Here is a 97,058-nt window from a genome sequence, read left to right as displayed (position 1 = left end):
GAATTTCTTTTGTGCTAAATCCTCTTTGATACAAATCTACTGCTTCTAATTTTGTTTTTAGTAAATATTTAGACATAAGAAAACCCCCGAATTGGAATCTTTGTCCAATTCTAGGGGTTAACTTCATCAAAGACGGGTTTTTATAATATAAAATTCTCATTAATTATATTAGTATTTGTGTGATTTCCAAAACTAGTGGAACAACAATTACGAATAAGACCGTTGAGGTGGTCACAACGTTGGTAGCGTATTGCACATCCCCGTGCGATTCACCCACTAAGATTGGCAAAACTGCCAATGCTGGAGTAGCAGATTGCACAACTAAGGTTTGTTTAGCTAGACCTGTCAAAGCTGGCAACCAATTTGCACCAACAACAATTAAAATCATCATTAAAGCTGGTACTAGAATAAAGCGACCTAGTAATGCCCAAATAGTATCACGGTCAAGGTGGATTGACTTCAAACCAGCATCTGCCAATATAATACCAATATAGATCAGTGACATTGGGGTGACGATGCCGCCGACCATGCTCAATACAGCAGTAATCCAGCCAGGAATTGGCACTTCAACTAATAAGCAAATTAAGGCAATTAGAAATCCCACTAATGGTGCTGGCAGCAACTTTTTCCAGTTGAATTTTTGCTGCTTGTTCTTTTGCGCGGTCGGATCATCACTAGAAATGAAGAAGACACCAATTGCCCAGGTAGAAACCGTATTTAACACATAATAAATTAAAAAGTATGGCATACTTTTTTGCCCAAATAAGGCAATATTTAATGGTAGGCCAATAAAAATAGTATTGGCGTTCGTAATGGCATTAATAAAAGTTCCACGACGACCCTTGCGAATTCGCAAAACCTTGCATAATAACCAGGCAAACAAATAACTTAGGGCAAAGCAGATAATGGCATAGATTAAGCCACCTGTTAAACCGAACAATTTTTGTCGATTCAAATATTTTAAAACAGAAACAAAAATTGAAGCAGGCAGAGCAATATTCATAATCAAATAAGAAATATTGCCCTTAAACTGATCGCCCAGTTTGCCACTGGTGCGCAGCCAATATCCTAAAGCAATTACAAGTAACAGCTCAACAACGCTAGTTAATGAAGTAATAAAGGCTTGCATTTATTCTCACTCCTGCTCATCTTTATATTCAGGCGCCCAGCGAAGTGCAGCCACTGCCTTGTCACCATCTTGATAATCGTTCTGGTTAAGATGGTCGGCAATGGCCTTGTTAGCCACAGCTTTTGCTACAGTTTGGGAAAAGACATTTAGTTTTTCCACAGGTGGTAACACGGCTGCACCGGGTTTACTGGAATCAACAATGCCGCCAAGTGAGTGAGCCGCTACACTGATCATCTCATCGCTTAAAATCTTGGCATTAACTGCCAAGGCACCCAGACCAAGTCCAGGATAGACCAAGGCATTATTGGCCTGGCCTATTTCATACTTGACGCCATTATATTCAACTGGATCAGCAGGAATACCAGTTGCTACCAAGGCTTTGCCCTTAGTCCAGTGAATTAAATCTTCTGCTTTTGCTTCTGCTAATTGAGTTGGGTTTGATAATGGGAAAATAATTGGCCGGTCAGTATGGGCAGCCATTTCCGTCACAATATCCTGGGTGAAAGCACCTGAACGGGTTGAAGTTCCTACTAAAATGTCAGGGTGAACTGCCTGCACGACACTCTTTAAATCTTTAAGCTGGTCAGCATTACTGAACTCAGAACGTTTTCTCACGAAAGGCTTTTGCGCTGGCGTTAAATCGGGTGTATCTTCAAAAAGCAATCCTTGTTTATCCACTAAGTAAAAGTGCTTGCGTGCTTCTTCAGGTTGTAATCCTGCTTGCAGCATCTCGGCATAGACTTGCTCAACGATTCCTGTACCAGCAGTTCCGGCACCAAAGCAGACATACTTTTGCTCGATTAACTTTTGTCCGCTAATCTTTAAGGCTCCCAAGATACCAGCCAAAACAATGACTCCAGTACCCTGAATATCATCATTAAAGGTTAGAATATGATCACGATAATGTTTTAAAATATTATCAGCATTATCTCTGCCAAAATCCTCAAAATGTAAATATAGTCCCGGAAACAGCTTTTCTACAGTTTGCACAAAGCGATCAACAAATTGGTAATAAGGATCTCCATTCACCCGACGCTGATGGTTGCCTAAGTAAAGGGAATCATTAAGTAATTTGTCGTTATTAGTACCAACATCAAGAACTACTGGCAATACGCACGCCGGGTCAACACCAGCTGCAGCAGTATAAACCATCAACTTGCCAACAGAAATGTCGACGCCTTGAGTGCCCCAGTCACCGATTCCTAATATTTCTTCACCATCGGTAACTACAATTAACTTAATATCACGGCCATCTGCTGCATTTCTTAAAGTTTCTGCCATTTTATCCGGTTCATTAATTGACAAAAATGCGGCATATTGCGGATTCACAAACAAATGACTGTAATTTTCAATAGTTTCAGCTATTGTCGGGTCATACACAATAGGCATAACTTCAGTGACATGTTCACTAAAAATTTTAAAGAACAGCACGCGGTTAGTATTAAAAATCGTCATTAGAAAAATTCGTTTTTCTAGATTCGTTGACTTTTCCTGGTATTGTAAATAAACTTCGCGAGCTTGTTCTTCAAGAGTCTGCACCTTTGGCGGCAACATCCCTACTAAATGATATTGTTCTCGCTGCTCTTCTGTAAAAGCAGTCCCTTTATTCAAAAATGGGTCATTCAACCTATCTTGTCCTGTTTTAGCCATTTTCTCACTCTCCGTCTATTTAATTATTAATAGCACGCACTATATGATTAGACTATATCCGGGGTGAAAAAAGTGCAATTAATTTAACTTATAGTAAAAGCGTATAGTGTATAATAAAGAGCTAAATATAGTTAATAATAGCAAGCAAAAAGCCAATTCAACTTGATGAATTGGCTTTTTATAATTTAATCGATTAGTCATATTATGCTTTGTAACGTGATTCACCATTTAAGTAAGTTTCGCTTAAAGTCATATCTGGGTTTAATACTAAGAAATCAGCGTCCTTATCAGGAGCAATTGAACCACATTTATCTAAAACATGAGCGCTCTTAGCCGGTACGTAAGAGGCCATCATGATTGCTTCTTCCGGCGTAGCAACGTTCCAGTCAACAACATTTTTAACTGCAGTCTTTAATTGTAAAATACTGCCGGCTAAATTATTGCCACCCTTTAAGCGCGCCATACCTTCCTTAACGTAAACCGGCAACTCACCTAACATGTAGTCACCATCAGGCATCATGCCAGCTTCCATACAGTCTGTGATCAAGCAAATATGTTCGGCACCTTTAAGCTGAACTAATGCCCGTACCATTTCTTTTTGAACATGGTGACCGTCACAGATCAACTCATCTGTCACATTATGCAGCGCCATTGCCGCGTTAGAAATTGATGTATCGTGGTGTGACGGATCAGGCATCCCGTTAAAGGTATGAGTAAACATAGTGGCACCAGCTTCAACACCAGCTTTAGCTTCTGCAAAAGTAGCGCTTGAGTGTCCTAAAGCTACAACTACACCCTCTTTAACAGCTGCACGAATGAATTCTTTAGCACCTTTTCTTTCAGGAGCAAGAGAAATTTTATTTAAAAGTCCTTTTGATTCTTCGCGCCATTGATTAAACTGGTTAATATCAGGGTCAAGCAAGTATTTAGGGTTTTCCGCACCAGCATGTTCTGCAGTAAAGTATGGTCCTTCAAAGTGAAGTCCCTGAATTTTAGCACCAGTTTCTTCACCCTTATGGGCGCCAAACATCTGACAAATTTTGCTTAATGTATCAGCACCGGCAGTGTAAGTCGTTGGCAACCAGCTGGTAACACCTGAACGCAAAAAGCCTTCTGACAAGTGGTTAATTCCTGCCCAGTCACTTTTCATTACGTCTTCTTTTAGTGAACCGTGAACGTGAGTGTCAACAAGTCCCGGTGCTATCCACTTACCTTTATAATCGATAATTTTACCTTCCGGCTTTTGGTCTTCAGTATAATAAAAGCCGAATTTGCCATCATCTTGTACTTCTAAGTAACCACCTTGTTCAGTTACATTTTCAAGAAAGAATTTATCTGCATGAATATAATAAGTCATAATATTTTGGCCTTTCTTTTATAAAATAAACCTCTTACTTATAGTTTCATTTTAGCTTAATCAACTGGTCTTTACCAGTTCAATTTCAAATAGTACGGAAAGTTTTAGTTTTTTAGTTATAATAGTGGTGTAGGTAACTAATTAGGAAGCAAAAATCATGATTCAAAATACGCAAACAAATAAACACTCATTGGGAGCACTTACTGGTGCCAGCAAGTGTGACCACTATTATGAATTACACTTTGCCACTGGCGAAATTGCGCACTTTTACGTCTTAGCTGACGGTATTTTTCGTCTTTTAATTGATCCAGAGCAAAATTTTAGTGAAAATCGGACCGCAAACGTTCAGCTGTCCCAATTTGATAATACTGCTTTTACCAATTCTCAGGTCAGAGCTACCAACGATTCCTTAATCATTCATACAGGCAACTATCAAATTATCTTCGGTCAAAATCCGGCTGTGCTCAGTATTTTTGATGAATCGCTGCATCATAATAGGATGCGTCAGTCGCAGCCGCTCGAATTTAGTGAAAACGAAACGCGGGAATTTTTAGCAGAAAACCAAAACGAATTTTTCTACGGTGGCGGACTGCAAAACGGTTATTTTAGTCATAAAGGTCATAAAATCGCAATTAAGCATGATCAAATAACGGGAAAAGGCGGCGTGATCATGCCTGTCCCCTTTTTCTGGTCGAATGCCGGTTATGGCGAATTAAGAAATACCACTGCAGCGGGAAGCTATGATTTTGGTAAAACCCAGCGGGGAGTTACCGTCCTCGCTCATCAAGATGCTGTTTTTGACACTTTTTACCTCCTTGGCACTACCCCCAATGAAATTTTACAGCGCTATTTCACTTTAACGGGCAAGCCGATGTTACTGCCTAAATATGCTTTAGGTCTCGGCCATATCGGCAATTTTTGCACGACCTTATGGCAGCCAAGCCATGCCCAAGAGCGAAATGCCAGCAAAATTGGCAACAATTATTATACCCGTACTAAAGATGAAAATGCCGCTTCGGGTAAGGCCTCACTTAATGGGGAAGAAAACTACCAGTTTTCAGCAAGGGCGCTAATTGATCGCTATCACGCCATGCATTTTCCAATAAGCTGGTTTGTCCCTAATTATGGCGAGCAACCCGAAAATGAGCAGGCTCTTAGTTTCTTTAATGAATACGCGCAAACTCAGGGTGTTCATCCCGGATTTTGGCATCAGGGTGAAGTTGATCTACCTGAAAAAACTGACTTTACTTATACTGCATCTGACGAAGCAGCTCAAGATACGGCAAAACTCCAAAGTGAATCACAAAAAGAGCGGCCATTAGTGCTAGCTGATAGTGGCAGTACCGGCATGCAAAAAAACGCCGCACTAATTTTTGGTGGTGTTGGTGGTAACTGGGACAATATTACTAATCAAGTTGCGGGATTACTGGGAGCAAATCTTTCCGGTCAGCCTTTAGTTGGGGCAGCGGTTGATGGTCTGCAAGGCGGCGGCAACGCTCAAATCAATGTCCGTGACTTTGAATGGAAAAGTTTTACCGCTTTACTATTTAACTTTGATGATCAGGGTAATTTCAGTAAAAACCCGTTTGCTTATAATAAGAAAATAACTGAAATTAATCTGGCTTATCTTAAATTGCGTCAGCACTTAGCCAGTTACATTTATACGTTAAATGAACGGGCAAAAAGCGGCGAGCTAATTATGCGGCCACTATTTAGCGAGTTTCCTGATGAACGCGCTAATTATACAGCCCAGTTTGGCAACGAGTTTATGTTGGGGCCCGACCTTTTAGTTGCTCCTATTACAAATGGTCGCGAAAACAAAAATGGTGATTCTCGTAAAGATAATTTATATTTGCCAGGCAAAAAAACGCTGTGGATCGACCTTTTTACCGGTAAAAAATATGCTGGTGGCAAGGTCTACAATAACTTAACTTTTCCACTATGGCATCTGCCGGTTTTTGTTCGGGGTGGCAGTATTTTCGACTGGAATAAACGTGATTTTCTACTTTATCCCCAAGAGCAGAGTGAAGCCATTAGCTATGACGATGATGGGACAATTGCTGCAAGTAACAGTTACATTACTAAAATCTGCAGTAAAGTTGAACAGGAAAAGCTGATGGTCACTATTGCACCGACTGAGGGTAACTTGACAAAGAAATTCATTGAACAACCTACCAGTCTGACAATTATGTGCGATTCTTACCCTGATGCTGTAACTATTAAAATTAATGATCAAGTTGTCCCCATAGAAGAATACGGCTCGTTGGATGCTTTCAATCATGCTCATGAAGGTATTTTTTATAATACTAATTACGGCCTCGATGAGTTTAAAAAATACCATAAGAACACGCAGACTGCGCTGCAAATAAAATTAGCCGCTAGAGATATTACCGCCACTGAAATAGAAATCACAGTCCGCAACTTCAACTATGGCAAAAACGTGTTAGTACACGAAATTACCAGTGGCGTCTTGCCGTCACCAAAACTACCGGCAGTAGATTCAAGTAAGATCTCGGCTCATTCATTTGAACTTGCCTGGCCTCATGAGAGTGCCGTGCAGATTGAAATTAATAATCTTCTTTATGTTGGCATTACCGGCAAAAGTTTTACTTTTCATGAGTTAGCGCCTAATACCCGCTATATTATTAGAATGCGTTATGCCATTAAAAATAAAGTTTCTGAATGGTCTGACCTTTTCGGCGTTATTACGAAACACGCCGCTAAAGACTATGCAATTGAAAACATTGAGGTAACCAGCAACTGTGATAGTAAAGAAAACCATCCCCTGTCCTATTTGACTGACCTGAAATTGGCGAGCGAATGGCAAACTAGCCAAACTGTTTCACCTGAACAACCGCTGGAATTAACTTTTAGCTTTGAAAAGGTTGAAAAGCTAAGCAGAATGGTTTTTGTGCCCCGGAATATTGATCATAATGGTGATCCTCTTGTTGTTTCAATTGCTGTTTCAACAGATGGTGCAAACTACACTACTTACGCAGACCACTTACAGTGGAAGGCTGATACTAAAAACAAGGTAGTAGGCTTGCGGGATGTGCGCGCTAAAAAAGTGCATCTGACGATTTATCAATCATCCGGTCCAATTGTTGCAGCAAGAGAAATTATCTTTTTCAGGGCAAAAAGATAACTAAATATAAGAAAAACACGAAATTAATATGTACTGAGCTCCTAAAAGTTGTCCTAAATTTGGAGCTCACATCATCATTTAGGAATAGAGCAATATTTGCTATAATTAAGTTTGAATTGATAGCAAATTGTTTTGAGGGCGGCTGGCTGTTTCACTTGAAGGGAGAGGGTGCCTATGGCACGAAATCTTTTAGAAAGGTGTCCAGCTATTGAGTGTGTACCATGCGCTAGAATTAGCGCTGACATTTGCCTCGTTTATTATTGTCTTGTTGACCTATATCGACAAACACAAATAAAAAAAGACCGTCCCAACAATAACTTTAGCACGTTATGGGATTGGTCTTTAACCAAACTATAATCTAGCTAACCGCCTTTAAAGCGGCTGCTTGAAATTCAGAGAGGAAGTCTTGTTTTTGCAAGGCTTCTTTTTCTCTATAGTTATATTCTAGCATGATTAAACTGATCTTGCACAAGAACCTGATTAACTTATCTGGGTAATCCCTAATTTTTCTCTATATCGTTTGAATGTTATCCGATTGATTCCAGTTACCTTGCTGACAGCAATATCAGTCATACCACTTTGGTAAAGTTTAAAGGCGTGTTGCAATTGGAGACTGTTCTTATTGAATTTGGGCTTGCAGCCATGATAGCGGCTCTCAGATTTAGCAATTGGGATGTGTCCTGCCGTTTCCGCTCCTTAATTCTCTTACGTTCGCTCTCACCTTGGTACTTATAAAGCTCTAGAATGATGTTATTCATCAACTCTACAGGTTAGAATCTTCAAAAAGCCTCGCAAAGACGAAAAAATGCAGTGTGACTCCCTTATGCTTAATTGCGCTCATAATCTTAGTTAAATCCTGTTTATTTTGAAGACCAAAAGGGGTGTAATCTAATGAACAACTGGTGCTAACTTAAAATTAAAAAGTATACGAAAAATCGTTTAGTAATTAATGTTAACCACCAAAATTAAGATAATTTAACCATAAAAATATGACCTCAAAAATTATTTTAATTTCAGAGGTCGTATCAATATCAAAATCGTGCATTGGCTTTTGCATAATAATTAGATGTCTAAGTTCTAGTTATACGTCACATTTATTGACTACAAAATATTTGATTTAAATTATTTTTTGTTGCGGTCATACCAATGAAGCACACAATTAACTATAAAAATATCCAAAAGTATAATGCAAAATTGTACAAAAATATTTGTCCACCTATTAGTTATGTAAGGTGATAAATATATTTGATATATGAAAACTATAATTCCAGTCGATATTCCGTACGCTAATGCGTTACGATATTTCACCAATTCATAATAATCAGATTCAGTCTTTTTCTTTCTATTCATTTTGTCTTTTATAAATTGAATTATTGCCAGCCCCACTGAGTAATTACTGGATAGTGATTGATGCCAGTAAGTATCCAATTAACATCAAACCAAACGCCACCTTTAATATTGTCACCAATTGTCGAACTTAGAAAAGCACCAATTGCAGCTACTATAGGGCCTCCATCAGAGCCAACAGTAGCGGTGATAATAGCTGTGAGACCTGTAAGACCGCCTGAAACAACAGCTTTAGCAGTGCGTTTATCTATAAAAACTCTAATGTAATTCCATCCAAATTCAACCTTATTTACACCAAAATGATGCTTTGCGCGGGGTTGAATTTTGGAATCTTCTGTTGATGGTAAAACTCTAACTGATTTTCCAGAATTATTAATTTCAAATTCTAAAGTTGCAGTTTTTGTGCTTTTATTTATTACAAAAGATGATCCATTAATAAGTTGATTGGTATGGGCTATTACTTCTTGAGCAGAGACATATTCAGCATAAGTAATAACCTTTTTAACATCGTCATTAAGAACATATTTATTATTTTTCACTTCTACATATGGGTCAATTTTGTTTACGACGTCTTGACTTAAGACATTAGATGGTTGAGCGTAAGCGGAATTATCAATAGAAGCTGCTGATACAGTATTTGTGACAGCAAAAGCATTATTATATACTTTTCTTAATCATATATGATTAATTACAATATAATATGTAATTAATAAAAAGTCAACAATATTTTTAATTTATTTTTATTAATTCAAAATTGATTTGGAATTAATGCAGGCTTTGATCATTTCCTCATTTTTTCTCGGATAGTCGATCACTTGGCCACGACTAGCAGCATGTTAGTAAAATTATTTTTGGCAGCACAAATATCATTAAGGATAATATGCTTTTTGCTACTTTTTCCCACAAATATACCAGTGATTTTCAAAGTAAATCCTTCTGAATATCTTTTTTATGACCTTGATACGAAATTAAGCATGTGTGAATTCAATTTTCCTTTTCTATATAGCAGTTTATAGCAGTTTGAGCAATTTTGCTTGGCAATATAGTAGAAGCAAACGAGCCACTTTTAATTCCTGCAATTGTTTATTAGCTGCTTTATTGTATTTATTTATTCTTTATCAACTAGATTTGACAAAGAGTTAAAAAAGACCCAACCATTGCTTGATCCTATAATGAAGTTTTAGATCTAATTAAAGCTCAAGTCCATCGTCACGATCAAGCCCCTGCTGCCTTCTATTCTGTTGCTCAGCGCATTTTTTAGTAAGTTCCGCTTGACTATCGGTTGGTTTTGACTGCTGCTCAAGCTTTTTTCTAGCTTTTTGATCAAGAGATATATGAGCTGGTAACTCAATCATACCATTGGATATTTTTATTATTAAACTGTTAGTGTTTTTACTACTCAAAGTGAATTCACCACTATTCTTTACCTACTATTATTTTTAAAATAACAGTGATACATTTTCCCATTCAGAAAGTCGCCAATTAAAAATATTGCCGTCCACAAAATAATTCCAATAATGCGCACAAACAAAGATGTTATATAGTTATTCCAGCTATTATCCAAATCAAAATAATTCTATGATTAATCTTTAGTTAACCTCATAATAAATCCAAACCTATACTTTTACAATATCAAATAAAAAACGCTCCGAGGTAGTTAAAATTGCAATTAAAGCTGAAGGCTTTAATTTATTTAACCGGTCGAAGCATCTTATTTAAAAATAATTAAGCATTAAACTGAAGAGTCTGAACTGCGTCACCGTGGGTCGTATCACCTGCCGACACATCAGAAACAGATTTTATGACATCCATATTAGTATAAACAACTATTACCGTATCATCGTAATTTTCAGCCGTAATCAGTTCTGTATTCATACTTGCCAAATAATCATCCTGCTTAACAGTATCGCCCTGTTTGACAGCCACTTCAAAGGGCTCACCTTTTAATTCCACAGTATCAATTCCTAAATGGACCAATATTTCTAAATTATTATCAGTAGTAATGCCGATTGCATGCTTAGTGGGAAAGACTGTGGTGACAGTTCCTGCAACAGGAGAATAAATTTTGCCATCTGTAGGCTTAATGGCATAGCCATCGCCTAGCATTTTCTGAGAAAAAACTTCATCTTTTACATCTGTAATTGGCATTAGTCTTCCATCACAAGCTGCAGTCACTGTAAAACTGCGTTTTTTAAATATATTAAACATTAATTCTACCTATTTCCTAATAAATATACTAATTGTTAAAACTAAACAAAAACCAAAGATAGTCAAAAAGATAACAGCAGGCACTTTGATAAAACTGCTTTGACATTTTAATTTGCCGGATTGTTCATTAATACGTATGATGCCAAAAAGCGCCAAAATCAAGCAAAAAATGTTACCGACCATTAACTGGCTAATCGCCTGACTGAACATCAAAAAATGATAATTACCCTCATACTTAAGAATCAAATCTTTCTTGAGCCAAATATAATAACCCATAATAAAATCCGTAAGAGCTACTATCATATCTATTGCGATCAAAGGTGTATTGTCCAAAACAATATTGATGTTTTGTTTAGCAACAGATGATGTCAACATTATAAAGCAACCGAAAAACAAGGGAATTAAAATTAAAGCATAGATATAGGTTGTCAAAATCTTTTTGGTGTCTAAATGGGCCCTATTTAAAAAACTAATCACAAAGTTGTTTATCTTACTTACCATTTTTATCACTTTTTTCTTTTTGCCAAATACCAAACTTATTTATGATGAAATCAACTAAGGTATAAGCCAGTATAAATGAAACATCATTGCTAGATGAAAATTTTACAGTCGGATAGTAAAAATTATAGTCGGAAAGCGAAGCAAGCTTATTTTGCTTTAGGTCTGTAAAGGAGACATAACGCAATTTGTTGTTAACCATCTCAAACTTACCCAGTTCATCGTTAATTTCTTTATTATTGCCTGTGTAAGAAATAATAAAGAGCATGTCGCCTTTTTCCGCAATTTTCCCTATCATTTCCAGTTCACTGACAGCAGCTGGCAAAACTATTGATGAAATGCCAAAAAGTAATAACTCGTGAGAAAGATAATCAGACAACATCTGTTGGATCCAGCCGGTAGAGTAAATATAAATATGCTTAGCATTACTTAGCTCATTGTAAAATTCATCTAATTTAAGAACCTTAAAATTTTTATGTAAATTTTCGATTTCTTTTATTATGCTTGCATCAAAATTGTTAGGTACTACTTTACTTATATTATTTTGCTCTTTTTCCTGAACGACTTCATTTAAGTAAAATTTCAATTCATTATATCCGCTCAAGCCCAAGTGTTTACATAACCGGAAAATCGCCGAACGCGAAACGTATAATTTGCGAGCAAGTTCAGTAAGATTTAATCCTTTACACGCTTTTGCATTATTTATAATAAATTGAATGACCCTTATTTCAGAATCATTCAATTTACCACTATTTTGATAGACTAAATATTCTAATTTTGACATAGATCAACGCTCCATATAAAGTAATTTTACATATGACAAATTGCTTTTACCTATACAAGCGTTCTAGCCATAATTAATCCTGCTTGTTATCCTGCTTTCTTAGTTCCTGCATTGCTTCAAGTACTTGAGCAACATCTAAGCCAACAATAACTTGAATTGCTTTGCCGTGATGGACAACATTAACGGCCTTAGCTGCCTTAAACTGAGCATCAGAGCCCATCTTATCAGGATCTGCCACTGTGACACGTAGTCTGGTCGCACAAGAACTTAACTCTTTAATGTTGGAACTTCCACCTAGTAAATCTAAGAAGGCTGTTGCTCTTTCAACGTATGGATCAGTTTCTTTCTCTTTTTTAGATAGCTGTGCGGTAGTTGTTGCGCCAGCAGCTGATTCTTTTTTAGCTTGATATTCCTTTTTATTTAGTAGATGTACATCTTCGTCATCTTTTTCCCTTCCTGGAGTTGCATAATCAAACTTAACAATCATAAATTTAAAAATGAAGAAGGTAAGAATTGCAAAAATAATACCAATTGTAAATTGTACTAGAAATGTTTGCCAGTGATTGGCCCAGAGTGGTATCCAGTTTTCTGCCGCCATATCAATGCTGCCAAATATAAAGTTACCAACAACACCAAAACTGAACATAATAGTGTTCATAGTAGCTGAAAGTAATGAATAAATGATCCATAAAACTGGAGCAGCAAACAAGTAGGTAAAGTCAATTGGTTCAGTAATTCCAGCAAAGAATGAAGTCAAAGCTGCTGGTATTAACAAAGCTGAAGTTTGCTTCTTTTTATTTTTTTTAGCTGTCGCATAAAACGCTAAACAAATTACCGGAGCAAGGAATACTTTTTCATTACCCCACAGTTGGAAGCCCATTTCAGGAGCCAGTTGCTTTAACGGACGTGTACTTAACGCAAATTTAGTTAAATGTTTTAGCCAATAAGGTTGTAATCCACCTGCAACAACTGCAGGACCGTACTGAAACGGAATATACACCAAATGATGGAGTCCAGTTGGAATTAAAATACGATTAAGAAAATTATAAATCCACACTCCAATAACGCCACTGTTAGTAATAAAGTGTTGCATACCGGTTATACCCAGCTGAACTTTTGGCCAGCCCCAGCAGGTTATAAGAGCTAGAGGAATCATAAGGAAAAAGCCTAAAATATAAACATATGTAGATCCTTGAAAGGTTCCTAACCATTCTGGCAATTTTTTATCAAAATAATGATTATGTAACCAAATTACTATACCAGCAACCATCAGAGCGCCAATAATACTAGTGTCCAGAGTTTTGATACCTGCTATTTCTGTTAGTCCGTGGTTAGTGGAATTTTCCACAATCTGGATTTTATCAAAGTTAGGAATACCAAAACTGGCACCCCAGTGAGATAAAATCGCACCAACAAAATAGTTGTAAGTCATGTAGGTAATTACTGCTTCCATGGCAGCCCTACCTCTGGATTTATTTGCTAAACCAATTGGCAGACCTACAACGAAAAGCAAAGCTTCTTGCTTAAAAACTGTCCAGCCACCAGCTGTAATTGTATCCCAAATTGAATACCAAGTTGTCCCTGGATTTGCCAGAGAGCCGAAAACTGCTTGGTTGTTAAATAAGCTGCCTAAAGCAACTACAATACCAGCAAACGAGAACAAAAGTACTGGTACAAACATTGCTGCACCAAACTTTTGAAACTTCTGCATCATAAGACATCATCCCCAATCACTAATTAAGTTCTGGCCAATATGGCTTGTTTTCTGGGATCATGTCATCAAGAATCTTTTTCGCTACAGAAGCATCAGGAACCGTCTTATTAAGGGCAAAAGCTTGCCACATCTTAGTGTATGAATGTTGTTCATAAGCATCAACTACCAGCTTTTCACATGCTTGTTGTTCTTCTATCAATCCCTTTTGGAATCTGCCAGCCATTCCAGTTGCCATAGGTTGAACTCCATCCGCTCCAAACCAGCAAGGTACTTCAACAATAGAATCAGAGTCAATATTGGCAATAGCGCCGTTATTAGGTATGTTAGCAAAGAATTTTTCATGCGTGTTATAAGCAATAGCATGACAAATATCAACAATATAATTAGAATGTTCGGCATTGGCCTCCCAGATATTGCCTTTAGCTGTACCAGCTTTGACAATTCTGGCACATTCACCAAATACTATTTTTTGTCTGTATTCACGAATCTCATCAGTTCTGGTATGGTTAGGGTCTGCATTTTTTACTTCATATTGTGGGAAGTAATAATATTGCATATAAGTATTAGGTAAAGTTTCTGGATCAAGAGCATAGCAATCCTTAGCTTTTTTAAAAGTTTCGGCCCAACTGGTCTCTGTTTCCTTATCAAATTCACCACCGACCCAATAACCATTTTTAGATATGTGCTTCTTAAGAAGTGGCATTAAATCTTTGCCTGTCTTTTTATCACGGACTTCCTTCCACCAGCCAAAGTGGTTTAAGCCATAGTAGTTGACATCAAGATCATGGTAGTCATTTAAGCCGCAAATTTTGGCCATTCTAGTCATAATTTCTACCGGCATATCACAAATATTAATTACTTTAGCATTTGGTCTTAATCTGCGGCAAGCTTCCGCAACAATGGCTATCGTGTTGGTATAGTTAATCATCCAGGCATTTGGCGAGTACTTTTCCATCCAGTCGATTATCTCAATAATAGCTGGAATAGAACGCATACCATATGCCATTCCTCCGGGTCCGGTTGTTTCTTGGCCGTTAACGCCATATCTTAACGGAATCTTTTCGTCAAGCTCCCGCATGTGGTATTTACCAACCCGAATTGATCCCATAACGAAGTCAACATCTGTGAATGCTTCTTTAGGATCAGTCGTATACGAAAATTCAATTTGCGGTGCGCGCTCTTTCATAATGATTGCACATGCATCACCAATTTTCTTTTGCCTTTTGGCATCGTTATCATAAAATTTCAGCTTTCTTAGCGGAAATCTGTCCTGGTTTGCAATTAAGCTTAAAACAAATCCTGGTGTATAAGTGCTGCCTCCACCTGCAATGACTACGGAATAGCGTTTATCTTTTTGGGACATATTTTTCTCCTTTTAATTCACTCTGCTCATTTTGAGCTGTTATTTTCTAAGCTAGCTTACTTTTATATTTATAACATCTTTCTTATTTTTTGTATCCGCTTTCCAGGAAAGTGAATACGTATTTCACAACTTGAGATATTTGTTTCATTTTTAGAAATTATTTTCACAAAAAAACTGGCACCACTAGGGTGCCAGCATTAATGCTATTTAAGTTAAATGTTATGAGAAGACTATTTTAGACGAACCTGTCTTTTTTAATTACCCGATAAATAGAAATAACTAAAACTAACATCGCACAGAAAATTGCAACGTAAGCCATTGGTCCAAAGCTAATAGCGGCTTGTGCCTGAGCACTTGCCATCCGATTTTCCACCGCATATTCTACAATCCACTTACTCAATAAGCGCGGAGTTAATACGAAACTGATGGTTGCCACAATTGAAGCTGCTAAAGCCGTATTGCGTGAATAGGGTTCACGGAAAAATTGTGCTAAAACGCAAAATGCAGGTGCAATCATTAAAAGCAATATCCACATGATAATTAAGCGTCCAGCACTGCTGTTCATCATTTGGGCACTATTAGTAGCATAGCGATATTTTCCCCAAAGTTGTCCACCAGTTAAGGTATTCAGTAAGCTTAAGAAATATGATCCTTGTTGACCATAGATACCGCCACGATTAGATAAAATTCCCTGCACAATCTGTAACCCATCGGTTGAACCAGCAGTGGAAAAGTTTACTGTCACTACTTTTTTCATGTAAGTAGCCAGAAACATGATGATCGAGCCCCCAAATTGCAATGCCCGCAACATGCTTAATTTTCTGGAGGACTTCATTTTAAATTCCAGGCTAAGAACGCGATCGGGATGGTGGCTGCGACCAATGACAAAGATACCGATTGCGACAATAACGACCAGCCCAGCAAGCAGCCACCACAGTTTAGCCATAACTAAGAAAATAGCCAAAACAACAATGGCCACCGCAACGTATGGTCGATCTGCAAAAATATCCCAGAAATTTAATTTTAACTGACGATAATCGGCACGAGTCTGGGAGGCGTCATGCCCTCTGAGTGCTGTTTTCGTCATTTCTTTATTTTGAAGCTGGGACCTTTGGTTGTATTTTTCGCGATATTCCTGCCTAGTTAAATGCGAATTTTTTTCCATAACAGCACCCCTTCCTTTCAGAAATAATATCCTAACATGATTAATATGAAAATATCAGCTATTTAGCAAATTCTTAGCAAATTTATTGTGCTAAAATATAAAAGATATCATATTTTTTAGAAAAATATTAAAAAAGAAAGCGAGGAAGTTTTGACAGATTCTAACAAATTCCCAGCTGGCTGGCATAAAGCGTTTGTGACTCTATGGCTTGGCTGCTTTATCACGGGCATGGGCTATTCCATGACGATGCCCTTTATCTCTCTATTTATCGCCGATCTGGGGCACTATAGTAAGCTGCAGATTAGCATGTATTCTGGCCTTGCTTTTGCTATGACCTTTATTGCCCAGGCAATCGTTTCGCCATATTGGGGCAACCTGGCCGACAGAAAAGGCCGTAAGTTAATGTGCATGCGTGCTTCCGGAGTCATGGCTTTAACCATTACTGCTACTGGTTTTGCTCCTAATGCTATCTACATTATTGTAATGCGTTTTATTCAGGGTGCTTTTTCCGGATATATTAACAACGCTACTGCTTTAATCGCAGGGGAAACTCCCCATAGAAAAAGCGGCTGGGTGATGAGTCAAATGATGACCGCCGGAACGGCAGGAAACTTGGTAGGACCACTTTTAGGTGGTGTTTTGTCAAACTTCTTCGGTAACTGGCTTGGTGGCGTTTGGGGCTACCGGATTCCATTTTTCATCACCGGTTTCTTGATGGTGCTCGTCTTCTTAGGGTCGACATTCTTAGTTCATGAAAACTTTACTCCGATTTCTCGTGCAGAAATGAAGCCAATGAAAGAAATTATGCAGTCTTTGCCTAACGTTAAGCTGATTGTGGTCATGTTCGTGACTACCCTCTTAGTGCAAGCTGCTAATATGTCAATTGACCCAATTGTTTCCTTATATGTTAAGTCAATGATGCCCAACAGTAAAAACATTGCATTTGTAGCCGGCATTGTGGCCGCAACCCCAGGTCTCGGAACACTACTTGCGGCTTCCAAAATCGGGCATAAAATGGATGAAATTGGTCCGCTAAAAATATTGCGTCTTGGTTTATTTGTAGGTGCGATCCTCTTTATACCTATGGCTTTGACACATTCACCTTGGTTGCTGGCAGGACTGCGCTTTCTGCTGGGAATTGCCAGTGCCGCCATGTTACCGGCAGCACAGACAGTTTTGACGCTGAATACTCCAGCCGAAAGTTTTGGTCGGATATTCAGCTATAATCAGTCTTTTCAAGCGGTCGGTTCAGTGTTTGGGTCACTTATGGGCTCTACTATCTCCGGTCTGTTCAACTACGCAACTGTTTTTTGGACTACAGGCTTCACTCTACTGATTAACTTTATTCTGATTATCTTTTTCAGTTTGAGAAAAAATTCCAATAAATAAGAGCTAACTTACAACCAGTAAAGCCATCAAGTCAATTTATCTTGATGGCTTTTTATATCTGTCTTAGAAAAATGCTGGTAAAAAGCAACTGCGAATTTACCAGCTGAAAAACCATTAATCCTCTTTTTTGGCTGATTTTTTCATTACTACACCAGTAATAACAAAAAGCAGAACACTGACTATCAATAATCCTAAAAGAGAATATTGCACATTTGTCGCAGCCGATAAGGTAGTAAAAGCAGTTGTCATTAAGGGACTGGCAATTAATAAAATCGTATTGATCAGACCAACAGAAGACGCCAAAATTTTATGATCAACTGCACTTACCATCCACTGGGTTAATTTTGGTGTAGCAGTTCCCGCAAAAAAGCCTAAGATACAGTAAGTTATTAAACAGAACCAAATTTGTTTACTTAAAATAGCAATTATGACACTTGCTCCAGCAATATAAGCAAACATAATGATGATATAAAGGCTAACATTTTTAAATAGATTAGTACCAAAAATGCTGCCTAAGGCAGCGCCTATTCCTGCCATAGCGCCGATTAATGCAATTGTAAAACTATAGGTGCCAATAACCATCACCTGACGATTGCCCGCAATTACAATAGAAATCAGAGGCTCTATCGTGCTGAGAACTCCGTTTAAAATGGCGATTACCAGTAAGGTAGTAATTAAGCCACTAGCCTTTTTAACTTGCTTTAATGCTAAGGCCAAGGTGGACCAAAAGCCACGATCATCGACTTCTTGTGTGACAGTTGAAATGCCCTTTTTTCGTTTACTCCTGGCAATATTGCAATAGATCAACCCTGCCACAACGAAAGTCAGACCGTTAATTACAGCCAGCGCAGAATATGACATGAATAACAAAAGTCCTGATCCGACAAACTGACTAATCAAAGTGATTACTTGCGAAACACCGCTAGTAAAACCTTCGGCTTCAGCAATCTCATCCTTTTTAACCAGGCTAATAATTAGTGGTGTAGTCAGTCCGCCAGAATAAGTTCCGGCCGTATCAGAAATAAAGTTGATGATAATCACCATAATTACCAGATTCCAGCCAGCAATATTCTGGCTAAAAAGAAAACCAACCAGTAAATAAAGCGCACCTCTGATCATGGCCATCCAGACTATTTTTTGAAATTTGTTCTGCGTCCTGTCAGCTAGATAGCCACCAACACTGGAGAACAGCCGGGGAACTGACTCCGAAATAGCAATTAATGACAAGGCCAGCGAATAGTTTTTGAGCCGACTGGCATAAGTCATCAGCGCTAAATAGAATAAAATATCCCCCGCACTGGATAAAATACTGGCAATTGAAAACTTGCGATATTCTTTATTTTTAAAAAAGATAGTCATAATTTTTTTCTCCTTTTTAGCTTTCTTTATTTTTAATTGTACTTAAGCTAAAATTGTGAATATAAAAGTGTCATATATGAAACAAAAAAATTAATGAGGTTAAACTATGACTATCGGTGCATTACTTAGACAATACCGTTTAGAAGCTGGCAAAACTCAACGCGCATGGATTGGCGATGTTATCAGCCCCTCTTTTTACTCTAAAGTAGAAAAAGATCAGACGCGCATTTCAGCGGCAGACCTAATTGAATTATTACGGCAAAATCACGTTAAAATTGCGGGTTTTTTTAAACAACTTGATTACCAGGCTGAAAGTGAAGATAATCTCAAAAAGAAGATTGTTGCCCAAATGACAGAGGCTTATTATAATTTTGATATTAAGCGCCTAAAAGAAATTAAGCAGGCCATCGCGGGTAGCGGGCTTACCAGTAAAAATGATTTAATGCTAAGTGTGAACTCAATCTTAGCTATTATAGATGGTAATAGAGAAAAATTGAATGCTGCAGAAATTCAGCAACTTAAAAATAAATTCTTTAATGAAGAGAATTTCGACTGGAAAACTATCAAAATTTTCCTGAACTGCATGGTTTTTTATGATTTTGACAGCGACATGATCATTACTAACAAAATTTTTCAACAATTTAAAGATAGTGATAATGACGATATACAATTTATAGTGTTGGGAATATTAATCAATATGATTAGTATGTGTCTGGAAAAAAGCAAATACCAGGAAGCAAAGCAGTTGGTGGAAAAATCCCATGAGATTCACACTCAGCCGCTAACCTGCTTTAATAAGATGACTCTATTATTTTTAGAGAACATTATTAACTATCATTTTGATCCCAAACAGGTTTATCTAGATAATTGCGCAATGCAAATAGAAGAGTTTTCCTTAATCGGCATGACTGAATATAGTAAGCAATTGCAAAAAGTGGTGCAGGAAACGACCGGTGGCAATTTAGTATAAATAGAAGCTAGTTCCAGCATTTACTTGAAACTAGCTTTTTATTACAATTTGAATAATGAACTTTTATATTCTAAGTCCAACTAAACAGCAAAAATCGTTCGTTACTGCAAAGAAAAACGCTTTCTAAAAAACCAAGACGTAGTATAATTAAATACAAATAAAATAGTTACTGCTAAATTGTGAAAGTGTGAATATCATGAAGTCAAACGAAGAAATGATTGTAGGACAACAACTTTATCCTTCGAATAATTCAGGATTTACTAACTCAGATAAAAGTGTAACTGTTGGACATAAAGTAAACATTCTGCATGTAATCCTAGGACTAGTTTTAGTCATTTTAGTGTCATTATTTATGACTGGATTTGGCTATCAACCTTGGTGGGTACTGGGACTCATAATTTTGGTGGGAATTTTTATTACTTTACCAACATGTTTTAGTGGATATTGGCAGATTAATAAAAACGGAATTACTGTAGTAAGTTATAGTTCAAATGATGCAATGAAACTTTTGCAGTTATTACATATCAAAAAAATTTATACAAAATCATACTTATTTGAGAATATCACTAAGGCCGAAATTACATATCGGAAAAAAATTAGAATTAGTCCAATTGATTTTAATCCAGACTTTTTTAAGCTAAATTTGACTGTGAATAATGAAGCAATTCAATTAGAATTAGGAAATATTCAAGCAAAAGATTTAGTAGAAATTGTTGCTATCCTTAATAATCATGGAGTAGCTGTATATGATAAACAACAGATAATTGGACTGCTTCAAGAAAACAAAAGCTTATTTAATCATTTTCATAATGGTAAATGGGCATCATTATAGTAGCGTTAGGGGTAAAAAGATACAAGCTGCTGAATTTTCTGTTGCAATATGAAAAAGTAGTGTTAATGGATGATCCTGCTTAAGTAGATAATGAACAATTGCATTGTCCACAAAAGCAGGATTTTTTATTGTGTTTATGCTTAACGCAATATGTTAAAAGTTACAATTACCCAAGTAGATTAAGTACCGAGAAGTTAACACAAAAATATGCCTGCTATCAGTTTAATGAAATGGAATATCCAACTAAATTTTAAATAATCAAAAAGGCGACTTTTGTCACCTTTTTATTATACCTAGATATTATTCGTGTTAAAGGAAAGTATATAAAAACCCCGAAATTAAGATGATTTAATTTCGAGGTTAGTAGGCAATTTATTACAACTAGGCTAGATCAGCACCATTGGTAGAAATAACCTTCTTGTACCAGTCAAATGACTTCTTCTTGTAACGTTTAAAGGTTCCGTGACCTTCATCATCTTCATCAACATAGATGAAGCCATAGCGCTTGGACATTTCACCAGTTGAAGCACTAACTAGGTCGATGCAACCCCAAGGAGTATATCCCATGACGTCAACGCCATCGTCTATTGCCTGAGAAATAGCTTCAATATGTTCACGCAAATAATCAATCCGGTAATCATCTGCGACATAATGATTTTCATCCGGCTTGTCTACCGCACCTAAACCATTTTCAACAATGAATACAGGTTTTTGATAGCGATCTGACAGTTGATTTAAGGCAATTCTGAGACCAGTTGGGTCAATCTGCCAGCCCCAGTCACTGCTCTTTAAGAATGGATTCTTAACACCGCCCATCAAGTTACCATTTGTTGTTTCTTGATTTTCATGAGTAACGTCAACTACAGAAGACATGTAGTAACTAAAGCCAATATAATCAACTGGATATTGGGCTAACAATGCCAGTTCTTCATCAGTGTAATCAAGGTCTGCTAATTTAACACCTTGGCGAGCCAATAAGCTCTTAGTATAAGCAGGATAGTGACCTCTTACTTGAACATCAGCGCAGAAAAAGTTATTAGCCTGGTTATCTTGCAAGGTAGCCAATTGGTTCTTAGGGTTAGAGTCATAACTATAAGTAGTAGCGTACAAAATCATGCAGCCGATTTTAAGATCAGGATTAAGTTCATGACCAATTTTAACAGCCTTAGCACTAGCGACAAATTGATTGTGCCATGCTTGATAAACATTCTTCTTGTCACGAGCGCCATTACTTGTGGTTAAGCCTTGACCCATAATTGGGAAGTGAGCGGCACTGTTGATTTCGTTGAAAGTCATCCAATACTTAACTTTGTCTTTATAACGAGTTAAGACGGTACGAGCAAAGCGCTCGTAAAAGTCAATCAACTTTTTGTTTTTCCAGCTACCATATTCAGTAATCAAATGCAGTGGCATTTCGTAATGTGAAATGGTAATGACAGGCTCAATGTGATTCTTTAAGCACTCGTCAATTACAGCATCATAGAACTTAAGGCCGTCTTCATTAGGAGTTTCTTCATCCCCGTTAGGGAAAATTCTGGACCAGGCAATCGAAAAGCGATAGCACTTAAAGCCCATTTCACCAAAAAGTGCAATATCTTCCTTATAGTGATGGTAGTGATCAATACCAATATGATTAGGATAAACGTAGTCTGGGTTTATCTTAAAATCAAAGTCTGGTGAAGCAATAATCTTCATTCTGTCTTTACCACCAGGTAAAACGTCAGGCAAGGATAAGCCTTTGCCTCCTTCTTGGTAGGCACCTTCTAATTGGTTAGCAGCAGTAGCACCGCCCCATAAAAATCCTTTAGGAAAATTATTTGTAGTCATCATTGTCTCCTTTCGTTATTTTAAATCTAGTAATGCATCCCCAATGGTTATTGTACCATTTGCAACTGCATTAACTTCATGATAATTATTAGAATTAGTAACAACCACTGGTGTTGTAGTTTCAAAACCGGCTTTTTTGACGGCTTCCAGATCAAAGTTAATTAAAGGTTCACCCTTTTTAACTTTCTGGTCCTTTTTAACTAAAGTAGTAAAGCCTTTACCATCAAGTTCAACTGTATCCATACCGATGTGAATCATTACTTCTGCACCATTATTGGATTTAAGACCGATTGCGTGTCCCGTAGGGAAAACCATCACTACTTTACCATCAAGGGGTGAACATACTCCGCCTTCTTGTGGTTCAATTGCAATTCCTTTACCCATTGAGCCGCTGGAGAAAACCTCATCTTTGACTTGGCTTAATGCTACAACCTGGCCAGTTAACGGAGCTGTTAATTTTTCTTCTTTATTAGATGAAGCTTCCGGCTTAACAGCTGCTGAATCGGCAGAGCTATTTGTTGCTGCAGAACCTGCAGTTTGTTCAGCTAAATTCTCATCTACACTTTTCTTACCCAAAAGCATTTGCAATATAAAGCCTAAAATGATTGCCACAGCCATACCAATCATCAAGCCATATACACCCATGTCAATGCCATTTTTACCCATAGCACATGGAATTGCGAAGATACCCATTCCGGCCATTATGTAAGTTTTTGTACCAAAGAGTCCAATCAAGCCACCACCAACAGCAGAAGCAATACAGCTAAGAATGAATGGCTTCTTGCGTGGTAATGTCAAGCCATAAATAGCTGGTTCAGTAACACCGAAGATTCCTGATACAAATGCGGGAATAGCCAGACTGCGAGTCTTTTCGTCTTTTGTTTGAAAAATCATAGCTAAAACTACCCCAGTTTGAGCAAATGAGGCAGCAAATGATAAACCAATAATCGGGTCAAAGCCCATGGCAGCAATGTTAGTCATCATAACCGCCACGAAACCCCAATGAACGCCAAAGATGACAAATACCTGCCAAAATGCACCCATTAAAATACCAGCAATCACCGGGCTAAAGTTGTAAATCGCACTCACAATTTCCGCAACCCCATTACCCAGCCAAGTTGCAACAGGGCCAATCACAAGAAAAGTGACCGGGACCGTAATTAATAAAACGATAAATGGTACTAAGAAAGTTTTAACAACATCTGGAACTATTTTACGAGCGACTTTTTGCACCTTAGAAGCAAACCAGACCGCAATAATAATCGGAATAACCGATGAAGTATAATTCATTGAAATTACCGGAATGCCCAAAAAGGTCATGTGAACCGGTGCTTCCAAGAATGTGCCCTTAAATACTGTATACAATGCAGTTTTGCTGCCAGTCATTGCCACAATAGAAGGATAACAAAGAGCAGCACCAATTGTGGCACCTAAATACGTGTTGATACCAAATTTTTTCGCTGAAGAAATTCCTAAAATAATAGGTAGGAAGTAGAACAAGCTGTCACCGATAGCGTTCAAGATGACATAAGTTCCAGAAGTTGCTGATAGCCAACCAAACGCCAAAAACATTGCATTAAAGCCTTTAATCATACCACCAGCACACATTGCACCTAAAAGTGGATTGAAAATACTGGAAATCAGGTCAATAAATCTATCAGCCAAACTCATATTGCTATTGTCAGTGGCAGTAGCAGAAACGCTGCCGCCACCAGAAAATCCACCTACTTTAACCAGTGTGTCATAGACATCGGCAACGTTATTACCAATGACTACTTGGTATTGACCGCCAGACTTGACAACAGAAATTACGCCATCAGTGGCTTTTAATTTGTCATCGTTAGCCTTTTTCATATCTTTTAATTTAAAACGCAAGCGCGTAGTGCAGTGAACCACACTAACCACGTTGTCTTTACCGCCAACGTCAGCGATAATTTCGTTACTTAAATCTTCGTATGCCATTTTTCCTCCTAAATATCAAAACCCGGGAACTTCAAGAAAACATCTCACTAGTTTTTTTGTGAGACTTTCACCTAAAGTTCTCGGGTTAATGCCTGTAAACAGTAACACACCGTTTAAACTAATTAATTATTAAAATATAGTAGAATTAACTCTCCCGTAATTGTGCATCATTTTGTCTGTGCGTTACCCGCCAGACATGAAGAGTTAGATATACCTGGTCATCAGGCTGCATTTGCCAACCTGCTTGTTTATATAAGTACGTGCCGATTTTTTGGACAGTGTCATACGCCTTTTGATACTTGACTTTCATCAGTTCAATTAAAGAATTATCAAGCTCTTCACCCGAATCCTTCTCACATTCGCCACACATATGCCTTACCATAAAGGCACGTAAATGGGTCATGAACCTGTTAAAATTAAATGATTCAGTGTCGAGCTGCATCCCATACTGGTACTGAATAATATCAACTACTCCGCGAATAAGCTTAGTAATTTTGATAGTATCCTGCAGTTTAGTCTGACCAGAGCCAGCGTTAATAAAATGGTATGTCAGATAAGCTGCTTCACTTTTAGGAAAATCAAGCTTGGTTTTTTCCTGCATTAACTTTAATGCTTCCTGAGCCGTGCCGTATTCTTTAGGAAACAATTTTTGCATTTCCCAGCCAAGCGTATCTTGGCCTAATTCAATATTTTCAGTAGCACGGGTTAGCATAAAGTCGATATGATCTGCCAATACCATAAACTGATAATCCGAAAAAGTTATCTGCAATTGTTTGCTAGCCAAATTAATCACAGCAGTAGTTAATGCTAAAGTCCTCTGATCAATATTCCGCACGCTGTCAACCATTTTCAGATTTTCTCCAACAGCTATAAAACGGCGCGAAATCTTGTCCTCATCAATGGGATCACCAACTTTTTTGCCGAAACCAATCCCGTTACCAATCACCACCCAGTCTACTTCAGATTCATCAGACACCAAGGCAGCATTGTTGTTAAAATTTTTTACAAATTTCATTCAACTTACTTCCTTTCCAATAAAAAAACCTACAAACAGTACCAAAATAAGTATTGTTCATAGGTTAATGCCTGATCAAATCAGTAACACGTCTACTTACAGCTGATATTATAAAGTAGTGCATAAGCGATTTCAATACTTATTTGATTATTATTTTTAAGTGTTTCCTACAAAACAAATAATTGTGCTTTACGCAAATTTATACTTAAATAATAGCTGAAACCTAATACAGAAGTTTAAAGAGAAATAGTTCAATGGCAAATAAAAAGCAAAAACATTCTTTAAAATATCAAATATGGTCTACTATTCGTGTATTACTACTAGGAGCCCTTTTTTACCTGGGAGTGACCCTGATTTTTTTCGGTTCCGGGTTCGGTAACTCCTATGTCGTTCAACAAAATGCGCAAAAAGCAAATACAACTTTAACACAAAAGAAAGCAGATAGAAATAAAAAACGCAAAACAAATTACGATGCCAGCAAAACTAAGTCAGTTAGTGCAGCCGAAGTTCTCAGAGCTAAGCAAGCCAGGGCCTATGCCATTGGCAGAATTGCTATTCCCAGTGTCAATATTCATAATCCCCTTTTTGCCGGTTATGGAGACCAGAATCAAAATTTAGAATACGGTGTGGTAACTTGCCTGCCCGACCGTGTCATGGGTGGTGCTAATAATTACGTACTTGCAGGACACTACATGGGATCTTATGGTCCTGCCGTTTTAGATAATTTGCACTTATCGCGTCCAGGCGACCTTATTTATGTAACAGATTTGCATCATATATATACGTATAAAATCAAAACAATTTCTTTTGCCATTAAGCCCACTCAGGTTGAAGTTGAAAACAACATGCAGGATAAAAGCATGATCACACTGATTACCTGTTCTGACTTTAATACCTCTAAGTATGGCTACGGCCAGCACCGGACGGTTGTGCAAGGCGACTTAATTGCTAAAAATAAAGCGACGAAACATAACTTAATTGCTACAGAATTAACCGCTAAGCCAAAGCAAAGTAAAAAAAGACGCCAGGCGTCTTTAACAGCCAAAAAAGACCATAAAAAAATCAAAAAGTCGGAGCAGGTTCGGCCTGCAGCCCGGCCCAAGTTTTACCAAAATATGACTTTTATCAAGACGGTAATCATTACCTTTAATGTTATTTTTGTTTTAGCAATTGGCTGGCAACTTGTGCGCATTTGGATTTTGCGCTAATTTCTTTAAAATCACTATATAACGATATCAGAAATAACTATTTTGAAATAGTCATCTGCAATAATACATGCTATACTGAGGCTTAGATAGTATTATGAGGGTAACATTTGTTTGCGGCTATTCTCGCGTATAATATTAATATATAGTTTTTAGAAAGCGATTTTTTAAAACATTAATATACCTATTGCTATTTTTAAAGCAAACGCGCTTAACGTTAAAAATGAATTTACCGCTATTTTTATTAGTAAAGAAGATGATGACTAAATGTCGACTAGAACTAGTGAACTCAAATCAACGATCGCTACCTCTGATTTTGATATTGATGTGATAAATTCTGTCGAAAATTCCAATTCAATTGCCAGTTGGATGCCTGATAAGGTCTTGCAAAAAATTGTGGCTGCGAATTTGAACCAAAATATTAGCCAGATTACCAAGGAAAGCTTAGCTAACTTAACTGAAATTAAATTAATAGCACCTAGTGAAAGACATGTTGTTCATGGTCAACGGCAATGTGATGTTTCTGCAGGTGAATATAGGTTACGCTTAAAGCTTACATCACTAGAGGGCTTAGAATACGCAACTAATTTAGCTAAAATAGACCTTGCCCCTAGTCGCGAATTTAATCACAAATGGCTGCACCATACTATTGTTAATTCAACTTTAACGGATATTTCGGCTTTGCATGATTTGAATAAATTGACTTCTGTTAACCTAGAGATGTGCAGCGTGCATGATATTTCTGCTTTAGCAAATAAACCGCAACTAATTCAACTTAACCTTTCATACAATGCAATTGCAGATTTTTCACCATTAAAGACAAATAAACGGTTGCTTGAAAATGGCAATGTAAACTTAAAAAAGCAAATAATTCGCGTTAAATCTATTCACATCCCTGCAGAAAGTACTTTTTACACACCTGACCCTTACAAACTATTTGATTTTAATGGCTCAAATATGCCACTTAAAATTGAAACAGGTAAGCATCTTAATTCCAGCTGCTTCATTAAACAATTTTGCAGCAATTGGAGTAACCATGTCGGTCAAATTACTGATGAAAAGACTGTAACTTGGAACCTTCTGGGATTGAAACCCGGTGACGGGGCAGCAATGACCGTGAAGTTTCACAGTATGAATCGTGTGCAAGAGCCGCTAATTACTGGTTGGTATATTATTCCTTTTAGAATAGTTACAGGACAACCTATTACTTTTCATTTTAAAGACGATGACGGCAACACAATTGCCTGTGAACAGAAACTGTATGGCGATATTAATACCAGCAGCAATATCTCTATTCCGAGCTTTACCGGCTATTCAATTGCTGCAAAATTAGTTGACGGTATTAAGACTCCAATCAGTCAGGACTTTGTCACGACCACTATTAGTGCCAAAGTACAAGATATTACCTTGCTTTATAACCGCGATAAGCCAAAAAACATTACCATTCATTATCAAGATGAAAATGGCAAAGCAATTGCACCTGAAAGTATAACTAGTGGTGATTTTAATAAGCAAAAAGTAATTGAGCCTAAAGATGTTCCTGGCTATACTCCTATTTATTATGAAATTGACCACAACGGCAACTCTTATCATTTGGGAAGCATAGCTATTTTGCTTAATAGTCAGCCGCAAGATATTACTTTCTATTATGATAAAAAAAGCAAAGAAAAAGTATCAAATGTGATTGTTTGCTTTGAAGACACAGACGGCAATAAGATCTCTCCGAATAAAATTATAAGTGGCTTTATTAATGATCAACAATCTGTTCCTGCATTAAAACTACCAGGTTACACTATTAAATTTAAAGATTTTAACGGTTCACATATTACAAATAATTTAGATACAACCGTAATTACTCTTAAGCAACAGTCACAAAAGCTAATCTATGTTTATACTAAAAGCCAATCAAAAAGCAAAAGCTTAATTAGTGCTGATAATACCGCTAACTATAAGCACAGTAAAGATCAGCGATTTAGCGGCAAGATACACACATCAAATGACAAACAGACAAGGGAACAGCAACTCAGCTCCAAAATTAATAAGCTTTCGCATTTAGTACTAACAACACTAATTTTGATAGTATTATTCAATGTGTTAGGCCTAGTACTGATGCACTATAAAAGAAAAGGGATAAAATAAAAAAAGCACCTAATAAGTATATTTACTGGGTGCTTTTTATATACATTTTAGATAGGATATAGTCGTTATATATTGCAAACATTATATTATAGATATACAATAATAGTGCAAATTGTTATTAGTTAAAATTTGAGAGGTAAAAATTATGAATAAACATATAAAACTAAGTAAACAAAGTAAAAAATTGTTATTTAGTGGAATTACTGCTGCTGCACTAGCACTAGTTGTTGGTGGTCCCCATGCAGTTAAAGCTGACAGCGTATCTGGAAGCACACTGGCTGCACAAAGCTTGAACAATAAAACCAATTTGGCAGCAAGCAAAGCTCCTGATAAAAACGCAATAGCTACTGATAAGACCGTTGTGCATATTAACAAGAGCTTCTTAGACAAGAGTAATACTACTTCCAACAGTATTGCTACTAAGTCAGTCAAAGCTCAAGATGACGATGATGAACCTATTGATAGCTGGATGCCTGATAAGAATTTGCAAAAAATAGTTGCCTACAATCTCTATGCTGATGACAGCGAAGCAGGTGTAAAGAGAATTACTAAAGCCGATTTGCGTAAGTTGCAATACCTTTATCTTTTTGGTGAGCATGAACAAAATGATATGAATTACTATATAGCTGGGTTAAGCATTCAATCTTTAAAGGGATTGGAATATGCTTACAATCTTAAAAGTTTGGAATTGGAACCTGATATAGATACTAATATTAATGACTTTGGTATCGCTTTGATTCACAGTAAATTGTCAGATATTAGCGCTTTGAAAGATTTAAACCAATTGAAAAGTGTTAACTTACAGCAATGTAGCATTTATGATATTTCAGCATTGGCAAATAAGCCTAATTTAACTAATCTTTCTATTTCATATAATGCAATTACCGACTTTTCACCTCTAAAGTCAGACAATGCCATAGACTCATATACTCCTGCATATTATCAAGCAGTACAGTATCAAACACTTTCTATTCCACAGTCATATGGTAAAATTTCACTTTCATACAACTGCTATGATAAAGATGGCAGCAATATGAAGCTTCGCGTAGCTAATAGAGATGACGTTCAATATGATCATTACGTTAAGTACTACCTCAGCAATTGGAAGGACAATGCTGGTGTAGTTTCATCTGATGGTAAAACCGTTACTTGGGACCTTAGTGGTTTACCAGTTGGCTACAGAGGATATATGACAGTTAACTACAAAGGCGCCTTCTTTGGACAAGCTGGTTATGAATCAGGTGGCTGGATCATTGTTCCTTTTGAAATTACTAACAACTAATTTAATTACTCAGTAAGACTAAAAAGAATAATTCAAGAGCATTTTTTAATATTTTTCAGTTAGAGAATGCTTTCTGGTTGAAACTTAAAATATAAGCTTATTTATAAGACTAGCTTGTACAAATTAATTAAAGGAGAAATTATGGCTTTTCATCGTAATAAGATATTGCTAATTAGTAGTTTAGCAACTGCCGCTTTAGCATTACTTGTCGTCTCACCTAATGCTGTTAAAGCTGATGAAATAAATAGTAATCAAGCTACAACTAATAAAGTTGACGCCAATGCAACTACAAATAGCAAAAACAACTCAGATGTTGTTAACCAATCAAATGTAAGTAAAGATGATAATGAGAACAAAGCAAATAGTAATTCGAAAAATAGTGCCAATCCTGTCTCAGACAATGATAAGACTGCAAAGCAGTTTACTTCAGCAAAAGCAACTAGAAGTGACACCATTGAAAATGGAACATGGAGATCTATTCGAATTAGCTATGATACAGTAACTCATACACTGAATCTTGGTGGAGGTCATATAAAAAATAAGCCAATTCCTTTTCCTGGATTTTCTAATGCCCTATCCTTCGATTATATTGATTGGGACGACTCTTCATATGTTTTTAACAACAGAACCGTTGAAACTGTGAACTTTACTGGAAAGCTTTCTGTCGAAGGTTCAGCTTCTTTCTTATTTAATAACTTTGTGAAATTAAGATCAGTTAATGGGATCGAAAACTTCGACCTCAAAGACGTAACTGATATGAGTGGCATGTTTTATAATTGTCCATCCTTAGAAAAATTAGACTTATCAAAACTGTTCGTGCCTGGTGAAACATATAAAGTTACGGATATGTCTAACATGTTTAATTACTGTATAAATCTGAAGGAATTAAACTTATCTAATTTCAAGACCGATACTGTTACAAACATGGCAAGTATGTTTAATGCTTGTGAAAGTTTGACAGATATTGATTTAAGCAGTTTTAATACAGCAAATGTAACTGACATGTCTAATATGTTTTATAATTGCTTTGCCGCAAAAGAACTTAATTTAGCAAACTTTAATACAGCAAATGTAACTAACATGCTAGGAATGTTTAGTAATTGTTACAACTTAACTTCTATTAAAGGTCTAGAAAAATTTAATACAGCTAAAGTTAACAGAATGGAAGGTATGTTCTTCCATTGTGAAGCACTACCAACACTAAACCTCTCTAACTTTGACACGTCAAACGTTAACAGCATTTATCAAATGTTTGATGGATGCAAGAGTTTGCAAAATCTTGATATTAGTAGTTTTGATATGACTAAAGCCACTAATAAAACATATATGTTGAGAGGTTTAAGCAATCTACAAACTCTTGTCCTAGGAAAGAAATGTGTGATGGCTAATACTGGTCTTGACACACCAGGAACATGGGTAAATGACAATAGCGATATGTGGACATCAGATGAACTAATGGATAATTATAATGGTAGTACCGATTATGGTATGTATCGTAATGATGGTACAAATTAAGTTTAGTTTAAATATAATATTTATATAAGTCTCTAGAGAATGCTCATTAGTATTTTACTAATGAGCATTCTTTGTCATTTAATGATTATTTGACATTGATTTACCACAGCCATATACTAAGCTTATATTAATATGCGGTTTAGAAGAGGAATTATATGAATACACATAAGACTATCAGTAAACAAAGAGAAAAAATATTGCTCGGCGGCGTAGCCGCAACTGCTTTAGGCTTAATTAATGCCAAACCCCAAATGGTAAAAGCGGCTAATCAAAATGGTACTCGCGCTACTAAAAAAGCTACCAAAAGGACAGTTAAGACCATATTGAACTATCAAACAGAGACTAGTTCAGAAACGGAAGGTGCAACAGCTACTGACGATGACCCCACTGACCAAAACAGCGACAATCAAACTAATGTGAACATATCGAACAGCAATCCAGCAAGTCTACAAACTCAAGGTTATACTGTTCCAACTACTAATACTGAAAACAATTCTAGTTTGGACTATGATAGCAAAACAAATACAAATCAATTTGACCCCACAAAAGCCACTCGTGATAGCAATTCATCTGTTTCAAGTACTTGGAATGATATACCAGTAACTTTTAGCAACGGTGTATTATCAATTGGTGAAAAGAACGGGAATTATAAAATTGACAATACAGAAAATAAAGATATTAGTATTTTTAATAATATCAGTAATGTTTCTGGAACCGATATTACAGAAATTGATATTAATGCTCCCATTGCCATCATTGGATCAGCTGAAATACTTTTCTACCGTCTGTTGAATCTCACCACAATAAATGGTTTAAATAAATTAGATACTTCTAAAGTAACGAATATGAAACAAATGTTTATGAGTTGTACAAAAATGACTTCTTTAGATCTATCTAGTTTTGATACTACTAATGTAACCAGCTTTAATACAATGTTTGCTAGCGATCCTAACCTAACTAGCGTAGATCTATCTAGTTTTACCGTTTCAGATAATGCTACAACGATGGGAATGTTTGCATTGAGCAAACAGCTTACCTCAAGTTTGTCCAAATTAATTTTAGGTAAAGGGTTTAAATTCACTACAAGCAATGATAGACCCAACAATTCACTTCAACAACCAGGTACCTGGATAAATATGGGTGAAGACAATGGTTCTCTGACCAAAGGTACTAATCAGTGGTCTTCGGCTGATTTAATGACCAATTATCAAGGTGATAGAGACCATGATACTTACGTTAGATATACTGGTGGCACCGTTACTGTCCATCGCCAAGATGAAGATGGCAAGCAGCTAGTTGATCAAGATGGTAAGCAAATTCCTGATGAGAAACTCTTTGGCAATATTTCCGATCCAGTAACTGTTGATACCAGCAAGGAAATTGCCGGTTACACCTTCAAAGAAAACAAAAATTCTGATGTAAAAGCATTTACCTCCGACCCGCAAGATATTACTTTGGTCTACTCTAAGAGTAAAACTGATAACACTAATGACAACACTTGGGAGGGTGTTCCTTACACCTTTAATAACGGCGTCTTATCACTTGGCGAAAAAGGTAAAACCTATACAATAAATAATTCAGACAATAAAGATATTAGCATTAAAAACAATATCAGTAATGTTGCTGGAACTGATATTACAGAAATTGATATTAATGCTCCCATTGCCATTATTGGGTCAGCTCAATCGCTCTTCTCTTATCTTAACTTTACTAAAATTAATGGCTTAGATAAACTAGATACATCAAAAGTAACAAACATGTCAAACATGTTTTTCGATTCTCCAAAAATAGTTTCTTTAGATCTATCCAGTTTCGATACTGCCAATGTTACCAATTTTAATATGATGTTTGTTGCCGACAGAAGTCTTGAAAGTGTAGATTTATCTAGTTTTTCCATTAAAGATAATGCTACAACACAGGTTATGTTCAAACTTTGTGAAAACCTGAAAAAATTAATTTTAGGCAAAGGCTTTAAATTCACTATTAGCAATGATAAACCCAACAATTCACTTCAACAACCAGGTACCTGGGTAAACATGGGAGTTGATCAGGACTCTCCCGCTAAAGGGACAAATAAATGGACTTCAGATGAATTAATGACTAATTATCAAGGTGACAGAGACCATGATACTTACGTTAGATATACTGGTGGCACCGTAACCATTCATCGCCAAGATGAAGATGGCAAGCAGCTAGTTGATCAAGATGGTAAACAAATTCCTGACGAAAAACTTTTCGGCAATATTTCCGATCCAGTAACTGTTGACACTAGCAAAGAATTTGCTGGTTACACCTTCAAAGAAAACAAGAATTCTGATGTAAAAGCATTTACCTCTGATCCGCAAGATATTACTTTGGTCTACTCTAAGAGTAAAACTGATAATACTAGTGACAATACTTGGGAAGGTGTTCCTTACACCTTTAATAATGGCGTCTTATCGCTAGGTGAAAAAGGTAAAAATTATGCAGTTGACAACTCAGGAAACAAAGAAAAGAGCTACGCACTTGACACTCGAGATATTAGCATTAGCCAAAATATTAAGGGCGTAAATGTTGATGAGATTAAAGAAATTGATCTTAATGCCCCTATTGCAATTAAGGGCAGTGCCAACGGAGTATTTAAGAACCTGAAGAATTTAGCTACTATAAAAGGCTTAGACAATTTAGATACATCACAAGTAACTGACTTTAGTCTAATGTTTAGTGGCGATACCGCTTTAACTAGCGCAGACTTGTCTAATTTCCAAGTTGCAGCGAATGCTGAAATGACGGACATGTTCAGTTCTTGTTCCAGCTTAACCAAGCTAACTTTAGGCACAGGCTTTAAGTTTATTGGCTCCACTGGATTAAATGATTTATCAGGCACTTGGGTAAACATGGGTGCAGGCGAAGGTTCCCCAGCTAAAGGGACAAATAAATGGACTTCAGCCGAGTTGGTAACTAACTACCAGGGAGACACAAACCATGATGTTTATGTTCGTTTTACTAACCTTGGTGGTAAAATCACTATCAACTATCGTGACCAAGATGATAAAGAAATTCCTGGTGTTCCCGCTGAGGTCAACTTTGGCAACGAGAATGATAAACTTATTAACGATGATCCTGTTACGACTTTCAAACTTAAAGACCCCCTTAAAGACAGTTCAGGTACTGAATATCAGTTTGACCATGCTAAACAAAACAATTCACGCATTACCTTGAGTGATGTAACATATAGTGCTAGCGCCAATCCGCAAGATATTACTTTGGTCTACACTAAGAAAACTGGTACAGGTAGTAACGGGTCTGGTAGCAATGGTTCCGGCAGTAATAATGGTTCCGGCAACAGCACTCCTAACAGTTCAGTACCGAATAACAATAACAGTTCTTCTGGAAATAACGGGTCAGTCAATAATCCTTCATCTTCTAATAGCCAAGGTTCCAATAGTCAAGGCAGCAACACTGGCAATTCTAATAACAATTCCAGTTCCGCAAGTAATGGTCAAAATAACGGCAACAATTTGCCTAACAATGAACCAAATAACATTCCAACACCTGTAAACCGCAAGCCCAAGACTGTTAAACCTCACAAGACTATTAATAAAGGGTTTAATATCAAAGACCAAAATGCAATTCATAACCAGCAACTGGCAAACAGTTTAAAGAACAATGGCTCGAGCTCAAATGCACAAAATAATGCAAGCAATACCTTGCCGCAAACCGGTAACGACAAACATAGCAGTTTAGCAATGCTGGCTCTAGGCAGTTTAGCTTTAGCAACTGCCTTAGGTGCAGCCTGGTTTGGTCGCAAAAAAGACTAGCTAATTTCTAAATAATCAAAGCGTTCTATATTAAAAAATGTAGAGCGCTTTTTTTGGTTAAATAGACCAGGTTTGACTTTTACTAAAGCCAGCCATATACTAAGCTTATATTAACATGCAGTTTAGAAGAGGAATTATATGAATATGCATAAGAACACTAATAAACAAGGAGAAAAAATATTGCTCAGCGGTGTAGCCGCAGCTGCTTTAGGCTTAATTAATGCCAAGCCCCAGGCGGTAAAGGCAGCCACTTTGAATGGCAATCGTGCCACTAAGAAGACGACTAGAAGAACGGTCAAGACGAAATTAAACTATCAAATCGAGACGGATTCAGAGACAGCAGGCGAAACGGCAACCGCCGACCCTGCTGACCAAGATAGTGGCAGCCAAACTAAAGTAAATACAGCAGACAGCACAACAAGTGACCAAGACCAAAATTCTACAACTAATATTAATGACAACACAGCAAGTGAAACCACTCCGGGATCAAGTACTTCCAGCAACAGCCAAGCTGACAAAAAAGAACAAAAGACCGACCAATTCGATCCTGCAGCAGCTACTAGAACTATCCATACCGGTACATGGGCTTCAATAAAATTTACCTGGGATACTGACGGCACCCTTACTCTTGTGCCAGGAGATTCAAATACTTTTAACGGTAATTACTCCGATCCCTCACCAATAAGCATTCAACATGCAACACTTGATAATAATGATCCCTATCATTTTGATCCACTAGGTTTTAATGTTATCCAGCGTATTGTGATCAATGGACAATTTAAAGTCGATGGTAATGCTCACGGCATGTTTGCTAACCTTAAATATTTAACTAGTATTACAGGGCTAAACAACATCAACTTTTCAGGAGCTGATGATATGTCTAGCCTATTCCAAGATGATGAACAACTAACATCCATTGATGGCCTCGATAAGTTGAAAACTCAACGGGTAACTAATGTAGCTGGTATGTTCGAGGACTGCAAGGCCTTAGAAAATATATCTTTACCATCAACTTTTGATTTTAGTCAGGTTCAGCTTATGAACGCAATGTTTGATAACTGTAAGAGCCTTAAAAGCATTACTTTTCCTTCAAACATTGATACTTCAAAAGTTATAAATATGAATGGCATGTTTAATGGCTGTGAAAAGTTAACTAACATTGACGTGTCCCATTTCAACACCGAAAAGGTACTCGCTTTTGTAAGTATGTTTCAAGGCTGCTCAAACTTAACGACTCTAGACATTAGTTCATTTGATATGTCTAAAGCGGCAGTTTCATCAAAGGATGATAAAATTTACGGCTTATCTAATATGCTTGAAGGCTTAACTGGACTAACCAAATTAATTTTAGGGCCAAAGTGTATACTTACAAAAGACGGCAATAATGTTGGATTTGACACCCCTACTACTTGGGTTAACCAGGGTCTAGGCAACCCAGATTTAGCCAAAAATACCAATATTTGGTCTCCTACTGAGTTAATGGAAAACTATAAAGGCTCAAGGGATTATGATACTTATACCAAATATACAGGTGGAATTGTCAGAATTCATCGTCATGATGAAAATGGTCAGCCTTTAGTTGACGAAAATAACAAACAAATTCCTGACCAATTCTTATTTGGCAATGAGGGTGACCTTATAGATGAAAAACAAATAGATCGATCTAATTTCCCTAATAGTGGTTATTCATTTAAAGAAATTGAAAATTTCCCTGAAGGAGGAAAATTTACCAGCAAGGAACAAATCATTAATGCCCTATACACTACTACAAATGGTAACGTAATAGTGCAATACCGAGATAAAAATAATAAGCCGCTTGTTGATCAAAACGGTCAGCAAATTCCAGAAAAGCAACTACAGGGAAGAATTAGTACTCCTTGGACAATTGGTGCACCTTATTTCAAGGGGTATGCTTTTGTCAATGCAACTGATAGCAATGGTAACACTGGCATCACTTCAGGAAAATATAAAAAAGATCCTCAAATTATTACACTTAACTATACTAGCAAGGCTGAGCCCGCTACTATCAAGTACCGAGATGAAAGTGGTAAGTTAATAGCTGAAGATGAAGAAATTAATGGTAAAATTGATGAGCAAAAAGTTGTAAAGCCTAAGAAAATTACAGGGTATACCATTAAGTCAATTTTTATTAATAATGTTAAACAAGACTCAACTGAGCAAGCAGCATTTACTCTTAATGAAAATCCTCAAACTATTTTGTTTGTTTATACTAAAAATTCAGACAATCCTGGAAATAAGGTTCCAGCTGCTAATGTCACGGTTCATTATCGCGATGAGAATGGCAATAACATTGCACCTGACGTTATATTAACTGGCTATGTTGGAGATAGTTATGTTTCTGAAGCTAAAGTTATTCCCGGCTATACTTTGAAAATCAGACCAAATAATGCTACGGGCGTCTTTAGTTCTTATCCTCAAGATGTAACTTATGTTTACAGTAAAAATAATACTAATACTGTTCCTAACGTTCCAAATGTTCCTAATGTACCAAATGTTCCTAATGTTCCAAACGTTCCACCAATTAATAATCCAGGCAATAACGATCAAAACAATACGCCAACACCTGTGAACCGTAAGCCAAAGACTGGTAAGCATCATACAACTATTAATAAACATCATAAAGCAAAAATTAAAAATGAAGTTCAACACAAACAGTCAAATAATAGTTTGAAACACAACAATCTTAATCCAAATGCACAAAATAGTGCAAGCAATACCTTGCCGCAAACTGGTAACGACAAGCATAATAGTTTGGCAATGCTGGCTTTAGGCAGTTTAGCTTTAGCAACCGCCTTAGGTGCAGCCTGGTTTGGTCGCAAAAAAGACTAGCTATGTTTTAAATAATCAAAGCGTTCTATATTACAAAATGTAGAGCGCTTTTTTTGGTTAAATAGACTAGGTTTGACTTTTACTAAAGCCAGCCATATACTAAGCTTATATTAACATGCAGTTTAGAAGAGGAATTATATGAATATGCATAAGAACACTAATAAACAAGGAGAAAAAATATTACTCAGTGGCGTAGCCGCAGCTGCTTTAGGCCTAATTAATGCCAAGCCCCAGGCGGTAAAGGCAGCCACTTTGAATGGTAACCGTGCCACTAAGAAGACGACTAAAAGAACAGTCAAGACGAAATTAAACTATCAAACTGAGACGGATTCAGAGACAGCAGGTGAAGCGGCAACCGCCGACCCTACTGACCAAGATAGTGGCAGTCAAACTAAAGTAAATACAGCAGACAGCATAACAACTGGCCAAGACCAAAGTTCTGCTGCTTCAACCAGTAATAATGATCACGACTCTATTTCAGCTTCTGATAATAAGACTACTACAGAACGATTTGATCCTGCTAAAGCTACTCGCGATGAAAACTCAACTACACCTACTTGGGATGATGTTCCTATTGAATTTACAAATGGCACTTTAAAAGTGGGTTTAGCAAATAATGAATATACGATTACTAAAAATGATGGAGAATATGGCGGCTTTAGTCAAAAAGGTAATATTAAAAATATTGATCTAAACCCAAGCAGTGTTAAAGAAATTGATTTTGTTGGAAAAATCCATTTCGTAGGTAATGCCAATCGTCTTTTCTCTGATTTAACAAATCTTACAACCATTAACGGATTAGAAAACTTTGACACTACCAAAATAACAAATATGTCATCCATGTTTTCCAATTGCTCATCGCTAAAAAGCTTAGATCTCTCTACATTTAGCAATAAAAGTATTGATCATGACCAATATTCAATGTTGTCAATGTTTGCTAACTGCACTAGTTTGGAAAAACTAAACATTAGGTATTTTACCACTCCTGGTGGTGATAACTCATTGTCATATTGGTTTGAAGGAGACAAAAATTTACGACAAATAACTATAGGCCCAGACTGTTCTCGTTTAACTAATACCAGCCTTGAAACTGAAGGAAGCTGGGTTAACATGGGTATTGATGGACCAGCCAAAAGGGGAACAAACAGGTTTTCTGATTCAGAAGACTTTACGAGTAGTATGTTTTCTCCTACGCAATATGATACCTATGTTTGTTTTGCCAATCTTGGTGGGGATATTACTATTAAGTACCGCGATCAGGATGGAAATGAAATTTCCGGTGTCTCTAATGATACCAACTGTGGTAACAAGGGTGATAAACTCATTAACGATGATCCGATTACAACTTTCAACCCTAAAGAAACTATTAAAGATAGTTCGGGTACTGTATATACCCTCGACCATGCTGAACAAAATAATTCCCCAGTTACTTTGGGTGATGTAACATATAGTGCCGACCCGCAAACTATTACACTGGTCTACAAAAAGGGTTCTAATGATCCAGGCAGTGGCTCAACTACTACAGATTATATGTGGGGAAAGGTACCCGTAACCTTTGATGAAGCTACTGGAACTCTCACCGTTAAAGAAGGAGAACTTGCTCCTAACTTAGTCATATCCCTTCCCGGTATACCTATGGATATCGGAATTCAAGCAAAATTAAGCAATATAGCCGACAAAATTAAGCAAATTAATATTGTAGGAACCGTTAAAGTTAAGCAGACTGCTTTTAATTTATTTGGTAGTCTACCTAATTTAACTACTATTACCGGGCTTGAAAATCTTGACATTACTGACCCGTCAGTAACCAGTATTAGTATGCTCTTCTCCAACGATCCAAAGCTGACTACAATTTCGGGACTTGAAAAATCTGATTCAACAAAGTTTGTTACAAGTAATATTACTGATATGAGTGCTCTATTTTCTAAATCAAGTGCTCTAACCAAATTAGATTTATCCAATATGGATATGTCCAAAGTAACTAATTTCCAAAAAATGTTTGAAAATTGTACCAGCTTGAATCAGTTAGTTTTAGGTAAAAATACCAAATTCTCGCCAGACAATAGTGGACTCACAAATTCAGGTACTTGGGTAAACATGGGTGAAGGAAACGGTTCCTTGACTAAAGGTACTAATCAGTGGACTTCAGATGAGTTAATGACTAATTACCAAGGTGACAGAGACCATGATACTTACGTTAGATATACTGGGGGTATCGTCACCATTCATCGCCAAGATGAAGATGGCAAGCAGCTAGTTGATCAAAGCGGTAAGCAAATTCCCGATGAAGAACTTTTCGGCAATATTTCCGATCCAGTAACTGTTGATACCAGCAAGGAATTTGCTGGCTACACCTTCAAAGAAAATCAAAATTCTGATGTAAAAGCATTTACCTCCGACCCGCAAGATATTACTTTGGTCTACTCTAAGAGTAAAACTGATAATACTAGTGACAATACTTGGGAAGGTGTTCCTTACACCTTTAATAATGGCGTCTTATCGCTAGGTGAAAAAGGTAAAAATTATAAAATTGACAACTCAGGAAACAAAGAAAAGAGCTACGCACTTGACACTCGAGATATTAGCATTAGCCAAAATATTAAGGGTGTAAATGTTGATGAGATTAAAGAAATTGATCTTAATGCCCCTATTGCAATTATAGGCAGTGCCAACGGAGTATTTAAGAACCTGAAGAATTTAGCTACTATAAAGGGCTTAGATAACTTAGATACATCACAAGTAACTGACTTTAGTCTAATGTTTAGTGGCGATACCGCTTTAACTAGCGCAGACTTGTCTAATTTCCAAGTTGCAGCTAATGCTGAAATGACGGACATGTTCAGTTCTTGTTCCAGCTTAACCGAGCTATCTTTAGGCAAAGACTTTAAGTTTATTGGCTCCACTGGATTAAACGATTTATCAGGTACTTGGGTAAACATGGGTGCAGGCGAAGGTTCCCCAGCTAAAGGGACCAAAAAATGGACTTCAGCCGAGTTGGTAACTAACTACCAAGGAGATACAAATCATGATGTTTATGTTCGTTTTACTAACCTTGGTGGCACCGTAACTGTTCATCGCCAAGATGAACAAGGCAATCAGATAGTTCCTGATGAAGAACTCTTCGGCAATATTTCCGATCCAGTGACTGTTGATACTAGCAAAGAATTTGCTGGTTACACCTTCAAGGAAAATAAAAATCCTACTGTCACAGCTTTTATCTCTGGCCCGCAAGATATTACTTTGGTCTACACTAAGAAAACTGGTACAGGTAGTAACGGGTCTGGCAGCAATGGCTCCGGCAGCAACGGGTCTGGTAGCAATGGTTCCGGCAGCAATGGTTCTGGTAGTAACGGGTCTGGTAGCAATGGTTCCGGCAGTAATAATGGTTCCGGCAACAGCACTCCTAACAGTTCAGTACCGAATAACAATAACAGTTCTTCTGGAAATAACGGGTCAGTCAATAATCCTTCATCTTCTAATAGCCAAGGTTCCAATAGTCAAGGCAGCAACACTGGCAATTCTAACAACAATTCCAGTTCCGCAAGTAATGGCAGCAACGTGCCTAACAATGAACCAAATAACATTCCATCACCTGTGAACCGCAAACCCAAGACTGTTAGACCTCACAAGACTATTAATAAAGGGTTTAATATCAATGACCAAAATGCAATTCATAACCAGCAACTGGCAAACAGTTTAAAGAACAATGGTTCAAGCTCAAATGCACAAAATAATGCAAGCAATACCTTGCCGCAAACTGGTAACGACAAGCATAACAGTTTAGCAATGCTGGCTCTAGGCAGTTTAGCTTTAGCAACTGCCTTAGGTGCAGCCTGGTTTGGTCACAAAAAAGACTAGCTAATTTCTAAATAATCAAAGCGTTCTATATTACAAAATGTAGAGCGCTTTTTTTGGTTAAATAGACCAGGTTTGACTTTTACTAAAGCCAGCCATATACTAAGCTTATATTAACACGCTGTTTAGAAGAGGAATTATATGAATATGCATAAGAACACTAATAAACAAGGAGAAAAAATATTGCTCAGCGGCGTAGCCGCAGCTGCTTTAGGCTTAATTAATGCCAAGCCCCGGACGGTAAAGGCAGCCACTTTGAATGGCAACCGTGCTACCAAGAAGACGACTAGAAGAACGGTCAAGACCAAGTTAAACTATCAAACCGAGACGGGTTCAGAGACTGCCGGTGAAACGGCAACCGCCGACCCTACTGACCAAGATAGCGGCAGTCAAACTAAAGTAAATACAGCAGACAGCACAACAAGTGACCAAGACCAAAATTCTACAACTAATAATACTAATGACAACGCAGCAAGTGAAACCACTCCGGGATCAAATACTGCCGGCAACAAGCAGTCTGACTCTAATAATAAAAAAATTAGTAAAAAGGATTCTAATAACGTTATTTCAAGTAAGTGGAACAATTTAGATGTCACTTTTAACAATCAGACTGATGAACTGGTAATTTCAGGTGGTACTGATGAGAATCCGGCAGTTATTGACGTAACTGCCACTCCTAATGCTCCAGTCGGAATAAATGGACATATTGACTTGGTATCTGCTGATTCTATAAAAACAATTACTTTAAAAGGTAAGATAAAATTTATAGGTGACGCAACTGATTTATTTTCTGGCTTACAAAATTTAACTACCATTAACGGACTGAATAACCTAGATGTTTCGCAAGCTACTAGCTTAAGGAACATGTTTTCGTTTGATTATAGTTTACAGAATTTAGATTTGACCAGCTTTGACACTGCTAATGTTACTAACATGTCAAGTATGTTTGAAGGTTGTTATGCACTTAAGGATCTAAAATATGATCCTGACAAATTTAAAACTGATAAAGTTACTAACATGTCATACATGTTTCAAAGGTGTTATAGACTTTCCAAGTTAGACTTATCTAGGTTTAATACTACTAATGTTACTGATATGTCACATATGTTTGATGATTTAGGCTCTACCACTTTAGATTTATCTAGTTTTGACACCTCTAATGTTACTAATATGGCAGGTATGTTTGAAGGAAACGGATTAGCTACTTTGGATATTACCAAATTTCAAACTTCCAAGGTAACAGACATGTCGGACATGTTTAACGGGTGTGAAAATCTGAAAAATATAAACTTATCAAATCTTGATACTAGTAATGTTACTGATATGACCAGAATGTTCGAAGATTGTAGGGGCTTAACCAGTTTAGACTTATCTAATTTTAATACTGCTAATGTTACCAACATGCATCAAATGTTTGAAAGCTGTACTTCCCTATCAACACTGGATGTATCTCCTCTCAATACTGCTAATGTTACTGATATGTCAGAGATGTTTGAAGACTGCGTTGATCTTACAGATTTAGACATATCAATGTTAAATACATCTAATGTCACAAATATGTCAGAGATGTTTCAAAGCTGCGCTAGTTTAACCAAGGTTAATGTTTCTAAAATTGATACATCTAAAGTAGAAAGAATGGACCAAATGTTTTATAACTGTGGGGTTTTACCAAGCTTAGATTTATCTACCTTTGATACTTCTAGTGTACTCAATTTTACTGGAATGTTTCGTGACTGTGCTCACCTAAAGAGCCTAGATATTTCTCATTTTAAGACAACCGCAAAGACTGTAAAACCTGGACGAATTTCCATGCAATTTATGTTTGAAGGTTGTCTAAGCCTACCCGCTATAGATGTTTCTAGCTTTGACACTTCTAATGTTGGTGACATGAGTTCCATGTTTCAAAATACTTTTTCCTTAAAGACACTAGACTTGTCTAACTTTAACACCTCTAATGTTGATAATATGACAGATATGTTTTATCAATCCGGAATAACTAGCGTAGATTTATCCAGCTTTGATACATCTAAAGTATATAACATGGAAACCATGTTTGAGTCATCTAATATTGTTAGACTTAATCTTAGTAACTTTGATATGACCAAAGTTATTTCGAAAGGCTATATGCTGGGAGGAATGCGAAACTTAAAAGTATTGATATTAGGTAAAAATGTGGACTTAAAGGAAGGCTACGTTCAGCCAGGGTCTACTTGGGGAGACTCTCCATCAATTAACGATCTCCCTAACAACGGAAAATGGATTAATGTTGGTGTTAATGGACAATTGCTTCAAGGTGCACATAAGTGGACTTCACAAGAACTAATGGAAAATTACAATGGTAAATCAGATTATGATGTTTATGTCAACTTCCCTGATCCAAGTTTAATTACTATTAAATATGTAGACGAGACAGACCCAACCAAAATAATTTCTCCAACTGATTATCAGTGTGGTAAATCCGGTGAAAGTTTAACTGACCCGATTAAGCCAAGAAAAATTGACAATTATGATTTTTCTTCTGTACATGCTACTTTAAATGGTAAGGACGTTTCTGATTTAAACAGTCTAAATAATTTGAAGTTCTCTTCTGCTTCAGACCCGCAAACTGTTACTTTCTTTTATAAACCTGATAATGGTTCTGGCAGCAATGGCTCCGGCAGTAACGGGTCTGGCAGTAACGGCTCCGGTAGTAACGGGTCTGGCAGTAACGGCTCCGGCAGCAATGGTTCTGGCAGCAACGGCTCAGGTAGTAACGGGTCTGGCAGTAATGGCTCTGGTAGCAATGGCTCAGGTAGTAACGGGTCTGGCAGTAATGGCTCTGGTAGCAATGGCTCTGGCAGTAATGGCTCTGGCAGTAACGGGTCTGGCAGTAACGGCTCCGGCAGCAATGGTTCTGGCAGCAACGGCTCTGGTAGTAACGGGTCTGGCAGTAATGGCTCTGGTAGTAACGGGTCTGGTAGCAACGGTTCCGGCAGTAATAATGGTTCCGGCAACAGCAATCCTAATAATTCAGTACCAAATAATAATATTTCTTCTGGAAATAACGGGTCAGTCAATAATCCTTCATCTTCTAATAGCCAAGGATCCAATAGTCAAGGCAGCAACACTGGCAATTCTAACAACAATTCCAGTTCCGCAAGTAATGGCAGCAACGTGCCTAACAATGAACCAAATAACATTCCATCACCTGTGAACCGCAAACCCAAGACTGTTAAACCTCACAAGACTATTAATAAAGGGTTTAATATCAAAGACCAAAATGCAATTCATAACCAGCAACTGGCAAACAGTTTAAAGAACAATGGCTCGAGCTCAAATGCACAAAATAATGCAAGCAATACCTTGCCGCAAACCGGTAACGACAAACATAGCAGTTTAGCAATGCTGGCTCTAGGCAGTTTAGCTTTAGCAACTGCCTTAGGTGCAGCCTGGTTTGGTCGCAAAAAAGACTAGCTAATTTCTAAATAATCAAAGCGTTCTATATTACAAAATGTAGAGCGCTTTTTTTGGTTAAATAGACCAGGTTTGACTTTTACTAAAGCCAGCCATATACTAAGCTTATATTAACACGCTGTTTAGAAGAGGAATTATATGAATATGCATAAGAACACTAATAAACAAGGAGAAAAAATATTGCTCAGCGGCGTAGCCGCAGCTGCTTTAGGCTTAATTAATGCCAAGCCCCGGACGGTAAAGGCAGCCACTTTGAATGGCAACCGTGCTACCAAGAAGACGACTAGAAGAACGGTCAAGACCAAGTTAAACTATCAAACCGAGACGGGTTCAGAGACTGCCGGTGAAACGGCAACCGCCGACCCTACTGACCAAGATAGCGGCAGTCAAACTAAAGTAAATACAGCAGACAGCACAACAAGTGACCAAGACCAAAATTCTACAACTAATAATACTAATGACAACGCAGCAAGTGAAACCACTCCGAGATCAAATACTGCCAGCAGCAGTCAAGCTGACAAAAAAGAACAAAAGACCGACCAATTCGATCCTGCAGCAGCTACTAAAGCTCAGATACAGGGTATTTGGTATACAGTTCCTGTTGCTTTTGATAAAGAGACTGGAATATTTACTATTTCAAGTGGTAAAGTCAACGTCTTCGCCGTAAATGGAAATTTACCTGACATTGGTATTCACACTAGTGATATCGATATTTGGTCTAATATTAAAGAAATAGATATAACTGGTCAAGTAACATTGCCCTACTCTATTGGCTTATTCAAAGATTTGCCTAAATTACAAAAGATTACGGGCTTAGAAAACTTAGTAATAGGCGACAAACAGCACACACCTGCAACATCTATGGCTGAAATGTTCGAAAATGATCCAAATTTAACTACTCTAGAAGGACTGAATTCTTCTAATTTCGATACTTCTTTAGTCTCTGATATGAGTAACATGTTTAAAGGCTGCACAGCTTTATCTAATTTAGACTTGTCTAGTTTAAATACTTCTAATGTTACTACAATGAATAATATGTTTGATGGTTGTGATAATTTAACCAGTTTGAACTTATCTAGTTTTGATACTTCTAAAGTTAAAACTATGAATGATATGTTCAGTTCTTGTTCCAACCTAACCAAGCTAACTTTAGGCAAAAACTTTAAGTTTATTGGCTCTACTGGATTAAAGGATTTATCAGGAACCTGGGTAAACATGGGAGTTGATCAGGACTCTCCAGCTAAAGCAACAAATATATGGACTTCAGATGAATTAATGACTAATTATCAAGGAGACAAAGACCATGATACCTATGCTAGATACACCGCTGGTGCAGTCACCATTCATCGCCAAGATGAAGATGGCAAGCAGCTAGTTGATCAAGATGGTAAACAAATTCCTGACGAAGAACTTTTCGGCAATATTTCCGATCCAGTAACTGTTGACACTAGCAAAGAATTTGCTGGTTACACCTTCAAAGAAAACAAGAATTCTGATGTAAAAGCATTTACCTCTGATCCGCAAGATATTACTTTGGTCTACTCTAAGAGTAAAACTGATAATACTAGTGACAATACTTGGGAAGGTGTTCCTTACACCTTTAATAATGGCGTCTTATCGCTAGGTGAAAAAGGTAAAAATTATAAAATTGACAACTCAGGAAACAAAGAAAAGAGCTACGCACTTGACACTCGAGATATTAGCATTAGCCAAAATATTAAGGGCGTAAATGTTGATGAGATTAAAGAAATTGATCTTAATGCCCCTATTGCAATTATAGGTAGCGCCAACGGAGTATTTAAGAACCTGAAGAATTTAGCTACAATAAAGGGCTTAGATAACTTAGATACATCACAAGTAACTGACTTTAGTCTAATGTTTAGTGGCGATACCGCTTTAACTAGTGCAGACTTGTCTAATTTCCAAGTTGCACCTAATGCCGCAATGACGGACATGTTCAGTTCTTGTTCCAGCTTAACCAAGCTAACTTTAGGCACAGGCTTTAAGTTTATTGGCTCCACTGGATTAAATGATTTATCAGGTACTTGGGTAAACATGGGTGCAGGCGAAGGCTCTCCAGCTAAAGGAACAAATAAATGGACTTCAGCCGAGTTGGTAACTAACTACCAAGGAGATACAAATCATGATGTTTATGTTCGTTTTACTAACCTTGGTGGCACCGTAACTGTTCATCGCCAAGATGAACAAGGCAATCAGATAGTTCCTGATGAAGAACTCTTCGGCAATATTTCCGATCCAGTAACTGTTGATACTAGCAAAGAATTTGCTGGTTACACCTTCAAGGAAAATAAAAATCCTACTGTCACAGCTTTTATCTCTGACCCGCAAGGTATTACTTTGGTCTACACTAAGAAAACTGGTACAGGTAGTAATGGCTCTGGTAGCAATGGCTCCGGCAACAGCACTCCTAATAATTCAGTACCAAATAACAACAATGGAAATAGCTCAATCAATCCAAACTCTTCTGGAAATAACGGTTCAGTCAATAATCCTTCATCTTCTAATAGCCAAGGATCCAATAGTCAAGGCAGTAACACCGGCAATTCTAATAATAATTCCAGTTCCGCAAGTAATGGCCAAAATAACGGCAACAATTTGCCTAATAATGAACCGAATAACATTCCAACACCTGTGAACCGCAAACCCAAGACTGTTAGACCTCATAAAACTTTTAATAAAGGATTTAATATCAAGGACCAAAATGCAATTCATAACCAGCAACTGACAAACAGTTTAAAGAACAATGGTTCGAGCTCAAATGCACAAAATAGTGTAAGCAATACCTTGCCGCAAACTGGTAACGACAAGCATAACAGTTTGGCAATGCTAGCTCTAGGCAGTTTAGCTTTAGCAACTGCCTTAGGTGCAGCCTGGTTTGGTCGCAAAAAAAACTAGCTAATTTCTAAATAATCAAAGCGTTCTATATTACAAAATATAGAGCGCTTTTTTTGGTTAAATAGACCAGGTTTGACTTTGAGTAATCGCAATCATATACTAAGCTTATATTAACATGCAGTTTAGAAGAGGAATTATATGAATATGCATAAGAACACTAATAAACAAGGAGAAAAAATATTGCTCAGCGGCATAGCCGCAGCTGCTTTAGGCTTAATTAATGCCAAGCCTCAAACGGTGAAGGCAGCCAACCAAAACGGCACTAGGGCTACCAAGAAGACTGCTAGAAAAGTAGTCAAAACTAAGTTGAATTATCAAACGGAAACAGAGGGAGAAACTGCTACAGACAATGATTCTACTGACCACAACAGTGATAATCAAATTGATGGCAGTGAGATTAATACAAACATAGCTGCGGATAATGCCAGCTTTCCCAGCAGCACTGATAGTACAAAGACTGATAAGCAAGAAAAAGATCCCACACAATTTGATCCTGCCAAAGCTACTCGAGATGGCAGTAATACTATCTCAAGCACTTGGGAAGATATACCTGTCACATTTAATAATGGCGTACTATCAATTGGTGAAGAAGGCAAAAGCTATACAATAAATAATTCAGATGATAAAAATATTAGCATTGGTAGCAACATCGATAATGTTTCTGGAGATGACATTACAGAAATTGATATTAATGCTCCCATTGCCATCATTGGATCAGCTCAGATGCTTTTTTCTCGACTTACGAATCTTAACACAATTAATGGCTTAGATAAATTAGATACTTCTAAAGTAACGAGTATGCTACGAATGTTTTTTGATTGTAAAAAAATAGTTTCTTTAGATTTGTCCAGTTTCGATACTACTAATGTAACCAGCTTTAATATAATGTTTTCTGGTGATCCCAACCTAACTAGCGTAGATCTATCTAGTTTTACTGTTTCAGATGATGCTACGACGGTGGGAATGTTTTCATTAATCAAAGGTTATACCTCCAGTTTGACCAAATTAATTTTAGGTAAAGGTTTTAAATTCACTACTAGCAATGGTAGACCCAACAATTCCCTTCAACAGCCAGGCACCTGGGTAAATATGGGTGCAGGCGAAGGTTCTCCAGCTAAAGGAACAAATATATGGACTTCAGACGAGTTAATGACTAACTACCAAGGTGACAGAGACCATGACACTTATGTTAGATATACTGGTGGCACCGTAACTGTCCATCGTCAAGATGAAGATGGCAAGCAGCTAGTTGATCAAAGCGGTAAACAAATTCCTGATGAAAAACTCTTCGGCAACATTTCAGATTCGGTAACTGTTGACACCAGCAAAGAATTTGCTGGCTACACCTTCAAAGAAAACAAAAATTCTGATGTAAAAGCATTTACCTCCGACCCGCAAGATATTACTTTGGTCTACTCTAAGAGTAAAACTGATAACACTTGGGAAGGCGTTCCTTTTACTTTTAATAACGGCGTCTTATCACTTGGTGAAAAAGACAAAGACTACTCAATTGACAACACCGCCGAAAATGAAATTGGTATTAATAAAAATATAAGTACTATAAATACTGATAATATTACTGAAATAGATATTCTTGGAAAAATAACAATTAATGGGCCGGCTGATTCATTATTTGATACTCTTCCTAATTTAACTCAAATTAACGGTTTAAATAATCTCATTACTTCAAATATCACTGACATGAGCTACATGTTTGCTGATTGTCCGAAGTTAGTTTCATTAGATCTCTCAAGTTTTGATACTAGCAAAGTTGCATTCTTTTCTTCTATGTTTTATGCAGATACTGACCTATCTAGCATAAACTTATCTAGTTTTACAATTGCTGATGATGCTGTAGATTATAGTTTGTTTGATTCATGTACAGATTTAACTAAATTAGTTTTAGGTAAAGGAATTAAATTCACTACAACGAATGATCTACCAAATGATTCGCTTCAACAGCCAGGTACCTGGGTAAACATGGGTGAAGGAAACGGTTCCTTGACTAAAGGTACTAATCAGTGGTCTTCAGCCGATTTAATGACTAATTATCAAGGTGACAGAGACCATGATACTTACGTTAGATATACTGGTGGCATCGTCACCATTCATCGCCAAGATGAAGATGGCAAGCAGCTAGTTGATCAAGATGGTAAGGAAATTCCTGATGAAAAACTCTTCGGCAATATTTCCGATCCAGTAACTGTTGATACCAGCAAGGAATTTGCTGGCTACACCTTCAAAGAAAACAAAAATTCTGATGTAAAAGCATTTACCTCCGACCCGCAAGATATTACTTTGGTCTACTCTAAGAGTAAAACTGATAACACTAGTGACAACACTTGGGAGGGTGTTCCTTACACCTTTAATAACGGCGTCTTATCACTAGGTGAAAAAGGTAAAAATTATAAAATTGACAACTCAGGAAACAAAGAAAAGAGCTACGCACTTGACACTCGAGATATTAGCATTAGCCAAAATATCAAGGGCGTAAATGTTGATGAGATTAAAGAAATTGATCTTAATGCCCCTATTGCAATTATAGGCAGTGCCAACGGAGTATTTAAGAACCTAAAGAATTTAGCTACTATAAAGGGCTTAGACAATTTAGATACATCACAAGTAACTGACTTTAGTCAGATGTTTAGTGGCGATACCGCTTTAACTAGCGCAGACTTGTCTAATTTCCAAGTTGCAGCGAATGCTGAAATGACGGACATGTTCAGTTCTTGTTCCAGCTTAACCGAGCTATCTTTAGGCAAAGACTTTAAGTTTATTGGCTCCACTGGATTAAACGATTTATCAGGTACTTGGGTAAACATGGGTGCAGGCGAAGGTTCCCCAGCTAAAGGAACAAATAAATGGACTTCAGCCGATTTGATAACTAACTACCAAGGAGACACAAACCATGATATTTATGTTCGTTTTACTAACCTTGGTGGTAAAATCACTATCAACTATCGTGACCAAGATGGTAAAGAAATTCCTGGTGTTCCCGCTGAGGTCAACTTTGGCAACGAGAATGATAAACTTATTAACGATGATCCTGTTACGACTTTCAAACTTAAAGACACCCTTAAAGACAGTTCAGGTACTGAATATCAGTTTGACCATGCTGTACAAAACAATTCACGCATTACTTTGAGTGATGTAACATATAGTGCTAGCGCCAATCCGCAAGGTATTACTTTGGTCTACACTAAGAAAACTGGTACAGGTAGCAACGGGTCTGGTAGCAATGGTTCTAGTAGTAACGGTTCTGGTAGCAACGGTTCCGGCAGTAATAATGGTTCTGGCAACAGCAGTCCTAATACTTCAGTTCCAAATAATAATATTTCTTCTGGAAATAACGGTTCAGTCAATAATCCTTCATCTTCTAATAGCCAAGGATCCAATAGTCAAGGCAGTAACACTGGCAATTCTAATAACAATTCCAGTTCCGCAAGTAATGGCCAAAATAACGGCAACAATTTGCCTAACAATGAACCAAATAACATTCCATCACCTGTGAACCGCAAACCCAAGACTGTTAGACCTCACAAGACTATTAATAAAGGGTTTAATATCAATGACCAAAATGCAATTCATAACCAGCAACTGGCAAACAGTTTAAAGAACAATGGTTCGAGCTCAAATGCACAAAATAATGCAAGCAATACCTTGCCGCAAACTGGTAACGACAAGCATAACAGTTTAGCAATGCTGGCTTTGGGCAGTTTAGCTTTAGCAACCGCCTTAGGTGCAGCCTGGTTTGGTCGCAAAAAAGACTAGCTAAGTTTTAAATAATAAACAATGTTCTAAATTGCTATTTATCATAATCCACATCTTTATGATCACAATGGAAGTCGTAAAACAGGTAAATATTATAGTGGCACGAGCATTACAACTCACGGTAAGACCTATATTCAAGGTAGAGAATACTATGACTTGGGTAATCATAAGCTTGTCAAAACTAATAAAGTTTCTGGAAGCAGCCGTAGGCTAAACTAAAACATAATACTTATATTTACACTAGAAAATGTAAACGCTATGGACAAAAAGTCCTAAAGAATGTACACTTGGTTAAGACTTATGGAGACGATATCAGGATATATCATAAGTTGTACTATATTGTAGGTAAAAACCAATATGTAAAGAAAGCTAATTTTTAGAAATTAGGATCAGCTAAAATATTCTTACACTACTTTTGATAGTTTAATTTAGATATAAGACTAGGCATGACACCCTAACAAGATAGTTAGGGTGCCATGCCTTTTTGGCTCTTGTCAAACATCCTAAAGTAGGAAGCAGATAGAAGTATGACGATACTTTTATCTGCTTTTTTATACTTAAAGTTAAAGTTGAGATCGCCAACAGGATTGAATCTTTGAATTCGATTTGCAAACGGGCCCGTAGGAGTAATGCCCTTTGCTAGTTAGGTTAGGATGAGGATCTTAAAGATCGTATTAAGAAAATGAACAAAGGCACTATTCTGCTTCAATAATTTTAGAAGATGTTACAGTGAATGTTATTGGTATTGACGTTAGTCGTGGTAAAAGTCATGCCACTTTAATTACTACTGATTTTGAAAAGCAAGATTTTAATTTTAGTCATAATCGCAGCGGTTTTAAGCAATTAGCTGCTTATCTGGCTGATCCAGCTTTAGTTATTTTCGAAACCACAGGGGTTTATTCTATTAAGTTAGCTTATTATTTAAGCCAAAATAAAATTAAATTTTGTGAGCTCAATCCGCTGGAAGCAAAAATGATAATGTCATCTTTGCGGCGAAACCAGACAGATGCTAGTGATTCCTTCAAACTAATTACGCCGGCAGCCGTCATTCGTACTAGAAGTCGACATTATATTGATATCCACTATCACTCTTTATGCTTTTTAGCTGTGCAATATCACAAATTAAGCCAAGAGCGGGTTAGAATTGAAAATCAGTTGCGTTCGACGCTAGAGCTGTCTTTCCCTGAGTTAAACGATATTTTTCCCATTATTCGCTCTGTTGTAGCCTTGCAGATAATTCGCAAGTATGCACATCCAGATTATTTAGCTGGTCTGACGGTTAAAGGAATGACTGAACAGCTTTATAGAGTAATCGGTAAAGCTGTTACTAAGAAATTAATTGCCTGCTGATCTTTGGCGACTAAAGCATCATAAAATGACTGCAGCAGGTTGTAGGCATTAGTGAGCAGACAATGCCTTCGTTGACTACCTGCTCTTGCGTCAGGTTGTTTTTGCAATTCCAATTGTAATGCGGATGAATTTTATCGAGCTCCTGGTACTTCTTAAGATACAGTTTCCACGGTGCTTTAAGCAATTTGTATTCTCTGCTGGTCTTTTTGAATTTCTTCATGATCTACACGCGCAGAGAGTTAAGAGAGTGCGTAAGCATTTGTACCATGTGAAAGCGATCAATCACAATCTCAGCGTTGGGAAAGCATGCGGCCAAAAGTAAAACTGCTCAGCAATGTAAGAATAGTCGAAGTCAACATTTTAATAGCAAGTTATGCGTACCTTTTAATAAAAAGAAAGATGTTCAGCAACTCAATACAAAAACTAGTAATTACCATTTTTAGAACTATTAATAATTAGTTTAATGTTAAGTCTCAATATTTAAGGCATATTTATAGCTCATTGCAAAAAAATGAATATAAAAATTACTAAAATAATTTTAAAATATATTAATATAGTTTAAATTAGTCTTATTTACTAAACAATAATCATAGCAAAGTTTTCCACTTAATTCTGAAATTTTAATTTATTGATTATCGTTAACACGATGAATTCTTTTTGTCATGCTCTAATTTAGTCAGTTTAGCCCTTTTTTAATACTAAACCAGTTTTATATAGTGAAAAAATTTAATAAACAATCACTATATTATGCATCTATATATGTATATATTAAGTCACTAATAATAAATATATAAGCATAATATATACAATCAGCTGCTCTAATCTTTATAATATATAGTATATATAATTATTTAGTATAATATTTAGAGCCTATTCAAGTAAATAAACATAATGTCAGTTCAAATATTCCTATAATGATTAAATATATTGTTTACAAGAGAAAAATCATTAAAAATTTACTTTTGGAAATAAATTACTGGGTTTAATTCTAAAAGGTAAATAATTTAGAAAGAAGACTACACGTTGAACAAAAGAAAAATTATAGCAAAGCAAGACAGAGTAAAAACCAATATAGCATATAAATTAGGACTCAGTGCTGCGTCTATTTTACTTGGAAGTACCTTTCTAGCTAGCAGTCAAGTTGTTAAGGCTGATACTGTAATACCAAATTCGCAAGCTGGTCAAAGCAGCGTCAATAATTCATCTAAGAAGAACTCGTTAAATCTTTCAAATGAACAAAATTACTCTATTGGTAGGTCTTATAATAATTCCCAAGATACAACCAATAAAACAAATATAATTAAGCAAAATGATAATAAGACATCAGATAATTTGGCTACAACAGCTAAAACACCTCAATTTTATGATAATGATAAAACAATTGCTAAGACAAAATGGAATAATATTGATATTTCTTTTAACCCCGAAACCAAGGAATTAACAATTTTTGGCGGAACCGAGCAACAGCCAGCTATAATGAAAAATACTATAGATGGCGAAAGCAAACTGTATCCTCTTGAATTCTCTTTGAGTGAAATGGGTTGTAGTAGTCAAGATGTTAAAACAATAATAATTCAGGGAAAAATAAAACTAGAAGGGGGTGCGCAAGGACTTTTTAAAGGACTTCCATATTTAACTAAATTTCAAGGTTTAACTAATTTAGATACTACTGATGTAAACGATATGGCCTTTATGTTTGAGTCTATGAATAGCGTATCAACTCTTGACTTATCAAGCTTTGATACTTCTAACGTTCGTTGGATGAAAAATATGTTTTCGGGATGCAGAGCCTTAACCAGAATAGATTTATCTAGTTTTGATACTTCTAAAGTAGAGTTGATGGAAAGTATGTTTATGGAAAGTTCTGGTATACGTGAACTAGACCTAGGCAATAAGTTTAAATTTGAATCATCTGCTTCCGGACGAGGTGACGGTGATAACATCAATAATACACTACCAGGAAAATGGGTTAACTGGGGTAAAACCAATCATTTGGCTAGAGGAGAAAAAATATGGGATTCTTCAAAAGACTTTTTTACAAAATATCAAGGTGCTACTGATTATGATACCTATGTGCGCTTTGAAAATTTGGCCGCTCCAATTACGGTGCAATATCGCGAGCAAGACGGGCAAGACAAGCATAAGATTGAAGGTATTGAAGATGAAAAGCAATTTGGCAACGTTAACGACAAGCTTATTGATCAAGCTAACCCACAATTTATTACTTCCTTTAAGGAGAAAGAAATTCCTGGTTACAAGTTCGACCATGCCGAAATAAATGATCAAAAAGTAGAGTTAGATCAAGTAACCTACTCTTCAGACCCACAGACTATCACTTTGATTTATACTAAAGTCAAATCAGATAATTCTCATGGTAGCGGCAATACTAATAATTCCTATAATCCAGTAACCCAAACTAAAGGCAGTGACATTAAAGTTAACTATGAAGATGAAAATGGTAATCAATTGGCTCCAACTGAAACATTATCCGGCTATGTGGGTGATGGCTATGTAACTGAAACTAAAGAAATTCAAGGGTATACTTTAAAGGTAAGACCTTTAAATGCTACTGGCTTCTTTAGTAGCCAACCGCAAACTGTTACCTACATCTATAGTAAAAATGTAGCTACGGTTACACCTATTATCAGAACGGTATATCATAATTCATATCTTTATGATCACAATGGAAGCCGTAAAACAGGTAAATATTATAGTGGCACAAGCATTACAACTTATGGTAAGACCTATATTCAAGGTAGAGAATACTATGACTTGGGTAATGATACATTTGTCAAAGTTAACAACATTTCCGGAATCAAACGCAAACTAAAACATAACGCTTATATTTACAATAAAAAAGCTAAACGCGTTAGCACCAAAGTACTAAAGAAAAATAAAAAAGTAAGAGTATATGGCAAAGCCGTTAAGATGCACAATAAGCTGTACTACATCATAGGCAATAACCACTTTGTTAAGAAAGCTAACTTTAGATAATAAAAAATACTTTTCATAAATAAAGAAACCCAATTAGTAGGTGTCGCTGCTAATCGGGTTTCTTTTTGCTTGGCATAATAACTCTTAGTGAGTAAGCAAGCCAGCTTGGCAATTTATTAATCAAATTAACTATTTGTTCTTTTCAAATAAAAGTGTATAAATTATGTTAATAAACTAAAAGGATGTATAATACCTGTAATAAAGTATAAGCTAAATATTAATCATGTATACATTTATTTTATTGTTGAAGAAGGAATAGTAACATGAGGAAGAAAAAGAATTCTAAGCAAGCAGAAACTTCATTAGTGTACTTTAGCATTGCTGCTGCCAGCTTAAGCTTATTAGCCATGACCCCTAAGACAGTCAAAGCCGATGAGACAATGCCTTCATCCCTTACCAAGCAAACTGTTGCTGGTAAAAATTCTGTTAACAATAAAGTTGCTTCTCCTAAATCTACCACAAACAATCAACCAAAAGTTAACACTCCAGAGGAGCCTCAATTTCAAGATTTAGCTCCTAATACTTTTAAATGGGGAAACCTCGACGTCACTTATAGCAACCACGTAGTTACTGTTCCCGGCGGCAGTGTTACTCAACCTGGATCTATGGCCTATATTAATGGCATTAACAAAGATGATATTCAGGAAGTGAAGTTTACTGGTCAATTAAAAGTTAATTCGGCTGCAGAAATGTTCAGGGGCTTACCTAATTTAACTAAAATTACCGGTCTAAAAAATCTTGATACATCTGATACCATTGACATGAGGTACATGTTTGCAAATTGTAAAAATTTAACCAGCATAGACGGCATTGGTGATTTACAAACTCCCAAAGTTACTAATATGCTTTATATGTTTGAAGATTGCGGTAAATTGACTGGCCTGGATTTGTCCGGCTTTGATACCACCAATACACAATATGTAGAAGGCATGTTTCAAGGTTGTGAAAATTTGCAGAGCATTAAGTTTTCACCTAAATTCACAATAGCTAATGTAAACAGTATGAAATTCATGTTTAGTGGGTGCTCCAGTTTAACTGCTCTAGACCTTAGCAAATTTAATACTAGTAATGTTACCAACATGATAAGGGCTTTTGAAGATTGTTCCAGCTTAACCAAGTTAGACTTATCATCCTTTGACACTTCTAAAGTAAACGATATGATGGGTATGTTTACTAATTGTGGTAACTTAAAAGAACTTGATCTCAGCAGTTTCGTCATAGATCCCGGTATTGACAAGGGTTATATGTTAAATGGACTTACTAAATTGAACACCCTTAAACTGGGTAAAAGTACCCATATTAACGAGTCATATCTTGATACTCCAGGAACATGGGTTAATGTTGGCAATGGCACTGAAGACGCACCACAAGCAAACCAGAAATTGAATTCCAATGATTTAGCGTCCCAAGGAATTGATGACACGTATATCCGTCCGGGTGCAGCTATTAAGGCTTTTTATTTAGATACTGATGGCAAGCCTATTGCGGATGAAACAAGTTTAAATGGTAAAATCGGTAACAGCTATAAATTGACACCTAAAACAATTCCAGGTTACGTTATCAAGGAAATTCCCGCTAACGCTACTGGCTTTTTCACTGATCAGCCGCAAAGTGTCAAGTTTATTTATTCCGCTGTTCCCGTATCCGTCCCTTCTACTCCAGCCGCTTCAATCCCAGTCAAAGCCGCGAATGTGATTGTTCATTATCAAGATGAAAGCGGCAATAAGCTTGCACCTGATGCGGTATTACAGGGGAATGTCGGTGATGGCTATATTACCTCTCCTGTAGAAATTGCTGGCTATACGCTAAAAACCAGGCCTGATAATGCTACCGGCTTTTACAGTGATCAAAATCAAGACATTACTTACATTTACACTAAAAATGTTTCTGGTTTAAGTCCTGTTACAAGAACTGTTTTCCACAATTCATATGTTTATGATGAAAATGGCGTCCGTAAAAAGGGTGAGTATTTTGCTGGTGAAACGGTCAAAACTTATAGTACTAAGCTAATTCAATGCAAAAAATACTATGATTTAGGCAATAATGACTTTGTTAAAGCAGTTAATATAACTGGGGTAAACCGTAAATTGAAGCATAATGCTTACATCTACACTAAGAAAGCTAAACGCTTGGGCCGCAAGTTATTGAAAAAGAAATATACGATAACAACATATGGTGGAGCTATTAAAATTAATCATAAGTTATACTATATTGTTGGTAAGAATCGTTATATTAAAAAAGCTAATTTTTAGCAATTTAAAAATAATTAAATAGAAAAGTTCTGGCTCTCTGTCAAATCCAGTTGAAAAAGATTAAACGAAAAGAATCAAACCGTTAATAAACTGTTTGGTTCTTTTTCTTTGCCTTGTTTTCTGTCAATCCGATCCTGGCTAGCAGATTGTGGAAATTGTTGTGGCCAAAAGTTATTCGCTATGCTTTGTTGACTACCTACTCTTGCGTTAGATTGCCTTTGTAGAGTTGTTTTTGTCTTGCATAAAAATTAACGAACCGTTTTAATAAGAGAAGAAAATTTTTAATAACAAAAGGAGTAAAAATGGGACTTAACAAACCACTTTTATTTGCGCTTAGCGATACTAAGCCTGGACCAAAAAACTTAATTACAGACGTTGCCGGAGTTACAGTTGGCCACAAGACAATTGTCACTGATAGACTCAGAACCGGTGTCACTGTAATCAGCCCTTGCCCAGATAACATTTTTCGGGAAAAAATGCCAGCTGCTACACATGTGATTAACGGCTTTGGCAAAAGTACAGGTCTAATTCAAATTAACGAACTAGGTACAATCGAAACGCCTCTGGTCTTAACCAATACTCTCAGCGTTGGCACTGCCTCGACAGCTTTAGTCAAAAGAATGCTGGCCGAAAACCCTGAAATTGGCCTTTCAACTGGCAGCGTTAACCCAATCATTATGGAATGTAATGACAGCTCAATTAATCATATTCGCGATTTGGGTGTCACTGAAGATGACGTTAACGATGCTTTTGTCACTGCTAAAACTGATTTCGCTGAAGGAGGCGTTGGTGGCGGTACAGGTATGCGCTGCTATGAACTCAAAGGTGGTATTGGCTCTGCATCAAGGCAAGTCGAGATTGACGGTAAAACCTTTACAATGGGCGCGCTAGTCATGTCCAATTTCGGTCTTAGCACTGATCTTAATATTTACGGCCATGCTATTGGTAAAAAGTTTGTTGATAACAAGGATAGTAAGGAAAAAGGCAGCATTATCACAATAATTGCTACCGATATTCCGTTTAACTCGAGACAATTAAAACGCATTGCCAAGCGTTCTGGTATTGGCATTACACGCACTGGCTCCTTTAGTGGTAATGGCAGCGGTGAAGTTACCCTAGCCTTTTCTACCGCCAACCGTGTAAGTCATTTCCCTGACCACGAATTAAGCACAATTCAGGCAATTACTGATGACAAAATTGACCGCTACTTTAGGATTACAGTTGATATAGTTAATGAAGCCATTCTCAGTTCTTTGGCTCACGCACAAACAACACCAGATCGTGACGGCAAGCCAATGTTATGCTTAAAAGATGCTCTATTGCAGCTGGACAATGATGAAGAAGCGCTGCAATTACGCTCAGATTTAGGACTTTAATTAGATACCGGTAACATTAATTCTCATTATTCTGCAGTGTTATAATTAACAGATAATGTTAGCGATTGCAAAGGAGAGTTAATATGACACCTTGGTGGAAAAATGCAGTAATTTATCAAATTTATCCCAAGTCCTTCCAAGATAGCAATGGGGATGGTATCGGAGACCTACCCGGCATTATTAGTCACTTGGATTATTTACAAAAATTGGGGATCGATGCAATTTGGCTTTCGCCAATTTATCAATCTCCCGGCGTCGATAATGGCTATGATATTGCTGATTATGAAGCAATTGATCCGCAATATGGCACTATGCAAGACATGGATAAGTTGATTAGTGAGGCTAAAAAACGCGGCATTCGGATCATTATGGACTTAGTTGTTAATCATACTTCTGATCAACACCAGTGGTTTATTGAAGCACGCAAAAGTAAAGATAATCCTTACCGGGACTTTTATATCTGGCGTGATCCTGTTGCTGGCCATGAACCCAATGATTTAAAATCTGACTTTTCAGGTTCTGCTTGGCAATTTGATGATCAAACAGGCCAGTATTACTTACACTTTTTTGCCCCGCAACAACCAGATTTGAATTGGCAAAATCCGCAATTACGGCACAAAATATACGATATGATGAACTTCTGGCTTGATAAAGGCATTGGCGGTTTCCGGATGGACGTAATCGAACTGATTGGCAAGGAACCTGATCGTAAAATTCGCGAAAATGGTCCACAACTTCATCATTATATTCAGGAAATGAACCAGGCTGTTTTAGCTAACCGCGACGTAGTCACTGTTGGCGAGACTTGGAGTGCCGACCTTGACAGCGCCCGCAAATATTCAGATCCCGCTCGGCATGAACTCTCTATGATTTTTCAGTTTGAAGATCAAAATATTGATAAACAACCGGGAAAGCCAAAGTGGGATCTCAAGCCGTTTAAAGCCAGTGATCTTAAAGAAGTCTTGCTTAAATGGCAGACACAAATAGATTATAACCATGGTTGGAACAGTTTGTTTTGGGAAAATCATGATATTCCCCGTGTTATTTCACGTTGGGGTGATGACAGTAAATACCGCGTACAATCTGCCAAAATGTTTGCCATTGCCTTACATTTAATGCGTGGTACACCATATATTTATAATGGTGAAGAAATTGGTATGACTAACTGCCCGGTCAAAGATATTTCAGAAATTGAAGACCTCGAGAGTATCAATATGTATAATGAGCGAATCAAGCAAGGTTATACCAAAGAAGAACTTATCAGGTCAATCAACGCCAAAGGACGCGACAATGCCCGCAGACCGATGCAATGGTCAACAGCTAAAGCTGCTGGCTTTACTACTGGTAAGCCTTGGCTGGCACTTAATCCTAATTATCAGGATATTAACGTTCAAGCTGCTTTGGCGGACCCACAATCAATTTTTTATACCTATCAAAAACTCATTAAATTACGTCATAAAAACGAAATTATCACTAATGGCAGCTTTACACCTGTTCTTGCAAGTCCTAATGTCTTGGCATATTATCGTGAACTTGCTGGCGAGCGCTGGTTAGTCGTTGCCAATTTGACTGGTAGTGCCGAACAGTTTTCTGCACCAGATAAAATTGACCAAGTTTTAATCAGTAACTATAATGCACCGCAATCACTTAACAACATTAACTTAAGGCCATATGAAGCCTTTGCCATGATTGTAAAATAATAATGGAAACTTTATTTATGTGAAAATAACCTCCAAAATTTATCCTAAATTTGGGGGTATTATTGTGGCTAAATTATCGAAATAAGATTTAGCAATTAAATAAAACTGTCACTGGTGAAACTTTGCCGTCACTTTGCCGTCACTTTACCACAAATAGGGCTTTGAATTCAGTTTCACAACCTATTATCTAAAATAATATTTCCGTCAAATAAGTCAGCTGTTTCTTTTTGTAGATGATGTGTTACTAAAACAACGGTTTTATTTTTCTGAGCTAAAATCAACTTTTCCAAGGAAATGCTGGCCGCTTTATCTAATGATGAAGTCGCCTCATCAAAAAGATACACTGGTGTATCACGCAAAAGTGCCCGTGCAAGTGCAATTCTCTGCTTTTGCCCACCAGATAAATTAGACCCCTGATTTGCCAGTATCGTGTTGACGCCAGCTGGAAGATGGGCAATTATTTTATCAATGCCACATGCTGCAATGACCTGGTTTAGCTTTGCAGGAGCAACCTTTTGCCCCAAAGTTAAATTCCATTTTAAACTTGCCGCGAAAATATAGGGCGTTTGTTCGACATAAGAAATTACTCGATGCAACTGGCTGTCAGTTATTTTAGCATAGTCTATGCCACCCAATTTAAGCGTACCAGTATAATTTTTTAGCAGACCACTAATAATATTAAGCAGTGTTGATTTGCCTGCAGCAGAATCACCGAGCAAGAGGTACTTTTTCCCTTCTTCAATAGTTAAATTCAGATTGTCTAAAATTGGTTGGTTCTTCCCCTGATATGTATATGAAAGACCCTTAATTTGAATTTGACTGGCAGCAATTTCAGTTTTTTGATCAGGTTGCGTGACCGTTTTAATATTTGCCAGCTTATCCATAATTGGTTTTAGTGATCTAAATTCCTGCCAGTTAAAGCTAATACCGCTTAATTCGGCAAAAATTGTACCAGCAAAATATTGCGCACCACTAATAGTTCCCACCGGGGTAAGATGCCGCAAAATTAAATAACCGCTTTGAGCTAAAACAACTACTTGACTTAAATAAGCAATACAATTGGTAAATGATTGAGTGAACCCAGCTGCCTTAACGTAATCAACAGCATTTTTCTTTACATCTTCAGATCCCTGATTAATTCTTTTAATAATTACTTGGGGTAAATTTGCTAAAAATAAAGTATTGAAGCCATTCAGGACATCATTAATTTTATTAACCAACCGTTCTTGCGCATGGGAGAATTCAAGGGAACGTTTAGATAACCATTTTGAAAACAAATTAGGTACCACTGCCATAATTGCAGTTAAGATAACAACAGTGGCAAGTAAGCTGACCTGAAAATATGCTAAAGTGACTGCTCCCAGCAAGATTTCGCTAATTTGTTGCACAATCATCATCAAGTCGTCTACGCCAAAGTCATTAATCGTGTTAATATCATTCGTTAGCCATGATGCGTAAGTTGCAGTAGTTTGCTGATGAAAAGACTGATAATCCGATTGGGACAACTTTTGTGCTACATCCTGCCGAATCAGCAGGTCAATTTGCTGCTTTAATTTAGCTTTATTGACTGAAATTAAGTAGGTAAAGACTGCATACATGATATAGGCAATAGCCATAATTGTAACCCAAATAAAAAATAGCCGTGCATGCAGTTTGGTGACCTGAGTTAGGGCATTCGCACTGGCAATTCCTGCAAGTGTTGAAAAGCCGGAATTAATAACAGTTAAGGCAATTACTATACTAATTTGCCACTTAGCTCTTTTAAAATATTTGATTAAAGGCATATTCCTCCTAATTTTTTATTTTTTATTAATATTTTTAATTAATAATATTACTTTTTTCATTTTTACTCAAGCTTATCTAGCATTAATTTTAGCTTGTCCTGCCTCTCAACTACGAAATTGGCAACACTCTACCAGTAGTCGAGGTCCAGCAAACTAATGAACGTTTATAGTTAGGCAACTTTCAGAACTGTTTTTATATAAAAAACCAAGTCATATTACTGGCTTGGTTATTATTTTATAGACAAGTTAATTATAATTTAATAAAGAAGTTAAAGGGATAGCTCGACATTAGTAAGATTAATTTTTGAAAAACAATTGAAAATAACCTTCTTAATTTATACGCAAGCCTATTTTTTAACTTCTGCTCGGTATAACTCTGCCGTTTTGGCATCAAAGGCACACATAATAACTTCAATTTGATAATCAGAATGCTCTAGGAGCCAATCATGCACGGCTGCAAAAGCAATATGGGCGGCTGGTGCAGCAGGAAAACCGTAAGCTCCAGTAGAAATAGCCGGAAAAGCAATGCTATGCAGATTATGATCTTTAGCTAAATCTAACGAGTTTATGTAACAGTCCTTTAATAACTCATTATCTTGCTTAGAACCTGAATAAATTGGTCCCACAGTATGAATGACAAATTTAGCAGGCAGCTGATATCCTTTGGTAATCTTAGCCTGACCTGTTTCACAGCCATGAAGCTGCCTGCACTCGGCCAGCAGTTCTGGTCCAGCTGCCTGGTGTATTGCACCATCAACGCCCAAGCCACCTAATAAAGACTTGTTTGCGGCATTAACAATTGCATCTATAGTTAATTTAGTAATGTCGCCTTGAATAATTTTGATATTTTCCATAAGCATAGCCTCTTTTTATTTCATTCTAAACCTAAAAAGATTTTTTAACCAAACAAAAAAATGCGATTCCTAAGAGCCGCATTTTTCTAATCCTTACTAAGTATATCCTATAAATTGATATTTTTACTAATCTGGATTATTATCATTATCTTTTTTAAAACTTCATTGTTCAGCTTTATTCAATATTTAAGCAGGAACAGCTCTGGCTGCCCTCTTTTCTTGGTCAACTGCGGCCATCAACAATTGATCTGTGAACCCAACGTGAGTTCCCGATTTCTTTTCAATTATTATCTCATCAAAATCCACACTATTTGTAACTATAACAGGAACTACTGTATCATATCCTGCTTTCTGTATTTTAGCCCGATCAAAAGTTTCCAGTAAATCACCTTTTTCCACTTTTTGACCGTCCACAACTTTTGAGGAAAAATACTTTCCAGAAAGATTAACAGTATCTATTCCCAAATGAATAAGTAACTCTACACCATTTTCTGATTTTAAACCAATAGCATGTTTAGTTGGGAAAACCGAAACAATTTTGCCGGCAAATGGAGCACGTACTTCATCATTATCTGGCATAATTGCTATACCTTTACCAATTGTTCCAGCCGAAAACACATCATCTTTAACTTGATTTAGTTCAACGACAGTTCCAGAAACAGGAGCATTAATACTTTCGTCCTTTACTTCCGTCAACTGAACCTGCTTTTTATTATCATCACCAGAAGTTACCTTATCGCCCCAAATAAAAGTAATAATAAATGCAATGACAAATGCTGCAATAAGTGATAGGCAAAAACCTATAAAACTAAAATTAATTCCAGCCTTTTGATCAATGAACATTGGAATACCAAAGATACCACCTGAGGCAAAACCACCAAACATTTTTGCATTTGCAATAGCAGCGATTGCCCCGCCAAAGGCAGAACCAATAGAACCAAAAATAAATGATTTTTTATGTGGTAAAGTGACACCGTAAATGATTGGTTCAGTAATACCTAAGAAACCAGAAATAATAGCCGGCCAACCAACTTCTTTAAATTTAACATCTTTAGCTTTAATAACCATTGCCAGTGCTGCACCGGTTTGTCCAAAAACTGTACAATAAAGCATGGCATTAATTGGATCAAAACCCTTAGTAGCAATATTATTTAAAAAGATCGGAATAAATGCCCAGTGTAATCCCATTAATACTACTGCTTGCCAAATTCCTGCTAAAACAAATCCAGCTAGTACGCTTGCACGAGCATAGACCCATAGCACAATGCTGGCCAGGCCTTGACTAAGCCAGGACGTAATCGGTCCAACTACTAAGTAAGTAAGCGGTACGGAAACAGCTATTGTTATTAAAGGTGTAAAAATCAGTTTGAGAGAAGCTGGCAAATATTTATTCAAAAACTTATATAAAATAGAAGCAAGCCAGACCGCTACAATTGCCGGTATTAATGTCTGCGGATAACTCATCAAGACTACGGGTATACCTAAAAAATCAATACTTTGCTTTGCCTGATAGGCTGCCACTAAAGCCGGATAACATAGGGCTCCACCAATCACAGCTCCAACAAATTCATTTATCTTAAACGCCCTTGCTGTAGAAAAACCAACCATTATTGGTAAAAAGTAAAATAGAGCATCTCCTGCAGCATTTAAAATCAGATATGTACCACTTTTGGCACTAAGAGCATGCAGTACAGTTAGTAAAACCAAAAAGCCTTTTAATACACCTGCGGCAGCTAAAGTTCCCAAAAAAGGTGTAAATATTCTGGTTAGCAGTTTAATAAACCGGTTAAAAATATTAGTATTACCCTCTTCATTATCAGAAGTTTTCTCTTTAATATTTGTATCTAATAAAGGTATGATTTGATCATAAATATCTGCAACATTATTACCAATGATAACTTGATATTGACCACCTGCATGTGCTACTCCCATTACACCATTTAATTCTTTAATGGCCTCATCATTTGCTTTATTTTCATCCTTTAATTTAAAACGCAAACGAGTAACGCAGTGGATTAAACTACTGATGTTACTTTTACCGCCAACTAGTTCAACTATTTGGTCAGCTAGTTTTTTATCCCTTTCGATTGAACGCGACATTTTTATTTTTCCTTTCTTTATATTGGAATAATCTTTATTGCTATTAATGTATTTCATTAATGACTCATAGTATTGGTTAACATCATTTCCTATTAAGATTTGCAGTTGCTGTTCAGTAAAATTAAACTCATATATTTCTGGAATTTGTTGCAGCTCAGAATCAACAACTTTTCTTGGGTCCTTTAAAAAAAGTCTGATTCTAGCTACACAGTGAAAAGCTTCTGCAATGTTGTTTTTACCACCAACCGCTTTCAAAATAGCTTGAGCTACTTCTTCATATCTGTTCATTAACATCACTTTCTGTGAAATTTACTCTATGAATATGTATTGTCAAAAACATTATTTCATCCTCCGAAGTTTTGTAATCATAGTCTGATAAAATAATGCCCGCAATTCGCTGTGCAATGATATATTCTTTATGGTAACTATGCACAATCATGTTATATAAATCTTTATCAAGGGGTAACTCTTGTACTTCATTCTTTCTTATTCTCTGAATAAAAAATTTTAAGTGAGTTACCAAGCGATAGTAAGATACAGATTGAGGGTTGATACTTTTATTAAGCATTTGTTCAATAATTTTTATGAACCTGTTGATTAACTCGATTGTACCTTCCGTATTTTCTAGAGAATCACCTTCTTCTGCGGTAATCAAATGCATAGCAATATTAGTTGCTTCATCATCAGGAAAAACTAACCTAGTTTTTTTCGTCAAATAATTTAAAACGCGTTTGCCTATCTGAAATTCATCCGGATACGTTTGCATAGTTTCAAGAGTCAGCTTATTTTGGATCGGAATTCCCCTTTTTATACGTTCTACAGCAAATTGCAAATGGTCAGGTAATGAAATATAGATATCATCACTCATTTGTTTTCCAGAACTGGCAGCAGTTTCAGAAATAATATGATCAGATAATTCAATATATTGCGGTTCGATTTGAGCTAAGGTTTCACTAATTGAATTTGTTACTTCTTTATTTTTAGGATAAAAACATTTTTCAATTTTTTCTGGAGGTATAGTCTGTCCCGCCTTACGTTGAAACGCAATACCTGCGCCTAATGCTACTATCGTTTGACCATGATTATCTTGTGCAACTACAGCATTATTGTTTAGTACTCTTTTAATTACGATCAAGATATTCACGCCTTTCAAAAAAAGAGCAAGACCAAAAGAGCCAAAATATAGTTCAATATGGTCTTGCCAACTTAATGTAACAATCCGATGATTTATTTCAATTTTAGTATAGCATATTTGAAATCGATTTCAGTTGATGACTTAAATATGATTATTATTTTAGTCTAATTAAGTTAATCTTTATTAATAACAACTAGTCCATCTTCCGTAATTGGTAACAACTTTAACGTATTATTCTGGATTTTACCATCCATTACAGTATGTTCTTTCAAATCAATTAATTTACAGTGGTCCACTTTTAATCCTAACTGAGAAAAATTAACAATACCTGCTATCGGCAGATAAATAAAAATATAATGACTTGATTCCGCTACCCTAACTGAAGAATTATCTTTAATGCCTTGTTTAAGAGGTTCCAATCCCTCTGGAGCATATTTTAAAATGAAGTTTTTCAGAAAGCCCATATCTTTTGCCCCGCGAAATTTCAAACAATCACGCCAATCATATGGTACTAACTGAACATTAAAGTTAGGTTCAAGTTTCTGTTCCGGTCTAACTGTATCATTCCAAGGCCAAATACCGAATGTACCATAGCCCAATCCTGCATCTGCACCCGATAATACAGCTCTCCACGCTGCTTTTCGCACTTCAAAAGCACTATAACGTTCAGGTGTAGGTGCATTCATTTTAGTTAGCCCTTCATAACAGAGTTCAGTGTCTATAATAGGACCCTGAAAATCTTGAGAGCCACGTAAAGAAAGCGGAATTGTAAAAGCAGTATTCTGACCCGTATAACCATGACCTGATTGATAACTGTAAAAATCAATTTGTTTAACAAATTCTTGCGGTAAATCATGACTTTCACCATTAATATGAAATGTAAACAGGCCATCAGGATCTGCTGCTTTTACTGCTTTTAGCACTTCCCTATAATATTTAGTTGCAATTGACGGATCTTGCTTACCATTATCTGTAAACCCAACATCTCCACTTATGAACCAAATTGGGTTGAATTGTTTAAATTCCTTAACTACATAGGTCACATAGGGCTCAATTTGGTCAAAAGGCATCGTATTATTTTTAACAAATTTACTCATCCATGTTCCTGGAACATAATTCCCCCACAATAGAACTAATGCCGGGGTCATTCCCCTTTCTTTCATTTCTTGGAGCATGTTTTTAGCGTTATTAAAATACTTTTTATTTATTTCTGCAAAATTATATTCATAACTGCCATTATCATACTCAGTAACTGCGAAAGGTTCTCTATTTGGTAATGGTGCACTTGAATCCCACTGCCGCAATGTATTAATCTGAATGACATTGAAACCTTCTGATTTGCGAGTATCAAGATAATAACGCCAATCAGGCATTTCAATGCTGCTAAATGCACCCCAGCAAGTGTCTGCTAAGTAAAAAAATCGTTTATCATCATTAAATAAATATTTACCTTTTGCCTTTAACATGATTTCCTCCAATAATTTATTAATTATCTAAAATTGTGTCACAGTCACCATACCAATACGCTGCAACTTTATCTTGTATTGGATCAAAATAATCCGGTGTAACATTGATATATTTACATGCTTCAGCAAGTATCGGTACAACATCGGCTCGCACTCCAGCCATGTGATGAATATATGGCCCGTAAACATACTTGGCTTCAAACCTGTTAAGATCTTTAAATTCAAACCAGGCATATGTTCCCTGTTCATAAGGACCAGAACACGTTTTAGCATTCCCTAAGAGCAGTGAATATTTTCCGTGATCGCCATCAAACCTTACTAAAGTATACGTGCCATCCTTGACCTCAAATGCAGCTGAACCAGGATAATCAAAAACGAAGTGTGAAGGGGGCAGAACCGGACGGTTCTTGGCAGTTTGAAAAGCAAAGGTGCCCAAATGTTGTAACAATTCACCATTTTTATTTTCAGGGTGGCGACAGTTAACGTCTGCAAACAATGCTTTTTCGTCCCCCAGAGTTGCTGATTCTACCAATACTTCTGAAATAGCGCCATTAATATCCGTTTCACATGTTACTGGCATTCCTTCTGTTTGTAGTAACGCCTCAGAAGCGTATGGCAAAATACCTATTTCACGCTGCAATTCAGTCCAACATTGAATAGTCCCGCAATTGCAGCCATATTGCTTCATTTTATCCTGCATAGCCAGTTTTAGAGCTGCAACTTTAGTAAAGTCTTCTTCCTTAATTTCAATGTCAGCCCATTTTCTAAAAATTTTCTTAGTTTCAGCAATACGTGAATCATTATTTTCAATCAGATCATTCATATAGGAAGTAAGCTCTCCTAATGGAATAGGTGAAAGCTGAATGCCAAATTTTTCCAACAGTTCACCCTCATTTACAATTACTGACCAAAAATCAAACGGCCTAGGACCGATCTGTAAAATTCTGGTATTTTTAAACGTCTTTACTACGTTGCATACCTTAATAAAATCAATTACTCCTTTACTAAAAGTCGGATCAGAAATATCACTATTTCTGATGTATGTAAAAGGAACATTGAAATGTCTTAGAACTTTACCAATTGCGAATAAGCCGCATTGTGTATCTCTCTGCCGTGAACCATCTGCTGCCGGAGCTTCATCCTTAGGTCCCCAGAGAAGAACAGGAACATCAAATTTTGCGGCCAAACGAGCGACTTCATATTCAGTACCAAAATTTTCATTCGCTATAAACAGACCGTCAATATTGGCTTTCTTAAATTTTGCTGTAATCTTTTCCAATCCCTTATCATCATAAAGAAGTCCATCAGCATTCACTTCTTTGATATCAACATAATTCACCCCTAACTCATCTAACTTTTTACGCGTTTTATCAGCAAACTCAATGGCGGCAGTTGCTGAAAAAATGTTTCTGCGAGTTGGAACAAATCCAATTTTTATTTTTTGCAAGCCTTGTTTACTTACCATCAAAAATAGCCTCCTAATTTATTTATATTGTGTATTCGCTTACAAAGCAAAATATAAACTAAACTAGTAGACTATTCAATACTTCATTTACTTAATTAAGCTAAACTACATTTTTTTATAATGACTTTCTTTTAACCAATCTGGTTGAAATAAAACATTTTTGGGGCAACCAATTTCGATCCGCAACTTTACTTTGCAACTGATTAATGGTTTGACTGATTATTTGGGTGATCGGAACATGTATCGTGGTTAATTCCGGTGTAACCATTGTATCTTCAAAAATATCATCAAAACCCATGATTGCAATATCTTCAGGAATTTTTATCCCTCTTTGTGTAAGTTCTTTTAATAAGCGCAAAGCCATATAATCATCTTCGCAAAATAATGCATCCGGAATTTTTTTGCCTAAACGCAAAAATTCAGGTAAATCACCCATTAGTTTGGTAGGGTTCAGACTATAAACAAATTCAGGTGGGATATCAATTTTTTCTTCTTTTAGTGCTCTTCTAAATCCTGATCTTCTTTGTAAAAAATTAGAAATAATGTGGTTAGAAGCTACGTAACCTATTCTATGATAGCCTTTTTCTAAAATATACTTGCCAGCCTGATAAGCTCCTTGAAAATTGTCTATTGACACAAAATCAGCATTTACGTTTTCAAAATAATTATCAATAAAAATCACGTTTTTTAGGTTTTTGTTTAATAATTCAATTTGATTCTTATTCAGATCAGTTGCTAAAACAATCGAGGCCTTTGATTGCGATAAGGCCTTATTTTTGTTTAAGTCATCGTGCAAATGATTTATATCTAATTGTACTATTTGAACCTGACCGCCAAAGCCGCCAACATTTTGAGTTAATTTAGAAACCAAAGCATCAAAAAAAGGTAAGCTGGCATAACTACGATTCATCATTCCAGTTTTATCCCGAATGATTATCAAGCTAATACTGGCTAATTTGCGCACTCCGCCTCTTTTATGTTTACGTAATGGCTCATATCCATGATCCTTAATCACTTTAAAAATTTTTTTCCTTGTCTCTTCACTCACGCCTGGCTTCCCATTTAACGCAAAAGACACAGCAGCTTTAGAGACCCCTGCCATTTTAGCAATGTCGCTCATTTTTAGATTCAAAAAAATCATCTCTTTAACATCTAATTTTACTAACTTAAACTAAACTAACTAATCAGTGCAACTAAATTAGATATAAACATGATAACCTATTATTGTAAGCAATTACAAGTATTTATTAACTAATGAGGTGTTTTTATGGATAAACTTGAATTAAAAAAGAAAGCTGTTGAACTTCGTAGAAGAACGTGGCAGTTAATTTACAATCACCAAAATGGTCATACCGGTTCTGATTTATCCTGTACTGATATTTTAGTCGCTTTATATTATGAAGTAATGAATCAAAATGCGGAAAATATTGGCGAAAAAAATATTGATACATACATTCAAAGTAAAGGACACGCAGTAGAAATCTGGTACGAAATATTAGCGGATAAAGGCTATATTGAACGTGGTGATCTTGAAAAGAGATATTCAACCTTTAACAGCCCTTATATTGGTCATCCTACAACTGAAGTTAAAGGAATGGAGTTTCATACAGGTTCTCTTGGTCATGGATTAGGTTTAGGTGTTGGAGTCGCCCTTGCAGCTAAAATGAACCAATCTAGTAAACATGTTTACGTTTTAATGGGCGATGGTGAGCAAGCAGAAGGATCTGTCTGGGAAGCAGCAATGGCTGCAGGAAACTATAATTTAGACAACTTAGTGGCTATTATTGATCATAATGACTTACAAATTTCAGGCACTACCGATTCTGTAATGCGTTCCAATCCGTTAAGTGATAAATATTTAGCGTTTAACTGGGATGTTGCAGAAGTTAACGGCAATAACATGAATGACTTAGTCAATATTTTAACCAAACCAAATAACACTAATAAACCACGCTTGATTATCGCTAATACCGTTAAAGGCAAAGGCATTTCGATGGCTGAAAACAGAGCAGATTGGCATCATAAGATTCCAAGTACAGCTGAATACAAAGAAGGGCTAAAAGAATTTGACGCACAAATGGAGGCTTTAAATAATGACTAAGTTAGATGAAAAATTAACTGCAAATACAGTTATTGCTCAAACATTAGATCAGGCAACAATTACAGATCCTAATCTAATAGTTATCACTTGTGATTCCCGTGGTTCAGCCGGTTTAGTGCCATTTACTAACACTCATCCCGACAGAACTATAGAAATGGGCATAGCAGAGCAAAATGCGGTAACAGTTGCCGCCGGAATGGCTCATGAAGGCAAACATCCCTATGTTTTTTCTCCAGCATCTTTTCTGGCAATGCGGTCAATCGAACAGGTAAAAGTTGACGTGGCATTTAATCGCAATAATGTCAAGCTAATTGGTATTTCAGGCGGTAATTCATACACTTGGCTGGGTAACACTCACCACTCTCTTAATGATGTAGCAATCACTCGAGCAATTCCCGATCTTGAAGTTTATCAACCATGTGATAAATACCAAATTCGGGCATTATTTAAATATCTGTTAAATTCCGATAAGCCAGCATATGTTCGTATTGGTAAACGCAAGCTTGACAACGTTTATCAGCAAGACTTCGAGTTCGTTCCTGGTAAAGCTAAAGTAATCCGTTCTGGTAAAGACGTGTGCTTAATTTCCACAGGTGAGACTTTATACTTTGCTCTTCAGGCTGCTAAAGAACTGGCTAACGATAATATTAATGCAGCAGTAGTTGACCTTGCTTCTATTAAGCCGCTTGATACTGAAATGATTGCTAAATTAGCACAGAATTTTGACTATCTGGTTACTGTCGAAGAGCACGATGTTATCAACGGTATTGGTGCCGCAGTAGCTTGTGAGGCAGCTAAATATGGTCATACTAAACTGAGAATTTTAGGTTTCCCAGACGAACCTGCTATTCAAGGAACACAAGACGAAGTCTTTCACTACTACGGTGTAGATACTGCGGGTATTAAGCAATCAGTCAAAGATTTTTTGTCAGAATAGAAGCTGGTAATTATATGCCTGAAAAATATATTTTAACTATTGATCAGAGTACCCAAGCAACTAAATTAATTCTTTTTGACCAGCATATGCAACTGGTTTGGAAAGCAAATTTACCGCATAAACAAATAGTTAATGATCAGGGATGGATTAGTCACGATTTAAATGAAATTAAGAATAATCTCAATGAGCTTTTCAAGATGGTGCTAAAAAGAATAAGCCCCGATCAACTCGCAGGGCTAGCAATTACTAATCAGCGTGAATCAGCTGCTGCCTGGTCAAAAAAGACTGGTAGTCCTCTTTGCCCTACAATAGTGTGGCAGGATAATCGAACAGAAAAATTGATAAAACGTATTTCATATCCTGAATTAGTTAACACTGTCAAAACAAAAACTGGCTTAGCCCTTTCACCCTATTTTACAGGTGCAAAATGGGGCTGGATGCTTTTAAATGAGCCTAGAGTTATTCAAGCACACCAAGACAATGACCTATGTCTAGGGACTATGGACAGCTGGTTAATTTACCAATTAACTAACGGAAAAAGCTTTAAAACCGAGCCCTCAAATGCGTGTCGCACTCAATTAATGAATGTCCATACAGGAACTTGGGATAAAGAATTAGGAGAAATTTTTGGTATTGAATTGGATGATTTACCTGAAATAGTAGATTCAAATGCTTATTTTGGTGACACAGACTTATTTGGCTTGCTGGACCAACCAATTCCCATAATGAGTGTTTTAGGTGATTCACAAGCAGCTTTATTTGCTCAGGGCTGTTTTAATCCCGGCGATTTTAAAGTTACTTTTGGTACAGGCTCCTCCGTTATGTTAAACATCGGGCAAAAACTACCAGACAATATCAATAATAAATTAAATACTTCTATTGCTTGGTCCCTTAATGGCAAGCTCTCGTACGTAATTGAAGGCAATATTAATTACGCAGGAGCTTGCATTACATGGCTAAAAGATAATTTGAATTTAATCAAGTCTCCAGAAGAAACAAGTAATTTAGCTCTTAGTGCCAATCCTAACGATCGCACTTATCTTATCCCAGCATTTGCTGGATTGGGTGCCCCATATTGGAAACCTAACATGAAAGCAGCGTTTGTAGGAATGACCTCTTCAACTGGTAAAAATGAACTTATAAAAGCCACGCTAAATTCCTTAGTTTACCAGATTGTAGATATCCTTTCTGAATTCAAAAAGCTATTTCCTCATGTCAACCATGAAATTTATACTGATGGGGGAATGATTCACAATCAGTATCTAATGCAGTATTTGAGTAACATTGCTCAAAGAAACGTTAAAACTGCCGCAATTTCAGAGCTCAGTGCTCTCGGTAGTGCAATTAATGCAATTCATTATTCTAAAGAAATAAATTATTCAACTATTTATACTCCAAAAATGGATCAGTGTGACTCTGATTTTTATATCCAAGAATGGCATAATTGGATTAACAAACTTGCCTAACTATTATTACAAATTTAATGTTAATGACCACTTAATGATTTCATAAAATATTACCACACAAAAAAATGCGACTCTTAAGAGTCGCATTTTTCTTACTAAGTCCTAGCCCTTTTCTGCACCAGCAGTAATACCGTTAACGTAAAACTTCTGCATGAAGACGAATAAGATCGTAATTGGAATAGCGATAATCACACAACCAGCAACAAACTCCGCAAAGTACGCGGTAGCATTGCCTTTAGTGTTGTGCACCATGTTATAAAGTCCGTACGCAATTGTGTATGTTTTAGGATTGCCAGAGGTTGACAAAATAATTCCCGAGAAAATAAAGTCAGTCCACGGACCAATAAAGGCTGTTAAAGCAGTGTAAACTATCATAGGCTTAGCTAATGGCAAATCAACGTGCATGAAGATTTGCCATTTAGTGGCCCCATCAATTTCAGCAGCTTCATCTATTGAAAATGGTACCGTGTCAAAGAAGCCTTTAGCAACGTAGAATCCCAGTCCGGCTCCACCGACATACACCAGTAGCAGGCCACCCAGATTTAACATGTTTAAGCCCTTTAAAATGTAATAAAGAGCAATCATTGACATAAACCCAGGAAACATTCCTAAGACCAGTGCAATCTGCATGAACGGCTTTCTAAACGAAAAGCGTAACCGTGATAAAACATAAGCAACCGAAATCGTTAAAAAAGTAGAAATGATCATTGAAAGTATAGAAACGATCAAGGTGTTAATAATCCAGCTGACTAGTGGATACTGCGAATTAGTAAAAATACCAATGTAGTTGTCAAAAGTGAATTTGTCAGGCCAAAAAGTTGAAACAAATCCCGTATCATTATAGGAAAAACTGGCTAATATTATCCAGATAATTGGTAAAATCCAAACTACAGCCAAGATAATCAATAATAGGTAACGAAAAATGAGTGAAAGGCGTTTTTGATTTTGATATGATTTCATTTTTAGCCCTCCTTAAAAGCATTGGTATGACGGTATGCAATTAATGAAAATACCGCACTAATAATAAAGATGAGGATACCCAAGACCGCTGACGCATTGTAGCGCTGCTCCTGACCAAAGGTTAAGTTGTACAGCCACGTTACCAACAGGTCGGTAGAACCCGCACCATTATACTTGTTATTCATTGGTGCTCCTCCAGTTAACAGGAAGATCACGTTAAAGTTATTAATATTACCAATAAACTGTTGAATAAGAGAAGGTGCCATCACAAATAATATTTGTGGAAAAGTAATTGATTTGAATACTTGTAACGCATTAGCACCATCGATTTTAGCAGCTTCAATTTGATCAGTTGGCAAGTTTTGAATAATCGCAGTTGAAACCAACATTGAAACCGGGATACCGATCCACATATTAACAATAATAACTGTTATTCGTGCTACCAAAGGTGATGCTTGACTGTCAATAAAATGTAACGGATGAGAAATCCAGCCGATATTCATTAAGATATTGTTGAGCGCGCCCTGATAGTCTAAGAACTGAGCCATCATTAATAAAGAAACAAACTGAGGTACTGCCCAGACAATCACAAAGATTGTCCGCCAGAAACCTTTATGTTTTATTCCTTTAGATTCAATCAACAAGGCAAGCAAAACTCCAAAAAAGAATGTTGTGGCCGTAGCGGCTACCGCCCAGACGAGTGTCCAGCCCAAAACTGGGAAGAACGTGCCTGAGAGGTCACCACTAAGGACATTGCCAAAAGCTTGAAATCCTGTCCAAGAAAAGGCAATTGGGTGTTGCCGGTTATAGTTGGTAAATGCCATTGAAATCATAAAGATTGTTGGCAAAATGGTAAAGCAGAGAATACCGATGATTGGAAAAGTCATCAGAGTATCATGCAAACGAGAATCAAACAAGTTTGCCAGTTCTTCTTTATTGGTTAAAATGTGTTTGCCATCCCGCTGGAGCACATAATTTTTTCTGGTAGAGCGCAGATTGACAATGTATAAGTAAACCATTGCAATACAAATAATAATTGCCAGTAATCCAAACAAAAGAATCAAAACGGAGTTTGAAGGCTGCTTGGTAATATAAACGCCTTGTGCGTTATCATAAACAACCTTTTTATTTTTTATTGGTCCCAAACTTGACAACATACTAATTGCCGATATGCCACTAAAAACAAACCAAGCAATAAAGGCCACTTCTGCCAGCAATAATGCGATACCTTTTACCCATTGCTTATTTGCCAAAGCATTGGAACCCATAAAAAAGAATGATAATTTGGTGGCAATATTGCCTTTAGACCATACTTCCTTAAAGGTTGCCTCAGGTGCCGCATGTTTTTTCTTTCTAAACATAATTCTTCCTCTTCTTGAACAAAAAGGTTGGGCACTACTTGTCCAACCTTTAAGTATTTTAATTAACTATTTCTTTGATGAGTGCTTAGCTAATTTATCAAGTTGTGCTTTATATTGATCAGGTTTAACTTTACCATCATATGCACCATTGATTAGAGGAGGAACATCGTTCCAGAAGACAGACATTTGTGGTAATTTCGGCATCAAGACTGAATTGCCAGGTTTAGACATTTCAATTACCGCATCAGCAACTGGATCGTTCTTAATTACTGAATCATTAACTGCTTCCTTAAGAACAGGAATTTGACCAGCTTCTTTGTGAGCAATTAATTGTGACTTTTTATCTGTGATAAATGCTGCTAATTGTGATGCAGCCTTAGGACTCTTGGTATGAGCATTGACAGCGAACCCTTCGATTCCCAAAAAGGCCTGCATTTGTACGTTCTTGCCACCGACATTAATCATTGGGTACTTAGCAACAGCAAAGTTCTTACCTAAAATTTTCTTAATGTTAGCTGCATTCCAAGGACCATCCAAGATGGCTTGAGCGTTGCCCTTCTTCAATTGGTTCAAAGCATTAGAAGTCTGCATTACGCCCTTATTATTCTTTTGCTCTGCAAACCACTTCAATGCGTTAACACCTTTAGCAGAATTAAAGGTTGAACCCTTCAAATCTTCACCACTGTCACCATAAAGCTTTGTACCAGCAGAGAAGAATACCGGCCACATAACATAAGCGTTAGTAAAGTCTGTTGCCACAACTCCCTTTGAGGTTAAAGTCTTCCAGTCTTTTACATCACTTGCTGATAATTTAGACTTGTTGTAATACACTGTTTGTGCTTGTTGTGCATATGGATAAGCATAGATCTTGCCCTTCCAAGTTACACCTTTAGCTGCAACGTCAATGTAATTAGATTTAATATTGTTGCTGTCTTTTGGTGACAGAGGATTAATATAACCAGAATCTGCCAGTTGACCTAATTGATCATTAGGTGCTTCAAAAACATCGGCTGCTTTTGAAGGATCCTTGCCCACATCAGTTTTGGCATTAGCTGATCCGGTTGGACTTTGTGTAACGCGCACTGAAATGTTCTTATGTGATTTAGTAAAATCACTGGCAATTTTCTTGTAGTATGATACCTGGTTAGTATCAACCCATAAAGTCAGCTTGGTATTTTGATTACTGCTGCTGCTTGATGAAGAATCTGATTTACCATTAGAACATGCTGCAAGTGACATTGCAGCTAAAACTGCTGTACTTCCTAAAGCTACTTTCTTCCAAATACTCATGTTATTTACCTCCTAATATAAAACAACATGTTTTTATATCAATGACAACTGAAGTCACTGATTTTATTCCCTAATTAACTACCGCCAAGGTCGTATCCTTGTCGAAAAAGTGTGCTTTGTTCAAATCAAAGCCCATCTTGACTTTTTGCCCTGGTTGATAAACATCCCGGGCATTGATGTTAGCAACAAACTCAGTTTCATCCACTCTTTGGTAAAGCTGAATAGTAGCTCCCAAGAGTTCAGAAACAACGACTTCAGATTCGACCACCGCATCAGGCCAAGTTTCTAAAAAGGCTTCTTCTGCGTGGATATCTTCTGGCCGAATACCCAGTATCAAGTCACGGTCATTATAGCCCTGCTCATTAAGCAATTTTGACTTGCCTTCTGGTATTCCCAGATTAAGGCCCTTGCCATCAGAGACTTGACCATCATGATAGTGGACATTAAAGAAATTCATTTGCGGTGATCCAATAAATCCGGCAACAAATTGGTTAACCGGATGGTTATATACTTCCTGCGGTGTCCCAATCTGTTCAATTTTACCAACTGACATTACCACTACCCGATCAGCCAAAGTCATAGCTTCAGTCTGATCATGAGTAACGTAAATTGTAGTTGTACCTAAGTTCTGGTGCAGTTTGGCAATCTCTGCCCGCATAGAAACACGCAGTTTCGCATCCAAGTTTGACAGGGGCTCATCCATCAAGAAGATAGGTGCATCCCGCACAATTGCCCGTCCCAGAGCGACTCTTTGCCTTTGACCACCAGAAAGTTCTGCCGGCTTTTTATCCAAATATTCACGCAAATTAAGAATCCTGGCAGCATTTTGTACCCTTTTATCAATCTCATCTTTATGATAATGACGCAGTTTCAAGCCGAATGCCATATTATCGTAGATTGACATGTGCGGATAAAGCGCGTAGTTTTGGAAAACCATGGCAATGTGACGGTCTTTGGGTGCCACATCATTCATTACCTTGTGATCAATTTCAAGAGTACCCTCGCTAATATCCTCTAATCCCGCAATCATTCTTAAAGTAGTTGATTTACCACAACCTGAGGGGCCGACAAAAACAATGAACTCTTTATCTTTAATGTGTAAATCAAAGTCTTTCACTGAATAGTGATCATTGCCTTCATACTTTTTACACATATGGTTTAAGTCAACTTCAACCATATCTTTAACCTACCTTCTTATCATTTTTCTTAAATACCGCCACAATTTTATCCAGCTTTAATTCCTTTGTAGATTTAACGATATAATCAGCTCCTTTAAGTATTTGTTTATCTCCAATTCCCACTGCAAATTGCTGCGCAGCCTTAATTGCCGCAACACCGGCAGCCGCATCTTCAAAGCTAATCACTTCATCATTATGCAGCTTTAGCAACTGCTGTGCTTTTTGATAAATTTCTGGATCCGGCTTACCACGTTTCAGCAAAGCGGGATTAACAATTTGATCAAACTGATCAGCAATACCTAGCTTACTTAAGATTTTAGGGGCATTTTTAGAAGCAGAAGCAATACACATTTTCAAACCTGCTTTTTTGGCATCTGCTAATAATTCTGTAATTCCGGGCAAAATATCAGCTGGCGTCATAGTTTCAACCTGCTCTAAAAACTTTTCATTTTTTTCTGCCGCAAATTCTTCTTTTTGAGCTTTAGAGTACTTATTTTCCTGCTTGCCATATTTCAGAATCAAATCAAGAGAGTCCATCCGTGATATTCCCCGTAGAGAATCTAACTGCGCACTGGTCAACTTAATACCCAGTTCTTGAGCTAAATTATTCCACGCTGTCAGATGAAATTTAGCTGAATCAGTCAGGACACCATCTAAATCAAAAATCAGGCCTTTAAGCAATTTTGTTCACCCTCTTTTAAAGTAACCTTTTGCTCTTTAACTAAAATCGTTAGTTCCTTTCCGCTAATTAACGTAATACACGTCTCCTGCTGCGTCACTTCTACCTTAATTAAGCGTCCACGATAATTAATTTTAAAACTATAACCGGTCCAATTGTCTGGCACAAAAGGATTAAATCTTAATTGATTATGACCATACCGCATGCCGGCAAATCCCTGGACTATTGCCAGCCATGAGCCGCTCATTGAAGTAATGTGCAGGCCGTCATCCGTATCATTATTGTAGTTATCGAGATCTAGGCGGGCCGTGCGTTCATAAAATTCTACTGACTGCTTTTTACGCCCTAATTCCGCGGCCAAAATTGAATGAATACAGGCGGAAAGGGAACTTTCATGTACCGTCAACGGCTCATAAAATGCAAAGTTACGCTCTTTTTGTTCTTTGGTAAACCTGTCATCCAAATAATAAATACCGTGTAATACGTCGGCTTGCTTTATGAAAGGTGACCGTAAAATTTTATCCCAAGACCAATGCTGATTTATTGGTCTTTGGTCAAGCGGAATTTCTGTAGCTGGTCTAATGTCTTTATCCAAGAAGTCATCTTGCTGCAAGAAAATGCCGCGTTCTTTATCTTCAGGCAAATAAATATTGTCAATAATGTCTTGCCATTTTGCCTGTTCTTCTTTAGTTACGTTTAAACGCTCTTGGGCAGTCTTATCCGCAAGCGGCAGTCTCTCTAATGTATATTGCAGTACCCATTGCGCCATAATATTGGTGAACCAATTATTATTAACGTTATTGTCGTATTCATCAGGTCCTGTTACTCCGTGGATAACATATTTATGCCGCCACTTGGAATAATGGACTCGATCAGCCCAAAATCTGGCAGTGCCTACTAGGACATCCATGCCCTCGTTCTTAACGTATGATTCGTCTCCCGTATAACTAGTATACCGTTTGATTGCAAATGGAATATCCTCATTACGGTGTATTTCTTCAAAAGTAATTTCCCACTCGTTATGGCATTCAATTCCGTTAAAGGTTACCATCGGGAAAAGTGCTCCGGCCAAGCCCTGCTGCCTAGCATTATAATAGGCACCATCAAGTTGATCATGTCTGTATTGTAATAATGCCCGCGTGACATTCGGCTTAGTGATACAAAGATACATCGGAAAGATGAAAGCCTCTGTGTCCCAATATGTAGCTCCACCGTACTTTTCACCAGTAAAGCCTTTAGGACCGATATTAAGTCTCTTGTCTTCACCATAATACGTCATGAATAACTGTAAAATGTTAAAGCGAATACCTTGTTGCGCTTCATCATTGCCGGTAATAACTACATCACTTTTAGTCCAACGATCCTGCCAAACTGCAGTATGATCGGCCAAATTTTCTGCAAAGCTTTTTGACTGCAATTGTTGCATCAACTCATCTGCACGATCACTTTGCTTTTCAGGTGCTACATCACGACTGGTAATTACGATCACATCTTTTTCTAAAGTGTAACTTTCACCAGCATTTAGAGTAACTGCCAGTTTCTCGCTTAACTTTGCAGTTGCAGTTTTAACAGCGCCCTCAACAACATGATTATTATTTCTTAGGCCTGCTTTTAACAAAACCGTAAACTGAGGCACATCGTAAGGATTAGGCTTGGTTATCACTTGAATGGAACGCTTTTCAGCATTCTCATTACAGCTAAGCCAAAAATGTTCATTATAGTTACTATCTTCATTAGTAACTGTGCCGTCAAGCGTTGAATTAAACTCAATTTGTGCCTGACCTGCAAGTACAGTAGCCTTAACAGTAATTAAAGCTGCTTCTTTTAGCTTGATATGTAAAAAACGCTGAAATTCAAACTTAACTTTAGTATCCGCACCTTCATAAATAAAACTGCGGGTAAGCAAGCCTTGGTGCATATCTAATTCAAAATAAAAGTCTTTAAATTTAATCTTGGCTAAGTCAATTTTTTCATTATTAACTGTAATACCAATTCCAATAAAGCTGGGGGCATTAATGGTTTTGCCAAAATATTTAGGATAGCCGTTTTTCCACCAGCCTACTCGCGTTTTATCAGGAAACCAGACACCTGCTAAGTATGTACCCTGCAGTTGATCTCCAGAATATCCTTCTTCAAAATTACCGCGCATCCCCATATAGTCATTGCCAATCGCAGTAATGCTTTCCTGCAGCCTTTTATCTACTGGGGAAAACTTGTGCGTAGCAACTTTCCATGGGTCAACCTCAAAAATTCGTTTCATTTACTTTCTCTCCCTCTTTGGTGAGGTTTTTGTTTACGCTTTCATTATTCGCAAAAATGGAGTATTTGACAATAGCAAAATCGCTGTTAACGGTATCAGAATCATGTTTTAAAAAAGTCTGGGAAGAAATAATTTTTCTCAGACTCTTTAAAATTAATTTGCAAGTTCAATGACAAACCCGTGCTCAGCAAGTTGTCCATCTGCAAAATTCTGACTCAGTACCACCTGGCCGTTTGTGGCAACGTCAATCTTATCAGGTGTTGTATTAAAAAGAGCAGTGATCTTTTCTGCACCAATTCGCTTAACTTGGATTAAGCCGGTAGACGTAACACTTAGACTGATTGTGCCATTACCTATAGTAGCAGCATGGTTATTTCTAAAAGCAATCAGCTTTTGCACTTCATCCCAAAAAGGCGTGCCCTTTTTTTGCCAGTCCATTGGTTTGCGGCAATCGGGATCTTCTCCTCCCGTCATTCCCATTTCAGTACCGTAATAAATGCACGGACTGCCAGTCTGCATGAACATAAAAGTCAGGGTTTGCAAAGCCAGCGCTTTATTTTCACCTGCAAGCGTCAGTAAACGGGCGGTATCATGAGAATCAAGCATATTCATCATTGCCTGATTCGTGCAGTCGCGGTACATCATTAATTGATCAGTCAGAGCCGCAACCAGTTCCTGAGCCGTTTTTGTTTTGTGTAAAAAATGCTCCTCAATCTGCAAAGTATACGGGTAATTCATTACTGCAGAAAACTCGTCACCGTTGAGCCAAGGACGTGCACTATGCCAAATTTCACCTACGATATAAAAGTCAGGCTTAATTGCAGTAACCGCATCATGAAATTTTCGCCAAAAATGATGGTCTACTTCGTTAGCAACATCCAGCCTCCAAGCATCAATATCAAAATATTTTACCCAGTAAGTTGCAATTTCCAACAGAAAATCTTGGACTGCAGGATTCGCAGTATTCAATTTGGGCATTTGCCCTTCAAAAGCAAAGGTATCATAGTTTGGACCGCCTGCCTCAGGTCCTTGATATGGTTTAACTGGAAAATGATTAATATGAAACCAGGATGCAAACCTTGACTTAGCACCATTTTCTACTACATCCTGCCACTGCATTGATTGTCCGCCTAAATGGTTAAAGACAGCGTCCAGCATTACTTTCATTCCCCTTTTATGAGCTTCACTCACAAACTTGGCAAACAAATCCTTGTCACCAAAATCAGGGTCAATCTGCAGATAGTCTATCGTGTCATACTTATGATTGGAACTGGCTTTAAAAACTGGACACAAGTATAATCCGTTAACGCCCAATTCCTTTAAATAGTCCAGATGGTCAATAATACCCTGTAGGTCGCCCCCGTAAAAGTCTTCTCGTCCGGGATGATCTTGCGGATCCCACGGTTTTGTGCCTTGAGGATCATTATTTTTATCACCATTTGCGAAACGCTCAGGGAAAATCTGATACCAGACAGTATTTTTAACCCAGTCAGGGGTTTTGGTTTGATCAATTTCATGCAAGTAAGGCAATTTGAAGTAGCTGCTGTCAGCTGCTAAATTTGCTGCAGTAAAATCTTTGATCCCGCGGTCTCCAACAATTTTATGGCTGTTATCCTGGCCAATGACTTCAAAAGTATATTTAAGGCGGCGATAAGGAGCATTCAAAGTTGCTACCCAATAATCAGTTACCTGCCCTTGTCCCGCTTTAGTCATGGCCATGGTTTTATCAGTCTTGGTATCAAGATAATTATCAGTATAATGAACTATTACTTTTTTAACATCATTTTTGGCACTGTGGAACCTAATCCGCACGTGATGCTGACTAATGACAAAACAGTCTTCGCTTTCTGTTCTATGTTTCAGGGCTGCTAATTGCATTTTTTCCTCCATTATTTACTTAAAACTACACCAGAATACGGCATCAAAATCAATTCATTCTCATTCAAATAATGCTGTCCGGCAGTTAACATGACTTTCCTATATTCACTAGGTACTTTAATTTTTAATTTTTGACTACTTAGTGAAACAGCCACGATTGCACTATCATTTGCTAAATCCCGCTGGTATACGTAGCTGTCATTAGCAGTTGCTAACAAGTAAAAACTGCCTGATTGAAACAAAGCCGTTTTTTTCAAACTAATCAATTGTTTATAGAAGTTAAACATACTGTCAGGATCATCCAGTTCGGCCTGAACATTAGCGTCATTTTGACTTTGACCCTTAAGCCACGGACTCACTTTTGAAAAACCATAATTTGGCTTTTTAGCCGTCCAGGGCATCGGCCCTCTCGCCGGCATTTTGTGCGCTTGACTGACCATTGTCAATGCTTCTGCTTTTGTTAAGCCCCAATCTGCAGCTTTCGTGATAAAGCGTTCTACCTCTTGATCATTAAACTCTTCTTCAGCAGTAAAAAGCAGGTTTTTTAAGCCCAATTCTTCGCCATAATAGATAATGGGGATTCCTCGTTGCAAATACATCAGCATTGCTAAGCTGCGTGCCTGTGTTTCAGTCTGCGCTATTCTGGTAGCGAGTCGCGGCATGTCGTGATTGCTCCAATATAATGTAGGTTGAGAAACCTGCGCCAGAGTTTGCTGCCAAATAACCTGCGTATTTTTAAAAGCATCCCAGTCAAGTCCTTTAGGCTGAAAATCTGCAGGCAAATTAGGATCAATGTGACGCTGATCATCCTTAAAATAACGAAAAGTAACAACACTGTCTAAAAGGTGGTGGTCTTTTGCCGTATAGTCCGCTGCTAAGTTAACATTAGCGCTGGCAGCTTCCCCCAAAAGTAAAGCTTCAGGATAATCCTTTTTTATTTGCGCACAAAATGGCCGCAGCCATTTCTGAACTTGGGGCAAATTAGCAAAAAAGGGTTCAGCAACTATCGTTTGGTCATCTTCATTTGCTATTTTCTTTACCGGAAAACTTTGCCGTAAATCTGCCTTGGCAATATGAATAAAAGCGTCAAGGCGCAAGCCATCTATTCCTTGAGCCAGCCAATATTCCGCAATTTTGAGCATTTCTTGTCTTACTTTGGGATTACGCCAGTTCAAATCAGGCATGTGCTTGTCAAATAAATGGAAATAAAATTGACCCGTACCTGCCGGATCCGGTTCCCAAACACTGCCACCGAAAAAGCTGCCCCAGTTATTCGGACGCTTACTATTTGCACCTGCAAAAATATAGTAGTCGCGGTATTGACTTTCGGGATCACTTTTAGCTTTTTGAAACCATTCATTTTGATCAGAAGTATGGTTTAAAACAAAATCTAAAAGTATATGAATCCCTACTTGGTGACAAGCAGCAATTAGAGCTTTCATGTCTGCCATCGTTCCTATTCGTGGATCGATTTTAAAGTAATCTGCCACATCATAGCCGTTATCAACTTGCGGGGAAACAAAAACAGGATTTAGCCAAATAGTATTAATACCCAGCTGTTGTAAATATGGTAATCTCTGCCTAATTCCATTTAAATCACCAATACCATCATCATTACTGTCTTGAAAAGACTTGGGATAAATTTGGTAAATTATTGCATGCTCATACCAGTGCGTCATAAATTTATACCTCCACTTAAAGTTTAGCGGAGAAGCCTGGTGAGAGGCAATGGTAATAGCAATGTTACCGCTATCAGAAAAATACTTATTAGTTCAACATAAATTAGTGTAGTGCGTTATATTCAGGCATATTTTTTTTCAAAATCTATTGCATTTTTATGTGTACGGGTTCACAATAATCTTGAAATCGCTAACAAGTAAGGAGGATTTTTTTATGAAAATAAAAGCTGCCGTTGTTAATAAAATGGGCGATCCGTTTGAGATCGAAGACAATATTGATTTGCACGAAGTAGGACCAACTGACTTGCAAATTCATATGGTAGCAAGCGGAATCTGCCACTCAGATGAAGCCTTGCGCAAAGGTGATTCAAGTGTTGGCTACCCGGTAATTCTAGGACATGAGGGTTCTGGTATTGTTGAAAAAGTTGGTGACCAGGTTAAAAACTTCAATGTAGGCGATCACGTAATTTTATCTTTCTACGCTGATGGTATTTGTGATAATTGTTTAAAGGGTATCCCTACCCAATGCCGTCATTATAGTGACTATAATCTTTCTGGCGTCCGCGCAGATGGTGATGATCATTTCCAAAAAGACGGTCACAGAATTTGTGATATGTTTAACCAATCATCATTCACTACCACTACTGTGGTTGATCAGAGAAACGCGGTAAAAATTGATGATAGCATCGACTTGCGCAAAGTTGGCCCTCTTGGCTGTGGCTACGTTACCGGTTCCGGTACTGTCTTCAACACTCTTAAAGCTAGACCAGGCGATACCATTGCTGTCTTTGGTACTGGCGCAGTAGGATTAGCTGCAATGATGGCCGGCGTAATTAGTGGCTGCACCAAAGTAATAGCAGTTGATGTTGTTCCAGAGCGACTTGAATTAGCTAAAGAATTAGGTGCTACACATACAATCAACAGTAAAGAAGAAGACCCAGTTGCCAAGATCAAGGAATTAACTGGCGGATATGGTGTTGACTGGACAGTTGATACTACTGGTGTTTCTGGCGTTATTAAAAATGCTGTCGATGCTTTGGCACAGGGTGGCACTTGCGCAGCAATTGCTGTAACAGCTCAGAATTTGACCATTTCTACTTGGAACGATCTTTGTGTAGATGATAGAAAAGTAGTTGGCGTTAACATGGGTGACGCCATTCCACAAGTTGACATACCAAGATTACTTGAGTTTTATCAATTAGGAAAGTTTCCGTTTGATAAGACTGAAAAGTTTTATCAATTTGAAGATATTAATCAGGCTAATGCTGATTCAGTTTCTGGTAAAACAATCAAGCCTGTTTTAATTATCGATCCTGATTACAAACCTGAATAATAAAAAAACAATCTAGTTTTTCCCAGAAAATGTGACCCCCAAATTTAGGACAGATTTGGGGGTCATATTATTTTTAAATAATTAATGCCAAAACTTTTTTAATTGTTTTGGCATTTTTTGTGAGTTCAATTATATCGTTTCAATTCTCACTGACTAGCCTTTTTGATAGCAGTTTTAACCATTAAAAAAGCACATAGTAATCGGCCTGATATTCGATTATTATGTGTATTTCTATTTGTACTTAATATTTACCTGGTTGATTCTCTTTTAACTAAGGAAGGCTTAATTAGTGCCTCTCCTTGAGGTGACCCTTTTTGATCAATTTTGCGTAGGAGCATGTTGGCCAAGAGTTCACCCATTTTAAAAATCGGCTGTTTAACGGTAGTTAACTTCAAGTTGGAAACCTGATCCAGAAAAACGCCATCGTACCCAATCACACCAAAATCAGCTGGAACTTTAGCCTTTTCATCCTGCAATTGTCTGACCACTCCTGTAGCAATGCGATCGCTGGCACAGATAAAACAAGTATCTTTAGGAAACTTGTGGAAATTATTTTTGATTACTTCTTGCGCAGCGTGACTGTGATTGGCAATACGATAGATTTGAGGGACCTTTTTATGCTTCTGTAATGTATTAACGTAACCCGTTTCACGCGAATACTCAAATGGCTCTCTGACATCAATGCCAATGAAAATAACGTTTTGGTATAACCGCGAAAGTGCATATTTTGTCGCCAATTCTCCACCATACTGATTATTATTGTCCACATAATCATAGCCATGATGATTTTCGCCAAATAAAATAAAGGGTTTTTTAAGGCTGTCAAATAAAACATAATCACTGGAGCGGGCACCAGTAATCAGGTAGCCGTCAAAGTTGCCATCTTCTATTTTATTTCTGTCTGTAACTAGCTGGATGGCATATTGCTTTTTTGATAACCCACGTGCAATGCCAAATAACAGGTTCATATAATATGGCTCTGTCGTATCAACATCCTCTAGCGTGACAAATTTAACCACATTTGTACGCTTATTTACCAAAGCCTGGGCAACATAATTAGGATGATAATCAAGTTCATCCATCGCCTGCTCAACCAATTTACGCAATTCCTCTGTTACCTGTTCGGGATGATTAATTACACGAGAAACTGTCATCTTTGAAACATTAGCCTTTTTAGCAACATCAAGCAAGGTTACCATTACGATCCGCCTCTAATCTAAGTACATTCGTTTTAGCTGAGCCAAGTCATCATCATTAAAGCCCAATACTTTTTTAAAAAAGGTAGGAAAATCGCCCCAACCGCCACGAATAGTTTCCGTAATGCCACGAATTGCTATGCCTTCGCCTTTGGTGACGTTCATTTTGGAAACCATTTGCGTAATTTCATCATTACTTGGTAATTGCCGTGAAACTGCAAAATCATAAAGTTCATTGGTTAACAAATAATCACGAGCAATAGTATCATCGTCTACGCCTAATGCCATTAAGATCAAGGCAGATACCATTCCCGTTCTATCCTTACCTGCACTGCAGTGGTAAACTAGTGCTTCATCTTCTGGCAATTCCAACAGTTCCGCAAAAACGCGGGCAAACATTTCCTGGCTGTGGGAACTTAGCAGAGTTTGTTGATAAATCCGACCAATAAAATTATTATGCATATCTGGAATATGATGCAAAAAGCGGTAAATTGAGCGGTTATTTTGCACATCATTAATATTGTCAGAATATACCGGCAAATCAACATATTTCACATCGGGCCATGACATATCAGGTGAAGAGGACTTTTCATATTCAGAACGCAAGTCACAATCGACAGTGACGCGTAACTTAGCTAATTTAACCTGATCCCTTGCTGTTAAAGAACTGAGTGAATCTGAACGATAAATTTTATTCCATTTAACTGTCTGACCAGTTACGCTTTGATAGCCACCAACATCGCGAAAGTTCATCGGACTATCTAATGCAATTATTCGATCATGTGCCACTTTGTTGTCCTCCTTTTATTATAATTACTCACCGTGTGCAAAGACTTGGGTGGCCTTCACGGCTTTTTTCCAACCCTGATACAAATGTTCCTTTTCGCTTTCAGGCATCTTAGGTTCAAAAGTTTTACCTACTACGAAAATATCCCTTAATTCATTAACATTTTGCCAATAACCTACGGCTAAGCCTGCTAAGAAAGCCGCACCCATTGAAGTAGTTTCCAATATTTTAGCACGTTCAATTTTTATACCTAAGATGTCAGATTGGAATTGCAGCAAATAATCATTATTTGAAGCACCGCCATCAACGCGCAAAGCAGGAATTTTAATGCCCGAATCAACTTGCATCGTATCAACTACATCTCGCGTTTGATAAGCCAGCGACTGCAGTGTGGCCTTGATAAAATCTTTGTCATTTGTTCCACGTGTAATACCAAAAACGGAACCGCGAGCTTCGGAGTCCCAGTACGGTGCCCCTAAGCCAGTAAATGCTGGTACAACATAAACTTCATTTTCAGACTTTGATTGCCTGGCTGCCTTCTCCGAATCCGCTGCTGTTTTAATCATTTTGAGCGAATCACGCAACCACTGAATAGCGCTACCGGAAACAAAAATAGAACCCTCTAAAGCATATGAAATTTTGCCGTTTAAACCATACGCAATAGTAGTCAATAAATTATTGTCAGATTCTGTTGGTTGTTCTCCAGTATTCATCACGATAAAGGAGCCGGTGCCATAAGTGTTTTTAACCATGCCCTTTTTCAAAGCTAACTGACCGAACAAAGCTGCCTGCTGATCACCGGCAATACCGGCAATGGGTACTCGCCCGCCAAAAAATGTATAAGATTTGGTGTAGCCGTAAATTTCAGAATTGGACTTTACCTCCGGCAACATCACTTTAGGAATATTAAGCAGCTTTAAAATATCATCATCCCAAGTTAAATCGTGAATATTGAAAAGCATCGTTCTTGAGGCGTTAGTATAATCAGTCACATGAACTTCACCATCGGTCAAGTTCCACAAAAGCCAGCTGTCAATTGTGCCGAAAAGCAACTCGCCATTTTCGGCTTTTTCTTGTGCCCCATCGACATGATCCAGAATCCAGCGAATTTTAGTGGCACTAAAATAAGGGTCAATTATCAGTCCCGTCTTTTTGTGGATCAGATTACTATAACCATCTTTTTTCAGCTTTTCCGCTAAGTCGGTCGTCTGCCGTGATTGCCACACAATTGCATTATAAATTGGCTTGCCGGTTTTTTTATCCCAAATTACCGTTGTTTCACGCTGATTGGTAATACCTATACCTACTATTTGCTGTGGCCGCACTCCGGAATTAATGATTGCATTGGCAATTGTTGTTTGCACTGCGTGCCAAATTTCTTCTGCCTTATGTTCCACCCAGCCTGGTTGAGGAAAATATTGGGGGAATTCTTTTTGTGAAGAGGCAATTTTTCTACCCTGATGGTCAATTATCATTGTCCTGGTTGAAGTTGTGCCTTCATCAATTGCCATAATATATTCTTTTAACATCTTTGATCCTCTCCGACAGAAAGCGGTTTTATCTTCATTTTACTACTAGGCCTTGCTTTTACAAGAAATTATTATAACATTATGCTTGTTTTAAGTTATACTGGTTACATAGAGCTTTTATTAAAATGGGGATATATAAAAAATGAGAAAAGAAATTATTGCTTTAACAATTGCTGGCAATGACAGTGATGGCAGTGCGGGAATGACCGCTGATCTGCATTCTTTTTATGCTAGGCAAGTTTATGGCATGGGGCTTTTGACAGCCGCAGTAGCTGGTAATACTACTGGAATTTATGCTCAGGAAGTCATGCCAATTCCTTTTATCCAAAAGCAGTTCGATGTCTTAAACGATGATTTTAAAATTGATGCACTTAAAACCGGTATGCTTGCTAACAAGGATGTAATTGCTTGTGTTGCCGCCAATTTGCATAAATATGACATGGGTAAAATTGTGCTTGATCCGGTCATTATGACTAAGCACGGCGATACCCTACTTGATGATGATGCTTACCAAGCGTTTCTTGAGCAATTAATGCCACTTGCCGACATTATTACGCCTAATTTTTATGAACAGAAAAAGTTAACAGGCTTAAGTTTGAATACTAAAGAGGAAATTCGCCAAGGTGCTAAAAAACTGCAGGAGATGGGCGCCAAAAATGTTTTGATGAAGGGGCGCCATGATAACTCCCAGCAGTCGCAAGTTACTGACATCTTATTAACTGCAGATGGCGAATTCCACGAATTTACCAAGCCTTTCATTAATACAGATAGAATTAACGGCACCGGTGACACACTCTCTGCCGTGATTGCCGCTGAATTAGCCAAAGGTCAGTCGATTATCGCTAGCGTCCAAACAGCTAAGGACTTTACTTATGAAGCAATTGCCCACCCAATTGAAGTTGGTTCTAAATACGGTCCAATCAATCATTTTGCAGCGCAGCAAAATCTTAAATAACTATTCTTTGCCCGCTTCTAACTATTAAGATATACTTTAAACAAGATAATAGGGGTTGGTAAATAATGGCTAACAAAACAATCAAGATTGCATATTTATATGAAGACCTGATGAATACTTACGGTGATTCTGGCGACGTTAAAATTATCAGGTTTTTGCTAAAAAAACAGGGCTATGATACACAAGTTAATAATATTTCTCTTGGTGATCAATTCAACGCTTTTGATTATGACTTTGTCTTTTTTGGCGGCGGACAAGATTTTGAGCAAACTGTTGTTGCTAAAGATTTACCGCGTCATAAAGAAACTTTGACAAAGTATATTAACGAAGGCAAGCCTATGGTAGGTGTCTGCGGTGGCTACCAGCTAGTTGGCACATATTATAAAACTAATGCCGGAGTGACAATCAAAGGGCTAGATATTCTACCTTTCCACACCGTTTTTAAGGCAGATAAGCGCATGATTGGTGATACCCGCTACATGAGCGAATGGGGTGAAGTCAAAGCCTTTGAAAACCATTCGGGTCAAACCTATTTTGATGATAAGGATAAGCTACATCCCTTAGGAGAAATGATTGAGGGCTATGGCAACAATCCCCAAGATCACGTCGAAGGTTTGCGCTACCGCAATTTTATCGGTACATATTCCCACGGCCCTATATTAAAAAACTTGAATGTCGCAAACGCCATAGTCAAAATGATTCTAGAATGGCATAATGAGCGAATAGAAAGTTAAAAAGTTAATATAAATATAAGATGGTAATTTTCATTACGTAAAGTGAAAATTATCATCTTTTTTATTTATAAAATGTTTGTTGAAGTTAAAACATCCAATTTTAGCAATTATAAAGATGATTATTTACACATATTTATAAAAGCTAAATACTAAGCGCAAAAATATGTTAATGATGCAATACGCAAATTTTCTATATTTTTAAAAATCAAAGTGTGTAAAAATTGATTAAGTAAAGAGAGCGCTCTCAGTAATAAAACATGAGTCATTTATAAAGGAGGTTTAAATGGCAAAGTTTACTAAAAATGATATTCAACTAAAAGTAGAAGCCTCAGACTGTTTTGATGCTATTCAAAAATCTGCTGATCTACTTATAGCTTCAAACGCGATAACTGAAAATTATGTTAAAGAGATTTTTGCTACTTATAAAAAATTTGGTCCCTATTTCGTTATTGCACCTGGAATTGCTCTTGCGCATTCAAGACCGTCTAAAAGTGTTAGGCACAAGGCTATATCCCTAATCACTTTAAAGAGCCCCATTAATTTTGGTAATAAAGAAAATGATCCTGTTTTTATTGTGTGCGTTATTGCCAGCACAAATGGTAATGATCACATTGCATTACTTAAACAACTGGGTCAATTTCTAGGCATACGGAATAATATCGAGTTTTTAAAAAGAGCCGAGGGTCAAAAGGATGTCTGTAAAATAGTAACGTTATTAAATAAAAAATGGGAGGAGTAATTCATGAATGCGATAAACGTATTAATAAGTTCATTAACACAAGCACCCATCTTTCTGGGTTTAGTAACTCTTGTAGGACTGTTATTACAAAAAAAGAAATTACATGAAATAGTAGATGGAGTAATTAAAACGATGGTTGGTATGGTCATGCTTTCAACAGGATCAAATCTACTGACGAGTACATTAACTCCATTGATCACAAATTTAAATAAAGTAACCGGGGTTAAGGGGGTAATTCCTCAGAACTTTGCAGTATATGGCATCATGCTTGCAAAGTATACTTCCGCTATTGTTTTTGCATTTATTTTGGGATTTTTTATTAACTTAGTATTAGTTAAAATAGTTCCGTGGAAGATCTGCAAAAATGTTTATTTAACAGTACATGTTAGCCTAATTTTATCTTCGTTTTTGGTTGCTACAATATCTGCTTCATTTCATTGGCCAATAGAAAGTATTCAAACTATTTTATTTGCAGGAATATTAATAGGTCTTTACAATACTTTTTCTCCAGCAATTGCACGTTCCGTGTCCTGGAAGTGGACCAATGATCAATATACACTGGGCCATCAACTACAATTCGGGGCAGTTTTAGCCGCAGGAATTGCTAAATTAGTGGGAGATCCAAAACAAGATGCCGATAAAATCAAGTTGCCAAAGGGCTTGAGTGTTTTAAAAGATATAACTGTAGCCATGGCTTTACTTATGTCATTAATATTTGTAGGCATGGGGCTTGTTATTGGTGAACCGACTATTAGCAAGCTTTCTGGTAGTATTAACTGGATCGTATGGCTGTTACTTCAAGGAATAACTTTTACTACAGCTTTCACAATTTTACTCCAAGGTGTTCGTATGTTTATTAACCAACTTTTGCCTGCTTTCAAAGGTATAGCTGATAAATACGCTCACGGAGCAATTCCAGCATTAGATTGTGCTGTATTCTATCCCCTATCAGGTACAGGTGCGATGCTTGGCTTTATTTCAACAACCGCAGGTTCAATTATCGCTATGCTAGCTACAATTATTTTCCATTTACCAATAGTTGTTTTTCCAAGTCCAAACATTTGTGTTTTTGATGGGATGCTTATGGGCGTTTTTGGTAATAAGTACGGTGGTTGGAAAGGTTCAATTGCCGCCGGCTTAGTAATAGGATTTTTAGTTCATTTCTTAATTATTTTTGTTTACCCATTAACAGGCGTTCTATACGGTGGTGGAATGACTTATTCTCAGACTGACTACAGTATTTTCTGGATGCCCCTTATGTGGATTATTCGCAGTATTGCTCACTTATTCGGCTAGGCTGAAAATTGGAAAGAGATATTTTTCAATTAGTTAATTATTTGCTGCCGAAAAGCACCTACATTTCATCTAAAAATATTTCTGAAGATTTAGATTTTAAAATTAGAAAAGTACCAGCAATTTTAGATAATACTGATAGTTGGTTAAAGTCAAAAGGCTTTTCCAAATTAAAAAGATTACAAGGCAAAGGAATCAAATTATTACAAAAAGACATATTACGAATCAAAGCAACTTTATTAAATGAAAGAATCAGTTTTGATTTTACTAATAGCAATGATCGACGAACATACGCTTTATATTCCTTAATGTGCTTTGATAAGGTTAGCCATTTGAAAAAGTTAGCTAATTCAATGAATATCAGTGAACGGACGATTAGTAATGATATGATTAGACTTAGAAAACAACTTTCAGACTGTAAAGTAAAACTGCTTTACAGCTCGTCTAATGGCTATAAGCTAGTTGGTGATCTATTTTTATGTAAATGTTTTTTAATAAGCAATTTAAAGCAAATATTCTTGCTTCGTAATGAAAAAGAAGTAGTCAATTTTATTATTGAAAGTAATACTTTACCAGGAAACAAATTTATAGCACCTGAAAAGATTCAAAATTTATATCAAGACATAGATAATATACTTCCTGTTTATTTTTCTATAGAGGAAAAAATAACTATTCTGGTATATTTAATAATTACTTGTATGCAATCAAACAGGAACATTGACTGTTATGACAAGGACAATAATGATATTTCAAATAATAAAGCAATGCAGGACTTAGGATCAATCATTGCCTTAAAAGGTGAAGAAGAAATAAATACTCACCTTAAAAAGATCGAACAAGCACGAATATCTACACTCTTACAGTCTCAATCAAACGAATTACTTTATAACTTTAGTGCCAATTATCCATTTGAAATTGAAATATTTGCTCATCAAATGATTCAAGATATGAGTCAGAAATGTAAAATTGATTTTCAGAGAGACCAGGAGCTTTTTGATGTTTTATCAAGTCATTTAATTAATTTAATTTCAAGGATTAGATATCATACACAAATTCGTAATCCATTACTTGAAAAAGTTAAAAGGCATTATAGCCAAATCCATAAAGCTGTCATTTCATCAATTCAATACGTACAGGCATATACAGGAAATCATATTACTGAAGATGAAATCTCTTTTATTACTATTTATTTTGCTTCTGCCATGGAAAAAATAAGTAATCAGCAAAGTAAAAAAGGTGGTATTAACATTATTATTGTTTGTAATTCTGGTAACGCAGTTTCAAGATTATTGCAATATAAATTATTAAATTCATATAAAGTCAACATATTAGGCACATTGTCCGAGCAAGAAATAAAAACTAAAGGTGATATTAGAAATTTAGATTTAATAGTTACAGTTATAGGAAATCTAGATCTAAAACTTAAAAAAAAGATTCCAATAATTAAAGTTAATGCTTTTCCAACAAAGAATGACTATAAAAAGCTGGAAAAATTTATTAATCAAAAAAAGCACAAAATTAGTCCACATAACTCACTGAGGAAAATTAAAAATGGTATATTACAATTCTTACCTGGAACAAATTTTCAAGTAATAAATAATGGCGAAAACATTGATGATTTAATTCAGCTGAGTGGTAACTTGCTGGCTCAAAATAAATATTGTGACATGGACTATGTCAATCAAATGGTAAAGGTTGCACATGAATTCGGTGGTGTTAATCATTTG

General features: G+C 37.0%; 63 protein-coding genes and 2 pseudogenes (1 of these 65 only partly in view). 31 read left to right on the top strand and 34 right to left on the bottom strand.

The window, feature by feature from the left end:
• Positions 1–163: 163 nt before the first annotated feature.
• The 3 genes from GYV61_RS02950 to nagA form a co-directional block, all read right to left on the bottom strand.
• The gene (locus GYV61_RS02950) at positions 164–1,129 is read right to left on the bottom strand and encodes an AEC family transporter (RefSeq protein WP_122026570.1); all 966 of its coding nucleotides are present in this window, start codon (positions 1,127–1,129) and stop codon (positions 164–166) included.
• Positions 1,130–1,135: 6 nt separating this feature from the next.
• Positions 1,136–2,779 carry a malolactic enzyme gene (locus tag GYV61_RS02945; RefSeq protein ID WP_174794722.1) on the bottom strand — a complete coding sequence of 548 codons (1,644 nt, stop codon included), beginning with the start codon at positions 2,777–2,779 and terminating at the stop codon, positions 1,136–1,138.
• 202 nt (positions 2,780–2,981) lie between these two features.
• Positions 2,982–4,136, bottom strand: coding sequence for an N-acetylglucosamine-6-phosphate deacetylase (gene nagA / locus GYV61_RS02940; protein ID WP_174794721.1), 1,155 nt, complete (start codon positions 4,134–4,136; stop codon positions 2,982–2,984).
• Positions 4,137–4,293: 157 nt separating this feature from the next.
• On the opposite strand from nagA, the gene GYV61_RS02935 reads away from it, so the two are divergent.
• Both GYV61_RS02935 and GYV61_RS09870 read left to right on the top strand, forming a co-directional pair.
• On the top strand, positions 4,294–7,281 hold the full coding sequence (locus GYV61_RS02935; RefSeq protein WP_174794720.1) for a TIM-barrel domain-containing protein: 2,988 nt from the start codon (positions 4,294–4,296) through the stop codon (positions 7,279–7,281).
• A 214-nt stretch (positions 7,282–7,495) separates the two neighbouring features.
• On the top strand, positions 7,496–7,576 hold the full coding sequence (locus tag GYV61_RS09870; RefSeq protein WP_366125493.1) for a putative holin-like toxin: 81 nt from the start codon (positions 7,496–7,498) through the stop codon (positions 7,574–7,576).
• Between the two features lie 1,075 nt (positions 7,577–8,651).
• Here GYV61_RS09870 and GYV61_RS02930 read toward each other — a convergent pair.
• From GYV61_RS02930 to GYV61_RS02895, 8 genes are all read right to left on the bottom strand, one after another.
• Positions 8,652–9,167: a hypothetical protein gene (locus GYV61_RS02930; protein WP_174794719.1), complete on the bottom strand. Its 516-nt coding sequence runs from the start codon at positions 9,165–9,167 to the stop codon at positions 8,652–8,654.
• A gap of 651 nt (positions 9,168–9,818) precedes the next feature.
• A complete protein-coding gene (locus tag GYV61_RS02925; RefSeq protein ID WP_174794718.1) occupies positions 9,819–10,031 on the bottom strand; it encodes a hypothetical protein in 213 nt (70 codons plus the stop codon).
• Between the two features lie 322 nt (positions 10,032–10,353).
• Positions 10,354–10,836, bottom strand: a complete 483-nt coding sequence (locus GYV61_RS02920; RefSeq protein ID WP_174794717.1) for a PTS sugar transporter subunit IIA — start codon at positions 10,834–10,836, stop codon at positions 10,354–10,356.
• 9 nt (positions 10,837–10,845) lie between these two features.
• On the bottom strand, positions 10,846–11,211 hold the full coding sequence (locus GYV61_RS02915; RefSeq protein WP_174794716.1) for a hypothetical protein: 366 nt from the start codon (positions 11,209–11,211) through the stop codon (positions 10,846–10,848).
• 115 nt (positions 11,212–11,326) lie between these two features.
• The gene (locus GYV61_RS02910; RefSeq protein WP_174794715.1) at positions 11,327–12,118 is read right to left on the bottom strand and encodes a MurR/RpiR family transcriptional regulator; all 792 of its coding nucleotides are present in this window, start codon (positions 12,116–12,118) and stop codon (positions 11,327–11,329) included.
• A 73-nt stretch (positions 12,119–12,191) separates the two neighbouring features.
• Positions 12,192–13,832, bottom strand: coding sequence for an alpha-glucoside-specific PTS transporter subunit IIBC (locus GYV61_RS02905; RefSeq protein ID WP_174794714.1), 1,641 nt, complete (start codon positions 13,830–13,832; stop codon positions 12,192–12,194).
• Positions 13,833–13,851: 19 nt separating this feature from the next.
• Positions 13,852–15,195 (bottom strand): family 4 glycosyl hydrolase, encoded by a 1,344-nt coding sequence (locus tag GYV61_RS02900; protein ID WP_174794713.1) that lies wholly within the window; start codon positions 15,193–15,195, stop codon positions 13,852–13,854.
• A gap of 235 nt (positions 15,196–15,430) precedes the next feature.
• Positions 15,431–16,360 carry a cytochrome C5 gene (locus GYV61_RS02895; protein ID WP_174794712.1) on the bottom strand — a complete coding sequence of 310 codons (930 nt, stop codon included), beginning with the start codon at positions 16,358–16,360 and terminating at the stop codon, positions 15,431–15,433.
• A gap of 150 nt (positions 16,361–16,510) precedes the next feature.
• Here GYV61_RS02895 and GYV61_RS02890 point away from each other — a divergent pair, with 150 nt between their 5' ends.
• The gene (locus tag GYV61_RS02890) at positions 16,511–17,749 is read left to right on the top strand and encodes an MFS transporter (protein ID WP_174794711.1); all 1,239 of its coding nucleotides are present in this window, start codon (positions 16,511–16,513) and stop codon (positions 17,747–17,749) included.
• Between the two features lie 114 nt (positions 17,750–17,863).
• On the opposite strand, the gene GYV61_RS02885 is transcribed toward GYV61_RS02890, so the two are convergent.
• Entirely contained in the window at positions 17,864–19,108 is a 1,245-nt protein-coding gene (locus tag GYV61_RS02885; protein ID WP_174794710.1) for an MFS transporter, read from the bottom strand.
• A 106-nt stretch (positions 19,109–19,214) separates the two neighbouring features.
• Here GYV61_RS02885 and GYV61_RS02880 point away from each other — a divergent pair, with 106 nt between their 5' ends.
• Both GYV61_RS02880 and GYV61_RS02875 read left to right on the top strand, forming a co-directional pair.
• Complete coding sequence (locus GYV61_RS02880) at positions 19,215–20,078, top strand: helix-turn-helix domain-containing protein (RefSeq protein WP_174794709.1); 864 nt, start codon at positions 19,215–19,217, stop codon at positions 20,076–20,078.
• Between the two features lie 196 nt (positions 20,079–20,274).
• The gene (locus tag GYV61_RS02875; RefSeq protein WP_174794708.1) at positions 20,275–20,910 is read left to right on the top strand and encodes a hypothetical protein; all 636 of its coding nucleotides are present in this window, start codon (positions 20,275–20,277) and stop codon (positions 20,908–20,910) included.
• Between the two features lie 381 nt (positions 20,911–21,291).
• Here the strand turns inward: GYV61_RS02875 and GYV61_RS02870 are convergent, their stop codons facing one another.
• The 3 genes from GYV61_RS02870 to GYV61_RS02860 all read right to left on the bottom strand — a co-directional run bounded on the left by GYV61_RS02870 (position 21,292) and on the right by GYV61_RS02860 (position 25,714).
• On the bottom strand, positions 21,292–22,740 hold the full coding sequence (locus tag GYV61_RS02870; RefSeq protein ID WP_274600316.1) for a glycoside hydrolase family 1 protein: 1,449 nt from the start codon (positions 22,738–22,740) through the stop codon (positions 21,292–21,294).
• A 12-nt stretch (positions 22,741–22,752) separates the two neighbouring features.
• On the bottom strand, positions 22,753–24,699 hold the full coding sequence (locus GYV61_RS02865) for a beta-glucoside-specific PTS transporter subunit IIABC (protein WP_174794706.1): 1,947 nt from the start codon (positions 24,697–24,699) through the stop codon (positions 22,753–22,755).
• A gap of 145 nt (positions 24,700–24,844) precedes the next feature.
• Positions 24,845–25,714, bottom strand: coding sequence for a PRD domain-containing protein (locus GYV61_RS02860; RefSeq protein ID WP_174794705.1), 870 nt, complete (start codon positions 25,712–25,714; stop codon positions 24,845–24,847).
• 254 nt (positions 25,715–25,968) lie between these two features.
• Between GYV61_RS02860 and GYV61_RS02855 the strand changes: the two genes are divergently transcribed.
• The 13 genes and pseudogenes from GYV61_RS02855 (at position 25,969) to GYV61_RS09730 (ending at position 53,850) form a co-directional block, all read left to right on the top strand.
• A complete protein-coding gene (locus GYV61_RS02855) occupies positions 25,969–26,922 on the top strand; it encodes a class A sortase (RefSeq protein WP_174794704.1) in 954 nt (317 codons plus the stop codon).
• A gap of 264 nt (positions 26,923–27,186) precedes the next feature.
• Positions 27,187–29,058 (top strand): MucBP domain-containing protein, encoded by a 1,872-nt coding sequence (locus GYV61_RS02850; protein ID WP_174794703.1) that lies wholly within the window; start codon positions 27,187–27,189, stop codon positions 29,056–29,058.
• Positions 29,059–29,203: 145 nt separating this feature from the next.
• Positions 29,204–30,340, top strand: a complete 1,137-nt coding sequence (locus GYV61_RS02845; RefSeq protein ID WP_174794702.1) for a leucine-rich repeat domain-containing protein — start codon at positions 29,204–29,206, stop codon at positions 30,338–30,340.
• Positions 30,341–30,481: 141 nt separating this feature from the next.
• On the top strand, positions 30,482–31,855 hold the full coding sequence (locus tag GYV61_RS02840; protein WP_174794701.1) for a BspA family leucine-rich repeat surface protein: 1,374 nt from the start codon (positions 30,482–30,484) through the stop codon (positions 31,853–31,855).
• Between the two features lie 155 nt (positions 31,856–32,010).
• Positions 32,011–35,655, top strand: coding sequence for a BspA family leucine-rich repeat surface protein (locus GYV61_RS02835; RefSeq protein ID WP_174794700.1), 3,645 nt, complete (start codon positions 32,011–32,013; stop codon positions 35,653–35,655).
• Between the two features lie 138 nt (positions 35,656–35,793).
• Positions 35,794–38,505, top strand: a complete 2,712-nt coding sequence (locus GYV61_RS02830; protein ID WP_174794699.1) for a MucBP domain-containing protein — start codon at positions 35,794–35,796, stop codon at positions 38,503–38,505.
• 138 nt (positions 38,506–38,643) lie between these two features.
• Entirely contained in the window at positions 38,644–42,363 is a 3,720-nt protein-coding gene (locus GYV61_RS02825; protein WP_174794698.1) for a BspA family leucine-rich repeat surface protein, read from the top strand.
• A gap of 138 nt (positions 42,364–42,501) precedes the next feature.
• Positions 42,502–45,813, top strand: a complete 3,312-nt coding sequence (locus GYV61_RS02820) for a BspA family leucine-rich repeat surface protein (protein WP_174794697.1) — start codon at positions 42,502–42,504, stop codon at positions 45,811–45,813.
• A 138-nt stretch (positions 45,814–45,951) separates the two neighbouring features.
• Complete coding sequence (locus tag GYV61_RS02815) at positions 45,952–48,729, top strand: BspA family leucine-rich repeat surface protein (RefSeq protein ID WP_174794696.1); 2,778 nt, start codon at positions 45,952–45,954, stop codon at positions 48,727–48,729.
• A gap of 138 nt (positions 48,730–48,867) precedes the next feature.
• Positions 48,868–52,500 (top strand): BspA family leucine-rich repeat surface protein, encoded by a 3,633-nt coding sequence (locus GYV61_RS02810; RefSeq protein ID WP_174794695.1) that lies wholly within the window; start codon positions 48,868–48,870, stop codon positions 52,498–52,500.
• 30 nt (positions 52,501–52,530) lie between these two features.
• Positions 52,531–52,719 (top strand): SLAP domain-containing protein, encoded by a 189-nt coding sequence (locus tag GYV61_RS09865; RefSeq protein ID WP_174794730.1) that lies wholly within the window; start codon positions 52,531–52,533, stop codon positions 52,717–52,719.
• A gap of 5 nt (positions 52,720–52,724) precedes the next feature.
• A pseudogene (locus GYV61_RS09860) lies at positions 52,725–52,880 on the top strand (SLAP domain-containing protein); the annotation flags it as partial.
• Between the two features lie 349 nt (positions 52,881–53,229).
• Positions 53,230–53,850 (top strand): IS110 family transposase, encoded by a 621-nt coding sequence (locus GYV61_RS09730; protein WP_194240786.1) that lies wholly within the window; start codon positions 53,230–53,232, stop codon positions 53,848–53,850.
• 55 nt (positions 53,851–53,905) lie between these two features.
• Here the strand turns inward: GYV61_RS09730 and GYV61_RS09740 are convergent.
• Positions 53,906–54,157 (bottom strand): annotated as a pseudogene (locus tag GYV61_RS09740) (transposase); the annotation flags it as partial.
• Between the two features lie 716 nt (positions 54,158–54,873).
• On the opposite strand from GYV61_RS09740, the gene GYV61_RS02785 reads away from it, so the two are divergent.
• The 4 genes from GYV61_RS02785 to GYV61_RS02770 all read left to right on the top strand — a co-directional run bounded on the left by GYV61_RS02785 (position 54,874) and on the right by GYV61_RS02770 (position 62,172).
• On the top strand, positions 54,874–56,844 hold the full coding sequence (locus GYV61_RS02785) for an SLAP domain-containing protein (protein ID WP_174794693.1): 1,971 nt from the start codon (positions 54,874–54,876) through the stop codon (positions 56,842–56,844).
• A gap of 263 nt (positions 56,845–57,107) precedes the next feature.
• A complete protein-coding gene (locus GYV61_RS02780; protein WP_174794692.1) occupies positions 57,108–59,096 on the top strand; it encodes a MucBP domain-containing protein in 1,989 nt (662 codons plus the stop codon).
• A 302-nt stretch (positions 59,097–59,398) separates the two neighbouring features.
• Entirely contained in the window at positions 59,399–60,472 is a 1,074-nt protein-coding gene (locus GYV61_RS02775) for a P1 family peptidase (RefSeq protein ID WP_174794691.1), read from the top strand.
• Between the two features lie 83 nt (positions 60,473–60,555).
• The gene (locus GYV61_RS02770) at positions 60,556–62,172 is read left to right on the top strand and encodes a glycoside hydrolase family 13 protein (RefSeq protein ID WP_174794690.1); all 1,617 of its coding nucleotides are present in this window, start codon (positions 60,556–60,558) and stop codon (positions 62,170–62,172) included.
• A 173-nt stretch (positions 62,173–62,345) separates the two neighbouring features.
• On the opposite strand, the gene GYV61_RS02765 is transcribed toward GYV61_RS02770, so the two are convergent.
• From GYV61_RS02765 to GYV61_RS02735, 7 genes are all read right to left on the bottom strand, one after another.
• Positions 62,346–63,956, bottom strand: coding sequence for an ABC transporter ATP-binding protein (locus tag GYV61_RS02765; protein WP_174794689.1), 1,611 nt, complete (start codon positions 63,954–63,956; stop codon positions 62,346–62,348).
• Positions 63,957–64,303: 347 nt separating this feature from the next.
• The gene (locus GYV61_RS02760; protein ID WP_174794688.1) at positions 64,304–64,810 is read right to left on the bottom strand and encodes an O-acetyl-ADP-ribose deacetylase; all 507 of its coding nucleotides are present in this window, start codon (positions 64,808–64,810) and stop codon (positions 64,304–64,306) included.
• Between the two features lie 186 nt (positions 64,811–64,996).
• Positions 64,997–67,198, bottom strand: a complete 2,202-nt coding sequence (locus GYV61_RS02755; protein WP_174794687.1) for a beta-glucoside-specific PTS transporter subunit IIABC — start codon at positions 67,196–67,198, stop codon at positions 64,997–64,999.
• Positions 67,185–68,054: a PRD domain-containing protein gene (locus GYV61_RS02750; RefSeq protein ID WP_338084986.1), complete on the bottom strand. Its 870-nt coding sequence runs from the start codon at positions 68,052–68,054 to the stop codon at positions 67,185–67,187. Before GYV61_RS02750 ends, GYV61_RS02755 begins: the two co-directional genes overlap by 14 nt.
• A gap of 164 nt (positions 68,055–68,218) precedes the next feature.
• Positions 68,219–69,511: a glycoside hydrolase family 140 protein gene (locus tag GYV61_RS02745; RefSeq protein WP_174794685.1), complete on the bottom strand. Its 1,293-nt coding sequence runs from the start codon at positions 69,509–69,511 to the stop codon at positions 68,219–68,221.
• A gap of 19 nt (positions 69,512–69,530) precedes the next feature.
• Complete coding sequence (locus GYV61_RS02740; protein WP_174794684.1) at positions 69,531–70,976, bottom strand: L-fucose/L-arabinose isomerase family protein; 1,446 nt, start codon at positions 70,974–70,976, stop codon at positions 69,531–69,533.
• 115 nt (positions 70,977–71,091) lie between these two features.
• Positions 71,092–72,108: a LacI family DNA-binding transcriptional regulator gene (locus tag GYV61_RS02735; protein ID WP_174794683.1), complete on the bottom strand. Its 1,017-nt coding sequence runs from the start codon at positions 72,106–72,108 to the stop codon at positions 71,092–71,094.
• 135 nt (positions 72,109–72,243) lie between these two features.
• Between GYV61_RS02735 and GYV61_RS02730 the strand changes: the two genes are divergently transcribed.
• Genes GYV61_RS02730 through GYV61_RS02720 form a run of 3 tightly spaced genes read left to right on the top strand, consistent with a single transcriptional unit; the run spans position 72,244 to position 75,480 of the window.
• On the top strand, positions 72,244–73,077 hold the full coding sequence (locus tag GYV61_RS02730; RefSeq protein ID WP_174794682.1) for a transketolase: 834 nt from the start codon (positions 72,244–72,246) through the stop codon (positions 73,075–73,077).
• Positions 73,070–74,014: a transketolase family protein gene (locus GYV61_RS02725; RefSeq protein WP_174794681.1), complete on the top strand. Its 945-nt coding sequence runs from the start codon at positions 73,070–73,072 to the stop codon at positions 74,012–74,014. The genes GYV61_RS02730 and GYV61_RS02725 overlap by 8 nt, the downstream gene beginning before the upstream one ends.
• Positions 74,015–74,028: 14 nt before the next feature.
• Entirely contained in the window at positions 74,029–75,480 is a 1,452-nt protein-coding gene (locus GYV61_RS02720) for an FGGY-family carbohydrate kinase (protein ID WP_174794680.1), read from the top strand.
• A gap of 102 nt (positions 75,481–75,582) precedes the next feature.
• On the opposite strand, the gene GYV61_RS02715 is transcribed toward GYV61_RS02720, so the two are convergent.
• The 8 genes from GYV61_RS02715 to GYV61_RS02680 form a co-directional block, all read right to left on the bottom strand.
• Positions 75,583–76,440, bottom strand: coding sequence for a sugar ABC transporter permease (locus GYV61_RS02715; protein WP_045928744.1), 858 nt, complete (start codon positions 76,438–76,440; stop codon positions 75,583–75,585).
• A gap of 2 nt (positions 76,441–76,442) precedes the next feature.
• A complete protein-coding gene (locus tag GYV61_RS02710; protein WP_174794679.1) occupies positions 76,443–77,801 on the bottom strand; it encodes a carbohydrate ABC transporter permease in 1,359 nt (452 codons plus the stop codon).
• Positions 77,802–77,867: 66 nt separating this feature from the next.
• Complete coding sequence (locus tag GYV61_RS02705) at positions 77,868–79,091, bottom strand: extracellular solute-binding protein (protein ID WP_174794678.1); 1,224 nt, start codon at positions 79,089–79,091, stop codon at positions 77,868–77,870.
• Between the two features lie 70 nt (positions 79,092–79,161).
• Entirely contained in the window at positions 79,162–80,268 is a 1,107-nt protein-coding gene (locus tag GYV61_RS02700) for an ABC transporter ATP-binding protein (protein ID WP_174794677.1), read from the bottom strand.
• A 4-nt stretch (positions 80,269–80,272) separates the two neighbouring features.
• Entirely contained in the window at positions 80,273–80,950 is a 678-nt protein-coding gene (pgmB, locus tag GYV61_RS02695) for a beta-phosphoglucomutase (RefSeq protein ID WP_174794676.1), read from the bottom strand.
• Complete coding sequence (locus GYV61_RS02690; protein ID WP_174794675.1) at positions 80,935–83,208, bottom strand: glycoside hydrolase family 65 protein; 2,274 nt, start codon at positions 83,206–83,208, stop codon at positions 80,935–80,937. The genes pgmB and GYV61_RS02690 overlap by 16 nt, the downstream gene beginning before the upstream one ends.
• Before the next feature lie 153 nt (positions 83,209–83,361).
• Complete coding sequence (locus GYV61_RS02685) at positions 83,362–85,086, bottom strand: glycoside hydrolase family 13 protein (RefSeq protein WP_174794674.1); 1,725 nt, start codon at positions 85,084–85,086, stop codon at positions 83,362–83,364.
• 11 nt (positions 85,087–85,097) lie between these two features.
• Positions 85,098–86,765 carry an alpha-glucosidase gene (locus tag GYV61_RS02680; protein ID WP_174794673.1) on the bottom strand — a complete coding sequence of 556 codons (1,668 nt, stop codon included), beginning with the start codon at positions 86,763–86,765 and terminating at the stop codon, positions 85,098–85,100.
• A gap of 214 nt (positions 86,766–86,979) precedes the next feature.
• Between GYV61_RS02680 and GYV61_RS02675 the strand changes: the two genes are divergently transcribed.
• The gene (locus GYV61_RS02675) at positions 86,980–88,098 is read left to right on the top strand and encodes an NAD(P)-dependent alcohol dehydrogenase (protein WP_174794672.1); all 1,119 of its coding nucleotides are present in this window, start codon (positions 86,980–86,982) and stop codon (positions 88,096–88,098) included.
• A 248-nt stretch (positions 88,099–88,346) separates the two neighbouring features.
• On the opposite strand, the gene GYV61_RS02670 is transcribed toward GYV61_RS02675, so the two are convergent.
• Genes GYV61_RS02670 through glpK form a run of 3 tightly spaced genes read right to left on the bottom strand, consistent with a single transcriptional unit; the run spans position 88,347 to position 91,610 of the window.
• Positions 88,347–89,297: a LacI family DNA-binding transcriptional regulator gene (locus GYV61_RS02670; protein ID WP_174794671.1), complete on the bottom strand. Its 951-nt coding sequence runs from the start codon at positions 89,295–89,297 to the stop codon at positions 88,347–88,349.
• Between the two features lie 12 nt (positions 89,298–89,309).
• The gene (locus GYV61_RS02665; RefSeq protein ID WP_174794670.1) at positions 89,310–90,083 is read right to left on the bottom strand and encodes a tyrosine-protein phosphatase; all 774 of its coding nucleotides are present in this window, start codon (positions 90,081–90,083) and stop codon (positions 89,310–89,312) included.
• A 24-nt stretch (positions 90,084–90,107) separates the two neighbouring features.
• The gene (gene glpK / locus GYV61_RS02660) at positions 90,108–91,610 is read right to left on the bottom strand and encodes a glycerol kinase GlpK (protein ID WP_174794669.1); all 1,503 of its coding nucleotides are present in this window, start codon (positions 91,608–91,610) and stop codon (positions 90,108–90,110) included.
• 142 nt (positions 91,611–91,752) lie between these two features.
• On the opposite strand from glpK, the gene thiD reads away from it, so the two are divergent.
• The 5 genes from thiD to GYV61_RS02635 form a co-directional block, all read left to right on the top strand.
• Positions 91,753–92,565: a bifunctional hydroxymethylpyrimidine kinase/phosphomethylpyrimidine kinase gene (gene thiD / locus GYV61_RS02655; protein WP_174794668.1), complete on the top strand. Its 813-nt coding sequence runs from the start codon at positions 91,753–91,755 to the stop codon at positions 92,563–92,565.
• Positions 92,566–92,630: 65 nt separating this feature from the next.
• Positions 92,631–93,299 carry a type 1 glutamine amidotransferase gene (locus GYV61_RS02650; protein ID WP_174794667.1) on the top strand — a complete coding sequence of 223 codons (669 nt, stop codon included), beginning with the start codon at positions 92,631–92,633 and terminating at the stop codon, positions 93,297–93,299.
• Positions 93,300–93,582: 283 nt separating this feature from the next.
• Positions 93,583–94,038: a PTS sugar transporter subunit IIA gene (locus tag GYV61_RS02645; RefSeq protein ID WP_174794666.1), complete on the top strand. Its 456-nt coding sequence runs from the start codon at positions 93,583–93,585 to the stop codon at positions 94,036–94,038.
• A gap of 3 nt (positions 94,039–94,041) precedes the next feature.
• Positions 94,042–95,334 (top strand): PTS ascorbate transporter subunit IIC, encoded by a 1,293-nt coding sequence (locus GYV61_RS02640; RefSeq protein WP_174794665.1) that lies wholly within the window; start codon positions 94,042–94,044, stop codon positions 95,332–95,334.
• An 8-nt stretch (positions 95,335–95,342) separates the two neighbouring features.
• On the top strand, positions 95,343–97,058 hold the 5' portion of the coding sequence (locus GYV61_RS02635; RefSeq protein ID WP_174794664.1) for a BglG family transcription antiterminator. The gene runs 291 nt beyond the window's last position; 1,716 of the gene's 2,007 nt are visible here — the first part of the coding sequence; its start codon is at positions 95,343–95,345; its stop codon lies off the right edge, out of view.

This window comes from Lactobacillus melliventris (genome assembly GCF_013346935.1).
Taxonomy (GTDB): domain Bacteria; phylum Bacillota; class Bacilli; order Lactobacillales; family Lactobacillaceae; genus Lactobacillus.
This window is presented reverse-complemented; position numbering and strand designations above follow the sequence as displayed.

Bases quoted from the DNA above. Each gene is read 5' to 3' on its own strand.
- GYV61_RS02875 (WP_174794708.1), top strand. From the start codon at position 20,275: ATGAAGTCAAACGAAGAAATGATTGTAGGACAACAACTTTATCCTTCG.
- GYV61_RS02910 (WP_174794715.1), bottom strand. From the start codon at position 12,118: ATGTCAAAATTAGAATATTTAGTCTATCAAAATAGTGGTAAATTGAAT.
- GYV61_RS02740 (WP_174794684.1), bottom strand. From the start codon at position 70,976: ATGGTAAGTAAACAAGGCTTGCAAAAAATAAAAATTGGATTTGTTCCA.
- GYV61_RS02830 (WP_174794699.1), top strand. From the start codon at position 35,794: ATGAATATGCATAAGAACACTAATAAACAAGGAGAAAAAATATTGCTC.
- GYV61_RS02730 (WP_174794682.1), top strand. From the start codon at position 72,244: ATGGATAAACTTGAATTAAAAAAGAAAGCTGTTGAACTTCGTAGAAGA.
- GYV61_RS02680 (WP_174794673.1), bottom strand. From the start codon at position 86,765: ATGACGCACTGGTATGAGCATGCAATAATTTACCAAATTTATCCCAAG.
- glpK (WP_174794669.1), bottom strand. From the start codon at position 91,610: ATGTTAAAAGAATATATTATGGCAATTGATGAAGGCACAACTTCAACC.
- GYV61_RS02765 (WP_174794689.1), bottom strand. From the start codon at position 63,956: ATGCCTTTAATCAAATATTTTAAAAGAGCTAAGTGGCAAATTAGTATA.
- GYV61_RS02835 (WP_174794700.1), top strand. From the start codon at position 32,011: ATGAATACACATAAGACTATCAGTAAACAAAGAGAAAAAATATTGCTC.
- GYV61_RS02920 (WP_174794717.1), bottom strand. From the start codon at position 10,836: ATGTTTAATATATTTAAAAAACGCAGTTTTACAGTGACTGCAGCTTGT.
- GYV61_RS02880 (WP_174794709.1), top strand. From the start codon at position 19,215: ATGACTATCGGTGCATTACTTAGACAATACCGTTTAGAAGCTGGCAAA.
- GYV61_RS02650 (WP_174794667.1), top strand. From the start codon at position 92,631: ATGGCTAACAAAACAATCAAGATTGCATATTTATATGAAGACCTGATG.
- GYV61_RS02810 (WP_174794695.1), top strand. From the start codon at position 48,868: ATGAATATGCATAAGAACACTAATAAACAAGGAGAAAAAATATTGCTC.
- GYV61_RS02705 (WP_174794678.1), bottom strand. From the start codon at position 79,091: ATGAGTATTTGGAAGAAAGTAGCTTTAGGAAGTACAGCAGTTTTAGCT.
- GYV61_RS02900 (WP_174794713.1), bottom strand. From the start codon at position 15,195: ATGTCCCAAAAAGATAAACGCTATTCCGTAGTCATTGCAGGTGGAGGC.
- GYV61_RS02855 (WP_174794704.1), top strand. From the start codon at position 25,969: ATGGCAAATAAAAAGCAAAAACATTCTTTAAAATATCAAATATGGTCT.
- GYV61_RS02760 (WP_174794688.1), bottom strand. From the start codon at position 64,810: ATGGAAAATATCAAAATTATTCAAGGCGACATTACTAAATTAACTATA.
- GYV61_RS02715 (WP_045928744.1), bottom strand. From the start codon at position 76,440: ATGAAATCATATCAAAATCAAAAACGCCTTTCACTCATTTTTCGTTAC.
- GYV61_RS02935 (WP_174794720.1), top strand. From the start codon at position 4,294: ATGATTCAAAATACGCAAACAAATAAACACTCATTGGGAGCACTTACT.
- GYV61_RS02675 (WP_174794672.1), top strand. From the start codon at position 86,980: ATGAAAATAAAAGCTGCCGTTGTTAATAAAATGGGCGATCCGTTTGAG.
- GYV61_RS02820 (WP_174794697.1), top strand. From the start codon at position 42,502: ATGAATATGCATAAGAACACTAATAAACAAGGAGAAAAAATATTGCTC.
- GYV61_RS02725 (WP_174794681.1), top strand. From the start codon at position 73,070: ATGACTAAGTTAGATGAAAAATTAACTGCAAATACAGTTATTGCTCAA.
- GYV61_RS02825 (WP_174794698.1), top strand. From the start codon at position 38,644: ATGAATATGCATAAGAACACTAATAAACAAGGAGAAAAAATATTACTC.
- GYV61_RS02710 (WP_174794679.1), bottom strand. From the start codon at position 77,801: ATGTTTAGAAAGAAAAAACATGCGGCACCTGAGGCAACCTTTAAGGAA.
- GYV61_RS02945 (WP_174794722.1), bottom strand. From the start codon at position 2,779: ATGGCTAAAACAGGACAAGATAGGTTGAATGACCCATTTTTGAATAAA.
- GYV61_RS02770 (WP_174794690.1), top strand. From the start codon at position 60,556: ATGACACCTTGGTGGAAAAATGCAGTAATTTATCAAATTTATCCCAAG.
- GYV61_RS02700 (WP_174794677.1), bottom strand. From the start codon at position 80,268: ATGGTTGAAGTTGACTTAAACCATATGTGTAAAAAGTATGAAGGCAAT.
- GYV61_RS02690 (WP_174794675.1), bottom strand. From the start codon at position 83,208: ATGAAACGAATTTTTGAGGTTGACCCATGGAAAGTTGCTACGCACAAG.
- GYV61_RS02640 (WP_174794665.1), top strand. From the start codon at position 94,042: ATGAATGCGATAAACGTATTAATAAGTTCATTAACACAAGCACCCATC.
- thiD (WP_174794668.1), top strand. From the start codon at position 91,753: ATGAGAAAAGAAATTATTGCTTTAACAATTGCTGGCAATGACAGTGAT.
- GYV61_RS02745 (WP_174794685.1), bottom strand. From the start codon at position 69,511: ATGTTAAAGGCAAAAGGTAAATATTTATTTAATGATGATAAACGATTT.
- GYV61_RS02780 (WP_174794692.1), top strand. From the start codon at position 57,108: ATGAGGAAGAAAAAGAATTCTAAGCAAGCAGAAACTTCATTAGTGTAC.
- GYV61_RS02885 (WP_174794710.1), bottom strand. From the start codon at position 19,108: ATGACTATCTTTTTTAAAAATAAAGAATATCGCAAGTTTTCAATTGCC.
- GYV61_RS02645 (WP_174794666.1), top strand. From the start codon at position 93,583: ATGGCAAAGTTTACTAAAAATGATATTCAACTAAAAGTAGAAGCCTCA.
- GYV61_RS02865 (WP_174794706.1), bottom strand. From the start codon at position 24,699: ATGGCATACGAAGATTTAAGTAACGAAATTATCGCTGACGTTGGCGGT.
- GYV61_RS02850 (WP_174794703.1), top strand. From the start codon at position 27,187: ATGTCGACTAGAACTAGTGAACTCAAATCAACGATCGCTACCTCTGAT.
- GYV61_RS02870 (WP_274600316.1), bottom strand. From the start codon at position 22,740: ATGATGACTACAAATAATTTTCCTAAAGGATTTTTATGGGGCGGTGCT.
- GYV61_RS02860 (WP_174794705.1), bottom strand. From the start codon at position 25,714: ATGAAATTTGTAAAAAATTTTAACAACAATGCTGCCTTGGTGTCTGAT.
- GYV61_RS02755 (WP_174794687.1), bottom strand. From the start codon at position 67,198: ATGAACAGATATGAAGAAGTAGCTCAAGCTATTTTGAAAGCGGTTGGT.
- GYV61_RS02775 (WP_174794691.1), top strand. From the start codon at position 59,399: ATGGGACTTAACAAACCACTTTTATTTGCGCTTAGCGATACTAAGCCT.
- nagA (WP_174794721.1), bottom strand. From the start codon at position 4,136: ATGACTTATTATATTCATGCAGATAAATTCTTTCTTGAAAATGTAACT.
- GYV61_RS02895 (WP_174794712.1), bottom strand. From the start codon at position 16,360: ATGGAAAAAAATTCGCATTTAACTAGGCAGGAATATCGCGAAAAATAC.
- GYV61_RS02905 (WP_174794714.1), bottom strand. From the start codon at position 13,832: ATGATGCAGAAGTTTCAAAAGTTTGGTGCAGCAATGTTTGTACCAGTA.
- GYV61_RS02815 (WP_174794696.1), top strand. From the start codon at position 45,952: ATGAATATGCATAAGAACACTAATAAACAAGGAGAAAAAATATTGCTC.
- GYV61_RS02720 (WP_174794680.1), top strand. From the start codon at position 74,029: ATGCCTGAAAAATATATTTTAACTATTGATCAGAGTACCCAAGCAACT.
- GYV61_RS02840 (WP_174794701.1), top strand. From the start codon at position 30,482: ATGGCTTTTCATCGTAATAAGATATTGCTAATTAGTAGTTTAGCAACT.
- GYV61_RS02845 (WP_174794702.1), top strand. From the start codon at position 29,204: ATGAATAAACATATAAAACTAAGTAAACAAAGTAAAAAATTGTTATTT.
- GYV61_RS02950 (WP_122026570.1), bottom strand. From the start codon at position 1,129: ATGCAAGCCTTTATTACTTCATTAACTAGCGTTGTTGAGCTGTTACTT.
- GYV61_RS02670 (WP_174794671.1), bottom strand. From the start codon at position 89,297: ATGGTAACCTTGCTTGATGTTGCTAAAAAGGCTAATGTTTCAAAGATG.
- GYV61_RS02915 (WP_174794716.1), bottom strand. From the start codon at position 11,211: ATGTTGACATCATCTGTTGCTAAACAAAACATCAATATTGTTTTGGAC.
- GYV61_RS02685 (WP_174794674.1), bottom strand. From the start codon at position 85,086: ATGCAATTAGCAGCCCTGAAACATAGAACAGAAAGCGAAGACTGTTTT.